This window comes from Clostridium sp. AF21-20LB (assembly GCF_003478795.1).
Classification (GTDB): domain Bacteria; phylum Bacillota; class Clostridia; order Lachnospirales; family Lachnospiraceae; genus Otoolea; species Otoolea fessa.
In genome coordinates, this window is record NZ_QUGD01000012.1 from 1 (window position 1) to 83,843 (window position 83,843).

The 83,843-nt window shown below is 48.0% G+C and carries 77 protein-coding genes, 2 tRNA genes and 8 pseudogenes; 55 read left to right on the forward strand and 32 right to left on the reverse strand.

The annotated features are described in order from the left end of the window. The 4 genes and pseudogenes from DWX76_RS14070 to metA all read left to right on the forward strand — a co-directional run. Positions 1–421: pseudogene (locus DWX76_RS14070) on the forward strand (IS200/IS605 family accessory protein TnpB-related protein); the annotation flags it as partial. Positions 422–671: 250 nt separating this feature from the next. After that, positions 672–1,460, forward strand: a complete 789-nt coding sequence (locus DWX76_RS07770; RefSeq protein WP_118570449.1) for a pseudouridine synthase — start codon at positions 672–674, stop codon at positions 1,458–1,460. Positions 1,461–1,572: 112 nt separating this feature from the next. Beyond that, positions 1,573–3,534: an NAD-dependent DNA ligase LigA gene (gene ligA, locus DWX76_RS07775; RefSeq protein ID WP_118570450.1), complete on the forward strand. Its 1,962-nt coding sequence runs from the start codon at positions 1,573–1,575 to the stop codon at positions 3,532–3,534. A gap of 172 nt (positions 3,535–3,706) precedes the next feature. Next, positions 3,707–4,629, forward strand: a pseudogene (gene metA / locus DWX76_RS07780) (homoserine O-succinyltransferase). A gap of 308 nt (positions 4,630–4,937) precedes the next feature. Here metA and DWX76_RS15045 read toward each other — a convergent pair. From DWX76_RS15045 to DWX76_RS14375, 6 genes and pseudogenes are all read right to left on the reverse strand, one after another. Beyond that, positions 4,938–5,321 carry an alanine:cation symporter family protein gene (locus DWX76_RS15045; RefSeq protein ID WP_412694021.1) on the reverse strand — a complete coding sequence of 128 codons (384 nt, stop codon included), beginning with the start codon at positions 5,319–5,321 and terminating at the stop codon, positions 4,938–4,940. Further along, the gene (locus DWX76_RS07790) at positions 5,282–6,352 is read right to left on the reverse strand and encodes an alanine/glycine:cation symporter family protein (protein ID WP_412694019.1); all 1,071 of its coding nucleotides are present in this window, start codon (positions 6,350–6,352) and stop codon (positions 5,282–5,284) included. The genes DWX76_RS15045 and DWX76_RS07790 overlap by 40 nt, the downstream gene beginning before the upstream one ends. 40 nt (positions 6,353–6,392) lie before the next feature. Then, positions 6,393–7,325, reverse strand: a complete 933-nt coding sequence (gene glsA / locus DWX76_RS07795; RefSeq protein ID WP_107001281.1) for a glutaminase A — start codon at positions 7,323–7,325, stop codon at positions 6,393–6,395. A gap of 232 nt (positions 7,326–7,557) precedes the next feature. Continuing rightward, positions 7,558–8,490: a LysR family transcriptional regulator gene (locus DWX76_RS07800; RefSeq protein ID WP_118570451.1), complete on the reverse strand. Its 933-nt coding sequence runs from the start codon at positions 8,488–8,490 to the stop codon at positions 7,558–7,560. 118 nt (positions 8,491–8,608) lie between these two features. After that, a complete protein-coding gene (locus tag DWX76_RS14370) occupies positions 8,609–9,316 on the reverse strand; it encodes a polysaccharide biosynthesis C-terminal domain-containing protein (RefSeq protein ID WP_243022492.1) in 708 nt (235 codons plus the stop codon). A 97-nt stretch (positions 9,317–9,413) separates the two neighbouring features. Beyond that, positions 9,414–10,100, reverse strand: a pseudogene (locus DWX76_RS14375) (oligosaccharide flippase family protein); the annotation flags it as partial. A 293-nt stretch (positions 10,101–10,393) separates the two neighbouring features. Here DWX76_RS14375 and DWX76_RS07810 point away from each other — a divergent pair. Next, positions 10,394–11,689, forward strand: coding sequence for a Na+/H+ antiporter NhaC family protein (locus tag DWX76_RS07810; RefSeq protein WP_118570452.1), 1,296 nt, complete (start codon positions 10,394–10,396; stop codon positions 11,687–11,689). Between the two features lie 19 nt (positions 11,690–11,708). Then, a complete protein-coding gene (locus tag DWX76_RS07815; RefSeq protein WP_117796001.1) occupies positions 11,709–12,623 on the forward strand; it encodes an AEC family transporter in 915 nt (304 codons plus the stop codon). A 186-nt stretch (positions 12,624–12,809) separates the two neighbouring features. Here DWX76_RS07815 and DWX76_RS07820 read toward each other — a convergent pair whose 3' ends face one another. Continuing rightward, positions 12,810–13,610, reverse strand: coding sequence for a transcriptional regulator (locus DWX76_RS07820; protein ID WP_107001276.1), 801 nt, complete (start codon positions 13,608–13,610; stop codon positions 12,810–12,812). Between the two features lie 437 nt (positions 13,611–14,047). On the opposite strand from DWX76_RS07820, the gene DWX76_RS07825 reads away from it, so the two are divergent. The 3 genes and pseudogenes from DWX76_RS07825 to DWX76_RS14380 form a co-directional block, all read left to right on the forward strand. After that, positions 14,048–14,551 carry a complex I 24 kDa subunit family protein gene (locus DWX76_RS07825; RefSeq protein WP_118481989.1) on the forward strand — a complete coding sequence of 168 codons (504 nt, stop codon included), beginning with the start codon at positions 14,048–14,050 and terminating at the stop codon, positions 14,549–14,551. A 1-nt stretch (position 14,552) separates the two neighbouring features. Further along, positions 14,553–15,215 carry a hypothetical protein gene (locus DWX76_RS07830; protein WP_182429754.1) on the forward strand — a complete coding sequence of 221 codons (663 nt, stop codon included), beginning with the start codon at positions 14,553–14,555 and terminating at the stop codon, positions 15,213–15,215. 10 nt (positions 15,216–15,225) lie between these two features. Then, a pseudogene (locus DWX76_RS14380) lies at positions 15,226–15,672 on the forward strand (NADH-ubiquinone oxidoreductase-F iron-sulfur binding region domain-containing protein); the annotation flags it as partial. 53 nt (positions 15,673–15,725) lie between these two features. Here the strand turns inward: DWX76_RS14380 and DWX76_RS07840 are convergent. The 13 genes and pseudogenes from DWX76_RS07840 to DWX76_RS07915 all read right to left on the reverse strand — a co-directional run. After that, a pseudogene (locus DWX76_RS07840) lies at positions 15,726–17,580 on the reverse strand (recombinase family protein); the annotation flags it as partial. A 54-nt stretch (positions 17,581–17,634) separates the two neighbouring features. Next, positions 17,635–17,826, reverse strand: coding sequence for a hypothetical protein (locus DWX76_RS07845; protein ID WP_002596259.1), 192 nt, complete (start codon positions 17,824–17,826; stop codon positions 17,635–17,637). Between the two features lie 70 nt (positions 17,827–17,896). After that, positions 17,897–18,127, reverse strand: coding sequence for a YdbC family protein (locus DWX76_RS07850; protein ID WP_002596258.1), 231 nt, complete (start codon positions 18,125–18,127; stop codon positions 17,897–17,899). Between the two features lie 45 nt (positions 18,128–18,172). Continuing rightward, the gene (locus DWX76_RS07855) at positions 18,173–19,027 is read right to left on the reverse strand and encodes a ParB/RepB/Spo0J family partition protein (RefSeq protein ID WP_002596257.1); all 855 of its coding nucleotides are present in this window, start codon (positions 19,025–19,027) and stop codon (positions 18,173–18,175) included. Between the two features lie 8 nt (positions 19,028–19,035). Then, positions 19,036–20,001 (reverse strand): MobV family relaxase, encoded by a 966-nt coding sequence (gene mobV, locus DWX76_RS07860; protein ID WP_002596256.1) that lies wholly within the window; start codon positions 19,999–20,001, stop codon positions 19,036–19,038. A 6-nt stretch (positions 20,002–20,007) separates the two neighbouring features. Beyond that, complete coding sequence (locus tag DWX76_RS07865; RefSeq protein ID WP_004613323.1) at positions 20,008–20,187, reverse strand: hypothetical protein; 180 nt, start codon at positions 20,185–20,187, stop codon at positions 20,008–20,010. A gap of 328 nt (positions 20,188–20,515) precedes the next feature. Further along, positions 20,516–21,547, reverse strand: a complete 1,032-nt coding sequence (locus DWX76_RS07875) for an AAA family ATPase (RefSeq protein ID WP_002596255.1) — start codon at positions 21,545–21,547, stop codon at positions 20,516–20,518. A gap of 155 nt (positions 21,548–21,702) precedes the next feature. Further along, on the reverse strand, positions 21,703–22,176 hold the full coding sequence (locus DWX76_RS07880) for an RNA polymerase sigma factor (protein WP_002596254.1): 474 nt from the start codon (positions 22,174–22,176) through the stop codon (positions 21,703–21,705). Positions 22,177–22,252: 76 nt separating this feature from the next. After that, a complete protein-coding gene (locus DWX76_RS07885; protein ID WP_002596253.1) occupies positions 22,253–22,684 on the reverse strand; it encodes a sigma-70 family RNA polymerase sigma factor in 432 nt (143 codons plus the stop codon). 94 nt (positions 22,685–22,778) lie between these two features. Beyond that, positions 22,779–23,288, reverse strand: a complete 510-nt coding sequence (locus tag DWX76_RS07890; protein WP_002596252.1) for a sigma-70 family RNA polymerase sigma factor — start codon at positions 23,286–23,288, stop codon at positions 22,779–22,781. Between the two features lie 491 nt (positions 23,289–23,779). Beyond that, positions 23,780–23,953, reverse strand: a complete 174-nt coding sequence (locus DWX76_RS07905) for a cysteine-rich KTR domain-containing protein (protein ID WP_008724758.1) — start codon at positions 23,951–23,953, stop codon at positions 23,780–23,782. Between the two features lie 51 nt (positions 23,954–24,004). Continuing rightward, on the reverse strand, positions 24,005–25,924 hold the full coding sequence (gene tet(O), locus DWX76_RS07910; protein WP_002596250.1) for a tetracycline resistance ribosomal protection protein Tet(O): 1,920 nt from the start codon (positions 25,922–25,924) through the stop codon (positions 24,005–24,007). A 366-nt stretch (positions 25,925–26,290) separates the two neighbouring features. Further along, complete coding sequence (locus DWX76_RS07915; RefSeq protein WP_001129922.1) at positions 26,291–26,665, reverse strand: TnpV protein; 375 nt, start codon at positions 26,663–26,665, stop codon at positions 26,291–26,293. 75 nt (positions 26,666–26,740) lie between these two features. Between DWX76_RS07915 and DWX76_RS13960 the strand changes: the two genes are divergently transcribed. Both DWX76_RS13960 and DWX76_RS07930 read left to right on the forward strand, forming a co-directional pair. Further along, positions 26,741–27,013, forward strand: a complete 273-nt coding sequence (locus tag DWX76_RS13960) for a hypothetical protein (RefSeq protein ID WP_182429755.1) — start codon at positions 26,741–26,743, stop codon at positions 27,011–27,013. After that, positions 27,010–28,734, forward strand: coding sequence for an NADH-dependent [FeFe] hydrogenase, group A6 (locus DWX76_RS07930; protein ID WP_329751004.1), 1,725 nt, complete (start codon positions 27,010–27,012; stop codon positions 28,732–28,734). The genes DWX76_RS13960 and DWX76_RS07930 overlap by 4 nt, the downstream gene beginning before the upstream one ends. Before the next feature lie 6 nt (positions 28,735–28,740). Here the strand turns inward: DWX76_RS07930 and DWX76_RS07935 are convergent, their stop codons facing one another. Together DWX76_RS07935 and DWX76_RS15050 are read right to left on the reverse strand one after the other, a co-directional pair. Then, positions 28,741–29,520, reverse strand: coding sequence for a DUF3878 family protein (locus DWX76_RS07935; RefSeq protein ID WP_118570456.1), 780 nt, complete (start codon positions 29,518–29,520; stop codon positions 28,741–28,743). After that, positions 29,493–29,696, reverse strand: a complete 204-nt coding sequence (locus DWX76_RS15050; protein ID WP_118523989.1) for a DUF3878 family protein — start codon at positions 29,694–29,696, stop codon at positions 29,493–29,495. Before DWX76_RS15050 ends, DWX76_RS07935 begins: the two co-directional genes overlap by 28 nt. Before the next feature lie 363 nt (positions 29,697–30,059). On the opposite strand from DWX76_RS15050, the gene DWX76_RS07945 reads away from it, so the two are divergent. The 9 genes from DWX76_RS07945 to DWX76_RS07985 all read left to right on the forward strand — a co-directional run bounded on the left by DWX76_RS07945 (position 30,060) and on the right by DWX76_RS07985 (position 39,752). Then, positions 30,060–30,281, forward strand: a complete 222-nt coding sequence (locus DWX76_RS07945; protein ID WP_107001272.1) for a DUF1858 domain-containing protein — start codon at positions 30,060–30,062, stop codon at positions 30,279–30,281. A gap of 320 nt (positions 30,282–30,601) precedes the next feature. Beyond that, a complete protein-coding gene (locus DWX76_RS07950) occupies positions 30,602–31,558 on the forward strand; it encodes a LysR family transcriptional regulator (RefSeq protein WP_118570457.1) in 957 nt (318 codons plus the stop codon). A gap of 625 nt (positions 31,559–32,183) precedes the next feature. Then, positions 32,184–33,080 carry a fumarylacetoacetate hydrolase family protein gene (locus DWX76_RS07955; protein ID WP_243022494.1) on the forward strand — a complete coding sequence of 299 codons (897 nt, stop codon included), beginning with the start codon at positions 32,184–32,186 and terminating at the stop codon, positions 33,078–33,080. A gap of 264 nt (positions 33,081–33,344) precedes the next feature. Continuing rightward, complete coding sequence (locus DWX76_RS07960; protein WP_118570458.1) at positions 33,345–34,139, forward strand: SDR family oxidoreductase; 795 nt, start codon at positions 33,345–33,347, stop codon at positions 34,137–34,139. Between the two features lie 273 nt (positions 34,140–34,412). Then, positions 34,413–35,660, forward strand: a complete 1,248-nt coding sequence (locus tag DWX76_RS07965) for a dicarboxylate/amino acid:cation symporter (protein ID WP_118570459.1) — start codon at positions 34,413–34,415, stop codon at positions 35,658–35,660. Between the two features lie 129 nt (positions 35,661–35,789). Next, positions 35,790–36,968, forward strand: a complete 1,179-nt coding sequence (locus tag DWX76_RS07970; RefSeq protein WP_107001267.1) for a pyridoxal phosphate-dependent aminotransferase — start codon at positions 35,790–35,792, stop codon at positions 36,966–36,968. Between the two features lie 278 nt (positions 36,969–37,246). Continuing rightward, positions 37,247–37,990: a gamma-glutamyl-gamma-aminobutyrate hydrolase family protein gene (locus DWX76_RS07975; RefSeq protein ID WP_182429756.1), complete on the forward strand. Its 744-nt coding sequence runs from the start codon at positions 37,247–37,249 to the stop codon at positions 37,988–37,990. Between the two features lie 35 nt (positions 37,991–38,025). Then, positions 38,026–39,363, forward strand: a complete 1,338-nt coding sequence (locus DWX76_RS07980) for an alanine/glycine:cation symporter family protein (protein WP_118471822.1) — start codon at positions 38,026–38,028, stop codon at positions 39,361–39,363. Between the two features lie 101 nt (positions 39,364–39,464). Then, complete coding sequence (locus DWX76_RS07985) at positions 39,465–39,752, forward strand: antibiotic biosynthesis monooxygenase family protein (protein ID WP_182429757.1); 288 nt, start codon at positions 39,465–39,467, stop codon at positions 39,750–39,752. A 194-nt stretch (positions 39,753–39,946) separates the two neighbouring features. Here DWX76_RS07985 and DWX76_RS07990 read toward each other — a convergent pair. Next, positions 39,947–40,648 (reverse strand): annotated as a pseudogene (locus DWX76_RS07990) (transposase); the annotation flags it as partial. A 252-nt stretch (positions 40,649–40,900) separates the two neighbouring features. Between DWX76_RS07990 and DWX76_RS07995 the strand changes: the two are divergent. Then, the gene (locus DWX76_RS07995; protein ID WP_118570479.1) at positions 40,901–41,446 is read left to right on the forward strand and encodes a flavodoxin family protein; all 546 of its coding nucleotides are present in this window, start codon (positions 40,901–40,903) and stop codon (positions 41,444–41,446) included. A 136-nt stretch (positions 41,447–41,582) separates the two neighbouring features. Here the strand turns inward: DWX76_RS07995 and DWX76_RS08000 are convergent, their stop codons facing one another. Then, entirely contained in the window at positions 41,583–41,915 is a 333-nt protein-coding gene (locus DWX76_RS08000) for a winged helix-turn-helix transcriptional regulator (RefSeq protein WP_118570462.1), read from the reverse strand. 230 nt (positions 41,916–42,145) lie between these two features. Here DWX76_RS08000 and DWX76_RS08005 point away from each other — a divergent pair, with 230 nt between their 5' ends. Together DWX76_RS08005 and DWX76_RS08010 are read left to right on the forward strand one after the other, a co-directional pair. Continuing rightward, entirely contained in the window at positions 42,146–42,529 is a 384-nt protein-coding gene (locus DWX76_RS08005) for a nuclear transport factor 2 family protein (protein ID WP_118471828.1), read from the forward strand. An 11-nt stretch (positions 42,530–42,540) separates the two neighbouring features. Further along, on the forward strand, positions 42,541–42,750 hold the full coding sequence (locus DWX76_RS08010; RefSeq protein ID WP_118570463.1) for a hypothetical protein: 210 nt from the start codon (positions 42,541–42,543) through the stop codon (positions 42,748–42,750). Between the two features lie 219 nt (positions 42,751–42,969). Here DWX76_RS08010 and DWX76_RS08015 read toward each other — a convergent pair whose 3' ends face one another. Continuing rightward, positions 42,970–43,908 carry a LysR family transcriptional regulator gene (locus DWX76_RS08015; RefSeq protein WP_118471832.1) on the reverse strand — a complete coding sequence of 313 codons (939 nt, stop codon included), beginning with the start codon at positions 43,906–43,908 and terminating at the stop codon, positions 42,970–42,972. 780 nt (positions 43,909–44,688) lie between these two features. Here DWX76_RS08015 and nifS point away from each other — a divergent pair. The 5 genes from nifS to DWX76_RS08040 all read left to right on the forward strand — a co-directional run bounded on the left by nifS (position 44,689) and on the right by DWX76_RS08040 (position 49,098). Continuing rightward, positions 44,689–45,876 (forward strand): cysteine desulfurase NifS, encoded by a 1,188-nt coding sequence (gene nifS / locus DWX76_RS08020; protein ID WP_022358754.1) that lies wholly within the window; start codon positions 44,689–44,691, stop codon positions 45,874–45,876. Positions 45,877–46,049: 173 nt separating this feature from the next. Beyond that, a complete protein-coding gene (nifU, locus tag DWX76_RS08025; protein ID WP_022358753.1) occupies positions 46,050–46,487 on the forward strand; it encodes a Fe-S cluster assembly scaffold protein NifU in 438 nt (145 codons plus the stop codon). Then, a complete protein-coding gene (mnmA, locus tag DWX76_RS08030) occupies positions 46,487–47,566 on the forward strand; it encodes a tRNA 2-thiouridine(34) synthase MnmA (RefSeq protein ID WP_118570464.1) in 1,080 nt (359 codons plus the stop codon). The genes nifU and mnmA overlap by 1 nt, the downstream gene beginning before the upstream one ends. 140 nt (positions 47,567–47,706) lie before the next feature. Beyond that, positions 47,707–48,927 (forward strand): N-acetylmuramoyl-L-alanine amidase, encoded by a 1,221-nt coding sequence (locus DWX76_RS08035; protein WP_118570465.1) that lies wholly within the window; start codon positions 47,707–47,709, stop codon positions 48,925–48,927. A gap of 81 nt (positions 48,928–49,008) precedes the next feature. Continuing rightward, positions 49,009–49,098: transfer RNA gene (locus tag DWX76_RS08040), tRNA-Ser, on the forward strand. 179 nt (positions 49,099–49,277) lie between these two features. On the opposite strand, the gene DWX76_RS08045 is transcribed toward DWX76_RS08040, so the two are convergent. After that, on the reverse strand, positions 49,278–50,126 hold the full coding sequence (locus DWX76_RS08045; RefSeq protein ID WP_118570466.1) for an aminotransferase class IV: 849 nt from the start codon (positions 50,124–50,126) through the stop codon (positions 49,278–49,280). Positions 50,127–50,243: 117 nt separating this feature from the next. Next, positions 50,244–51,398 (reverse strand): hypothetical protein, encoded by a 1,155-nt coding sequence (locus tag DWX76_RS08050; RefSeq protein WP_243022495.1) that lies wholly within the window; start codon positions 51,396–51,398, stop codon positions 50,244–50,246. A gap of 199 nt (positions 51,399–51,597) precedes the next feature. On the opposite strand from DWX76_RS08050, the gene DWX76_RS08055 reads away from it, so the two are divergent. After that, on the forward strand, positions 51,598–52,509 hold the full coding sequence (locus DWX76_RS08055) for a LysR family transcriptional regulator (protein ID WP_118522614.1): 912 nt from the start codon (positions 51,598–51,600) through the stop codon (positions 52,507–52,509). A 114-nt stretch (positions 52,510–52,623) separates the two neighbouring features. On the opposite strand, the gene DWX76_RS08060 is transcribed toward DWX76_RS08055, so the two are convergent. Further along, positions 52,624–52,968, reverse strand: coding sequence for a cupin domain-containing protein (locus DWX76_RS08060; RefSeq protein WP_118570467.1), 345 nt, complete (start codon positions 52,966–52,968; stop codon positions 52,624–52,626). 65 nt (positions 52,969–53,033) lie between these two features. Beyond that, the gene (locus tag DWX76_RS08065) at positions 53,034–53,888 is read right to left on the reverse strand and encodes an ATP-binding protein (protein WP_118570468.1); all 855 of its coding nucleotides are present in this window, start codon (positions 53,886–53,888) and stop codon (positions 53,034–53,036) included. 440 nt (positions 53,889–54,328) lie between these two features. On the opposite strand from DWX76_RS08065, the gene DWX76_RS08070 reads away from it, so the two are divergent. The 9 genes from DWX76_RS08070 to holA all read left to right on the forward strand — a co-directional run bounded on the left by DWX76_RS08070 (position 54,329) and on the right by holA (position 63,232). Further along, positions 54,329–55,504, forward strand: coding sequence for an aminotransferase class I/II-fold pyridoxal phosphate-dependent enzyme (locus DWX76_RS08070; protein ID WP_118570469.1), 1,176 nt, complete (start codon positions 54,329–54,331; stop codon positions 55,502–55,504). A 44-nt stretch (positions 55,505–55,548) separates the two neighbouring features. Then, positions 55,549–56,118: a VanZ family protein gene (locus DWX76_RS08075; RefSeq protein ID WP_118570470.1), complete on the forward strand. Its 570-nt coding sequence runs from the start codon at positions 55,549–55,551 to the stop codon at positions 56,116–56,118. Positions 56,119–56,144: 26 nt separating this feature from the next. Further along, a complete protein-coding gene (gene truA / locus DWX76_RS08080) occupies positions 56,145–56,900 on the forward strand; it encodes a tRNA pseudouridine(38-40) synthase TruA (protein WP_107001259.1) in 756 nt (251 codons plus the stop codon). A 120-nt stretch (positions 56,901–57,020) separates the two neighbouring features. Then, on the forward strand, positions 57,021–57,497 hold the full coding sequence (locus tag DWX76_RS08085) for a sigma-70 family RNA polymerase sigma factor (protein WP_412694020.1): 477 nt from the start codon (positions 57,021–57,023) through the stop codon (positions 57,495–57,497). A gap of 109 nt (positions 57,498–57,606) precedes the next feature. Continuing rightward, the gene (locus DWX76_RS08090) at positions 57,607–58,875 is read left to right on the forward strand and encodes a hypothetical protein (protein ID WP_118522612.1); all 1,269 of its coding nucleotides are present in this window, start codon (positions 57,607–57,609) and stop codon (positions 58,873–58,875) included. A 35-nt stretch (positions 58,876–58,910) separates the two neighbouring features. After that, entirely contained in the window at positions 58,911–59,060 is a 150-nt protein-coding gene (locus tag DWX76_RS14385; RefSeq protein ID WP_243022496.1) for a hypothetical protein, read from the forward strand. A gap of 286 nt (positions 59,061–59,346) precedes the next feature. Then, positions 59,347–59,419 (forward strand) — tRNA-Gln (locus tag DWX76_RS08095). 256 nt (positions 59,420–59,675) lie between these two features. Beyond that, complete coding sequence (feoB, locus tag DWX76_RS08100; RefSeq protein ID WP_117795987.1) at positions 59,676–62,036, forward strand: ferrous iron transport protein B; 2,361 nt, start codon at positions 59,676–59,678, stop codon at positions 62,034–62,036. Between the two features lie 212 nt (positions 62,037–62,248). Further along, positions 62,249–63,232: a DNA polymerase III subunit delta gene (holA, locus tag DWX76_RS08105; RefSeq protein WP_107001255.1), complete on the forward strand. Its 984-nt coding sequence runs from the start codon at positions 62,249–62,251 to the stop codon at positions 63,230–63,232. A 160-nt stretch (positions 63,233–63,392) separates the two neighbouring features. Here the strand turns inward: holA and rpsT are convergent. Further along, positions 63,393–63,655 (reverse strand): annotated as a pseudogene (gene rpsT, locus DWX76_RS08110) (30S ribosomal protein S20). 517 nt (positions 63,656–64,172) lie between these two features. Between rpsT and DWX76_RS08115 the strand changes: the two are divergent. Continuing rightward, positions 64,173–64,667 (forward strand): DUF2798 domain-containing protein, encoded by a 495-nt coding sequence (locus DWX76_RS08115; RefSeq protein WP_117795985.1) that lies wholly within the window; start codon positions 64,173–64,175, stop codon positions 64,665–64,667. Positions 64,668–64,707: 40 nt separating this feature from the next. Here the strand turns inward: DWX76_RS08115 and DWX76_RS08120 are convergent, their stop codons facing one another. Beyond that, the gene (locus tag DWX76_RS08120) at positions 64,708–65,184 is read right to left on the reverse strand and encodes a GHKL domain-containing protein (protein ID WP_182429758.1); all 477 of its coding nucleotides are present in this window, start codon (positions 65,182–65,184) and stop codon (positions 64,708–64,710) included. Between the two features lie 582 nt (positions 65,185–65,766). On the opposite strand from DWX76_RS08120, the gene DWX76_RS08125 reads away from it, so the two are divergent. The 8 genes from DWX76_RS08125 (at position 65,767) to ytvI (ending at position 73,600) form a co-directional block, all read left to right on the forward strand. Beyond that, on the forward strand, positions 65,767–66,306 hold the full coding sequence (locus DWX76_RS08125) for a hypothetical protein (RefSeq protein WP_182429759.1): 540 nt from the start codon (positions 65,767–65,769) through the stop codon (positions 66,304–66,306). Then, on the forward strand, positions 66,191–67,126 hold the full coding sequence (locus DWX76_RS08130; RefSeq protein WP_022359167.1) for a hypothetical protein: 936 nt from the start codon (positions 66,191–66,193) through the stop codon (positions 67,124–67,126). The genes DWX76_RS08125 and DWX76_RS08130 overlap by 116 nt, the downstream gene beginning before the upstream one ends. 98 nt (positions 67,127–67,224) lie before the next feature. Next, positions 67,225–68,100, forward strand: coding sequence for a diadenylate cyclase CdaA (gene cdaA / locus DWX76_RS08135; RefSeq protein ID WP_117795982.1), 876 nt, complete (start codon positions 67,225–67,227; stop codon positions 68,098–68,100). Beyond that, a complete protein-coding gene (locus DWX76_RS08140) occupies positions 68,078–69,454 on the forward strand; it encodes a YbbR-like domain-containing protein (protein WP_118570472.1) in 1,377 nt (458 codons plus the stop codon). The genes cdaA and DWX76_RS08140 overlap by 23 nt, the downstream gene beginning before the upstream one ends. Positions 69,455–69,497: 43 nt before the next feature. Then, the gene (locus DWX76_RS08145; RefSeq protein ID WP_107001249.1) at positions 69,498–69,761 is read left to right on the forward strand and encodes an HPr family phosphocarrier protein; all 264 of its coding nucleotides are present in this window, start codon (positions 69,498–69,500) and stop codon (positions 69,759–69,761) included. A gap of 53 nt (positions 69,762–69,814) precedes the next feature. Next, on the forward strand, positions 69,815–71,116 hold the full coding sequence (locus DWX76_RS08150; protein ID WP_118570473.1) for an O-antigen polymerase: 1,302 nt from the start codon (positions 69,815–69,817) through the stop codon (positions 71,114–71,116). Between the two features lie 139 nt (positions 71,117–71,255). Continuing rightward, entirely contained in the window at positions 71,256–72,446 is a 1,191-nt protein-coding gene (locus DWX76_RS08155) for a pyridoxal phosphate-dependent aminotransferase (RefSeq protein ID WP_107001247.1), read from the forward strand. A gap of 38 nt (positions 72,447–72,484) precedes the next feature. Further along, entirely contained in the window at positions 72,485–73,600 is a 1,116-nt protein-coding gene (ytvI, locus tag DWX76_RS08160; RefSeq protein ID WP_118570474.1) for a sporulation integral membrane protein YtvI, read from the forward strand. Between the two features lie 13 nt (positions 73,601–73,613). Here ytvI and DWX76_RS08165 read toward each other — a convergent pair whose 3' ends face one another. Beyond that, positions 73,614–74,555: an AraC family transcriptional regulator gene (locus DWX76_RS08165; protein ID WP_118570475.1), complete on the reverse strand. Its 942-nt coding sequence runs from the start codon at positions 74,553–74,555 to the stop codon at positions 73,614–73,616. A 507-nt stretch (positions 74,556–75,062) separates the two neighbouring features. On the opposite strand from DWX76_RS08165, the gene dapF (DWX76_RS08170) reads away from it, so the two are divergent. The 8 genes and pseudogenes from dapF (DWX76_RS08170) to rlmD all read left to right on the forward strand — a co-directional run bounded on the left by dapF (DWX76_RS08170) (position 75,063) and on the right by rlmD (position 83,524). Next, positions 75,063–75,923, forward strand: a complete 861-nt coding sequence (gene dapF, locus DWX76_RS08170) for a diaminopimelate epimerase (protein WP_022358537.1) — start codon at positions 75,063–75,065, stop codon at positions 75,921–75,923. A gap of 220 nt (positions 75,924–76,143) precedes the next feature. Further along, positions 76,144–77,463, forward strand: a complete 1,320-nt coding sequence (locus tag DWX76_RS08175; protein ID WP_118570476.1) for a glutamine synthetase family protein — start codon at positions 76,144–76,146, stop codon at positions 77,461–77,463. A gap of 31 nt (positions 77,464–77,494) precedes the next feature. Further along, positions 77,495–78,049 carry an ANTAR domain-containing response regulator gene (locus DWX76_RS08180; RefSeq protein WP_117795975.1) on the forward strand — a complete coding sequence of 185 codons (555 nt, stop codon included), beginning with the start codon at positions 77,495–77,497 and terminating at the stop codon, positions 78,047–78,049. Positions 78,050–78,095: 46 nt separating this feature from the next. After that, positions 78,096–78,896, forward strand: a complete 801-nt coding sequence (gene dapF / locus DWX76_RS08185) for a diaminopimelate epimerase (RefSeq protein WP_117795974.1) — start codon at positions 78,096–78,098, stop codon at positions 78,894–78,896. Positions 78,897–78,968: 72 nt separating this feature from the next. After that, positions 78,969–79,769 (forward strand): N-acetylmuramoyl-L-alanine amidase, encoded by an 801-nt coding sequence (locus DWX76_RS08190; RefSeq protein WP_117795973.1) that lies wholly within the window; start codon positions 78,969–78,971, stop codon positions 79,767–79,769. A 170-nt stretch (positions 79,770–79,939) separates the two neighbouring features. Next, positions 79,940–80,572 (forward strand): AAA family ATPase, encoded by a 633-nt coding sequence (locus tag DWX76_RS08195; RefSeq protein ID WP_022358543.1) that lies wholly within the window; start codon positions 79,940–79,942, stop codon positions 80,570–80,572. A 131-nt stretch (positions 80,573–80,703) separates the two neighbouring features. Beyond that, on the forward strand, positions 80,704–82,086 hold the full coding sequence (locus tag DWX76_RS08200; RefSeq protein ID WP_118570477.1) for an MATE family efflux transporter: 1,383 nt from the start codon (positions 80,704–80,706) through the stop codon (positions 82,084–82,086). Positions 82,087–82,118: 32 nt separating this feature from the next. Then, positions 82,119–83,524 (forward strand): annotated as a pseudogene (gene rlmD / locus DWX76_RS08205) (23S rRNA (uracil(1939)-C(5))-methyltransferase RlmD). Positions 83,525–83,843 lie beyond the last annotated feature (319 nt).

Consider the following 83,843-nt stretch of genomic DNA (forward strand, 5'->3'; position numbering starts at 1 on the left):
TGAGTATCTGGAAATGCAGGGAAAAATATCCGGAAAAAAGAAACAAAAGCTTCATTTATGGAGAAAGCGGGATATTCAGAAACTGTGTGAACATCAGGCACATCGGAACGGAATTCGTGTGTCCAGGGTCAGTGCCCGGAACACCAGCAGGCTGGCCTGTGACGGAAGCGGAGTGGTAGTAAGAAACCCGGAGAACCATAGCCTATGTACCTTTCGAACGGGAAAACAGTACAACTGCGACCTGTCAGCATCCTATAATATCGGAGCGAGATATTTTATACGAGAATTATTAAAATCCTTGCCGGAAACGGGAAGGTCTTCACTGGAGGCAAAAGTACCTGCGGTGAAGCGCAGAACCTCATGTGTTTATGCAGATTTAAGAAAGCTTTATGTAGAAGTAAACAATTTAAAAGCGGCATAAACGCAGGCAGATATACAGCGGACTACCTGTAATGTGGAAACCAGCCGTATCCGGCATGGGAAAAGTGCGTATCCGCACGAATTCTAAGTTACTGGCGTATCCGCCGATATTTAGTCTTGCCGTTTAAAACGGCTGAGAAGCATGTGACTTTAGCCATGTGAGGTTCACCCCCATGGACGAAAATGTTATAATTTTTATACTTTGGTTGCCGGAATCCTACGGCACAATAAATCGAAATGAGATGAATAAAATGCAAAAAAATCAAAATGATAAATCATACAAGAGAGTACAGCCAAGTGAAAAGCAGGAATCCCGGATTCCGGAGGAGGGGATCCGCTTAAACCGTTACTTGAGCGAGGCGGGCATCTGCTCCCGGCGGGAGGCGGATCGGCGGATCGCGGACGGGCGTGTGACGATCGATGGGCGCGTGGCAGAGGTCGGACAGAAGCTGATGCCGGGACAGCGCGTGGCGTGCGATGGCGTAGCGGTGTCCGGCAAGGATGCGCCGGTGCTTTTAGCGGTCAATAAGCCGCGGGGGATTGTCTGCACGACTTCTGATAAAGATCGGGCAGAAAATATCGTAGAATTTTTAGATTATCCGGTCCGGATTTACCCGATCGGGCGCCTGGACAAGGATTCAGAAGGGCTGCTTCTCATGACGAATGAGGGCGAGCTGGTCAACCGGATTTTAAGGGCTCGTTACGGACATGAAAAGGAATATCTGGTAACGGTGGATAAACCCATTGATAGTGAGTTTGTCCGGAAGATGAGCGCAGGAGTGAAGATTTTAGATACGGTTACCCGTCCTTGTGAGGTGGAAAAGACCGGGAAGACGAGTTTCCGGATCATCCTGACCCAGGGACTCAACCGCCAGATCCGCCGGATGTGCGAGGCGCTTGGGTACCAGGTACAGACATTAAAACGCGTCCGGATGCTGAACATTACGCTGGATGGGCTGAAAACAGGCGAGTACCGGGAAGTGACAGCGGCAGAGAGACAGAAATTAGAAGATATTTTGAACGGAAAGAAGAATGGCTGAGACAATGTTGTCTGGCAGTCAGTGCAGGTTCACATATGAGGTTGCATAGAAATGCTTGAAAACGCATTCAGAGGTAGTTGGAGAGAGCGATGGGAAAGGTGGAGTCAGATAGATGGCAGAGGACAAGACAAAACGGATACGGGAGCTGATTGGGACGCTGCGGGCAGCAGGGCGCGCCTATTATCAGGAGAGCCGGGAGATCATGAGCAACTTTGAGTATGATAAGCTTTATGATGAACTGGTTTCATTGGAGAAAGAGACGGGAATTGTGTTTGCGAACAGCCCGACGCAGAATGTAGGATATGAGGTAGTCAGTGCGCTTCCGAAGGAGCGCCATGAGAAACCGATGCTTTCGTTAAATAAGACGAAGAGCGTGGAAGAGCTGGCAGACTGGCTCGGCGGGCAGACCGGGCTTTTATCCTGGAAGATGGACGGTCTGACGATCGTCCTGACCTATCAGAATGGAACACTTGTCAAGGCGGTTACGCGTGGAAATGGTGAGATCGGCGAGGTTATCACGGCAAATGCAAAGGCGTTCGTCAATGTGCCGTTAAATATTTCCTACCAGGGTGAGCTTATCCTGCGCGGTGAGGCGATCATCCGGTATTCGGATTTTGAGAAGATCAATGAGCAGATCGAGGATGTCGATGCGAAATATAAGAATCCGCGAAACTTATGCAGCGGTTCGGTGCGTCAGTTAAACAGCGAAATCACAGCGCAGAGACAGGTCCATTTTTATGCGTTCAGCCTTGTAAAGGCGGATGGCATTGATTTCAAAAATTCGCGGAAAGAGCAGTTTGAGTGGCTGAAAACACAGGGGTTTGAGGTCGTAGAGTACCATGAGGTGACAAAAGAGACGCTGCCGGAGACGGTCAAAATGTATTCTGAGGCGATTGCGGAAAATGATACGCCGTCGGATGGACTGGTGCTTTTGTATGATGATATTGCCTACGGCCAGTCGCTGGGGCGGACGGCAAAATTTCCGCGCGATTCGATCGCATTCAAGTGGGCGGATGAGATTCAGGAGACGAAGCTTCTCTATATTGAATGGAGCGCGTCGAGAACGGGGCTGATTAACCCGGTGGCAGTATTTGAACCGGTTGAGCTGGAGGGAACGACGGTCAGCCGCGCCAGTGTCCACAACATCAGCATCATGGAGGCGCTGGAACTGGGGGCAGGCGACCGGATTACGGTTTATAAGGCAAATATGATCATTCCGCAGATCGCGGATAACCTGACGCGCAGCGGCGTCCGGGATATTCCGGAGGCATGTCCGGTGTGCGGCGGTCAGACGGAGGTGCGCCAGCTCAACGATGTAAAATCACTCTATTGCACGAACCCGGACTGCCAGGCGAAGAAGATCAAGAGTTTTACTCTTTTTACAAGCCGCGATGCCTTAAATATTGCGGGACTTTCAGAGGCGACGCTGGAGAAATTTATCGGCGTCGGCATGATTCATGAGTATGCGGACATTTTCCATCTGGACCGCCATCAGGAAGAGATCGTCGAGATGGACGGATTCGGGCAGAAATCGTATGACAATCTGATTGCGGCGGCTGAGAAAGCGTCCCACACGACCCTGCCGAGAATGGTGTACGGTCTGGGCGTTGCAGGCATCGGTCTGGCAAATGCCAAGATGATTTGCCGTCATTTTAAAAATGATTTTGAGGCGATGCGCCATGCCACCGTGGAAGAGCTGGTCGAGATTGATGGAATCGGGGAAGTTCTGGCGCAGGCGTGGACGGCATTCTTTTCGGATGGAAAGAATAATGCGATCGTCGATCATCTGCTGGCGGAGCTGACCTTTGAGGCAGAAGACGAAGAAAGCAGCGAGGGTGCAGATGAGGCATTCGCCGGGATGAATTTCGTCATTACCGGTTCGCTGGAACATTTCAAAAACCGGAAAGAGCTGCAGGAGCTGATTGAGCGCCGCGGCGGCAAGGTGACCGGAAGCGTGACGTCCAAGACGAATTATCTGATCAATAATGATGTGGCGTCGTCGTCCTCGAAGAATAAGAAGGCGCGGGAATTGGGGGTGCCGATTCTTTCGGAGGAGGAGTTTTTGAAGCTATAAGAGAGGTGAAAAAGCCGGACGCCAGACAGTGTTTAGCTGGCTTTTTTTTGCAGCTTGTGTTATGATTAGGAATGCTGATATAGTTTTTATTGTAAGTAGAAATGAATCATATCGGTATATAATAGAATCCTAAAATTCAAACGAATTTTATATAAAAAGGGGATATATAACTATGCCAATTAAAATACAAAAGGATCTTCCTGCTAGGGCAATTTTGGAATCGGAGAATATATTTGTGATGGATGAGGATCGGGCGATGAGCCAGGATATTCGTCCGCTTGAGATTTTGATTCTGAACCTGATGCCGATCAAGGAGGATACGGAGACGCAGCTTCTGCGGGCACTTTCGAATACGCCGCTGCAGGTGGACTGTTCATTCCTGATGCTGGAAACGCACATTTCGAAAAATACATCACAGACGCATCTGAATAAGTTTTATGTGACGTTTGACGAGATCCGCCGCAAGCGCTTTGATGGTATGATTATTACCGCGCGCCGGTGGAGAATATGGAGTTTGAGGAGATCAACTACTGGGACGAGCTGACGAAGATCATGGAGTGGAGCAAGACGCATGTGACCTCGACGTTTCATATCTGCTGGGGTATGCAGGCGGGACTCTATTATCATTATGGAATTCAGAAACATCAGAGAAAGACAAAGCTTTCCGGCATTTACAGACATCGTCTTTTGAACCGGAAGATCCCGCTGGTCCGTAGCCTTGATGATTATTTTTACTGCCCGCATTCCCGTTACACGGAAGACCGGGAAGAGGATATTCTGAAACATCCGGAATTGCAGATTCTTGCGAAATCGGATGAGGCTGGCGTATTTCTGGTGATGAACCAGGATGGAAGCCAGATTTTCGTTCAGGGGCATCCAGAGTATGATCGCATGACGTTAAACAACGAGTACCACCGCGATCTGAAAAAAGGCTTAAATCCGCAGGTACCGTGCAACTATTACCCGGACAACGATCCATTTTCCATGCCGGTGCTGAAATGGAGAAATATGTCCAACACGCTGTACACGAACTGGCTGAATTACTATGTATACCAGATGACGCCGTACGTGCTGAAGGAGGATGAGCAGGAGTAGGAACAGAAATCTGCTATTTATGAGAGTATAAGATATAGAAATAGAGATTTCGATAAAATTGATCGGGGAAAATATCTTCTTCGAACTGGATGGTGGGAGCCGCCGTCGGAGTGGTGCTGCTGGCAGCTGGAATGTTTTTGATTTGGAAGAACCGCAAATAAGGCTGCAGATTAATAAAACGGTAAAAAGATAGATATAATACAGATATGAAAAAATACAGGCAGGGCTGTCGGAATTTTGCACAGTGTGGTTGAAACCATGTGTGGGAAAGATTCTGACAGCCCTGTTTATGCGGATTTTTGTTTTTATTAATTCCAGAAATCGGTTTCTTCTTTCAACTCAATATCAGCTGCTTTAAAGACCGGATTCTTCCCAGCCTGTTTCTGTGCCCGGTAGTCTTCCAGGCAGCGGAGCGCCGGCTTGGCAATCAGGAAGATAATTGGTACGTTGATGACTGCCATCAGTCCCATCAGAACATCGGCGGTATCCCACACGATGCCGAGACTTGCCACAGAACCGATGAGGACAATCACGATAGCGATCACTCTCTGGGTAATCCGGACGCCCTTGACCGGAGTTTTGCCGCAGAGATAAGCCATGCCGGTTTCAGCAAAATAGTAGTTTCCGAGCAGCGTGGTAAAGGCAAATAAAATCAGGCAACTGTGATAAATACAACACCTGCGGTGCCGAATACGTTATTCATAGCTGCCTGCACATATGCCATGCCAGCCATGTCTGCACTCGGTGCAACGCCGGAGCAGAGCAGTAAAAATGCGGTTGCAGAGCAGATGACAACAGTATCGATAAATACGGATAATACCTGAACAAGACCCTGTTTGACCGGGTGGCTGACACCCGCGGAACCGGCTGCGGTAGCGGAAGCACCGACACCTGCCTCATTGGAGAACAAGCCTCTCTTGATGCCGAGCATCACAACGGATCCCATGAAGCCGCCGAAGATAGCCTGAATATCAAAAGCCCCTTCAAAAATGCTTGCGAACATACCCGGAATCATGTTTCCGTGGAGAATAATCATCAGCAGGGCAGCTGCAATGTAAAGTCCGCCCATTACCGGAACAAGAATTCCTGTGATTTTAGCGATCTGTTTGCCGCCGCCGCTGATGCAGATGCCGAAGATAACAGCCTGGATGATACCGATGAGAATCGGAGTCAGGCTTGGATTGTAGAAACTGTATACTTTAAAAGAATCTGCCACATTGAAGGATGCAACGAGGTTAAATCCAACCATGTAAGTCAAAATCATGAAAATAGCATAGAGAACACCCAGCCATCTTTTTTTCAGAACGGCTTCAATATAGTAGGAAGGACCGCCGTAGCAACTTCCGTCCTCGGCACGGCGTTTGTAGATCTGTGCCAGCGTACTTTCTACAAATGCGGTTGCACTTCCGAGGATCGCGGTCATCCACATCCAAAAGATAGCGCCCGGACCGCCGAAACAGATGGCGGTAGAAATGCCGGCGATATTTCCGGTGCCGACGCGCGAAGCAGTGGAAACCATCAATGCCTGAAAGGCGGAAATAGACTCATCTTCCTTGTCGGATGGCTCCAGGATAACCCGGATGGATTCAAGTAAGTAACGAAGCTGTACCCCTTTGGTGCGGATGGTAAAATAGATGCCGCCGCCTACCAGCAGGATGATTAACACGTAGCTGTAAAGATAGTTGCTTGCTGTGCCGATTATCTTTGCGTATAAATCTGCCATTTTAAAATACCCCTCTCATACAATTTACATATTGTTTTTGCTATAAAGTGTGCCGCTGCGGATCAAACATATGGAGATGCAGTTCATGTGACATATATTCAAGCACGCATTCTCCAGCGACGCTGTTCCCCTTTTTATCTAACGCCGGTCCGAAGATGCCGATTCCCATCTCGCCGTCTACCACTGATAAGATACCGCCGCCGACGCCGCTTTTGGATGGGATGCCGACCCGGACGGCAAATTCGCCGGAACCATCGTACATACCGCAGGTAAACATGAGTGTTTTGACGATTTTAACCGCCTGGCTGCTTAAAAGCCGTTTTCCCGTGTCTGGATGAATGCCATCGTTGGCGAGAATCAGTCCCAGTCCGGCGAGGCTTTCTGCCGTCACGCTGAGAGAGCACATTTTGACATAAAAATGCAGGCTGTTTTCCACATCTTTATTCTTTTCGATGTACCCCTTGCTCTCCAGCAGATAGGCGATTGCCCGGTTGCGGGAAATATGAGACATTTCCGAGTGATAAACCTTTTTGTCGAGGTTGATGTCCGGATCCATGCAGAGAGCCCGGATGGTATCAAGCATGGTGTCAAAACTGATTTCGGAAGCAAGGCAGCTTGCCACCACGATGGCTCCCGCGTTGATCATCGGGTTGTAAGGCGAACTGTCTGTATTTTCCAGTTTCATCAACGAGTTGAATGGATCGCCGGTCGGCTCCATGCCTACTTTTTTAAATACCTGGTCGAAGCCGCAGATTTCCAGCGCGACTGCAAGGGTGATGATTTTGGAGATACTCTGAATGCTGAATCGGACTTTCGTATCTCCGACGGAAATCCGTTTGCCGTTCCGGCAAAAAACACTGACTCCGAGCTGACTGCCATCTACCTTTCCAAGCTCTGGTATGTAGGTGGCAACTGCACCCTCATGGGTATGTGTTTTTCCCAGTGCAACGGCTTGTTCAAGTACATCTCTCATACTTAAACGCCTCCTGTTTTTTATTCGGTGTTGCTTTCTGATAGTATGGTAGCATGGGGAAGGCAGTTTGTATAATGCGTGTCAGCTTTAAGGGATATGACAAAAAGGTATAACAGGATATATATGTCAGATATGAATAAACATTTATGATGAACGGGGAAGAGGTGCTGAAAAGGATCAAAAAAAACTGCCGGGACGGCTGTGAATGTCCGGCAGCTTTGATGGTGTTTTTTTAGAGAAGTTTTTTCTTTAAGTCATAAATAAATTCTTGTACGATCGCCGTCATTGGCGTGTCTTTCCGCATTGCATATCCAAATTCCAGCATAAAACCACAGTTTGGAATCGGAATAGAAGTGGAGTGGTAAGAGGCTTCTTGTTTGGCGAAATCGTGGATGCCGATGCTGTAGCAGTCACTGATCGAGATCATGTACATCAGGGTGGCGCGGCTGGAAATATAGGTGATTTTCGAGCGCATTTTTTCTGCATTCTGATCTCCTTCGGAGAGAAGCTGGTAAATATAATCATCGCATTGTCCAAGATACCAAAGAAAGCCGTACTCTGCCAGTGTGTGCAGGTTGACCGGTTTCTGTTGCAGCAGAAGCGGATGTTTGCGGGAAATGATAATGTGTGGTTCGATGTTGGCAAGAAAATGGTATTCCAGCCCTTTTGATTCGAGCAAGGCCTCCATTTCACGCCGTTTGCGGCTGTCAAAATGAAACACGCCTACATCGACACGCCCGGATACCACATCCTCGATGACTTCGTCTGAATTGCCTTCATACAGTCGATGGGAGAAGGATGGCTGATCGCGGTGACGCAGGACTATTTCACTGAAACTTTCCATGATATGAGAAAAACGTGTCATGGAGACAGCCAGCGGATCAGAAATTTTGATTTGTTCCTTCTTTTTCTGAAACCAGAGCTGTTCCATTTCGTCAATGATTTTTTCGGAATGTGTCAGAAATTCCATTCCTTCAGGCGTTAATGTTACGCCTGAGCGGCTGCGGTTAAAGAGCCTGGCGCCGAGATTTTCTTCCAGATCGTGCATGATTTTCCCAAGATACGGCTGGGAAATATAGAGCGCCTGGGCGGCTTTATTGATGGATCCGAGGCGCGCTACCTTGATAAAATATTCTAAATGCCGAAAATTGATATCGTATTTCAAAAAAGTTCCCCCTTTGTAAATCCCCCTGAATGTAATAAGTATAAAATAAAAAAATGTAAATTGCCAGAAAATACCTAAACATATTGCATTTAAGGGATATAGCAAAATAGCATATAATTTATTGTTTGACTGTACCTGTATGTAAGAGAAGCAGTCCTCCTATATACAGCAGGCAAAGGATACCGGACTGGATGAGGACAGGCGGAAACAGGTGAGGCAGGTAAGACGCGTTTGGAATAACTTCTAACATCCCAATCGAAACCAGCAGGCAGAATGCCGGTTTTACAATGCCCTGGCTGACTGGCAGGCGGATCGGGACTTCGCAGGCGAGGGCGTGGATGTGGAGAAAGGCGAGCACCAGTTCGCTGATGAGAAGCGCCGCCAGATAGGCGAAAATTCCCCATCGCGGGATGGCGAAAAGGACGAGCGACAGGGTGAGAAGCATGGAAACCGTATGGTGGACGAAGACGGTTCCCGTTTTCCCAAGTCCGTTTAAAATACTTCCCATGGTAGTGGAGAGGTAGAGAAACGGGCAGAGCCAGGATAAAATCTGGATGAAACGTCCGGCATCGGCGTTGTGGTAAAAGGTTTCGCCCAGTGCTGGACCAAAGCGGGTGAAGAGCCCGACGCAGAGAATTCCCATGTACAGGCTGTAGCGGAGTGCCATGGAGATGGTGCGTTCGATTTTGTCCGGCTGATTCTGCGCCTGCGCCTCCGAGACTGCCGGGAGCAGGACGACGGGCGAGGGAGTTGGTGACTGGCGGTGGAAAGAGGACAAAGGGGAGTGCCATGCCTGTGAGGACTCCGTAAATACTGACCGATTCAACCCGCGAGAGCCCGGAGAGGAGAAGCTGGTTCGGTACAAAGATGGCTTCGAGACTCTGGAGAAAGCTGAGCGTGAGGCGATTCGCCATGAGGGGGAGTGCCATGGTGAGGAGGGGGAGGAGCAGGGGAGTAATAGGGGTGTTTGCATTTGGCAGTATGGCAACGGACTTCGAGCATCCATAAACTAACAGACAGAACACCGCCGAAGCCGCTTCCCCGATCAACAGCCCCCAGACAGCCAGCAGCACCGTGATCGGAATCCTGTTCGTGCGGCAGACATGGACGATCAGCAGGACGGAGAAAATGCGGATGCACTGCTCGACCACCTGTGAAAATGCCGGGACTGCCGTTTTTTTGAGCCCATAATAATACCCGCAGCAGCAGGCATGGATCGCGCAGAAGGGGATCGAGAGGGCGAGTGCGGGCAGAAGCGGCGCACATTCGGGCGCAAGAAGGACGCGCGCGGCGAGAAAATCGGCGAAAGTGTAGATCAAAGAGGTCAGCGGCAGGGCGATCGATAGTGAGAGTGCGAGGCTGACCCGCAAAAAGGCGCGTCCCTTTTCCGGGGAGGCGGCGGTCAGGCGGGAGAGCGAAGTCTGGATTGGACCGGCGCAGAGAGCAAATGCGATGCCATGTATGGGAAAAATCATCTGATATAAACCCAGACCTTCGGCGCCGATCGTCCGGGAGAGAAAGATGCGGTAGAAAAAGCCGAGAATCCGGCAGAAAAATCCGACTGCCGTCAGGAGCAGGGTTCCGGTAATCAAAGGATGAAATCTTCGCATGGCAGATCTCCGGGGAGGGTATGTCAGAAAAGTATATGAGGGGGAAGATGAAAGTAGAAGAAAACCAAGATGTTTATAAAACACTGGGGACACATTTTTTTGGAAACTGAAAGAAGACCCGAGTTGGCAGAAGGGCAGAAATAGCTTAAATTAAAGGATACAAAAATAAACTGTATTTAATACATAAATTAACAGATGGACATTGAGTTAGAACAGGAATATACTAAAAACATCAAAAAATAAAAAAATTACTGCGAAAAATAACTGGTTGGTAGGGAAAAGAGTGTGAAGCTATGTTAGAAGGAATTGTATTACTTGCATTTATCGCGGCGCTGGCAGGCTGCGTGTTTACCGGCGCGTCCGTGCTTTGGGCGTTGGCGGGTGGCTATCTGATTTTCTGTGCGTATGGCCTGATTCGGAAGCACAGCCTCGCGGAACTCGGAAAAATGTCGCTTTCCGGCGTTAAAACCGTCCGCAATATCCTGATGATTTTCGGACTGATCGGCTTTATCACAGCACTGTGGCGGGCGTCCGGCACGATTGCGGTGATCGTGTGCTGGTCGTCGAAGCTGGTGTCGCCGTCGGCATTTCTGGTGATCGCGTTTCTTCTTAACTGTATGGTGTCGATCCTGACCGGAACCTCCTTTGGAACCGGCGCGACGATGGGTGTTATCTGTATGGCGATGGGACGTGCGATGGAGCTTGACCCGTTTTGGATCGGCGGCGCGATTCTTTCTGGCATCTATTTTGGCGACCGCTGTTCACCGGTATCGTCCAGCGCGAATCTTGTCTGTGTGCTGACGAAGACGGATATTTATGAAAATATCCGCGAAATGGTAAAGACATCGCTGGTGCCATTTGTGGCTACATGTATTCTCTATTATATAGTGGGACGTTCCATGAGTGCCGGAAACGGACGGATGGATGTGGAAGGGCTGTTTTCCAATCGTTTTGTACTTCATTGGAGCGCGGTGATCCCGGCGGCGATTATCCTGGTGCTGTCTGTGTTCCGGGTGGAGGTCAAGAAAACGATGCTGATCAGCATTGTGTTGGCGGCGTTTCTGAGCGTGGTGCTGCAGGGGCGGACAATCGAAGAAATTTTACAGATGTGCCTGACCGGTTATCAGGCAAGCGATCCGGCGCTCAATGCTATGATGAACGGCGGCGGCCTGAAATCAATGATTAAGGTGGCTGCGATTGTGAGCCTGTCCTCCTGTTATGCAGGAATTTTCGAGGGAACTGGGCTCTTGAAGCCGATTCAGGGGAAAATAGAGGCGTTGAGCCGGAAAATTACTCCGTTTGGTGCGACCTTTGCGGTGGCGGCAGTTGCTTCCATGATCGCTTGTAACCAGACGCTTTCGATCATGCTGACCCATCAGCTCTGCAAGGAAGGAAATCCAGATAATAAACGATTTGCAATCGATCTGGAAAATACGGCGGTTGTGCTGGCACCGCTGGTTCCGTGGTCGATCGCCGGAGCCGTTCCTCTGGCAGCCGTCGGTGCTCCGATTGCGAGTGTGGTGGTGGCGTCGTATCTGTACATACTGCCGATCTGGAGTTTTTTGGTTCGTCTCATAAGAAGGTCGTAGGAAAAGGAGGAAGAGCCATATGAATTTACTCGAACTTTGCAACCTACAGGGTTCCTTATTCCTGATGATACTGGCGGGTGCGGTACTGAAACGTCGAGGGATCATCAGCAAGGAAGGCGAAAAATGTCTGACGGATCTCTGCGTGAATATCGTGATTCCCTGCAATATTGTGAAATCGTGCCTGATTTCATTTGATGCTTCGATTTTTAAAACGTGCGGGTTGCTGTTGGCGGTTGGATTTGTCTTGCAGCTTGTCTGTGTGGCCCTCAACAAAGTGCTGTTTAAGGAATATTCAGAGCAGCACCGGAAGGTGCTTCAATACTGTACGATCGTTTCCAACGGCGGATTCCTTGGAAACCCGGTTGCGGAAGGCGTATATGGAAGTATGGGACTTCTCTACGCATCCATTTTCCTGATTCCGATGCGCGTTGTCATGTGGTCGGCGGGTACATCCTATTTTGTTGGAGGCGGTTCTGACCGGAAAAAGGTATTGAGAAATGTCCTGACGCACCCGTGTCTGGTCGGTGTCTACATCGGTATGTTCCTGATGGCGACACAGCTGCAGCTTCCGGGCGTGCTGAAATCGACGGTTACCTACATTGGAAACTGTAACTCGGCGCTGACGATGTTTATTATCGGTACGATTCTGACCGATGTGAAACTGCGTGAGATTATTAATCCGACGGCCCTCAAATTCAGTGTGCTCCGTCTGTTCCTTCTTCCGCTTCTGGCATATGGAATCAGCCTGGCGGCCGGATTGGATTCGGTGGCAGCAGGTGTGGCAGTCATCATGACGGGAATGCCAGCCGGTGCAACTGCAGCGATCTTTGCGGCGCGCTATGACAGCGATGCACCGTTTGCAGCGAAAACGGTAGTGCTCACGACGCTGATTTCGATGATTACGATTCCGGCGTGGTGTCTGTTTATAGGATAAAAAGAATAGGTAAGAAGCAACAATAATAGAAAGAATACTAGAAAAATTGAGAAAATAATGTAAATATGGTAAATGAATATAAAAAGACCTGAAAGGTGCGGTAAATGGCTGCTCTTCAGGTCTTTTATATTTTAAAATGAATCAAAGGATAAGCAAACAGAGGTTGAAAGAATTAGTTTATGATTCTTATTCATTCGTTTCACTCTTTCGTGAAATCCGCGCTTCTTCCAGATAATTATACAGTGTATACTTGGAAATCTGCATCGCGTCGCACAGGAGCAGGCTGGTTTTTGTGATCTTGAAGACGCCTTTCTGGTCAAGATAGTCGAGTGCACGAATTTTTTCTTCCTTGTTCATCAGCATCATCGGTTTTCCGATCATGGACTCTGCCTGATAAATATAGTGCTGTAAAATATCATCGACATTCTTTTTGAGAATAAAGTCGCGGTCAGACATGGCTGCCTGATTTGCGCCATTCGTGCCGTCCGTGCTGCCAGTTCCTGAAAAGGTGCCATCAGAAGCCATTCCGGATGGTGTGCAGCCAGACATGCCGTCGATCTGTGCGCCCACAGCTGCCGATACGCCGATGGTGCCTGGGCGTCCGATCAGATTTTGCAGGGCGCTCTGTGCCAGATAGAGATCGCGAACATCCATATTTAAGCAGACAGATCCGATAATTTTGTGATGTTCGTCCTCGATGAGCGTTGTGCAGGACTTAAAAAGCCGGTCTTTCTGGCTGGTATCGAGGGAAATGATCGAATGCTTGAGCGGCTCGATATCATTGCCGAGCTGTGTGATCATGCCGCCGCGCGGGGAACCGCCGACGTCGCGCCCGCTTAGCTGTGAGTTGAATGCGTAGACGATCGTGTGATCGTAGCCTTTGCGGTAATCGTGGACGATGATCTCACAGTTATCTCCGAGAAACTTTTGAAGTCCTTCGAGAAAACGGATGAGAAACTGAAAGTCCATGTAGTTGGAAATTTCCATGAATACCTCCTTTGGGGTGCTCTGTGCCCCGAGTGTGTATCGCAAAATTTTGCGGCTTAAAATAATTCGGAAAATGAAATGCACAGGGATTGTCTTTCTTTTGTCAAAGTTCCTGAAAAAAATTTTATCGCGTTCATTTTGCTGCGTCAATCCTGTTTCTATAGAAAAAAGTTAGTAGATAGGGAACATAAATAAGAGAATGTTCTCCTTTTTTGTTTAAAAATCAAAAATTCAGGTACAAGATAACGGGAAATGAGAGCAAACCTGTTTCTTTCATCATACTCTCAGACAAACTGTTTGTCAATTAACAAACTAAACTGTAAGTTTTTCTTGACAATTTGTCAGTGCATCCCTATAATCGAGAAAAAATCAAACAGACAGTTAGTCAAACAAAAAAATAAGTTTGGAAAAATACAAACTGAAAGTGAGGGAGCAGGATGGACAGGGACAGTTATGTATATAAGACACCGGCTTCAAAGCTGGTACAGGTGTCTGCGATTGCGGCGGAATACAAGGGCAGACCGGATATGCTGATGACAGTGATCATCCGGGCGCAGAAGGTTGTGTCGGCATTTTCCAAGGAGGTGGCGTCAGTCATCGCCAGGGAGATGGATATTCCGATGAACAAGGTGTACAGTTTCATCACCTTTTATGCGATGCTGTCGGTAAAACCGAGGGGGCGCTACATTGTCCGGATGTGCAAGAGCGCGCCGTGCCACGTACATGGGGCGCAGGCGGTCGTTCAGGCGCTGGAGGATCAGCTCGGCATCAGCATCGGGGAGACGACCGAGGACGGAAGGTTCACCCTGGAATACTGTCCCTGCCTGGGACTGTGTGAAATATCCCCGGCGATCATGATCAATGAGCACGTGTACGGCAACCTGACGCCGGAATCGGTGAGGGATATTATCAAACAATATATACGGGAGGATGTGGAATAGTATGGAGGAAATGCACGTATTGCTGAAAAACCGCGGCAAGATTAATCCGAGAAGTTCACAGGAGTATGCGGACCGCGGCGGATTTGAAGCGCTGAAAAAAGCACTTTCGATGGACAGTGAAGCGATTATCGATGTGATCCGCGCCTCCGGACTTCGTGGACGCGGCGGTGCGGGATTCCCGACCTATCGCAAGATGGAGTTTACCGCCCACGCATCTTACCCAACGAGATACATCATCTGTAACGCCGATGAGGGAGAGCCGGGTACGAATAAAGACCGGATTCTTCTCTCGACCGACCCGTGTGCGGTCTTCGAGGGCATGGCGATTGCTGGAAAAGCAGTCGGCGCCCATACCGGATATATTTATCTGAGAGCCGAGTATACATATTTGTTCCCGGTATTAAAAGATGCGCTGGAGGATGCGGAAAAACGCGGATTTTTAGGAAAAAATATGATGGAGAGCGGTTTTGACTTTGAAATCAAGTTCCGCTCCGGTGCGGGTGCTTACGTCTGCGGCGAGGAGACGGCATTGTTTGAGTCCATTGAGGGAAAACGAGGCGAGCCACGTTTCCGTCCGCCGTTTCCGAGCATTCACGGACTCTTTGGAAAACCGACCATGTTAAATAACGTAGAGACGCTGGTGAATATTGCACCGACCTCTTAAACGGAGCGGAATGGTACCGCAGCATCGGCACGGCAAACAGCCTGGCACGAAGCTTTTTACGGTTTGTGGAAATGTGGTCCGCAGGGGCGTATTTGAATTTCCGATGGGCGTGAACCTCAAAGATATCATTTATGAAGTGTGCGGCGGCATCGCGGATGGAAAAGGGCTTCTGGGCGTGCAGACCGGTGGTACCTCCGGTGCGATCATCAATGCCGATCAGATCGATATGACACTGGATATTGATACAGTTTCGGCATCCGGCGGACGTCTTGGCTGCGGTACGATTCTGGTCATCGACGACAGCAACTGTATTGTAGATATTGTACGAAACAATTTGGACTTCTTCCGCGGCGAGTCATGCGGAAAATGTACACCGTGCCGCGAGGGCGGCCAGCAGCTGTACAATCTGGTTACCCGCATCAGCCGGGGGCTGGCGACTCTGCCGGATCTGGAAAAAATCGATGAGCTGACGGAGACGATGCGTCTGACCGCACTTTGTGGTCTGGGACAGTCGGTCATTTTTTGCGGACAGTTCAATACATGCCTGTCTGTTTCGCTCCCTGCTCCTGCGTTTGCTCTCGTTTGATTTCTCCCTCTGTATCTTCTTGGCACAAGCAGGACAATACTTCGATATGCCAGAGCGGGGAACATATTCAACACCGCACACCGTACAATTCTTAGGCTTTAACGCAGTCCACCGCTTTGTCGGTGTGATATGTAATTCACCGACAAAGCCGATGAATTTATAATAAATCTTGATTTCCTGCCGCACCATTCCGTCTGTAAGTTTCTCACGTTCCGAAACAAGTATCTTGTCTATAAGTGCGTTTATGATGGTTGCGTCCAGTTCCTTAATGCCTTGATAGTTGCGGATTAGGGAGAGGAAATCACGGACACCCTGCGTCTTCTCATAGCTGTCGCTGAGCGTTTCCGTTACCTCTTTCAGCCTTGCTTCAATTTCAAGCTGTTCTTTCTGGTATTTTCCCGACATCATCTCAAAATTCCGCTCGGTAATACGCTCCATCACCTTATCTTCATAGAGTGAGGAAAACAGCCTGTCCAGTTCTGCAAGGCGTTTGTTCAGTTTTCTTTGCTCCTTTTCCAGTGCCTTTGCCTTGCTCTGGTCTGTTTCCGTGAGCCGCTTTTCAATCGCCCTCACTGCCTTTTCATCATTGACTGCCATATCCGCAAATCGGTTGATGTCGGTGAGGACAGCGTTGAACAAGTCCCTCGCTTCAATGCTGTGTGCGGTACACATGATATTACCGTATCTGCCATAATTATTGCAGGAATATTGTACGCAGTCGATGATGTCGGGGCGTTTCCTCCTGTTGGCACTCATAGCCCGCATCGCATAGCCGCAGTCCGCACACTTAATAACGCCTGCAAAGATGTTCTCAAAGCCGCCCTTGTTTTCTGGTAATCTGCGGCTTGTAATAAGCTGCTGTACGGTATCAAATTCCTCCTGCGTGACTATCCCCTCATGGGTGTCTGGTATCACTTCCCATTCTTCGGGCAGCTTAGAGGGGCGTTTCTTGCTTTTCATGTTGGCGGCAATCCGCTTGTAGCCTGCAAGGTTTCCCGCATATATCGGGCTTCTTAAAATGCCCCTTACGCTGTTCTCGCTCCAAATATAACGGTTCTCCTCATTCTCCTCAAAATACCTCTCATAGCCTGTTGCCCCCTGCTCCGCCGCATAAGCGGCGGGGCGTAAGATATGCTGTTTGTTGATGTGCTTGCGGATTTTGGCGATTCCGTTGCCCGCTAACGCAAGGTCAAATATTTCCCTTACCACATGGGCAACTTTGTCATCTATCAGCAGATGGTTGTGGTCGGCGGGGTCTTTGACGTAACCGTATGGTGCTGTCGTCCCCATGAATTTCCCCTGCTGAAACCTCGCTCGGTACGCCGATTTTATCTTGACCGACACATCGGCGGAATACATTTCGTTTAGGATGTTGCGGAAAGGCGTGATGTCCATAGCGGATTTATTGAGCGTGTCCACGCCGTCATTGACCGCTATATACCTCACATTATGCTCTGGGAAAAACACTTCCAGATACAGTCCGCAATCAAGATAGTTCCTCCCCAGACGAGATAAATCTTTCGTGATAACGCAGTTTATCAGACCGCTTTCAATGTCCTTAATCATGTTCTGGAAACTTGGTCTTTGGAAATTTGTACCAGAGTAACCGTCGTCCACATACGTTTTTGCTAAGTGCCATCCCTGCTTTTTCACATAATCCGTGAGGATGGATTTCTGTGTCGCAATGCTCGCACTCTCGTTATCCGTGCCATCGTCTTTTGACAAGCGGCAGTACATGCCGACTTCATAAATCTTGTTCTCCATTCTTATTCCTGCCATACTGTAAAACCTCCATATCTGTCCTATCTGTTTTCATGTTCCATTGCGTACATTCTAAGCGGACAGCCCCTCATTGTCGAAGGTGTCGCCCTCGGCAATCTTCTTCCGAATATCCTCGGAAATAATCGGGATAAACGCTTCTGTGACTGTCTGCGTGCCGACATATTCACGGCTGATTATCATCTGAACTGGTGCTTTCGGCACGATACGCTTTCTCTTTTTATCTGCTTTCTTATCCTCGCCCATACTTAAATCTTCCTTTCCAGACAGGGCAGGAGAACGTCTGGAAACGCCCCGCCCTGTCAATCAGATACCATCAATCCCCGCTGTTTACTTCTTTCTGTAATGCTTCAAGGAGTGCTGCTGCTTCATCAGCGTTCAACGTGATACCCTTTCCGCACTTCTCACGGTTCGGGGAAAAGCTGCGGATGTCATATTTCGGCTCTCTTCCGTTCCATGAGATAAGATTGATTTCTTTTGTGTAGCCGCTGTCGCCCTTAGACAATACGGCGATTTCCTTTACAATCTCATACTGGATTTCTTTCATTCTTCATACCTCAATTTTCTGCATTTACCTCCCGAAAAGAGAAGATTAGCGGCTGTCCCTGCCCCGTTTCCTCTGCAATTCACGCTCCAAAAGTTTAATGATGGTTTCCTCCATCTGCTTCGGCGTTGTGTTCTTCGGAAAATACTTTTTCAGCTTGCTTGTGTTGATTTTCAAGGTTTCTTTCTGGTTTCCCTTTTCCTCCGTCATAATTGCAAATATCGTATCCATGTCAAGCCGCCCGCTCTGGCTTAGGCTTTTCATCCGCTGTGCCTGTGAGAGTGAGGGCGTTGCTTCTTCGCTCTCCATCGTGGCAAAGAGGTTTTCCTGCTCGTCTTTCTTCAAAAAGGACAGTTCCACCGCAGGCGTGAGGGCGATTTTCCCCTCGTCCACCATCCGCAAAATCGGCGGTATCAGTTCCGTCAAACGGATAAATCTTTGTACGGTCATCCTGCCTACGCCGAAGCCCTGTGCCACCTTGTCGTCCGTCCGCAACTTCGTCACAACTTGTGACGAGGTTAAGTCTGTGCGGAAACCCTGCCGCTTCATGGCTTCGGATTTCATCTTGTAGGCAAACGCCCGCTCTGATGGCAGGATATTCTCACGCTGTAAATTACTGTCTACAAGGGTGATGATGGCTCGGTCACGGTCTAAGGGCAGGACAAACGCAGGCACGGTATTTATCCCTGCAAGTTCAGACGCACGGACACGCCGCTGCCCTGCAATCACTTCATAGCCGTTCCCGTCCTCTTTCGGGCGTGTGATTATCGGCGTGACAATGCCAAATTCCTTGATGCTTTCCGCTAATTCTGACAGCGTTTCATCCTCTGCCACATGAAACGGATTGTCGGGAAACGGGTACAAGTCTTTGGTCTTTAACACCTTAAAATCCTGTTTCTTCATTCACATATCTACCTTTCTTTCGCTCTGCTTTTATGGTTTTTCTGCAATTCTTCCAACACTTCGGGCGGTATCTTTGAGAGCAGCCGCCCCATCTGCTCGTTGGTTCTCTGCAACTCAAATATCTTCTGGTTCGCTTTCTGCACCTTTAGTTCCTGCTCATACTTTTCATCACGCATACGCCCCGCATAGTCTGATTCCTGCCCGATTTGCTCCTTTAGGCTATTGATATAGGCACTCTGCTTACTGATTTCCTTTGAGAATTTCTCCACGTCTGGGAGCCATGCCGCAATCAGTTCCAGAGCCTTGTCACGCTTCTTCCCTGCATTAAAGGCGTTGATGTCGGACAGTGCAGACACAATTTCCTCATACTGTTTATCAAGCCTGCCGCCCAACTTATAGAGCCATGTGGGGACATGTTTCCGCTTCGTTTCCATTGAGGACTGACCTCTTTCAAGCTGATTCCACCGTGAGGACATCCGCTCATGGTAGGCGGTCTGCCATTCGGACAGGCTCTTTTGATTGCCTAAAATTGTTTTGGCAGACAGCTTATTGTCTGGTGTAATCGGCACAAAACAGAGGTGCATATGCGGCGTTCTCTCGTCCATGTGGACGACTGCGGAGAGGATATTTTTCTCCCCGACACGCTCTGAAATGAAATCCAGAGCCATCGTAAAATACGCTTTCTGTTCTTTGGGCGGCAGGCTGTTCATAAATTCTGGCGAAGCCGTGATAAGCGTTTCCACCATCATCACGCTATCTTTCCTCGTCCTGCACCCTGCTTCGGCTACCATGCGGTTAATCTCTTTCTTGTAGGTGTACCTCGGCGGATTCACAAGATGGTAGTTATCTTTCGAGCGTTCCATATCTATATCTGGATTGCTTTTATAGGCTTCTTTTTTACGCTCGTTGTGGCGTTCGCAAGCCGCAACGCCGCCCGCTTTGCGTTTCTGGAAACGCAGGATTGCATAGGGCATAATTCATCATCTTCCTTTCTTCGGCGGGTAAACTGCCCTTTGGGTGACAGCGGTGACGGCGGTGACAGCAGTTTTGGGATACCCCCTACCGACTGCCTCAACTGTCACCCTTATTCCCTGCATGACGGTCATGTCGATGATGACGGTGTTTTTGGAATACCCCCTCGCAAGAGCCGTCACCGTCATGCTGCCATTCTTTTATCCGAAGCGTGGAGCGTAGGATAAGCAGGGCGTAAGACCTGCCATAAGGGAGTCCAGAGGGAACGTCTGGCACACGACTTTGCAGGGCAAAGTGTAGTGTGTTACACCCTGTAAACGCAGTCGGAAAAATCGGAAGGATTTTTCTGACCGCAGGGGTGGTTTTACACGCCGAAAAGGGCGGGTAAATCCTACGCCTGCACTTTGCGTTTACGGGGTGTTCTCCCGCAGGGATGACAGCGGCAGGGTATCCTAAAATCACTGTCACCGCCGTCACCGCTGTCACCCGCAGCAGAGTCGCCAGCTTTACACGGCTTTAAGCGTCAATGACAGTAACAGGGGGTATCCCAATATCGCTGTCACCACCGTCACCGCTGTCACCCGCCCGCTTTGCAAGCGAAATCTGCCTGCCGTGTTTTTTGCGGCTGTACTGATAAACGATATGGTTCTCATTTAAAAATGTGGTGCGGTATTCATTGAGCCATTTCGTAATCACCGTGGGTATGGTTTCCGTTTCCCTCATAGCGGCTAACAGCTCCGTTGCCGTGCCTGCCCATTCTTCCTTATCCCTCATAAAATCCACCAACCGAAAAAGGACGTCTGGTATCGTTTCTTTCGCAAGCTGCTCCTGCGTTTTTCTCTCCACAAGTTCCCAACTGCAATCACGGAAACGCAGCGTGTATTCCTGATAGGGCGTGTCCCTGCCCGTCACATACAGCTTGGCGGTGTCGGATGCCCGTTTCTCCTTTTCCAGAACAAAGGTAGCGTCCGCACTCCCCGTTAAGCCTGTCGTCCCAGACACCTTGTTGAACACATCGCTGTCATTCTGCTTTCGGATGTGGTGTACGACAATGACCGCCAATGAATGCCTGTCGGCAAAGTCTTTGATTAGTGAGATGTCCCCATAGTCGCTTGCGTAGGCATTGTCTTTTGAAGCTGTACGGACTTTCTGCAAAGTGTCAATGACAATAAGCCTGCTGTTTGGGTAATCTTTCAGATAATCTTCAAGCTGCACGATAAGACCGTCTGACAGCTTGCAGCTTGCCACGGCAAAGTGAAGCCGCCTGCTCGCTTCGTTCGTCAATCGGAACAGCCTGTCCTGTATACGGCAGAACGTGTCCTCAAGGCAGAGGTAAAGCACGTCGCCCTCCATTGTCGGCATATCCCACAAGGGAAGTCCCTGCGACACGCATAAACATAGCTTCAGCATGAGCCAGCTCTTTCCTATCTTCTGTGAGCCGCAGAACAGCGACAAGCCTGTGGGGATAAGGCTGTCCACCACAAAGGACGGCTTCTCAAGCGGTTCATAAAGGAGCGTTTCGGCGTTGACTGTCTGTAACTTCTGCATGGCTTTCCTCCTTTCGGGCGGTGTTTTTGTTTTCGTTGCACATAGGCGTTGACCTCCTTAAAAATAGATTTACTCCCACGAAGAAAAAGTGAGAGTATGTAATGCCGCCAATCCCACACAAATAAAAAACAGATTTCTTTTTCGGGCGGTGTCGGTCACGGTTGGAGATACTTCCTCATTTCCGCCTTTACTTTCTCCTTTGCAATCGCAACAGATTTCTGTATTGCCGAAGCGGTGCAATGCTCCATAGCGGCGATTTGGTAAAAATTGAACTCATACTCGTAGTAGAGCAGGAAACGCCGCCTTTGTATCTCTGGCAGTCCGTCAACCGCCTTACAGAGCAGTTCTGCCCGTTCTGCCTCAATCATTTGTTCCTCTATGCTCTTAGGCAGCTTCAACGCCCGCCTGTTCAGCGTTTCGTCCCATACTTCCGAAAACTCCCTGTGCCGCTCGTCCCATTGGAGGAGATTCCTGTTCCTGCGTTCCATCTGCCGAAACTCCATAAAGAACTGTTCCGACACTTCCAACTCGTGGGATTTGCCCTGCCCGTCCTTAAAGCTGATAAAATACCTTGTGCCGCTTTCCGTGGATTCCTCCCGAAGCGTGTACGCCTTAACTCTGTATGCCATCCCGCTTGCCTCCTGCAAAAAATAAGTGAGGGGATTTCCATCCCTCACCCAGTAGCCCGCAGGACGGCAGGCTGTTTTAGACGCTATAAAATTTTCGTAGCTTCTTCCGCAGATGGTCTAACCTCGCATAGATGGCACCAGTCGTCAAATGCACGAGCGGGGCAATCTCCTTTGTGGAATACCCCTGCATTTTCAGCAGGACGATTTTCAAGGTACGCCCGTCCACCGCGACTAATACTTGATAGAGATTTTCGCTCTCAATCTCGTCCAGTAACTCCGCAACCGTACCCACTTCCGTCTGCCGCTCCCTGTCTGCCATGTCCTCAAGGTATTCCGCAATGTCATTCGTCCATCGGTAAAACCGCCTGTTGGAATTGAAGTCTGCCCTGTCCGCAATGCGTATCTGCTCAATGGTCGCTTCATCAACGCCGCACTCACGCAGCAGCTTTTCCTCCGCTTCTTTCCAGATACGCCATTTCCTGTCCTCCCGTCCGTGGTTATATGCCATGCTTCTTTTCCTCCAATCAGAATTGATTGAGAGGGCAGAGAAAAACCCCCTCATTTTCCCAAAGGAAAAAACAAGGGGCTGAACGCCTTAAATTTTAATTTTCTATTATCTTTCTTAGTTTTCTTAGGATTCTGGCTTTGCGTTTGTTCACAACGCTCTGGGTTATGCCGAACCTCGCCCCGACTTCACGCTCAGAAAGTCCGTCAAAAAAGATTGCCTGTATCAATTCCTGTTCACTATCCGACAGCAAAGGCAGGGCGGCTTTCAGCCTGTCCACCATAACCGCATTGACAACGGTTTCCGCAATGTCTGCCGCTTCATCAGCGATAAAGTCTAAAGGCTTCCCCTCGCTGTCCGTAAATCCATCCAGAGAAAGCAGGCTGTTCTTCGTATCTAATTTTTTCAGATAACGCCACCGTTCCTTATCTCGGTAGAAGTCCGTGTATTGCTCCCTCACGACTTCAAGCAGACAGCCTTGAATGGGGATAAACAGCTTGTCCATATAGGTCTGGTCGGATTCCCTGCGGCGGCAGAAATCCGTATAGGACAGTTCCACATATCTGCCGCTTTCCTTGATATATACCTTTCTCGGTGCGTATTTCACTGTAAGTACCTCCCATCTGAATTTTTGAAATGTTCAAAATCCAGATGGAGAGGTGGCGAACGACACCTAACACCACTAATAGCCCTATGGCACTTTCCAACAAAAATCGACAAAAGAAAAACCGCAAAGGCTCTATGACCTTTACGGTTATGGGAAATATTAATTCTGTTGTATGGAGATTGTACTTCTACATTCAAGGCAGGAAGTGCCGTTGCATAGGCAGAAATTTTTTTAACTGGTTTCCTGCCGTTCTCTGATATGCTATGTATTGATAAATTTTGCTTCGTATGAGCAGATAGATAACTGCCCGAAAAAAGGACATAAAAAAATCCCTCCAAATTTAAAAACAAATTCAGAGGGTAATTTAGGGTATAACAAAATAACCCACCCGAATATCGTTTTTTTTTATTTGGTGAGTTTGTTCTTTCAAATACGAAACAAAAAGAGCCGATGATTCGTGAATTGTTCCACAATTTCATCGGCTCTGCGTCTTAAGCGTCTGGCTCTTTGATGACAGTTATCTTCAAGTTGTCAACTTTAATCAATCTTTCTTGTCTGCATTTTGGACAATAAAGGGGATAATTCTCCAAAACAGTGTCCTTCCTAATTTTATTACGGGTTTTGTTCCCACAAACAGGACACAATATCCATTCGCATTTCATCATAATTAGTCTCTAATCCTTTCAAATCTCATTTTATATGACTTTTGCAAGCTGTTAAGCTAACTTGTGGAACATATGCCGAACCTTATCTATACGGCTATTCGGGCGGCGGGGTTGGCAAATAAATTTACCAATAGCTGGCTGGTATCCTTTTAACTCTGTCAAGCAGACTCCCTGCCCATTTGTGAAATAAGTTAAATCGTTCCTGTATTCTTGAATACATCTAGCAGGGATTTCTCCTTTCAGAATGACCTCGTCATTCTTTATCTGAGTACTTACAATATCTGCACAATACCTTGGAGCATCATGATACGCCCGTGAGAGATATTCCTGCGGTGCATAAATTTCAAAGTGGAGATATGGCTCTAATAGTTCTGTCCCTGCTTTTTTTAAAGCCTGCTCCAATACGATAGGGGAAAGCAGCCGAAAGTCTGCGGGGGTACTTACAGGACTATAATACAATCCATATTCAAAACAGATTTTACAGTCTGTCACTTTCCATCCATACAGCCCCTGCTCGCAGCCATAAAGAACCCCCTCCATAACCGCATTTTGGAACGATTGATTTAAATATCCAAGTGAAACTCTGCTTTCATACTGCACTCCGCTTCCAATAGGGAGCGGCTCTATGGACAACCCGACAGAAGCCCAGAAAGGATTTGGCGGGACTTCTATGTGGATGGTATATTCTGCTTTTCTAAGCGGTCTTTCCATATATATAACAGTAGGCTCTTTTATTTCTGCCTCCACATGATATTTTTCCTCAAGGATGGCACAAATGACTTCCATCTGCACTTTCCCCAAAAAAGAAAGTATAATCTCATGCGTTGTAGTATCCACATAATATTTTAAAAGAGGGTCGCCATCTGAAATTTCTGTAAGTGCCCCAAGCAATATTTCCCGCTGTTCAGATTTCTTTACTGCAATCGTTGTTTGGAGCATAGGGAGAGGATTTTCAATAAATTTTCTCTGCGGCAACAGTATTCCGTTCCCCAAAATACTGTTTAGCTGCAAAACATCATTTGGTAAAATTACAATATCACCAGAGCAGGCTGTATCGGATGAATATAATTCACCGTTTGTCGGAACACACATCTCTGTGATTTTTATTTTCTCTTTTTCAGATATTCTAATAACATCCCTCAAATGCAATGTTCCGCTATATATACGCACATAAACAAAACGCCGCCTTTTCTCTGAATATTCAATCTTAAAAACCTGCCCGCATAGTTCAGATTGACCTTCAGGCGTTGATGAATAAAATTTACTGGCAATCACTTCTATAAGCTGCCGAATCCCCAGATTGTTTTTAGCGCTTCCGTGATAAACGGGAAATAACGTTCCGTTTTGGAATCTCCTGTTTTCTTCCTGTTCCAGTTCTGACATTTTAAACGGTTTCCCTGACATATATTTCTCTAATAGTTCATCGTTTCCCATAATTACCGCATCCCACTGTTCCATATCGTCATTGTCCGTTACATTTATATGGGGATGCTGCCCAACCTTTTGCTTCACTATAATTTCCGAAGAAAGCTTTGCTTTCATTTCTCGATATACCATTGGCAAATCAATCCCCTCTTGGTCAATTTTATTGATGAAAAAAATTGTCGGAATCTTCATTGTCTGTAGTGCATGAAACAGTATACGGGTCTGTGCCTGTATGCCATCCTTTGCAGAAACTAATAATACTGCTCCGTCTAATACGGATAAAGAACGGTATACTTCCGCCAAAAAATCCATATGGCCTGGCGTATCTATAATGTTGACTTTTACATCCTCCCACTGAAAAGATGTCACTGCTGTCTGGATAGTGATTCCCCTTTGACGCTCCAAATTCATTGTATCTGTCCTTGTTGTGCCTTCATCTACGCTCCCTAGTTCTGCAATTGCACCACTGGTATACAATAAACTTTCCGTTAATGTTGTCTTTCCTGCGTCAACGTGAGCCAGAATGCCTAAGTTAATTATTTTCATGTGATTTTCCTCCTATCAACACCCAAAAAAGGGCATAAAAATACCCAGTGATAAATACTCCTATCACTGGGTAAATAACTCCAATAGCCCCAAAACACTTATATGTTTTCGGGCATATAAAATTACATGATAAAAGTATTCTTAAACTGGGTACAAAAAACTAAGCCCCATATTAAAAGTGAAACGAGACTGCTACTTTTTGTTCCCACTATCAAATTGACAGTTTATTTAAGAATACCTTGCCGCATATTTATTAACTCCTTGTATAATACTGAATCTAATTATATTCCTTAACCCTTTATTTGTCAAGCTGACAAACTAAAGCAGAAAAAGCGGCAGGATTTCCCCCTGCCACTAATCATCTGTTTATGCAAAAATAATTTCCTTTTCCACAATCTCCCTCGCACAAGCCCTTATGTTATTGAGGCATCCTGTCCATTCTAAGGCGTTTTCTGCCTTTAGCTGTTCCGTTATGCCCTGTGCCTGTTTCATACCCTCTATGAGCCTTTCAAAGCGTTCCTGTGCCTGTCTGTTGATGTCGGCAAGGTAGGCGTTTAGCCTGCCGCTTGTAAGAAGATTGGTGTATGTAACTTTACGGTACTGTTTTAGATAATCTAAATGCCGTTGCCCCCAGATGCCTATTGCCTGTTCTTCTTCGGCGGGTACAGTTAAGCACGGTATCAAATAATCCCCTTGCCTTTCGTATTTGCCGCCCAGTTCCTCAAATAATGATTTTGCCATTGTCTGTTACCTCCACATTCTTTTTTATTTTGAATGTCCGCAAAATCCGTCCTACATCATTCGACCGCAGTTCCGGTGCAGACGAGTATCCAGAACTTCCGAAAGGAATATCTGGCGCACATTGATCGGGATTACTGCCCGGTCTGTACACAGGCAGCTGTGGCGGAAGGCATTTATGAAGCAGAAGAAGATTATAGAAACGATGGAAACAGCCGGATAGGAAGACAGCATGCAGCAGTCGGTGAACGTGATGTCATATATGATTCGTATGACGCGTATGCAAGACACCGCAGACGTGGCACATCCTATGCGGGACAGTTTAAACGGAGAGGGGGAAGAGAAGCATGATGGTACATCTGACAATCGACGGGCAGCCGGTAGAGGTGGAGGAAGGAACGACGATCCTCCAGGCGGCGAAGAAAGCCTGTATCCACATTCCGACTCTCTGCTATCATGAGGATTTGAGCATCAAGGCGGTCTGCCGTATCTGTGTGGTTGAGGTAGAAGGACAGAGACTTCTTCCGACCGCGTGCAGTACACCTGTTTCGGAGGGAATGGTCGTGCAGACGGCATCCCCGAAGGTACTGAAAGCGAGAAGAAATATTCTGGAACTGATTTTTGCGAGACATCCGCAGGAATGCCTCGTATGTCCGAAGGACGGAAAATGCGATCTGCAGAAGGTAGCGCAGGATGTCGGAATGCACCTCGATATCCGCTATGACAAGCAGCTCCGCCATCAGAAGGAGGACTGGAGTTCTCCGGCCATCATGCGGAATCCGCAGAAATGTATTCTGTGCGGGCGTTGTATGGAGGTCTGCAATGAGATTCAGGGAATCAACGTCCTTTCGAAGGAAAACCGTGGATTCCATACGCTGATTGCCCCGGCCTATGGGGAAAAACTGGCTGATACCAATTGTATTAACTGCGGCCAGTGCGTGCAGGTGTGTCCGACCGGAGCATTGACGGTGCATTATCATACCTACGGGTTATATCGCCAGAAAGAATTAGGCAAAAAACTGATTATCCAGGTGGCTCCGTCCGTCCGCATTACGCTGGCGGAGGCACTGGGTGAGCAGCCGGGTGTTGTCAGCACGGGACGTCTGGTGTCGGCACTTAAGCGCCTGGGCTTTTACAAGGTATTTGATTCTGATTTTTCCGCGGATCTGACGATCCTGGAGGAGGGAACGGAACTGTTAAACCGCCTGCAGAATGGCGGAACTCTGCCGATGATCACCTCCTGCTGTCCGGCGTGGGTTAAATATTGTGAGACTTACGCGCCGGAGTACACGAAGCATTTATCGACGGCAAAATCCCCGCAGCAGATGTTCGGTGCGCTGATCAAGACCTGGTTTGCGAAGCGCGAGGGCATCGATCCGGGTGAGATCTGCAGTGTTTCCGTTATGCCGTGTACGGCAAAGAAATTTGAGTGTACCCGTCCGGAAATGAGGGACAGCGGCTATCAGGATGTGGATATTTCCATCACGGTACAGGAACTGGCAGCGCTGATCCGTGCCGGTGGAATCGATTTTTCTGAGCTTCCGGATACGCCGTTTGACGATCCATTTGGCGAAGGAAGCGGCGCGGGACTTATTTTCGGTGCGACTGGCGGCGTCATGGAGGCGGCACTCCGCACCGTTTATGCGGTGGTAACCGGCAAAGAGATGGAACATCTAGACTATACACCGGTCCGCGGTTTCGAGGGAATCAAGGAATCGCAGGTTGATTTGAACGGCAGAGTGATCAAGGTAGCCGTGGCACACGGCATCAAGAATGCCAAGATTCTGCTGGAAAAGGTAAAGAACGGAACCGCCGATTATCAGTTTATCGAGATCATGGCGTGTCCGGGCGGCTGCATCGGCGGCGGTGGAAATCCGCCTAAGACATGGTCGATCATGGAGAAGCGGAAGAAAGCCATCTATGAGGCAGAGGCAGAGCTTCCGGTCAGACAGTCGCACAAGAACCCGGCGATCCAGAAAATTTATGAGACGTATCTGGGAGAACCGTGTGGGGAGCTGTCACATAAGCTGCTGCATACAGAGTACTGCAACCGGCAGGATCTGTTGCAATAGATTATGTTATTGATCTTCCCAAGTCTCAATCCGCGCCTTACGGTTCAAAATTCCTTTCTCCCATATCATTAAATGCATCTTAAATTCAATCGAATCCTGCGCTGTCGTAAAGGGTTCTTCACGCAGCAGTTCGGAGCGGATGCCGCGCTTTTCAAGCTCTTTCTGTCTTTTTTTGGCAAGAAGTTCGAGAGCCAGGTGACGGGTCTGCTGGGCTTTTCCGAAGGTGCGGGACGGGTAGGCGGAAGAGGCTTTTTGAAGCTTTCGGGTCAGGAGATCGACTGTCTTGGCATGGGCGTTCCGGTGCAGGAGGCGGGCAATCTGACGGGCGCGGCGCTTGGTGGGGTGCTGCTCATAGTCCTTCAGGCGATGTAGCAGTTTTGGATCACCGGCTTCGACGGCGATGGACTGGAAGACGCGCGAAGCGTCTTCGGTGAGATGCCAGGGATTTTCACGGATGACGCGGTATTTTTCCGGGACCGCCGGGTAGCAGCAGACGTTTAGCGGAGGAAATTCCGCGAGGGAGGCAAGCTCCCGCTCGTTTGCGTTGCAGGAGTTTTCCCCCAGATAGTCGAGTTTGTCGCGCAGGATGGCGATGCGGTATTCGAGCTGGCGGAGGTATTCGTAGCCTTTCATCCAGAAGTGCCCGAGCTGACTGTAGTCATAGTAGTGATTTTCGAGAGTCAGATCTTCGAAAAAGAGTGTGACAACCGAGTCTCCCTGATGGACGATCAGGGCATAGCGTTCGTTTTCATCCTGGGTTAAGAGGCATCGAGTTCGCCCTCGTATGCCGGATCGTAGGTACCGGTCAGGCGGACGTTATGGAAGAGGAGGAAACTTTCGACTGCATCATTCATCAGGTAAACCAGGCGGATCGTGTCGGGAGCAGAAGTGCCGGTTTCCGGGAGAATAAGTTCGAACTGGTTTTCGGATAATAGTAATTCTAACATGGAAAAGGGATCCATTTTATAAAACTCCTTAATGTATAAAAATCAAAATGTTTTCCGACACAGGCAGAAAAACGGAGCCAGTGACTATCGTATTCTCAATACAGGAAAACATAGAACAATCATGGTAATTATAAGAGAAATAAGAAGAGGATGCAAGAGAAGAGCAATGCTGCTACCGGATTGTACAAAATTTTCAGCTCAGAAAAATTTTTCCAGTGAATCGTAACATTTTCTATGTTTCACAAAAAAAGATAGTAAAACCGCGCGATTCGTGTTAATATAAGAAAGCATAAGAATAATCGCGGTGTTTTGCAGCGGCGGTGAAAACCGCAAAGCTGCGTAAGAGACTGCAAGTATGAATAGAAAGGAAAATTTATCATGGAAATCACAAAAGCAACCACGATGGGCGAGATGCTTCAGTATGATATGGGTATTGCATATGTTCTGATGGAGGCAGGCATGCACTGTGTTGGCTGTCCGTCTTCGATCGGTGAGTCTCTGGAGGAGGCTTGCATGGTACACGGTCTGAACGCAGACGAGGTTATGGCAAACATCCAGGAGTACCTGAACGCAAAGAAAGAGTCTGAGCAGGCTGAATAATTCAAATTTTAGATTTTAATAAAATTCTGGATAAAAAGACGCTGTGTACGAAGTAATGAGGCTTCAGCATAGCGTCTTTTTCGTTGTTTTATAGGAAAGAACGCCTCATAAAGCAAGAGTGAAAAATGCTCGGATTGTTGTTTAGAGACTGAAAATTGTGTAAAAATAGTATACATTACAGAATTGACGTGATAAAAAGAACCCGTTATAATTGCGATAAAAATATTTTTACTTTTTTTCCGGGAGAGAGACTAAAACATATACCGGATAAAAGCGGGTAGCTGATAGAGTACATAGAGATACAATGGAGGGGTGGGATTATGTTCAGTAAGCGAGAATATGAATACGTGATGGAAATTGCGAAAGAAGGAAGTTTTTCAAAAGCAGCCCAGAAACTCTATATTTCCCAGCCAGCCCTCAGCGGTGCGATTAAAAAGATTGAGAAAGAGTTATATGGGATCTCGCTTTTTGACCGGAATGTGAACCCGGTGGCACTGACCCCGGAGGGGCAGTATTATCTGGAAAAAACGCGGAAGATATACGAGCTCAGCAATGAGATGGAGCAGCATTTTGCAGAGCTGGCGGGTATCCGTTCCGGTGTGATTAACATCGGAAGCTCCGGATATTTCTGTGCGTATTTTCTTCCGGAGGTGATCCGGGGCTATTGCAGACTGAATCCAAAGTGCCGGATCAACGTGACGGAGACGGATATTTCAGGGATGGATGCGGGGCTTAGAACCGGGCAGTTTGATATCACGATGGATGTCGAGGCACTCGACCCGGAGATGTTTGAGAGTGTGACGCTGGGGTATGAGTATATGATTATGGCGGTTCCTGCTTCCTTTGCTGTGAATGAGAAGCTGAAAGAGTTTCAGATCTCCAGGGAATCAATCCTGGAGCGGAGTTTTCTGGATGAAGCGGTGCGTGCGGTGGACCTTTCCAAAGTCTCGAAAGAACCATTTCTGATGCTGAAAAAGAATCAGGATTCTTATAAAAGGAGTATGGATATCTGCGCCCACGCTGGTTTCGAGCCGAAGGTGATTATGTATTTTGATCAGCTTCAGACTGCCTATAATGTGGCGCGGAGCGGACAGTCCGGTATCATCTTTTTTAGGGATGCACTGCTGAAATACACAGAGAAAACGGAAAAACTCTGTTATTACAAGATTGGCGATCCGCTGGCAAAGCGTGCAATCCTTTTGTCGATGAAGCGCTATCCGGGCGTGGGGGCAACAGTAGATGATTTTATCAAATACATTCTACTGGCTAAAAAATAGTTTAAAATTTCACAAAATATTGATAGGAATCTGCTTATAGAGCCATATTTAAAAGTGACTTGGATTTTTATCAGATAAAATGCTAGAGTATATCCCGTAGCTGAAAAAATAGAAACTCGGATGCAGAGCCTGGGCGGCGGCTATTCCCATGACTGTGCGAAAGCGATTGCACTGGTGCCGTTTTTCAAGGCTGCATATTAAAATAAGTGTTCAAATTCTCAGTGCCATGGACAGGCATAAGGATTCTCCTATGGACATCAAACATACTACTAGAATGATTAACTTATAAAAGCCATAATAAAACGATTATATATATTTAAAATCATACGTCTGGAACAGGCATTTCCACTTCCTCCAACCACAAGGAAAGCCTGTATCCAGGCGTATTTTCGCTTATTAGGGAAGGTCAAGTATCATTTTAGACACGTCATGGTCCATAACCATTTACCTATACGTCCATATTCGAAAGAGAGTTGGAACATTTTTGGTGGGAATGGTAAAGTAATGTCAGAAAGAAACAGAGAGCTTCAAGAGGTTGGGTTTCAGACGCTGAAACAAAATGAAAAGAAACAGACAAATAGAACTTCTGAAGAAGCAATCTCTGACAGATAAAGGAGGAAACCATATGAGATTTGCAACTATCAAAGTGAACGGAACAGAAAAAGCCGGTATCGTCTTAAAGAATGGAGTGCTTCCGATTGAGGCACTGAATGCAGCAAAGGGAACCGCATGGGCCGAGGATGTCATGAGTCTCATCCAGAAGCAGCAGATTCCGGGACTGACAAAATGGTATAACGCAGGCGGCAAGGAAGAGCTGGAAAGTATTCCGGGACTGGTTCCGAGCGAGAAAGTTGTATACGGACCGCTCTACCGCAACCCGAAACGTATCTTTGGTATCGGCCTTAACTATGCAGACCATGCCGGAGACATCGGTTCTGCAGCTCCGAAGGGATTTCCGGGAAGCTTCTTCAAGCAGGCAGACACCCTGATTGGTCCGGGCGATGAAATCCTGCTTCCGAAGTTAAAAGAAGCACAGAAAACCACCGCAGAGGCTGAGCTTGGAATCATCATGGGCAAGGATTGCAGAGATGTATCCGAAGAAAACTGGCAGGATGCCATCGTCGGTTACACCACCATCCTTGATATGACTGAGGAATCCATCTTAAAGGGAAATGATTATGTAAGCGGCAACCCGAGATATTTAACCATCGTAAAGAACTTCCCGACCTTCTTCTCCTTCGGTCCGGAGCTTGTAACCCCGGATGAGGTACCGGATGTCAATGAACTTCTGATCCAGAGTGTTCACAACGGTGAAGTTCATGCAGAAAACGTAGTAGCAAACATGACCCACAGACCGCCGCGTCTGGTATCCCTGCACAGCAGCATCCAGCTGGTACGCCGGAGACATCCTTTCCACCGGAACACCGAGAGCGTTCCATATCCAGGATGGCGATGTAGCAGAGTGCCGCATCACCGGACCGGACGGATTCGAGATGACACCACTTGTAAACCCGGTTGTTGATTTAAAGAAACATCCGGAGAAAGAAGCGTAAAAAATGAGATTTCATCCGTGATGGATGGAGATAAAAACGGGCTGCATGGTGATTTCCCCCAAATAGAATCGCCTTGTAATATGTACCGGGGATGGCGTGAAAGCGCCATCCCAATTCCAAGAAACTGACACATATCAGATACATTTGGGAAATAAGATACTTCAAAAAAACGAAAAATTCAAAAAGAACATTCAAATCATTTTATATATTCATTTTAAGCAGGAGGTAGCAACATGGATTTAGGATTAAAAGACAAAGTAGTTCTCTGTATGGCATCAGCAGCCGGACTTGGCAAGGGAATTGCAACCGAGATGGCAAGAGAAGGTGCAAAGGTTATGATTTGTACCGCAGAACCGTTTAAGGATCAGCTTCTGGAAGCACAGGCTGAGATCGAGAAAGAGACCGGAAACCGTCCGGAGACCTTCCTCTGCGATGTTAATAAGCCGGAGGACATCGAGGCACTTGTAAAACACACCGTTGAAACACTGGGCGATATCTACGCACTCGTAAATATGTGTCCGGGTCCGAAGCCGGGACCGTTCGTAAGCTTTGATGATGCGGCATGGGAGGGCGCTTTTGAGATGTGCCTGCTCTCCTACGTAAGAACCATCCGTGCGGTACTCCCGTCCATGAAACGTCTCGGCGGCGGCCGTATCGTAAACTCAACTTCTTCTTCCGTTAAGGACTGCCTGGACAACCTGATTCTTTCCAATACCATGAGAATGGGCGTTGTCGGCATGAGCAAGACCCTGGCGAGTGAGGTCGGCAAAGACAATATCTTAGTCAATGTCATTGGACCAGGTCGTATCGGCACCGCAAGAATCGAGAATCTGAACAAGATGCGTGCAGACAAGGCTGGCATCAGCGTAGCAGATTACGAGAAGGAAGACCTGAAGAAGTTCCCGATGGGACGCTACGGCACCATCGATGAATACGGACGTCTGGCTACATGGCTGTGCTCCGAGGCAAATACATACGTATCTGGTCAGACCATCCTGTTAGACGGTGCGATGACAAGAGCATACTAATTGCAAAAAATGGCAAAGATGCATTTCCGGAATGCAGGACATCCGGAAGAGTTCACGGAAGGCATGTTTTGCAGGTGAATTGGGAAATTTACCCGGAACTGCAGATACCTCTCTCCCGGAGGACATTTGGGGAAATGAAATCTGGGAGAGAATATAGCATAGAGGAGGTTGTTTAAAGCAGGCACTTTTGAAATAGAAAGTGCTGTGAAACAACATGGTGGTCACATATGTGTGAACAGTAAGTGAGGGTATTGCACAAGAAGGGGAATATTCATGAAAGAAAAAAAGAAATTGAGCTTGGCGACAAAGACGTTCATCGGTTTTGGCCTTGGTATTGTCATCGGATTCGTATTTGGAGAAAAAGCAACCATTGTAAAACCGCTGGGAACCATCTTTTTAAATATGATTAAAATGATTGTCGTTCCGATGGTATTCTTTTCCATCACAGCGGGAGTCGCGAGCTTAGGAGACTTGAAAAAGCTTCGGAACATTGGCGTGAAGGTGGTTGGACTGTATGCGCTGACATCTGCACTCTGTGTAGGATTAGGGCTTATCATGGCAAACATCATCAATCCAGGAAAAGGATTTGATTTAACCGCGTTATCACAATCGACTGATTATGAGGCGCAGGCGATGCCGAGTATCATTGATACGTTAATCGATATGTTCCCATCCAACATTTTCACTTCTTTTACCAACACAAATATGCTGCAGATTATCGTATTTTCGGTATTCTTAGGCGTAGCACTTATCATGATGGGAAAAGAGGGGGAACGCCTTTTAGCAGGTGTACAGAGCTGTGCCAATGCAATGTATAAAATCACAGCCATTGTTATGGAGTTTTCTCCGATTGGTGTATGTGCACTGTTAGCAGATTCAGTTGGTGCATATGGTCTGAAAATCTTTGGACCGCTCGGAAAGCTGATTCTCACGGTTTATGCTTCCGATGTAATCCTTGTTTTACTGATGTATATTCCGATGGTAGCGCTTCTGGCAAAGTTCCCGGTAAAGAAATGGCTGCAGGGTATCTGGAAAGTATGGGTTGTAACGGCCAGCACCACCAGCAGCAGCGGTTCTCTTCCGATCACAACCTCTGTTACGAATGATGAGTTTGGCGTATCTTCCGAGTTATCATCGTTCTCCCTGCCGCTTGGCGCAACCATCAACATGAATGGTGGATGTATCTACTATGCAGCGGCTATCGTAATGACGGCACAGATTTATGGAATGAACCTGACACCGTCCGCATTGGTAAACATTATTATTTCTACTGTATTAGTAGCTATGGGCTGTCCGGGTGTTCCGGGAGGCGCGATCATCATGACCACGATTCTTCTGACGAACATGGGACTTCCGCTGGAGATTGTAGGTCTGATTGCCGGTATCTTCCGACTGATTGATATGGCAAATACAACCTTTAACGTAACCGGTGATGTGGTAACCACCATGGTGGTAGCACGTAGCGAGGGCATGATGCATACGCTGGGAACTGGTGCGGAAACCGAGACAAAGGCAGCGTAAGGGCTGGAGAACAGAAAAACGGAATTCCGGCCGGCTACCAGGAAAAATAAAATATTCTTGGAAAAGTGTCAGCAGATGCGGACCAATGAGAATCTGAGAGTATATGCAGAATGAAAAGGAGATTTTATTATGGATAAATTATTCGCAAAAAGAATGGATGAACTGGTTCCGTCTGGAATCCGTAAAGTAAACGAAAAGGCGCTGGCAATGGAGCGCGCAGGAGAGACGGTCATTCACTTTGAGTTAGGACGTCCGGATTTCGATACACCGGAATACATCAAGAATGCCTGCATCGAGGATATCAAAAAAGGCGATGTATTCTATACTTCCAACTTTGGTACCATGGAGCTGCGGGAGGCGATTGCCTGGAAATTAAAGACGCAGAACAATGTAGAGTACAAACCGACTGAGATCATCGTCAGTGTAGGTCTTTCCGAGGCAGTTTTTGATGTCATGGCAGCAATTCTCGACGAGGGCGATGAGGTTCTGGTTCCGAATCCGGGCTGGTTAAACTACTTAAATGTTCCGAAGCTTCTGGGCGCGGTTCCGATTACCTATACACTGAAAGAGGAGAATGATTACCAGATTGATCTGGATGAGATTCGTGCAAAGGTTACCCCACGGACCAAGGCACTCGTTCTTATCACTCCGAGCAATCCGACCGGCGGTGTGCTGGCAGAGGATGTGCTGAAAGAACTGGCAGAGATTGCTGTGAAGAACGATATCATGATTATATCAGATGAGGTATATGAGAGACTGTTATACGATGATGCAAAACACATCAGCATCGCCTCTCTTCCGGGCATGAAGGAGAGAACCATCACATTAAACGGCTTCTCCAAAGCATACTCCATGACCGGCTGGCGTCTCGGCTACGCAGCCTGCAGCGAAGAGATTGTCAAGACTGTCAATAAGCTGCATCAGCACGTGGTTACCTGTGCAAGTTCCTTCGTACAGAAAGCCGGCGTCGTAGCGCTGAAAGAAGAGAAGAACGAAGTAGCAGACATGGTAAAAGAGTATCAGAGACGCCGCGACTATGCAGTTAAAGCAATCAACGAGATCGACGGACTGAGCTGCCGCTGCCCGAAGGGTGCGTTCTACATCTTCATCAACATCGAAAAACTCGGCATGAGTGGACAGGAATTTGCCCCGTTGCTTCTTGAAAATGCCAAGGTAGCAATGGTACCGGGCGATGTATTCGGAAGCGAAGGCGACCACTATATCCGTATGTCCTTTGCAAACAGCTATGAGAATGTTGTTGAGGGATGCAAGAGACTGAAGGAATTTGTGGAGAAGATTCGTAAGTAATTTTAGAATTATAGAGAAATAGACTTCATACAACCTAATACACATATAAAAAACTTGAGCAGGTTGTCATATCCAGAAGGTGTGGCAACCTGTCTGAGTATTATTTTGCTTTACAGTTTGTCCTTTACAGATGTTTGTCAATGACTGGAGACATGATCCTTCAACTTGAACAGTTCTTAAGAGGAAGAGAACTGCAAATGCTGTATAGGAGCAAGCTTATAGAAAGATCGCTTTGCAAAAAAATTATTATAATGACAAAACAGGAGGGGAACAAACAAATGAAAAAAGTCATGTATGTAGAACGAGAAAGAGACGAACACGGGATGTATGATGGCATTTCAGATGCGATGAAAAATCTGGATACAGAACTGGTTATTTCATTGGATCCGAAGGTGGTTGAAGAGTGCGATGGCATCTTGTTTCCAGGCGGTCTTCCGGATGTGGACCCGGCTCTCTATGGGGAAGAGAACCAGGGCAGCAAAAATCTGGACCGGGAACTGGATGAGCTTCAGCTTGCAGTTGTGGACGCGGCCGTTAAGGCTAAAAAACCAATTTTAGCGATTTGCCGAGGAATGCAGCTTGTCAACATATATTTTGGAGGAACCCTTATCCAGGATCTGGAAAAAGGCAGTATGCATACATATGAGTCAGATGAAATTAAGCTGCATAATACGATTAATATCCGGAGAACACCGTTTGAGCTGATGTATGGGGCGAGCGGAATTGTAAACTCTGCACATCATCAGGCGGTTAAGAAGCCGGGAAAGGGATTTAAGATTGGTCAGGTATGGTTTTCCAGAATCCTTTCAAAAGGAGAAAAAGAAGAATGGATGAGAAAAATTGAAAATGAAGAAAAAGTTGAAGTGGAGTGTAAACGAAGCTGCATTATAGAGGGAATGGTCCATAAGGAACTTCCGATTATCGCGGTTCAGTGGCATCCGGAACTGATGCATGCGGATCCGGTTAGTGGAACGTTGGATCAGGATCGGATGTTTGTATATTTTGCATCTATGTACGAGTAATAAGAAAGCAGAGCTTATTAAGAAGGGAGATACGTATGGCAATCTATAATGCAATTATGGCGTTTACTGGGTGGATGTGGACACTTCCGATGCTGATTGTTCTGATTGGCGGAGGTCTGGTTATCACGGTCGCCTGCGATTTTGTACAGATCAAGCATTTTGGACATATGCTTAAGACAACCTTTGGAGATGCAGCACATCATAAGGATGAATCAGGTATTTCCAGCTGGTCGGCTATGGTGGCTACACTGGCCAACACGATCGGAACAGGAAACATCATTGGTGTCGGCAGCGCAATTGCACTGGGTGGACCGGGAGCTGTCTTTTGGATGTGGGTGATTGGATTTATCGCGATGGCTTTAAAATATGCGGAGGCTCTGCTGGGCGTTTACACACGGCAGAAAGATGAAAATGGACAGTGGCGTGGCGGAGCCAATATTTATCTGGCGAAGATATGGAAACCGCTTGGATGGATTTGGGCGGTATCCTGTTGCTTTGGTATGGGAATTGGCTGCGGCGTACATACAGGAGCCATTACATCATCCGTTGCTACGTTTGGCGTCCAACCAATGATTACAACCATTATCTGCTGCGTGATTATTATTGCAGTTCTCCTGGGCGGATTAGGTGCCCTGGTAAAGGTAACCGATAAACTGGTCCCGACGATGGCATTTATTTACATGGCAGCGGGAGCAATCCTGATTATTTTAAATATTCAAAATTTTGTTCCAGCATTTGTATCTATCTTTACGAACGCATTTACCGGAACGGCAGCAACCGGCGGATTTGCAGGAGCGGCGCTCTCAGCTACGATTAAAAATGGATGCGCAAGAGGTGTTTATTCGAATGATGGCGGAAACGGAAGTGCAAGTATCCTTCATGCCCAGGCGAATACCAATGAACCGGTAAAACAGGGAATGTTCGGTATTTTTGAAGTATTTATGTGTACGATGGTTATCTGTACATTCAGTGCGATGGTTATTTTGGTAACTGGAACATGGACAACAGGTGCTCCGGGTTCTGTCCTTGCAATCAATGCATTTGGCACGATTGGCTTAATCGGAAGACTGGTAGCTTCCATCAGCTTGATTTTGTTTGCAGCATCCTCGGCGTTATCCATGTCAACTTCTTCCGGAATTCTGGCAGAGAACCTGCTCGGTAAAGCAGCCAGAAAAATAATGCAGGTGCTGGTAGTTGTATTTTGCTTCTTAGGCGGAACGGTTGGTGTAGATGCAGCTCTGCCGTGGGTAGATGTCGGAAATATGATTATAATTTTAGTTCATGTCATTGGCATTATGTTCTGGGTTCCGAAAATGCGGGAACTGACACTTGATTACTTTAAACGTCTGAAAAATGGGGAAGTAGAGGCGTAAGAGGATGATTTTGTGGATGGTTGCAGTGTAATCGGCACTATTGAAATACAAAAACGTGTAAACTTGAAAGTATTAGTATTAAATAAATGGTAGATGGAAAGATGACAAACTTTGTTGCAGTACTGACGATTAAAAGTGGGAAAAGAAGTGAATACGCAGCGGAACTCAGACGCTTGCAGCTGATTGAAAACTTCCGCGAGCAAAAGGGTAATATTTATTATCAGATTGGTGAATCGATCACGGACTCTGATAAAATGGTAGTATCCGATGCCTGGGAAAAGGAGGCTGATTTTAAAGCGCATTGCAGCTCTGAACTGGTTCAGAATGAGTGGAATGAGCTTTATAAAAAATATGTAGAAGCAGAAGTATCAGATGTCTATGAAAAATAAAGGCCGGTAAATGGTAAAGCTGAAGGGATGTGTTGCAGTAACGATTTAAAAAATCGCTACTGCAACCCTTTTATTTTAAGGAAAAACGTTTAGATTTAGCTCTTTTCCCTACCCGTTGTTGATTTTGAGCATACTTACCCAGACCTTTCTCGAAGAAGGCCTGGGATTTCTTTCCTTTTTTGAATTATCAAAATTTATGCTGTTTCTTTCAGCTTAAACAGATGCTGTCCTGTCTTTTCGGTCTGTATTTTATTATGAAGTTTATTGATATTGTGTGCGATTGCAAGAATGACGCTTTGTGCAGTGACGTTTTCTTTTCCGCGGTACATATATCGTCTGAATTCCATATCCTGTTTTACAGAAGCGAAGGATCCCTCTGCTTGTATACTTCGATTTACTCGGAGCTGAATTCCGTATGGGCTGGTTATACGTTCAAGTTCTTCTGCTCGTTGCTGCTTCATGGTTTTTGAAACATACAGTGTTTTACTACGCTGTTCCATTGATGTTTTGCAATTATTGCCTTTAATGCAATCCGTTTTATAAGGACAACCACTGCAGTCGGAACATTTATAGACAGTTGTAGTTCTTCTATAGCCGGTTGCCGTTTTTCCCTTCTTTTCATACGGGACTGTCAATTTTTGATTGTTCTTACATATATAAAAATCATTCTCCTTATCGTAGTCCATGTTCTCCATTTTTCCGATATCTGTTTTGAATCTACGCTTTTTTGAGATTTCATAGTTGTTTGGCTTGATGAATGCCGTCTGCCCATTGGTCTCAATAAATAGATAATTCTCCTCACTTTCATAACCAGCATCAGCAACTATCTCTGTGTACTTGAATCCCAGGTTCTGTTCCATATCTTTCAAAAATGGGATCAGGGTTTTGGTATCTGTTGGATTTGGGTTTACTGTGAGCTAGGTGATATATTCCGAATCAACTCCATGCAGTATAATCTTTCTGTAATTTAATGTGTTTGGTCATACATTAATTTTACACCAAGAGCCCGACTTTTCGAAGCCGGGCTCTTAAATTTTTACAAAAAAGTGCTGCCGCACTAATTTTCACTTAGTGCGACAGCCCCTTTTGGCTGCTCCGGAAATAGGGGGCAGAGTATTGATATATATTCAAGCATGGAGGAAGAGTTTGTGAATAAGAAAATTGTAATTTTAAATGGAAGCCCGAGGGAAAAGGGAAATACAGCTGCATTAGTAAATGCATTTTCAAAAGGCGCCGAGGAGGCCGGAAATACCGTCCGGATTTTCCGGCTTGGAAAGATGGAGATCCATGGCTGTAAAGGATGTTTTGGAGGAAAAAATGAGGAAGAATATCCCTGCGTCCAAAAAGATGATATGCAGCAGATTTATCAGCCGGTGAAAGAGGCAGATGTCGTTGTTATGGCATCACCGCTATATTATTGGAATATGAGTGGGCAGCTCCGGACGGCAGTGGATCGTTTGTTTGCACTTGAAGAAGGAAATAAAAATTACCTTCGCGGCAATAAGTCATCTGCACTTCTGATGGCAGCGGAAGGAAATGGGTTTGAGGATGCGGTGGTATATTACGATCACCTGATGGAATATTTAAGATGGAAAAATCTGGGCCATGTCCTGGCGGGCGGCAATATGATGCCGGGAGACGTTGACGGGAAAAAAGAAGTGGAACAGGCATATGAATTAGGAAAAAGCATTTAATTTATGTCTATTGCTGCCCATTTTCGGAAAATAAACGGTTCAAAGGCATATTTGAATGGAAGAGCGGAGTGAAGAGCACAAACGCCGGCCATCACTTTTTAGAAGAAAAGCCAGGATGGTGTTTGTGGGTATGAAATTATAGCCGATGCTTGTCACCCCAGTCACACATTCCGTCTAAAATGGGAATCAGGGACTTTCCGCGCTCGGTTAAGCTGTATTCTACTTTTGGAGGAATTTGTGGGTATTCTTCGCGATGAATTAATTGATCCATTTCAAGTTCTTTTAGGGTAGAACTAAGTGTTTTGTAAGAAATTCCACCGATATACTTTTTCATTTCATTGAAACGGACGACACCAAATTCCATCAGGGTATAGAGGATGGTCATTTTGTATTTTCCGTTGATTAATGACAGTGTGTAGCTAAATCCAGTGGTTTCCAATTGTTCTTTTGATATGCAGCGGGCCTCCATTTTACACTCTCCTTTTGGTTAGTATTGCACTTTTATGTGCGTACTTGTTCTTTTGATTATTATTGATATAATTATAATATAGTTATTAAGTAAAGTCAATTTGAACCGAAAAGAATGTGCGGATGGATGTCCTCTTACATGAACAGCTTGGACACCGCGAAAGAAAATAAACATATAAGGCAAATTGCTTTACATAAAATTAAAATGTATTCATTAAGGAGGAAACGATTATGAGAGCAGAATTAAAAGAGTACCAGGCGGTAGAAGAAGCAGCAATGAAATTTGTTAAGAGTGTCGCAGAGGGAAACAGTAAATATGCGAAAGAGCTGTTTACCGATGAAGCGGTTCTGTTTGGCTATCTGGATGGAAAACTGGAGCATGGTTCGATTGAGCAGTTTTATCATAATGTAGATACCGTTCCTGGTGGAGACAATTTTAAAGCCCGCGTTGATGTACTTCTGGTAGAGGAATCACTTGCGGTTGTACGTGTTCTGGAAGAAGGCTGGGGCAATCGGATTGATTTCACAGATGTATTGCTTCTGTTAAAGATGAATGGTGAATGGAAGTGCGTAGCGAAAGCATACAATCAGAATTCCAACACGATTCAGCGGTAATTAAAAAATAGTTGTTTGGATTTGGCGCAGCGGTTCTTGTAACTGCTGCGCATATTTTGGATGATAGGAAACTTTTTAATCATACCGAAATAGAAAGTGAGGAAAAGATGAAAAAGCTTTGGAGTAAACCCATATCTATTTCTGATGCCAACCTATATGATGATTCAGTGGATGTTATGATGATGGCATGGAAGAGCAGTGCGGGATTGATGAAAAAGTGATGAGCAGGCTGCCACATTGAGGGAGATGTAGCAGCCTGTTTGGAATATGGCAAAAGAGTATATTGACCTACTATATGAATTCGAAAATATGGTCAAAGGACTGGAGCTGGATCAAGAGGAAGTTTAAGCAGAAGAAGCAAATGCGAAAAGCACATGAAAGACATTTGGGAACAATAGAAGACTTTCATGTGCTTTTTGTGCTTAATAGAGCCTATGGCTTTATTCTTTTATTTTGTTTGCTTCCAGATTCCGGTAATACTCCTTCACCATATCGATAAAATCCTTCGCGTGTGGTGAAATAATGCTGTTCTTCTTATATAAAAGCAGCAGCGGCACGCTGAACGGTGGATTGTCTACGGTGAAGAATGCAAGCTGCTCCACGTGGGCAGTGTGGCGGATTCCGCCTTCCGGGAGGAAGGTGATGCCGAACCCTCTTGCCGCTAGGTTGACCGAAGTCGTACTGCTGGTGGTGTATAGGGCATCCTTTGGCTCCATATTCATCTTGGCAAAGAGGTTTTTCATGGCGTGTCCCATGACCTGATCCTCCTGCAGCAGGATGAAGCGTTCCCGGCGCAGCTTTTTCATATCGATTGGAAGCGGATGATCCGGAGTGCCTGCTTCCAGACCGCGGATAGCCGGATGGTCCTTGCTGGCTACAAGAAGGAGGCGCTCATTGAAGACGGTGTCATAGACGAAATCATCCAGATTGAGCGGCATATTCATCAGGGCGAAATCGATCTGATCCTCCTGTAACAGCTTAGAAAGCTGGGCAGTGTGGTGTTCACGTAAGGTGATGCGGACATCCGGGTGGCTTTCAGAGTAGCTTGGCAGGATATCCGGCAGCAGGACGGATCCGCGCCACAGCGTCATGCCGACATTCAGAGTACGGCTGCGTCCCGTTTTCAGCTCGCCGAGCTGTTCCTCAAACTGCCCGGTCAGGACTCCGACACTTTCCAGATAACGCATATAGATTTTTCCTGCCTCAGTTAGTTTGAGTGGCATATGGCTGCGATCGAAGAGCTTGACGCCTAATTCTTTTTCGGTTCGTGCGATACACTGGCTTAAATATGGCTGTGACAGATATAATTTTTCAGCCGCTTTGGAAATGCTTCCCTCACGGACGGTGGTAATAAAATACTCCGGGTTTTTAATATACATTTTTCTGCCTCCATTTGGCTTAATTAGCCTTTGCTTTATAGAACTATTTTTAAATGCTTATATTATTGTAAAAAAACAATATTTATATTCTCGTTCCGGGGATGGCATTTCAAGTCGATGCGTGTTATATTATAGCCATCAGGAAAAAACAAGAGTTTTCACTTAGAAGTATCCTAATAATATATAATAATATTACAATAGCGATATGTCAAGTGAAGAACCAACCTGATTCTATACCAATCCCTTTTATGTATAAGTATTGACAGGTATCCGTTACCAGTTTATTTCTTTTTATTTATGTAAACCCTATTGCATCAACCCTCCATGTGCGGTCAGAAGCCAATGACAGCACCACAGCAGTTATCCGAAGATTCCCTCTTGGAGGATAACATGCGTTTCCACGGAATTGCTGCCGATTGGGTAACGGATTTCAAGGCAGAAGTGGAGCAAAGATTTAATAAAAAACCGTTTAGTCAGGAGTTGACCCCTCCTAGCTGGACGGTTTTTTATTGTCTGGATAAGTAGGGTGGAATAGCTTGAGCACATTATATACCCCATTTTTAACTAGGTTTTTTCAAAAACCCGCTCATTCTTGCTTGTATTTTTTTAATTTTCCTATATAATAATAAAGAACGTAGATGAAGCTTTTACCTTTATGCTACAAACTATGTACGCAGCAAATGTTTACAGGCGGGGAGTTCCTGCCGTGAGATTCCGTGTGATACAATCACAATAAAGGCAGGCGTGCATACACTAAGAAGAAAGGCGGATTTATTAGTTATGAAACAGTTGATTTATCTGGACAATGCGGCGACAACCAAAACGCGTCCGGAAGTAGTGGAGGCAATGCTCCCGTATTTTACGGAGTATTACGGCAACCCGTCTTCCGTTTATGAATTTTCGGCAGAGCCGAAGAGAGCGATTGCACAGGCCCGCGAGACGATCGCGAAAGCGCTGGGCGCAAAGTCCAACGAGATTTACTTTACCTACGGCGGCACGGAGTCTGATAACTGGGCGCTGATTTCCACAGCAGAGGCATATCAGGCAAAGGGCAAGCACATTATCACGACCAAGATTGAGCACCATGCGATTCTGCACACCTGTGAGTACCTGGAGCAGAGAGGCTTTGAGGTTACTTATCTGGATGTAGATGAGTTCGGTGTTGTTAAATTAGACGAGCTGGAGAAGGCGATCCGTCCGGACACCATCCTAATCTCTGTTATGTTTGCAAACAATGAGATCGGTACGATTGAGCCGATCAAGGAAATTGGTGAGATTGCGAAGAAACACGGCATTTTATTCCACACCGATGCGGTACAGGCATTTTGTCATGTTCCGATCAATGTAGATGAGTGCCATATCGATATGCTCAGTTCCAGCGCCCACAAGTTAAATGGACCGAAGGGAACCGGCTTCCTTTATATCCGTACCGGATTAAAGACTCGTTCCTTCATCCACGGCGGCGCACAGGAGCGTAAACGCCGCGGCGGTACCGAGAATACGGCTGGTATCGTAGGATTCGGCAAGGCAGTTGAGATTGCGATGGCGACGATGGAAGAGCGCACAGCAAAAGAAAAAGCGATGCGTGACCACCTGATCGAGCGTGTATTAAAAGAAATTCCATTTGCACGCCTCAACGGACATCCGTCCCAGAGACTTTCCAACAATGCAAACTTTGCATTCCAGTTCATCGAGGGTGAGTCCATGCTGATCATGCTTGACATGGAAGGCATCTGTGGTTCCAGCGGTTCTGCATGTACCTCCGGATCCCTGGATCCGTCCCATGTACTTCTGGCGATCGGACTGCCGCATGAGATTGCACACGGTTCCCTGCGTCTGACCCTGTCAGCCGAGACAACCATGGAGCAGATTGATTTCACGGTAGACTGCTTAAAGAAGATTGTAGAACGTCTTCGTTCTATGTCTCCGCTGTATGAGGATTACATTAAGAAACATCCGCAGCAGTAAGATTTAGACATTTTAAGCAAAATGAACATCTACAGATAGGTACTTTTGCAACTGAAAGTGCCGTAGGATAACGTGGTGGCAGCAGAAATTTGCCGTATTTAAAGGCGAAAGCACGGCAAATTCCGTTACTGTACACGTACACAGTGAATGAAGATATAGAGAGGAAACACCCGATGTATTCAGAGAAAGTAATGGATCATTTCCAGCATCCGAGAAATGTAGGCGAGATTGAAAATGCCAGCGGTATGGGTACCGTCGGCAACGCAAAATGCGGTGATATTATGCGTATTTACCTGGATATCGATGACAACCAGATCATCCAGGATGTAAAATTTAAAACATTTGGCTGCGGTGCAGCCGTTGCGACCAGCAGCATGGCGACCGAGATGGTAAAAGGAAAAACCATCCAGGAAGCGATGGAAGTTACCAACAAAGCCGTTATGGAGGCACTGGACGGACTTCCGCCAGTTAAGGTACACTGTTCTCTGCTCGCAGAGGAGGCAATTCACGCTGCTCTCTGGGATTATGCTCAGAAGAATGGCATTGAGATCAAAGGACTCGTAAAACCGAAGACGGATATCGGCGAGGAAGACGTCGAAGAAGAGTATTGATGAAAAAGAAAAAAGTAGTAGTCGGCATGTCAGGAGGAGTTGACTCCTCCGTGGCTGCCTGGCTTTTAAAAGAACAAGGATACGATGTGATCGGCGTTACAATGCAGATCTGGCAGGATGAGACGAATGTAGAGCAGGAAGAGCACGGCGGCTGCTGTGGCCTGAGCGCTGTCGATGATGCCAGACGGGTTGCGGAACGGCTTGAGATCCCGTATTACGTGATGAACTTCAAAAAAGAGTTCAAAGAAAATGTCATGGATTACTTTGTACAGGAATATCTGGACGGACACACGCCGAATCCATGTATTGCCTGTAACCGATATGTAAAATGGGAGTCCCTTTTGCAGAGAAGTCTGGAAATTGGGGCTGATTATATTGCAACGGGACATTATGCGCGCGTGAGAAAGCTGCCGGATGGCCGCTATGCGATCTGCAAGTCTGCGACGGCGGCGAAAGATCAGACCTACGCGCTTTATAACCTGACCCAGCATCAGCTTGCACACACTTTGATGCCGGTCGGCGAATATACGAAAGACAAGATTCGAGAGATGGCGGAGGAGATTGGACTTCCGGTGGCACACAAGCCGGACAGTCAGGAGATCTGTTTCGTGCCGGACAACGATTATGCAAAATTTATCGAGGAAAATAGTAATTGCCGGATTGACGAAGGCAATTTTGTAGATAAGTACGGCAATATTTTAGGTCATCATAAAGGAATTACCCATTATACGGTGGGACAGAGAAAGGGCTTAAATCTGGCACTCGGTCATCCGGTGTTCGTGACGGAGATCCGTCCGGAGACGAACGAGGTTGTGATCGGGGAAAATGAGGACGTCTTTTCTAACCGCCTGACCTGCCGGAACCTCAACTGGATGGCGATTGAGGATCTGGGCGATCAGGAGATGCGCGTTAATGCGAAGATTCGTTACAGTCACAAAGGGGCATCCTGTACGATCCGCAAGATTGGCGAAGATCGGGTGGAATGCGTATTTGATGAGCCGCAGAGAGCGGCGACGCCGGGACAGGCAGTCGTTTTTTATGACGGCGAATATGTCGTAGGCGGCGGTACGATCGAATAATTTAGAAATGAAAGAAGATTTTAATTGGGCAGAAATCTCTGTCGGCATCAAAGTTGTGTTGCGATGCGATTGATTGGAAACAGTGAATGCGCGGATCATGGAGAGGTTAGAATCTTCTGTAAGATTGGAGTTTTTTATAAATGGCAAGAGGAGAAAGCAGAAAAAGAAAGCCAGGCACACCGGATTATCGGAAACGTTTCTGGGCGGCGGTGACCGCGATTGTGGTCGCGGCGGGTTCCATTGGCGTAAGCCATGCGGGATTTACCCTTCCGAATCAGGCACAGAAGCAGGTGCAGATGGCGGCTGCTGAGACAGAACCGGCGGAACAGACAGCGAAGAAACAGGTGCCGAATGCGGCAAAGCGAAGTCTGGAGCTGGAAGATGCACAGGGCATTCAGGAGGCGGATGCAGCAGCGGTTGCGGACCAGAGCGAGCTGGAGAGTGACAAAACGACGGCGAGCGGCTTCCGGAGTGTCGACGAGACAGTGTATGCGACTGAGAACCTGCTCAATGTGCGTTCGGGCTGTGGAACGGAGTATGAGATTGTGACACAGCTGAATCAGGGCGACAGCGTGCAGCGCGTCGGTATCGGAGACGGCTGGAGCGAGGTGCTTTATAAGGACAAGAGCTGTTTTATCCGTTCCGAATACCTGACGACGACCGAACCGGGCAGTGAGGAAGCGACGGTCACAGCGCAGGGGGCAGAAGCGGATGCACAGGGTGCACCGGTGTCCAACGGACGTATCGTAGCGATCGACGCGGGACATCAGGCAAAGGGCAATCCGGACAAAGAACCAGTTGGACCGGGCTCCTCGACCATGAAGGCGAAGGTGGCTTCCGGCACCGAGGGCGTATCGACGAAGCTGCCGGAATATGAGCTGACTTTATCAGTTTCGAAGAAGTTAAAACGGATTCTGGAAGAGAGAGGCTATCAGGTCGTCATGATCCGGGAGTCCAACGATGTCAACTTAAGCAATGCGGAGAGAGCGGAGATCGCCAACAAGAGCGGCGCCTCCATTTTCGTCCGGATTCACGGTAATTCGTTGGATAACACGACGGTCAACGGTACTCTTTCCATGTGCCAGACGGCGTCCAACCCGTACAACGGCGGGCTTCACGCGGCAAGCTATTCTCTTTCCAAGAAGATCACGGACTCTGTCTGCGCGGCAACCGGCTTCAAGAACCGCGGTGTGCAGGAGACAGACAGCATGAGCAGCATCAACTGGTGTAAGATACCGGTTTCCATTGTCGAGATGGGCTTTATGAGCAACCCGGAAGAAGACCAGAAGATGGCACAGGATGATTATCAGGAATTGATTGCCGGGGGAATTGCGAACGGAATTGATGCGTATTATCAGTAAATAGTGAAAAAAAACAGATGACAAAAGTCAAACTATCATGTATAATAGTATAGGTGTTTCGAAGAGAAACACCTAATATCTGGAGACGTAGCGAAGCGGCCGTAACGCGGCGCACTCGAAATGCGTTTGTCGGTTCATCCCGGCACGAGGGTTCGAATCCCTCCGTCTCCGCGTCCTGGGGATCCTTGTAAATACAGGGATCCCTTATTTTATTTCATAGGAAATTGCGTCCTATGAAACAAAAAATGCTCCGCGAGGATGCGCACTTGCGCGAAGCAGAAACATGTCGCAAGCGAAAAAGAGCTGCCACGTTTTGAGTGACAGCCCTTGATTGGCAAATTTATGGATTTTTACCGTACCTTCGTATCTTCCGCATAAAACTTCGCATAAGCATCCTGCAAAGTCTTCAGCGTCTTCGGATCTTTTCCTCCGATTGGTTTTCCATCGAGTTCAACGGCCTGGATGCAGAGCCCGCCGGAGCTGCTGACGATGATTTCGTCGGCGTCTGCCAGTTCCTGCATGGTAAATGGTGCCTCGCTGGTCGGGATGCCGTTTTTCTCAGCTAACATCAGCAGATGTTTTAACGTGATGCCCGGAAGAATCAGATTATCTCTCGGTGGGGTGCAGAGAACGCCGTCCTTGATGATTAAGATATTGCTGTGGGCGCATTCGGTGACGCGTTCGCCGCGGTGGAAGACCGTTTCCTGGCAGCCCTGTTCGATGCAGCGCTGGTAAGCGATGACACTTGGAATCAGGTTCAGCGTCTTGATGTTGCAGTGCAGGAAACGGGTGTCCTCCATCGAGATCAGGCGGAAAGTCTTATCAAATGGAATCAGGTCGCACGGAACAGTAAAAATCATCAGATTTGGTTTTACGGAAGCAGGTGGAAACTGATGTCCACGATAGGTAGTTCCGCGGGAACACTGCCAGTACAGCATACCGTGGTCAATCTCATTGGCATCGATGCATTTCTGCAGCTCGGCACGCAGTTCTTCGCGCGACATTTCAAACGGGATTTCCAGCAGCTTGCAGCTGTTGTAGAAACGGTCGAGGTGGTCGTCTGCGGCAAAAATGTTGTTGTTTGCAAAGGTGGTGGCATCGTAGCAGCCATCTCCAAAATAAACGGCGCGGTCCAACATCGGGATTTTCATTTCCTCGAGGGGGCCGATTTCTCCATTGTAATATCCGACATATTTCATTGCATATACTTCCTTTCTATGTTGATTCGAAAATACCTCGTCAAGTGTTTACATTATACCACATCCGTCTATAAGATGAAATCTCCCACAGGCGGATGTGTTCTTATCATTACATATTTATTTGTCTTTATGTTTAATAATCTTATATCCGCCTACCAGCAGCGTCGGCAGCAGGTAGAAGAGGATAAATCCGTAAGACAGGTACGAATAGCCCTGCTCGATCAAGGTGACAACGCCGACGCGGGATAATACGAGTGCAGCGATCAGCGTGATGACCGTAATCAGACCGCGGTTTGTATCGGACAGCTTGGCAGCGCCCTTTTCCTCCATGGCAACGTCGAAACGGTCGATGATCATGTGGATGCAGCCAGTTGCCGTCTCAACCAGCGTCCAGCCCATAACGAGACTGAACAGTGCCATCAGTGCCGGTCCGCCGTTGACTGCCTTGATCATTTCCATCCACGGGGTTGTGACATCCGCGCCGACGATGGAGGTGTCACCGTAGAAGCACATCATCGCAAAGTAAGACAAAAACCACGGAATAACCATCAGAAGACCGGCGATCAGACCGGAAATAAAGGTTTCTTTCCGTTTGGTCTGGCGTGTCAGGGAGAACATGCCCATCGGGATGGAATTGATGTTGTAGGCAACATACAGGATACCGGTGTAAATGCACAGCGGAACAGTGACAGAGCCGTCGTAGGTGCTGGTGTCCATCGTGCTGAATACATGGGAAATGTTGCTGCCCTTGTTGACGAGTACCAGAATTGTAAACAGAATATAGCCGCCATACAGTAAAATAGTACCGATCGATTCAAATTTCTCGATCACCTTGGAACCCTTAAAGTTCAGGAGTCCGCAGATCAGAACGATCACAACGGAGCCGAGAATATTCGGAAGTCCGACCTGCTCGAAAATACTTCCAGTTGCGGCTGCCATAACGGCAATCAGCAGAATCGCGATGAGGACAGTTAAAATATCCATCATCGGCCAGAGCGGTCCAATGACCTGCTTGATATAGTTTTTATAATCGTAAACCTTGTAGATCCGGCAGATCTCAAAGGTCAGGAAGGCAAACAGGGCAAAACCGATGCCGATCGTCAGTCCGGAGATCCAGCCCATCGCTCCGAATTTTGCACCGTAAGAATAAATCTCACGTCCGGTTGCATAGCCGCCGCCAATCAGAACCGATTGCAGCAGGACGCCCGGCAGAATGTACTTGGCGTATGTGCTTCGTAGAAATTTTTGAATTGTTTCATACCTTTCACTCACTTTCTTTTGTTGACTATTAAAAATTATAAAGGATGAATGAAAAACTTGCCAATAGAAAGAACAGATATTATAATAAGGGAAACTTATAACAAAACAGGAAAAGCCAGATCGAAAGCCCGTAAATTGGACGGCGTGATTCATTTTTCTGCTCGATCGAAAAGACGCGATTACATATAGGATATAGAAATGGGGAAATGAGATGAATTTAAAACAAATGGAATATTTTGTGGCGGCGGCGGAGCAGCTGAATTTTACGCGGGCGGCGAAAAAATGTTTTATTTCGCAGACAGCGATGACGCTGCAGATTCGGTCGTTGGAGGAGAAGATCGGGGTGCCGCTTTTTGTGCGGGACAAGCACCATGTCGAGCTGACGGCGGCGGGAAAGGTATATCTGAACGAGGCGCGGGCGATTCTGGTCCGCGCCGAGGAGGCGGCGAAGCTCGCGCGGACGGCAGCGGAAGGCGTAGCTGGGGAGCTGACGATCGGATTTATCCGGGGATATGAGCAGAGCCGTTTTTCGGAGACGCTCAGAAGTTTTCATGAGGCGTACCCGAATATTTCGATTCATCTGCTGCGGGAAAATATGAGTGCGCTCTATGAGCTGTTAGATAATGGAACCTGCGATCTTGCGTTTAATCTGTCTTTGTACACGCAGAATTACGAGGATTTAAAGCATCGATTCCTCAAACGGTTTCCGATGATGGCGGTTCTTTATCCGGGACACACGCTGGCGGGAGAGAGCCATCTGATGTACCGTGATCTGGCGCGGGAAGACTTTATCATCATGCAGCCGCAGGGACGTTCCAACGATGAGGCGGAAGAAGTATTGATTTGTTACAATAAGGGCGGTTTTATACCGAATATCGTGGCGCGTGAACGGGAGGTACAGACGGTGCTTCTGGAGGTGTCAGCGGGATTTGGCGTGGCGATTCTCCCGGAATATGCCGTCCGCCATTATCGGAATGCGCGGAATCTGGTGGTGGTTCCGCTTCTCCGCGCGGACGGCAGCCCGGAAGAACTTGATTTTGAGATCGCATGGCGTCAGAGCAACCCGAATCCGGCGATTGAAAAGCTGCTGCAGTGGGTGGAGACGCATGAGTACGTGGAGTAAGTAATTGGTTTTAAGATAATTAGTAAAAATAAAAACGGGCATATCGCAGAGTCTTTGTTTGAAGTGATTCAAGAATCTTGCGGTATGCCTGTTTTTGGATGGATGATAAGATTTTTAGTTAAATGGGAAAATAACCGTCAGCATCCACTTAAATGCCTCTGGCGCAAACACCGCGTGCGGCTTTTTCGCCGGCATGACGAGCACTTCACCGGCATGAACGAGATGCTCAACGCCGTCAACGGTAAAACGTCCGGTGCCTTCCAGAACCGTTACCATCGCATCGCCGGTGGAATCGTGGGTGGAGATCTCCTCGCCCTTTGCGAATGCGAACAGGGTAACGCTGACCGCCTCATTCTGCGCCAGTGTCTTGCTGACGATCTGACCGTCCTCGGCATTTACCAGGTTGGTTAAAGTCTGAACTTTTTCATGGGTGATGTTTTTGATATATGGGTATTCCATGGTGTTCCTCCTCCATAATAAAAGATTTATAGTTGTTTATAATGTGCAGATTCTCAGAAAAAGGGTTAATCTAAGATCCTTCCATCAATCGAAATCGTCGTCACCTGCCACGGAATGAATTTTCCGCTTTCCTGCAGGGCTTTTTTCACGGCGTGCTCGATACCGCCGCAGCACGGAACCTCCATGCGGACAACGGTCACGCTCTTGATGTCGTTGCTGCGGATGATTTCGGTCAGCTTTTCGGAGTAGTCGATGCTGTCAAGCTTTGGACATCCGATCAAAGTTATTTTACCATGGATAAAGTCCTGATGGAAGCGGCTGTATGCGTAAGCGGTACAGTCGGCAGCGACCAAAAGTTTGGCACCGTCGAAATACGGGGCGCGGATCGGGGCTAATTTGATCTGAACTGGCCAGTTGGACAGAGCGCTTATTGGGGTGTTTTCTGAATGGTCACAAGCAGCGGATTCAGAAAAATTGTCATGTGTGATAGCGGAAGCAGCAATGCCAGGACCGCCTGTGGATGTGGCTGCTGAGGATGCATGGGAAGCAGCTGTGTCAGGACGTTTCAGGAAACGGCTCATGGATCCAGGACATCCGCCAAATGCCGGTGTCGCCGGTTTTGCTTCGGAACGTGCGGATGTGTTTGCCGCTGCGTTTGCCTCTAATACCTGCTTTGCTTTGCGTGCTGCCATGTGGACCTGGACTGCCGCCTCATCGTAAGCCGCCGCCTCGCGCTCGACAAAGGAGATCGCGCCAGTCGGACAGGCTGGCAGACAGTCGCCCAGGCCGTCACAGTAATCATCTTTTAAAAGGGTTGCTTTACCGTCCACCATGCCGATCGCGCCCTCATGACAGGCGGAAGCGCAGAGACCGCAGCCGTTGCATTTTTTCTGATCAATTTCTACAATTCTTCGTACCATATAAATTCCTCGTCTTTCTTATTCATGTGCATCTGACCGATCTTCATACATGAAAGGATGAGATATGTCAGAACATCTATTTTGATTTTTTGTTTTCTTAAGTACATGATAAGTATAATCGTCCGGCATAGAAAAGTCCGTTGTTTTTACAACATTTTTGAAAAGTTATAATAGCTGGCGAGAGCTGTTATCCTCCCTTTACTTTCCCATATCCATGTACTATAATTAATACTTATATAGCCTGATGATGCAAAGCTGGATTGATAAGATTCAGCGAGGGCAGTTCGATGTGATTTGGTGGAACTGGTTGAATAAGTCATTTGACAGAGTGATCGGGCGGATGGGAATTATTAGAGTTTTAAAGAGGATTCATAGAGATAAAAATAGAAATAGAAAAGGAAAGAAAATCGGAGATTTCTTTCAAGAAAGGACAACACAAGATGAAATTTGCAAATAGAATGGACCGGTTTGGCGAGGGCGTGTTCTCCATGCTGGCGCAGATGAAGAAGAAAAAATTAGAAGAGGGGGAGATGATCGTTGATCTGAGCATCGGCGCACCGAATATTGCCCCCGCACCGCATATTTTAAAGGCGCTCAGCGAAGCCTGTCTGGTACCGGAAAATTACCTGTATGCAATTCAGGATCAGCAGGCACTTCTGGAGGCAGTGTCCGACTGGTATGCGCGCCGCTATGGAGTGGAGCTGAACCCGGAGACAGAGATTTGCTCTTTGCTCGGTTCCCAGGAGGGACTGGCGCACATCGCACTTTCGATCGTGGACGAGGGCGATGTGGTTTTGGTACCGGATCCGTGTTATCCGGTGTTTGCGGATGGTCCGTCTTTGGCGGGGGCAGAGCTTTACTATATGCCGCAGCGCGAAGAAAATCACTACATCATTGATTTGAAGGAAATTCCGGAGGAAGTCGCTCAGAAAGCGAAATTTATGATTGTTTCCTACCCGAACAATCCGACGGCGGTGCTGGCTCCAGACAGTTTCTATGAGGAATTGATTGCATTTGCAAAGAAATATGATATTATCGTTCTTCACGACAACGCCTACAGTGAGCTTGTGTTTGACGGAAGAACCTGCGGAAGTTTCCTGCGTTTTCCGGGCGCACGCGAGGTCGGCGTGGAGTTTAATTCGCTGTCAAAAACGTACGGATTGGCGGGCGCGCGCGTCGGCTTCTGTGTGGGAAATGAGGAAGTGGTCAGTCATCTGAAAACATTGAAATCCAACATGGATTATGGTATGTTCTTGCCGATTCAGAAAGCGGCGATCGCGGCGATCAGCGGTGACCAGAGCTGTGTGGCTTCGACGAGGGCGGCATATGAGAGACGGCGCGACTGTCTGTGCGACGGACTTGCATCCATCGGTTGGAAGATGGAAAAACCGGAAGGCACGATGTTTGTGTGGGCGCCGATCCCGGCAGGATTTACGGATTCGCTGGAATTTGTACAGACTTTGTTTGAAAAGGCTGGGGTTCTGGTAACACCGGGCAACGCATTTGGACCGTCGGGCGAAGGTCATGTGCGGATGGCACTGGTGCAGGACGAGGATGCGATTGCGCTGGCGGTGCGCCGGATTGCAGAGAGCGGCATTTTACAATCCAATCAGTAAAGATATAAATCAATAGAAGATAGAATGGATACAGGAATTTATAGATGAATGTGGAAAAAAATATCCGGGGAAGACAGAGAGTCCTGGTGACGGTCTGGATCTGGCATATTGTTTTAATTTTATATATTTTGTTTATTTACTCCAATTCCATGCGTCCGGCAGTACAGTCATCGGCGGAGAGCGGACGGATCCTCCGGTTTTTGCAGAAGCTGGCAGCAGAGTCCGGAGTGGCTGTACCATGGCTGACCGAACATATTGTGCGCAAATGTGCTCATTTTATTGAATATACAGGGCTGGGAATGCTGCTTAGACAGAGTGATGCCTGTGTGCGCAGGAACCGGACTGTCTCAGAAAAAATGCGGATGGAGGATTTGGTTGATCGGGGAGATGGGACTGGGAGAATGTGTGCGCTGACACCGGACGGACATGTATGGCTGGAACTCCATCGTATCGCTATTTTTGCGGTCCCGTTTCTGGATGAGACGATTCAGCTGTTTACCGAAGGACGTTCCGGGCAGCTCAGCGATGTATGGCTGGATATGGCGGGAGCACTGACTGGAACGGTGCTGTATCTGGCAGCGAGGCGGATATATTTGCGAATAAAGAAAGAATGAAGATAGATAACACATGGAGAAAAAATATGCCAGATCGAAATATAAAAATTACCCTGCAATATGACGGAAGCCGTTATGACGGCTGGCAGAAGCAGGGAAACACGGACAAGACGATACAGGGAAAATTAGAGCAGATTCTGGAGAAAATGGCGGGGCAGACGGTAGAGGTGCACGGTTCCGGACGGACAGATGCAGGCGTCCACGCATGGGGACAGGTGGCGAATTTCCATCTTCCGGCGTCCTGTGCCGGGATGAGCGCGGAGGAGTTGAAAGCGTACCTGAACCGCTATCTCCCGGATGATATCGCTGTTTTATCGGCACAGGAGGCGGGAACGCGTTTTCACAGCCGTTTAAATGCTGTTTCCAAGACGTACTGCTACCGGATTGAGACGGCAGCGAAGAAAAATGTATTTGAGCGCCGATATGTGTACGGTCTGGGGGAACCGCTGGACATAGCGTCTATGAGACGGGCGGCTGCGTATCTGACGGGTGAGCACGATTTTAAAGCATTCTGTTCGTTGAAACGGATGAAAAAATCGACGGTGCGGAATCTCACTGCTATTGAGCTGACCATGCAGGAAAGTGTGTGCGAACTGCATTTTCGTGGCAATGGCTTCCTATATAATATGGTAAGAATCCTGACCGGTACACTGATCGAGGTAGGACTTCATAAGCGGACACCGGAATCAGTGGCGGAGGCGCTTTTTTCCTGTGACCGAGCGCTGGCAGGTTTTACGGCGCCGCCGGAGGGGCTTTTTCTGGAACGGGTCGAGTATGAATAAAGCTGCATTGATTTTTGCCAGCTGCCGTGAGGAGCTGGACAGAAATCAGAAAAAATTCATAACAAATGCAATAAGAACTGGTTTCTTTGCATTAAGTTATATAGAAAGGAAATTTCGTCCATGTTTTTGACGGGGCTTTTAACGACCATGGAAGAGCCGGTCGCCTATGATAAGATGAGCGATGAAAAGCTGCTTCTGCGAGTGGCAGAGGGAGATAAGGCGGCATTTCAGCAGCTTTATCAGAATACGGATAAAACTATATACGGTTTTATTCTATCGATTTTGCGGAATCCGCAGGACTCTGAGGAGGTCATGCAGGAGCTTTATTTAAAGGTCTGGACTTCGGCTGGAAGCTATCAGTCGCAGGGCAAACCGCTGGCGTGGATGTTTACGATCGCTAGAAATCTTTGCTATATGCGCTTCCGTGACCAGAAGCATGAAGCGGATATCGGGCTTTCGGATCTTTCTGAGATGGAGACAGGGGAATTCTGTCCCCAGATAGAGGATGCTGCGGATAAGATGGTATTACACGCAGCACTCAAAATATTAAATGAAGAAGAACGGCAGATTGTACTTCTGCGGACATCAGCGGGGTAAAACATCGTGAGATCGCGGCAGATTTGGAGATGCCGCTGGCAACGGTGCTTTCCAAGTACAACCGTGCTATGAAAAAACTGAAAAAACACCTGAGAGAGGAGGGAGTACATTGACCGATCACTCTGAAACAGCGTGGGAACAGGATGAGATTGAGTCACATCTGCGATCGGCGATGGACGCCCTGACTCCCAACGTATTCGATAAAATCGATCTCTCGACGCCACAGGAGATCTATGTAAAACCATCCCGCCGTGTACGGATGTACCGCCGGATGCGGACCGTGGCGATGGCAGCAGCCGCCTGCCTGTGTGTGGCTGTGTTAGGAGGCGGTGTTTCATTTTACCAGAATCACCGTGTCGATTCGGTGATTGGCATCGATGTCAATCCGAGTATTGAGCTTTCCGTCAACCGGAACGAGAAAGTATTGCAGGCGAATCCGCTTAATGAGGATGCGGAGACGATCCTGGATGATATGAATTTGAAAAATGTAGACCTTGATATTGCGGTCAACGCATTGATCGGTTCGATGGTCCGGAACGGTTATCTGGATGAACTGGACAATGCGATTCTGGTTACCGTGTCCAATGAGAATGAGAAAAAGGCATCATCTTTGCGTCAGGATGTCGTAGGGGATGTAGAGTCTTCCCTGCAGGAACACGCGGTACAGGCGGTTGTCTATGACCAGCGGATGAAGGTAACCGGGGAGATTCAGGATCTGGCGGAGAAATACAATATTTCTTATGGAAAAGCGTATTTTCTGCGAGAGCTGATTCGGGATAACGACCTGACCGAAAATGATATGAAAAAATTTGCCGGTATGACGATGGAAGAGATTGCGCGGGAGATCGCGGATCGTGCTTATACGGTAGGTTATTCGAAGACGGACAGCACCATTGAGACGGATGCGGCTCTGGTTCGTGAGGTGACATTGCCGCAGACCGAGGAAGAAACCTTAGCGGAGACGACCGTGGAAAGCACCGGTCAGCCGGAAAATGAACCGACGCCGGCAGAACAGCCATCGACTGCAGTACGCCCGGTGGAGACAACCGCCGCAGCAGATGAGGACGAGGAAGAAGTCGATTCGGGAGGCAAGAAAGCGAAGATTGACTATGTAGATTACGAGAGCGGTTCGCTGAACATCGTTTTTAAGGAAAAGGTTAAATGGAAAAATCCGACCGTGTCGGTGGTAGATCCGGACGGTCAGAGCTATTCGGCGAGAATCACGGACACAGGCGGAACCTCCTGTGAGATTCACGTCAAAGGGCTTCCAGCCAATACGGAGTGCACGTTTACGCTCGGCGGAGTGGCAGTGCGGGACGGCGGCTCCTTTGGTACGGTAAAAGCTATTTCGAGACGCCGGATATTGCGGATGATCTGATTGATGAGGGTGACGACGATGCGGATGATGAGACAGTGGAGACAAAGCCGTCCGAGACATCCCGCGCGCCGGAGACACTGACAGAAGTAGTAAAAGAGAGCACGCACTCGGAGACAGAGTACAGTCAGATGGAGACAAAGCCGACGGAAAAAGAAACGAAGACAGATGCGGAGTCAGCTAATTAAAGCGGAGTGTATGAGGATATATGATTCCTGCTGCCTGAACCATGATATGTCTGGAGTTACCAGAAGTTGGATTCGGGCAGCAGGAATTTTAAGAATCATTAGAATTATTTGCAGGAAGCCTCGTGACGGAAAAATATCCGGGGCATTACGAGACTGTAAAATGTTTCGAACTGGTAAATAATTATAATTGTTCAAAAAAACATAAGTGTTTGAAAAAAATACTTGACGAAACAAAAATTTATGATATAATAATAAATGTGGCTGAGACAGCTATGAAATAAAAGATTGGGCTATCGCCAAATGGTAAGGCAACGGACTCTGACTCCGTCATTTTCAAGGTTCGAATCCTTGTAGCCCAGCTATTTTGAGACAGTGAGGATGATTCATCCTTGCTGTTTTTCTTTTATCTTTTCTATTTTTTTTTCTGATTGGTAGATTCTTAAAGATTCCAACGATTGACAAATTCCCTAAAGTACAATAGACTTATCTGGAAACATAATTGAGAAAAAGTTTCAATAGTATTTTTCTCTCTATGCTTTGCTTCAAAATCAGGCGGATGTAGAAGTCTGATGACATACAATGAGTTTGACTAATGAAGAGAGATGGAGGCAGAGAATGACATTAAAGGATTTACCAATAGGAAAAACTGCAACCGTTCGGACAGTTGGCGGAGAAGGTGCACTGCGGCATCATTTTCTGGATATGGGATTGATTCCGACTGCATCGGTTACGATGGTAAAATATGCGCCGATGGGCGATCCGGTTGAGGTGCGGATTCATAGCTATGAACTGACGTTGCGCCTGGCGGATGCAGAGAAGATAGAGATTGAGAATGTACGCGAGGCAGGAACCGAAGCAGCGGACAAAAAGGAACATGGGATTCCGATGGCGCGCGCGATCGATCACCCTGGACTCGGAGAAGGTGGAAAATACCATACAAAGGCGGAGGAACACCCATTGCCGGATGGCACCGTTCTGACGTTTGCCCTGGCAGGTAATCAGAACTGTGGCAAAACGACGCTTTTTAACCAGCTGACCGGATCCAATCAGCATGTGGGGAATTTCCCGGGTGTGACGGTGGACCGGAAGGATGGCACGATCCGCGGACATGAAAATACGAAAGTGACCGACCTGCCAGGAATCTATTCCTTATCGCCATATTCGAATGAGGAGCTGGTGACGCGTCAGTTTATTTTGCAGGAGCACCCGAAGGGAATCATCAATATCGTGGATGCGACAAACATTGAGCGCAACCTGTATCTGACCATGCAGCTTCTGGAACTGGATATTCCGATGGTTCTGGCGCTTAATATGATGGACGAGGTGCGCCAGAACGGCGGTTCTGTCCGTGTCAACGAACTGGAGGAAGAACTGGGGATTCCGGTTATCCCGATCTCAGCGGCAAAGAATGAAGGAATCGGAGAGCTGATCGATCATGCGCTTCATGTAACGCATTTTCAGGAGAAACCGGGACGGCAGGATTTCTGTGATGCGGATTATCACGGTGGCGCGGTGCACCGCTGCCTGCATGGTATTATGCATCTGATCGAAGATCACGCGCAGAATGCGGGTATTCCGGTGCGCTTTGCTGCATCGAAGCTGGCAGAAGGCGATGAGGAGATTGAGGCGCGTCTGAATCTGGACACGAATGAAAAAGAGACGCTGGAACATATTATCTGCCAGATGGAGAAGGAACGCGGGCTGGATCGGGCAGCTGCGATTGCGGATATGCGGTTTGGTTTTATCGAAAAAGTCTGCAGGCAGACAGTCGTCAAACCGAGGGAAAGCCGGGAACACCAGCGAAGTGTGAAGATTGACCGTCTTCTTACTGGAACCTACACGGCGATTCCGGCATTTATTGCAATCATGGGTCTGGTATTCTGGCTGACATTTAATGTGATTGGCGCGGTCCTTTCAGATGGTCTGGAACTGGTGATTGGATGGCTGACAGAGCGGGCAGACGCAGCGCTGACAGCGGCAGGTATCAATCCGGTGCTCCATTCCCTGCTGATCGATGGTGTGTGCAATGGTGTCGGAAGTGTTTTGAGCTTTCTGCCGATCATTGTGACGCTGTTTTTCTTCCTGTCGCTTTTAGAGGACAGCGGTTATATGGCACGTGTGGCGTTTGTGATGGATAAACTGCTTCGAAAGATCGGTCTTTCCGGACGGAGCATCGTGCCGATGCTGATTGGCTTTGGCTGCACGGTACCAGGAGTCATGGCAAGCCGGACGCTTTCTTCGGAGCGGGATCGAAAAATGACGATCCTGTTGACTCCGTTTATGAGCTGTTCCGCCAAGATTTCGATTTATGCGTTTTTTACCGCTGTCTTTTTCCCGCATCATGGGGCGATTGTTATGATTGCACTTTATCTGTTGGGAATCCTGATGGGAATTTTGATGGCAATGCTTCTTAAAACAACTTTATTTAAGGGTGAAGCCGTTCCGTTCGTCATGGAGCTTCCGAACTACCGGATGCCGGGGGCGCGCAATGTCGCCCAGCTTCTCTGGGAAAAGGCAAGGGATTTCCTGCAGAAAGCATTCACAGTTATTTTTGTGGCGACGATTTTAATCTGGTTCCTTCAGACATTTGATCTGCACCTGAATGTTGTGTCCAATTCCCAGCAGAGTCTTCTGGCGGTTATTTCTGGTGTGATTGCACCACTGTTTGCGCCGATGGGATTAGGCGACTGGCGTGTCTGCACGGCACTTCTGACCGGATTTATGGCAAAAGAGAGTGTTGTATCAACGCTGTCGGTTCTGTTCGGGACGACTCAGAGCCTGCGTGACATTCTGACCCCTCTTTCAGCGGTCAGTCTGCTGGTTTTCTGCCTGCTCTATACGCCGTGCGTGGCAGCGATTTCATCGGTCAGACGCGAACTGGGCGGAAAATGGGCTTGCTTTGTCGTGGTGGCGCAGTGCGTGATTGCGTGGATTGTAGCGTATGCGGTCTATCTTTTGCTAGGGATGGTAATGTAGGTTTTGACTGAAAGTGAACCAAGGAAAAATTTCAAGCAACAAAAGGAGCTGCTGTTTTATTCTTTTTATGGGTTTACAGTAGACAACATTTTAGAAAAATGTTTATAATAGTAGGAAGTGAAAAAATAGACAGGAAAGTAACCGGATGGACAGTCATTCGAAAAAATGGATCTGTTTTTATCGAATAGAACCAGGAGGCGGGGACGGAGTTAATGCAGACGATCAATGAAGACATCAAAAATGGCACATTTAAGCCGGTTTATCTGCTATACGGCGAAGAGGCGTTTTTGAAGCAGAGTTATAAAAAGAAGCTGCGGGCGGCGATCTCGGGCGATGATACGATGAACTACAATTATTTCGAGGGAAAAGGGCTGGATGTGAACGAGCTGATCAGTCTGGCGGACACGATGCCATTTTTCAGCGAGCGGCGTCTGATTCTGATCGAGGACAGCGGATTTTTCAAGACTTCTTCGGAGGCGCTGGCGGAGTATCTGCCGATGATGCCGGACACGACCTGCATCGTATTTGTGGAGGAGGCGGTCGATAAGAGAAACAAACTCTACAAAAAGGTCAAGGATCTGGGTCACATTGCGGAGATGAAGCGGCAGGACAGCGCGCAGCTCGCCAGATGGGCGGCGACGATCCTGGCGCAGAATGGGCGGAAGATCACGCCGTCCACGATGAATCTCTTTTTGGAGCGCGTCGGCGATGATATGGAAAACATCCGGATGGAGCTGGAAAAACTCATTTCCTACACGATGGGCAGTGAGGTAGTGACGGCAGAGGATGTGAAAGTCATCACGACCGTGCAGATCACGAACAAGATCTTCGACATGGTAGCGGCGATCACGGCGGGAAAGACGAAGCGGGCGATGGATCTGTACGAAGACCTGCTGACACTCAGGGAGCCGCCGATGCGGATCCTGTTCCTGATTGCCAGACAGTTTAACCAGCTTTTGCTGGTGCGAGAATTGCAGGCGTCCGGCGCAGACCGGGGGACGGTTGCCTCGAAATTGAAAGTACCTCCGTTCGTAGCCGGAAAGCTCAGCAGCCAGGCGGCGGCATTTACGAAAGAACAGCTCATTTCCTATGTGCAGACCTGCGTGGATGCCGAGGAGGCAGTCAAGACCGGGCGGATGGGCGACCGGCTGGCGGTGGAGCTGCTGATCAGTCAGCCCAGAAGTTCCGTGCGCTGATTCTAAAGGGCAGTGCCAGCATCAGAATCAGCGGTTCTTCGGCCGGACCCGGCTGGAAAAGAAGCAACAAAAAACCATTATTCTGTCACACCCACAGAATAATGGTTTTTTAATTTGGGTTAATTTTTAATATATAATTCGAAAGATCCGCTCTGGATAATTAAGCCAGAGTATTTACAGCCTTGGAAAGACGGGATACTTTGCGGGAAGCTGTATTCTTGTGGTATACGCCCTTGGAAGTAGCCTTGTCGATCTCGCTGGTAGCAGCTAATAATGCAGCCTGTGCAGCAGCCTTATCTTTTGCAGCAACAGCAGCTTCTACTTTCTTAACAGCAGTTTTACTTTGGATCTGATAGCCTTGTTTCTTGCAGCTCTTGTCTCTGCAACTAAGATTCTTTTTTTTGCGGATTTAATGTTAGCCAATGTAGTGTACCTCCATCATAAATTCTTTTATTTTGATTCGTAATTCATTTTGTATTTGGTTTGCATTAAAGCCTGGACACGGACAGTTCAATGTAAACATACTATTACATTCTATCGAATAAAGGCAGTATTGTCAATATCTATTTGCCTGTTTTTAGGGAAAAATTCGGAAAAAATGAAAGGGGAGCTGAAAAAGCAGCTCTTGTCAAGTTGCATAAGCGGAATAAAAAATAAAAAAATTGATCGTTCAATATGATGAAATTGTGAAAAAATAAAAAAAAGTGCTTACACGAATGGAAAAAAGACGTTATAATAGCGAACCGTAACCCAAATCGAATATAGTTTGAAAAAACGCAGTGAGATTGCATACAGCAGTAGAGATCGAAACGAGTTTCCGATTTCTGCTGCCTTTTATTTTGTGAAATTTATCACGGACAGCATCTTGTGCGTGGGTGTGTCGGACTGATTTGCCGTTGCATCTGGATAGAAGCAATTATTTTATAGGAGGAGAATGAAAATGCCAAGAAATAAGAGAGAAAGTTTTATCTATTCCGTTATCATGTGTTTCACGATGGTACTCTGGATGAGTATGTACAATGTAACCCTTCATATGGGACATTTATCCTTGGAAACGATCCGCGAAGGATGGATCGGATTCCCGTTTGCATTCGTGTATGCGTTTCTGTTTGACTGGTTCATCGTGTCCGGTCCGGCGAAGGGAATTGCGTTCCGTTACTTTGTATCACCGGAGAGCAGCACACTTCGTAAAGTAATCACGATCTCCTGCTGCATGGTCGTTCCGATGGTATTTGTTATGTCCTTATATGGCGGTCTGGAAGCCTGCGTGAAATCCGGCGCATGGAGCCAGTTGCTCATCATCTGGCTGACCAATATTCCGAAGAACATCATCATGGCGCTTCCGTTCCAGCTCATTGTAGCAGGTCCGCTGGTGCGCCGCGTGTTCCGTACCGCATTCCCGGAGGGAACCGTGCTGCAGGAACCGGTTATGTAGGGAGATAGCAGAAAAAACTGGATATCCCCTTTTTGTGTCATTACGGATTCAGCAATACCGAAGCATAAAATACGCCGTCCCGCCATTCAAACCGTGCATCGCCGTGGTACTGTTCGGCGATCATGCGGATCGATTCGGTTCCGATGCCGCTTCCAGCAGGTTTGGTCGATACCAGTTTTTCATTCATCCAGGTAGGGCTGAATGCGCTGGTGTTGTCCGTGGTGATGGACAGGGTGGAGGTACCCGTCTGCACCGCGGAGAGACGGATGAAAGGCGGCGTGTTTTCAGAGCTGGAACACCCGGTCTGACAGGAGAAAAAGTTGTAGCCGAAGAGCGCCTGACAGATGCAGAAAGCGGCGGCACGCACGACCAACAGATAATCGATGATAAATAAATATAGAAATAAAATCATTCCGCTCTCGGCGTCTACCATCAGCTTAAATAAAACGCCAAAGCAAGGGAGCGCGAGGTATTGCACCCATACACTGGACAAATCATCTACAATCGCGATTTTCAAAACAAAATCCCTCTTTTCTTCTGATTGTCTGGAAAAAGGCTGCTTACGCATGTTTCGAACCTTTTGATCCTAATATCATAAAGATGTTGGGGTCAAAAGGCATTTTGCCCCCTCTGATACCAGATTGCTCCGCACTATATGCTCCCGCAATCTTCAAAAACATTCGTAATTCGCTCATTTTTCTTGGAAAAATGGCTACTTACTCATGTTTTTGGCGGGTCCCAAGGTCAAAAATTCTCCTGCAAGCAAGCTTGCGTCGAACTTCTGACCTTTTGACCCTGGTATCATCATAAAAGTATCATAACATAAAAAGAAGCAAAAAAGGCATAGTTTTTACATCTTATGAAACAGACTTGATACCCTCTGCCGATCATGCGAAAATGTGTGATCGGCAGAGCTCTTTTTTGATGTCTGACAATCCCTTACAAATTTATGAAAAACCTATGAAAAATCCCCCCGCCCCCTCGCCAAGAGAAAAAAGTTATGTTATAATTTATGGAAGAATGCGTTTTTGGCGCAGCGGTTTCAGAAACGGGACGTATTGGACCGGAAGCGCGGCATATATAAAAAAAGGAACCATGTATGCTCAACGAAGACAAGATAAAATTAATGACCGAACTGGCACTGTTTGAGAAGAAGCATGCTTCCCAGATGAAAACAGTCAATCAGTATTTTAAAAGCGACTATATCAGCCGCAATCTGCTCCGGGGATTTATAAGCTATACATTGTGCAGCATACTTCTCTTTGGAATGTGGATATTATTTAATGTAGAAGTAGTTCTGAGTTCGATAGGAATGGATGAACTGAAGGGACTGGCTTTTCGAGGAGGAGCTTTATACCTCGGGGGGCTTTTTCTGTATGTCGTGCTGACGATCATCGTGTATGGCGGGCGGTATGAGTACGAGGAAAGGATGAACCGGATCTACATAGCGAAACTGAAACATCTGGATAAGCGCTACGATATACACCGCGCGCCAGAAAAATGGAGAGAGAGAGGAGAGGCAGATGAGAGGACTCCTTGCAGGGAAAGAAGCACTCAAGGCTTTCTATGCGAGATACAGTGCATTTGTGAATGCATTCCTGCGTTTTATAACTGCCTTTGCGGCGGTGTTTCTGATTAACCAGAACATCGGACTGATGCCGAAACTGAGCGGCGGTCTGGTGCCGCTGTTTGCGGGAATTATATGTGCATTTCTCCCATTTGGAGCCATTGCGTTTCTGATTGGGATTTTTTTGCTGGCACAGCTCTTTGCAGCATCGATGGAAGTGGCGCTCATCACCTTGGTGTTCCTTCTGATCGTGGTGCTGCTGTATTACGGATTTCAGCCGGGTGACAGCGCGTACCTGATTGTAACGCCGATCTTGTTTTTTCTGAAGGTGCCGTTTGCAGTCCCGATGATTCTCGGACTGACTGGAAGCCTCGTATCGGTGATTCCGATGAGCTGCGGGATTTTTCTGTACTACGTGATTCTGTATGTGAAGCAGAACGGAAGCTTCCTGGCGGGCAGTGAGCAGACTGAGATCACGCAGATGCTGGCGCAGGTCATCAAAAACCTGCTGGCAAACCCGGCGATGCTTGTCATGATTGCGGCATGCTGCCTGGGGGCGCTGACGGTCTGTGTGCTCAAGAAACTGTCGATCAACTACTCCTGGGGGATCGCGATCGGAGCTGGCCTTATTTTACAGATTCTGGTTGTGTTTATCGGCGATTTCCGCTTTGGCGTTCCGGTGTCCGTGCCGGAGCTGGTTGTGGGAATGATTGGTGCGGTCATTGCATCGCTGATCTATCAGCTGTTTGTTTTTTCGGTCGATTATAGCCGGACCGAGTACACGCAGTTTGAGGATGACGATTATTATTACTATGTGAAAGCGGTTCCAAAGATTGCGATCTCGAGGACGGATGTAAAGGTACAGGAAATCAATAAAGTAAAGAGAAGATAGACTATTTTATAAAAGAAACTTGTTGTTAAAAGAAATGCGTGACGGGTCATATGTACGTGACTGGTAACAGAAACGCAGCCCGAAAGGGAGGGAAAAGAATGGCAGAGATACTGGCGGAGATTTATTCGTGGATCTCGTTCGTACCGAAGATAACCTTTAAAAATTTAATAGAGATCGCAATTATAGCAATTCTGGTATATGAAATGCTGATCTGGATCAAAAATACGCGGGCGTGGACGCTTCTGAAGGGTATTATTTTTATTCTTGCATTCTTTCTGGCAGCTGCGATCCTGGAACTGGATACGATTCTGTGGCTTCTGGAAAAGACGTCGTACATTGCGGTAACGGCGATCATCGTTATTTTCCAGCCGGAGCTGCGGAAAGCACTGGAGCAGATCGGAAGCCAGAACGTACTGACGACGCTGTTTTCAACGGATGATACGAAGAAAAATGAGGATTTCAGCGAAAAGACGATCGCGGAGCTGGTGCGTGCTTGTTTTGAGATGGGAAAAGTCAAGACGGGCGCCCTGATCGTCATCGAGAGGGGCACGCCGCTCGGAGAGATCGAGCGGACGGGCATCGAGGTCGATGGTATCGTGACGAGCCAGCTTCTGATCAATATTTTTGAGCACAACACACCGCTGCACGACGGCGCGGTCGTGATTCGCGGTAACCGTGTGACGGCGGCGACCTGTTATCTGCCGCTCTCGGACAATATGGATATCAGCAAGGCATTGGGAACCAGACACCGTGCGGCAGTCGGAGTCAGTGAGGCGACCGATAGCGTGACGCTGGTTGTATCGGAAGAGACAGGGCGTGTGTCGGTGGCTGTGTCCGGACGGCTTAAGAGTGTCAAGGATGGAGATGAACTGAGAGATATATTGTCAGTTCTGGTAAAACGGGAAACGGAAAACACAGGTCGTTTCAGAATATGGAAGGGAAGACGCAGAAATGAAAGAAAAGCTGACGAATAATCTTGCGATCAAGCTGATTGCCCTGTTCTGTGCTTTCTTTGTGTGGCTGGCGGTCGTGAATGTGGCGAACCCGATCAAGGTATCGACGAGGGAGGTTCCGGTCACGATCACGAACGATCAGGTGCTGGAGCAGGCGGATCTTGCCTATGATGTGGTAGGCAAAAAAACGGCGACGATCAGTTTCAAGATCCGGACGAAGGATGATTATAAGGTAAAGGCGTCGGATTTCAACGCCTATGCGGATTTATCGGAAATGTATGATGTGACGGGTGCGATCCCGATCCGAGTGGAAGTGGTGAACAATGAGGAACTGCTGGAGTCCACGCCGGTTGTGAAGTCCCCGGAGGTCATCAAGATCACGACCGAGGCGCTGCAGACCAAGGCATTTACGCTGAAAGCGTATCCTCAGGGCAAGGCGGCAGAGGGTTACGAGGCGGGTGAGGTGACAATGGTGCCATCCCAGGTGACGGTTAAAGGACCAACCTCCCTGATCGGACAGATCAGCAGCGTGGGTATCCGTTTTAATATTGACGGTGCTGCGGCGGATGTCGGTGGAACAGCAACACCGGAGTATTTTGACGCCAATGGAAATGTGCTGTCAGATTTGGGAGATTCTGTCAAGACGGTTGGCGGAGATGTCTCTTATACGATGCAGATCCTGAAAGTAAAAGAAGTACCGCTTGATTTTGACGTCAGTGGTGAAGTGGCGGATGGATACCGCTATACGGGTCCGAAGACGGATATCAAGTCGGTGTCTGTGGCGGGGCTTAAGACGGATCTGGCATCGGTCAGCACGCTCACGATTCAGGGACCGTCCCTTAATGTGCAGGGCGCGACGAAGAATGTGGAGTGCGAGATCGATCTGGATGATTATCTGCCGTCCGGGCTTACGATCGTGGGACTGGATAGCACGACGATCAACGTGACACTACAGGTCGAGAAGTTGATAGAGAAGACCTTTACGGTCAAACCGGAGGATGTGACTCTAAACGGAAAGAACAGCAGCTACAGCTATACCGTCGAAGATACGAAGATGGAAGTCAAGGTACAGGGACTTGAGGAGGATTTAAGCAGCCTGTCGGCGGCGAAGATGAATATCCGGGTCGATGTATCAGGCATGGGACTGGGCGAGCACACGGCAGCGGCGCAGTTCCAGCTGGGGGACGCGTATAAGATGCTGTCGGCGCCGGCTGTGACAGTGCGGGTCAGCGAACATGGAAGCTCCAGTGCCCAGACGACGGAAAGCACCGAGAGTGACCGTGGAGACACGGGCAGCCAGAGCAGTTCCAACCGGGAGAGCGGGGCAAGCTCGGCAAAAGAAAATGTGGATGCAGAGAGCGGCAATGCTGCATAAAGTATGGTATGCCATCCACAAATGAGGAGAAAGAAGTTAAACAATGGTAAAAGCAAAAATTAAATTAAAAAACCCGACTGGTCTGCATTTGAGACCGGCGGGAATCCTGTGTAATGAGGCGGTAAAATTCGATTGTTCTGTCCAGTTCCAGTTCCGTGGCACCGTGTCCAATGCAAAGAGTGTCCTGAGCGTGCTTGGGGCGTGCATCAAGAGCGGTGATGAGATCGAGTTTATCTGTGATGGAAAAGACGAGGAGGAAGCTCTGTCGGCGATGCTGAAAATAGTTGATGACGGGCTGGGCGAGTAGGGAAAACCGGTGCGGTAAAAGAATGTGTACAGACGTACAGATAGGATGAAACTATGATCGTTTATTTGGTTTGCTATGCGGCTTCGCTGCTTCTGGCGCTTGGCCGCCATTATCTTTTATCCGGCGCAGGGCTTCTGGCGGCGGCGGTGTATCTGTATGCGTCAGACTATATCCGGAGTGGAAATCTTCTGCATCTGCGGGGGATTTTCGCTCTTTCCTTTGTAGGTGGACAGGGACTGGCGTGTATGAAGCTTAGTTATTTAAGTCAGGCATGGAGTGCGGGAACGTGGCTGGGACTTTTGGCGGCGTTTGCGGGCTTTTATCTGGCTTTTTATTATCTGGAAGCATTTTCCGGTGAGGCGTCCGTCCGCGTGGGCGGTCATTCCGGCGCGGTGCAGCGCCGGGGGGTGGAATCTTATGCCGGAACCGTCTTTTTCTGCGCGGTGGCGCTGGCGGCGCTATCGGCAGGCTGTTTCGCGATCGAGGCGGTCTATATGGGCTATATTCCGCTGCTGCTCCGGGGCGTTCCGCATGCTTATTCCTATTTCCATGTGACCGGGCTTCATTATCTGACGGTGTCCTGTGTGCTGGTTCCGGCGCTCTCTGTGATCTATTTTTGCATCGAGGGCGGTCGCAGCCGGGGACGGCTGGTATGTATGCTTCTGGCAGATGCAGCGGCGGTGGCGATTCCGCTTCTGTGCGTGTCGCGCTCCCAGCTTCTGTTTGCGGTACTGCTGGCATTGATTACCTACATACAGATGGAACACCAGCTGAATCCGATCTATGTTGTTTTTGCGCTGGCAGGGCTGATTGTGCTCTACATTCTGCTGACGATCGCGCGCAGCCATGATACTGCCTACTTGAATACGGTTTTTGAGATGAAACGGCACCTGCCGATTTTTGTGACGCAGCCGTATATCTATATTGCAAACAATTACGACAATTTCGACTGTCTGGTCAAGGGACTTGTGAAGCACAGCTGGGGCATGAAGATGCTGGCACCGTTCTGGACGCTGACGGGACTCAAGTTTCTGGTTCCGTCGTTGACGGCATTTCCGTATTATGTGACGAAGGAAGAGTTGACGACGCTGACGATGTTTTATGATGCGTACTACGATTTCGGCATAATTGGCGTGTTCATCTTTTCTGCCATATTAGGAGCGGCGGCGTATCTGCTGATGCGGATGATGCGCCAGGTGCAGAATCCGATTACCTATCTTCTGTACGCACAGTTTGCACTTTACATGCTGTTATCGTTTTTCACAACCTGGTTCAGCAATCCGTCCACATGGTTTTATTTCGCGGTGACAGCGGTTGTGACATTTCTGGTATCGCATAAGATTGCAGGGCGGTAAAAATATATGGATTAAGATATAAAAGTGAAATAAAATCTGCTATAATAACAAAAAGACGACAATTCAGCAAATTAAAGTGCTGCTTGTATACAGATAGAATTGCCGCATTGATCAGTTTTACAGAAAAGAGGGCAAGCCAATGATTTCAGAAAAAATGATACCGCTTATGAAAAATAACTCCGCCATCCGTATGATGTTCGAAGAGGGCAATAAGCTGGCGGCGAAATATGGACGTGAGAATGTGTTTGATTTCAGCCTTGGAAATCCGAGCGTACCGGCTCCGGCAGAGGTAAATCAGGCAATTCAGGATATCGTAAAGGAAGAAGATTCCCTGTTTGTACACGGATATATGTCCAACGCAGGCTATGAAGATGTGCGTGAGACGATCGCTCAGTCGTTAAACCGTCGGTTCGGCACCTCCTTTCACGCAGGTAACATTCTGATGACGGTCGGTGCGGCAAGTGGCCTGAATGTTATTTTAAAGACCCTGTTAAATCCAGGAGAGCAGGTCATTACCTTTGCACCGTACTTTGTAGAGTATGGTTCCTATGTCCGCAACTATGACGGCGAGCTGGTGGTTGTATCTCCGAATACGGTGGATTTCCAGCCGAATCTCGTTGAATTTGAGGAAAAGATCAACGAAAAAACCAAGGCGGTCATCATCAACACCCCGAACAACCCGACCGGTGTTATTTATTCCGAGGAAACACTGCAGAAGATTGCAGCAATTTTGGAAAAGAAACAGAAGGAATTTGGCACATCGATCGTGCTTCTGTCCGATGAGCCGTACCGTGAGCTGGCTTACGACGGCGCGGTTGTACCGTATGTGACAAAATATTACCGCAATACAGTGGTTTGCTACTCGTACAGCAAGTCCCTGTCCCTTCCGGGCGAGCGTATCGGTTATCTGGTAATCCCGTCTGAGATGGATGAGAGCGCAAATGTATTCCAGGCGGCAACGATCGCGAACCGTGTTCTGGGCTGTGTCAATGCGCCATCCCTGATGCAGAGAGTCATCAAGCGCTGCGTAGATGCGAATGTGAATCTGGAAGCTTACGACCGCAACCGTAACCTGCTTTACAACGGACTGAAAGAGTGCGGATTTTCCTGCATCAAGCCGGAGGGCGCGTTCTACCTGTTCGTGAAATCCCCGGTGGAGAATGAGAAGGAATTCTGCGAGGTATGCAAACAGTACAATGTACTGGTAGTACCGGGAAGTTCATTCGCTTGCCCGGGTTATGTGCGCATCGCATACTGCGTATCGTATGGGCAGATCGAGAGATCGCTTCCGGCATTCAGAAAGATTGCGGAACACTATAATCTGGTATAGCGAAATTGCATCATTGCCTCGGAAAGGAAAAGGATGAGATGAAACGATATCTTAGAATGATTCTGAATATTGTGATTCCGTTCCTGGGTCTATGTCTGGTCATCTTTTTAGGTCCCAGGCTTCTGCGCTTTTTCATGCCGTTTGTGGTTGGATGGATCCTGGCACTTTTAGCAAATCCGCTGGTCCGGTTTCTGGAACGGCGCGTGAAGCTGGTGCGGCGCCACGGCTCGATGCTGATCATTATCGCGGCGCTGGCGATCGTGATCAGTCTTTTTTACGGGGCGGGTCTTCTGGTTTACCGGGAAATGGGAAGTTTTCTGGCGGATGCACCGGAAATATATCAGAGTGTGATCGCTGAGATTGAGGATGCATTGCAGAATGGGCGGAAGCTTGCAGAATATTTTCCTCAGAATTTACAGCCGCCGCTGCTGGCATTTTCGGATAATCTGGATGGTTTGTTTGGAAAACTGGTATCGCGGGCGGCGGAACCGACCGTGCAGATCGCCGGACATGTGGCGAAGAGTATTCCGAATCTTCTGGTAAATATGGTCATTACTATCCTGTCTTCATATCTGTTTCTGGCGGACCGGGAGTCCATCATGCTCTGGCTGAAGGGGCATCTTCCGGCATTTATATTCCGCTATATCGAGTATATGAAACGGGACGCAAAGGGAGTGATTGGAGGATATTTTCTGGCACAATTCCGTATCATGTGTGTGGTGGCGCTGATTCTCGCGGCAGGATTTTTGGTGCTGGGTGTCCGCTACGGTGTCCTGTTGGCATTTTTGACGGCGATTCTGGATTTTCTGCCAATCTTTGGAACGGGAACGGTGCTGTTCCCATGGGCGGTTGTGAAGCTGTTCGCGGGGGAGTATGCGTATGCGACCGGGCTTATCCTGCTCTACATCCTGACGCAGGTCGTCCGTCAGATCATCCAGCCGAAGATTGTCGGGGAGTCGATGGGATTGCCGCCTCTGATGACCCTGTTTCTTTTGTATCTGGGATTTAAGCTGCGCGGGCTGACAGGCATGATTCTGGCGGTGCCGGTGGGGCTTGTCTTTATCAATTTTTATAAATATGGGGCGTTTGATTCGATGATCCGGAATTTCAGGATGCTGATGGAGGCGATTCAGAAATTCCGGAGGGAAGAATAGGGAGGTTTCCTTATTATATAGTAAAATTTTCTTTGTAATTTAATCTGGATAAATTATGCGGCGTATCGCGATATTTTTTCTTATATGCCCGGAGGAACGCAGCATAATTGCGGAATCCGGATTGATAGCAGGCTTCTGTGACGGGGGTGCCCCGGCGCAGGAGCTCGTTTGCGTTTTGGAGGCGTTTTTCGGTCAGGTATTCGGTAATGGTGTAGCCGGTTTCCTGGCGGAAGAGACGCATCATGTGGTATTTGCTTATGTAAAAGCGGGCGGCGAGCTGGTCGATCGTATGGTCTTCTTCCGGGTGTTCAGAGAGGTAGCGCATGAGTTCCAGGATTTTTTCGCCGGAAGGGGAGGTCGGAACGTATTCCCGATGGTTTTCGGAGGCGGCGCGATCAAGGTGTACCATAAATTCCAGGAATAATAAACGCAGAAGAAGCCCGGAGCCATAGCTGCTGCCACCAAGGGATTCAAAGTTAGCATTGTCTGTGCCATTGTCATTTGTACCGCCTGCCTGATAGGCATTTTCCAGTCTTGACAGCGCCTCTAAGAGCGGCGTCATGGTAAGGGAACCGAGGCGCAGAACATCGGACTGCTGTTCTCTGGCAAGCTGGAAACAGAGGTCGAGCGCACAGTCAGCACAGGAGAATGCATCCAGACATTCCGGCGACAGGTAGAGGATGATGCGCTCATATCGGCTTCCGTATGGCACGACCGGCTTGTGCAGGCAGTGCGCGCCGACGAGGACGATGTCGAGCGGGCGGAGGTGGTAGGAACGGCCTTCCACGATGTAGTCCGCTTCGCCATTTAACAGGATCAGGACTTTGTGGAAATCATGATAGTGGTAGGCAACCGGTGTATCCATCTGCCCGCGCAGGTGGAAAAGGCGGAATTCGTGGTTGAGGTAGCCGCGTTTTTCGTAGGCGGGGGATTCGTGGGTGGTGTTTTCTGGCATAATGGGACTCCTTTTTTTGAGTGTATTGCAGGTTGATTGTTGCGGGAAATTATATCTTGTATAAATGCATTGAGTTTGTTGTTTTCCTCTGAGATAAATATGTTTTGAAACACAGACATTTCATTTCTTAGTTCATATTATATAGCATTATATGCAATATTTAAAGCATGATTCTTCTATTAAAAGCTGCTATATTTTCCTAAAATTGAAATTAAAGAAAGCATAGATGGAATATTATGAAAATGCAGACATATTCAAAACATAAATGGATATGCATGATAAAGTGATTTCAAGAATGGAAGTAGAATAGAAATCATTGATGAAAGGTAACTGTTCAGTAGGTCTGCGCATTTACTGCGCTGACCGTACGAAAACATGGGTCAGCAGGCAAAAATCCCATTGCCGTAGGCAATTTTTAATGGGTTTTTGCGCGTGACTGTGAAGGTACTGAACAGTTACGATGAAAGATTTTTATGGTATTGATTAAAAGGGGCAGGAGGTATCGCGATGAAACAGGTTGTGCTTGAAAAATATCACTGTATGGGAAATGATTACCTGGTGTTTGATCCAAATAAGAATGATCTGGAATTGAATGCGGAGAATATCAAGAAGATGTGCAGCCGTCATTTTGGCATCGGCGCGGATGGCATTCTGGCGGGTCCATATCTGGGGGAAAATGATTTTTATGTACGCATCTACAACGCGGACGGAAGCGAGGCGGAGAAGAGCGGCAACGGCATGGGTATTTTTGCAAAATATCTGCGGGACGCGGGATATGTGCAGAAAACGACGATCTCCTGGAAAACGCTGGGAGGCGAGGAGACAGTCTTTTATCTCAACGAGGATGCGACCCGTGTGAAAATTTCGATGGGACATCCGACGTTCTGGAGCGATGAGATTCCGGTGACCGGCGAGCGGCGGGAGATGGTAAACCAGACGATGGTATTTGGAAAGATTCCGTATGTCACGACTTGTCTTTCAATGGGAAATCCGCACTGTGTTATCTGGATGAATGAGATTTCGAAGGAAATGGTGTGCCGGATCGGCGAGCATTCGGAAACATCCGAATATTTCCCGGAAAAGGTCAATACGCAGATTTTAAATGTCCTTGACCGGACGAATATCCAGATCGAGATCTACGAGAGAGGCGTTGGATATACGCTGGCGTCCGGAAGCTGCGCCTGCGCGGCGGCGAGTGCGGCATACCGCCTGGGACTTGCTGATCCGCATATGTACGTCCATATGCCGGGCGGCACGCTGGAAGTGGAAATAAAGGAGGACGGCATGGTTTACATGGTCGGCGAGGTCGGATATGTGGGACATATCCAGTTGGGAAATGAATTGAGCGAACAGCTGCGGATTAAATAAAAAAGTATTTGACAGAAAAATATCGGACTGCTATATTTTATTTATAAAAATTGTGAAAAGAATGACAGGGGCATTCTCACACAGCAAAACGATCATAAACGTATGCTTGAAATTTTGGGGGCTGTATAGGCAGGAAAATTCTGGGCGTATATGAAAAGAGGGCGAGGGGGCTGACTGGAGACAGAGACAGCTGCCTCGTTTTTTATAGGAGGAAATGGCGATGGGAGAGAATACGAACCGATCCGAACCTTTTTTTGATGAAGATGTTGATTTGGTAAAGCTGCAGTTTACCGATATTTTTGGACAGTGCAAAATGGTCCAGATGACGCGGAGGCAGGCGGAAAAAGCGATGAAAGAGGGGTATGCAATCAACCGGTTTGCGCTCGGCGGCTTACAGAAAGCTGGGATCGAGGGCGCGGCGGCGCCGGAGTATCTGACGGACCAGAGCGAGAGTGTGGAATTGTACTTGAAGCCGGATGCATCAACGTATCAGGTCCTTCCGTGGGATTCCGGGCAGGAAAATGTAGCGCGCGTGATCTGCCAGGTCTGCAATGCGGATGGGACGCCGTCCTGGACGGATTCGCGTCATATTTTACAGGAAACGGTAAAACGTGCCGAGAAGATGGGACTGGACTTTGATTTTGATTTCCAGTGTGAGTTTTATCTGTTTCACACGGATGATGATGGGAGACCGACGACGGTGACGCATGAGGTTGCCGGGTATTATGACGCGGGGCCGATCGATCTGGCAGAGGGCGTCCGCCGGGACATGGTTCTGAGCCTGGAGGAAGCAGGATTTGCGGTCGAGAGCACGCATCATGGTCTGACTGCCGGACAGCACAGCTTCGTCCTTCCGGCGCGCCGGGGCATTGAGGCAGCAGATTATTTACAGACGTTCAAGGCGGCGGTCAAACGGATTGCGAAACGCCACGGTCTGCATGCGACTTTTATGCCGAAGCCAAACATGAGCGGCGACGGCTCGGGGCTTCATGTGGGCGTGTCGATCTCTTCCAGACGGGGCGCCGAGGCGATGGCGCAGGCGAAGCATTTTGCAGCAGGCGTGCTTAAAAATCTGAGTGATATGATGATTTTTACGAATCCGACCGTCAATTCATATAAACGTCTGGCGGCGGAGCGGAGCACGGTGTTCCAGCCGGAGTTCCCGGCGGCTGTGTGGGAAAAAGGAAGTGAAAAGGCAGTTCATGTGAAGGAAGACCGGAACGGACGTATTTCCGTGGAAGTGCAGTTCCCGGATCCGTCTGCGAATCCGTATCTGGCGCTGACGGCGATTCTGGCAGCAGGACTGGAAGGAATCGAGAAGGCGCTGGTGCTGGATGAAGAAGCGGGCGATGAGAATGCGCCGCGGTTCCCGGAGACATTGGGGATATTGCTCCAGAAGCTGGATCAGAATGAATTTGCACACCGTGTATTTGGGGAAAAGTTCTGCCGGATGTACGGCGAGGGCAAGAAAGAGGAGTGGGAACGCTTCTGTGCCTATGTGACGGATTGGGAGACAGCGGAATATCTGTATCGTTGTTAGGGGGTACGAAATCGCAGTGAGGTGAGACCACGTGGGAAACATCATAGTAGCATTTTCGAAGCCGCAGGACGGACGAAATATTAGAAATATACTCGTAAAACATGGAATACAGGTCACAGCCTCCTGCACATCGGGCGCGCAGGTTTTAGCGTTAACCGATGATTTGCGAAGCGGGATTGTGGTGAGCGGCTACCGGTTTGGTGATATGACCTGCCGGCAGCTTGCCGACCAGCTGCCGCCGGGATTTGATTTGCTTCTCATTGCTTCCCCGAGCCGGTGGAGCGGCGAAGCGATGGGAAGGATTGTCTGCCTGCCGGCGCCGTTTAAAATGGGAGATTTAGTTTCGACAGTCCGCATGATTGAGCAGTCACAGGCGGAAAAAAGACGGCGGATGCGCCGCCAGCCGCCGCAGAAGCGCAGGGAAGAGGATCAGAAAGCGATCGACACCGCAAAGGCTATTTTGATGGAGCGGAACCGGATGGCGGAGCCGGAGGCGCACAAATATCTGCAGAAATGCAGCATGGACAGTCAGGTCAGCCTTATTGAGGCGGCACAAATGGTAATCAGTCTTTACAAAATGGCGTAAGATCCTTTACAATAGGATCAAAAAGGCAGAAGGAGCAGCAAAAACGATGAAATTTACAAAAATGCAGGGACTTGGCAATGATTATGTCTATGTCAACTGTTTTGAAGAAACGGTAAACGATCCGGAGAAGCTGGCGATTGCCGTCAGTGACCGCCATTTTGGAATTGGTTCCGACGGATTGATTCTGATTACCCCATCTGAGGTGGCAGACTGCCGCATGGATATGTACAATCTGGACGGTTCCCGCGGCGCGATGTGCGGCAACGGCATCCGCTGTGTGGGAAAATATGCGTATGACCACCATATCGTGGACAAGCCGCAGATTTCTGTTGAGACATTGTCCGGGATTAAATATCTGGATATGAAGGTTGAAAATGGCAAAGTAACGGCGGTCACCGTCGATATGGGCGAGCCGGAGCAGACTTCCGAGCTTCCGGAGAAGATCGAGGTAGATGGAACGGAATACGAATTTACCGGAATTTCCATGGGAAATCCGCACGCCGTTCTGTTTATGGATGAGATTGATTCCCTGGATCTGGAGACGATTGGACCGAAATTCGAGTTCCATAAGCGTTTCCCGGATCGTACCAACACCGAGTTTGTCAAGGTCATTGACCGCACACACGTAAAAATGCGTGTCTGGGAGCGCGGATCCGGCGAAACGATGGCATGTGGAACAGGTGCCTGTGCGGTTGCCGTTGCATCCATTCTGGCAGGGCATACGGAGGATGCGGTTGAGGTCGAGCTGCTGGGCGGCTGCCTGCAGATCCGCTGGGACCGAGAGAAAAACCGCGTGTTCATGACTGGACCGGCGGTGGAAGTGTTTAGCGGGGAGTATGAGGAATAATTAAACAGGAAACTTTGGGACTTCTTTCACATATGGTAGTAGTACAACGATATGTGAGAGGAGTCTTTTCTTTTGGAAGAAAAAAAGAAAGTGATGATAGATGCCGGGCACGGCGGAACGAAAGATCCGGGAGCAGTATTTGAGGATCGGATGGAAAAGGACGATACCCTGCGTCTGGCGCTGGCAGTAGGGAGGATTCTCGAGGAAAATGGGGTGAATGTCGTCTACACGCGGTCAACGGACGTTTATGACACGCCCTACCAGAAAGCAGAGATGGGAAATGAGGCGGGCGCGGACTATTTTGTTTCCCTGCACCGCAATGCGGCGAGTGAGCCGGGAAAAGGTTCGGGCGTCATGACGCTGGTGTACAAGACAGGCAGGGAATCAGAACAGCTGGCGGATTCAATCCAGAGAGAGCTGGCGCGCACCGGATATGTGGATCTCGGCGTGATCGAGCGCCCGGATTTGATTGTGCTGCGGAAAACGCAGATGCCGGCGGTTCTGGTTGAAGCCGGATTTATCGACAATCCGGAGGATAACAAGCGGTTTGACGCGCAGTTTGACGAAATTGCGGCGGCGGTTGCATCTGGGATTCTAAATGTAATCGATGACGACATGGATCGCCGTCCGGTGGAAGAGAGCGACTATTATTACCAGATCCAGACGGGGGCGTACCGCATCCGATCGCTGGCAGAGCAGCAGTTAGAAGAACTGCGCCGTATGGGATTCCCTGCATTTCTGGTGTACGATGGGACGTATTTCAAGCTTCGGGTCGGTGCGTTTAAAAATCTCGACAACGCTGTGCGGATGGAACAGGAACTGCGGAAGGCGGGATTTCCGACGGTGCTTTTGTATGAGAGGGAGGTAAAGTAGGGGAGAAAAGCTGAAAAACAGGCACTATCTGAAAATAAGAATAGAATGACTTATTTGATTGATTTTTGCTGTGCTTTTTGTAAAAATGAATGGAAAAAATCCCCTCATTATGGTATGCTGAAGATAGAAAGCAACATGCATTTTCTTGTAGATAAAGGGAGGGGTTTGGTATGTCAGAGAAGAAAAAAATTATCATCACGATTGCGAGGCAGTATGGAAGCGGCGGTGCGGATACGGGCAAAAAGTTGGCGGAAGATCTGGGGATCAGTTTTTATGATAAGAACATTCTCCGTATGAACTCAGATGAGAGCGGTATCAAAGAGAGCTATTTCCATCTGGCAGACGAGAAGGCGGGCAACCGGCTTTTATACAAGATTATCAATACATTGACACCGGAAAAGGGCGCACCGTCGTTCGGTTCCGATCTCATTTCAGCCGACAATTTGTTTCGCTTCCAGTCGGAAGTGATCCGGAAGCTGGCGGCGGAGGAATCCTGCGTCATCATCGGCCGCTGCGCGGATTATGTGCTGGACGGCACCGAGGGACTGATTCGTGTGTTCCTCTACGCGGATATCAAGGTGCGCGAGGAGCGCGTGCGTGAGCGGAATCTCTACGCGGACAAAGATGTCCTCAAAAATATCCACCGGATCGACCGGGAACGCCGCGATTATAATCGTTATTATGCAGGGCGCGACTGGGAGAAGCCGGAGAATTACGACCTTTTGATCAATACGACACAGATTGGTGTGGACGGGGCGGTTCAGTTGATTAAGGATTATTTAAAAATGAGGGGGCTTTTGTAAGGGAAAAAGAATGACTTCCACTTGCAATTCAATATAGTATCGTGTAAAATGGCACATGCAGCCGGGCGAATACGAGAGTGTTTGGACGGCTGTATGTGCTGTTTTGCTATTATTACAAGTAAGGGGAAAATATGAAATATCAAAATGATATTGACAAAATGAATACGAACCGGAATTTATTTCTGATGTCGCTGCCGATCTTCGTGGAGCTGTTATTGCAGCTTTTGGTCGGAAACGTTGATCAGATGATGGTAAGCCGGGTATCGCAGCCCTCGGTGGCAGCGATTGTCAATGCGAACCAGATCATGAACCTGGTGATTATCGTGCTGAGCATGGCATCGACGGCGGTTACTGTGATTTTGTCCCAGTATCTGGGCGCGCAGGATGAAAAAAATGCATCCCGGACCTGCATGGTCTCGATCGTGCTGATCGGCGGCGTCAGTCTTGCGGCAACGATCCTGGTTTTTGCCGGGCACACGCCGCTTTACCGGGCGATCCATGTGCCGGAGGAGGTTTTTGATGAGGCGTCGCTGTATCTGCTGATTGTCGGCGCATTTATTCTGGTGCAGGGATTGTATCTGACCTTCTCAGCGATGATCCGTGCATTTGCCATGGTAAAGGAAGTCATGATTATATCAGTTATCATGAATGCCATGAATATTGTGGGAAATGCGATTTTAATCAACGGCTGGTTCGGAATGCCGCAGCTTGGGGCGGTCGGAGCGGCGATCTCGACGGATATCAGTAAGTTAGTTGGTCTGACATTGATGATCGGAATGTTTTTCAAGAGCCGCCGCGTCAAAATGGGAATGAGTTATCTGCGTCCATTTCCGGTGCAGATTTTAAAAAATCTCTGCCTGTTGGCAATTCCGACGGGGGTCGAAAGTTTTTCGTACAATCTCTCCCAGATGATAATTCTGGGAATTGTTAATTCCTTTGGCACGCTGGTTACTGTAACCAAGGGATATTGTACGATTTTTGCCAATATTGATTATGTTTATGCGATGGCGATCGCGACGGCAACCCAGATTGTGCTGGGCTACCTGATCGGAGCGCGCCGTCTGAATGATATACAGAAACGAGTGAATGCGACACTGAAGGTTGCGATTGCGGCGTGTGTCGGGATGGCGGTGCTGATGTGCCTGGGAGGTAAATACATTTTCCTGATTTTCACAGACAACCCGGAGATCATTGCGCTTGGACGGCGGATTCTGGTGATTGAGATTGTGCTGGAGATCGGGCGCGCGGTCAACATTGTTATGACCAAATGCCTGATTGCGGTCGGCGATGTCCTGACCCCGACCATGGTCGGAATCACCTTCCAGTGGGTCGTAGCTGCCGCTGGTTCCTGGCTGCTCGGCAGCAAGCTCGGCTGGGGGCTGGAAGGCGTCTGGATCGCAATGGCAGCCGATGAATGCGTGCGCGGACTCATTTACGCGGTGCATTTTAAGAAAGAACGTTGGAAGAAGAATTTTAAGGGCGTGAAGACGGAAGCAGAGTTGGGAGAGGCGTAGAAGATAAGCGAAGAAAGAAAGTGTGAGAAAAAATGAAAGAAACAGGATGGAAAAAGACAGCAGGGAATGGTTCTGATGGAAAAAGAACGGAAGGAAAGAAATCGTTTGGCCGGGGGAAGAAAACAACTGGATTTTCCAAGAATAGTGCAAAAGTGGGAGTCAATGGGGAAAAACAGGGAAAATCTGCTCGTAAAGTGTCTGGAGTTGAGGATAAATGGGGCACACATGGGGACAGAAAACGAAATGTAGGGGAAAAAGACGGTCAGAAAACGGTTCGTGGTGGACAGCGTGAAAAAACAAAATGTCCGATTTACCGTGAGTGCGGTGGCTGTCAGTATCTCCATTTAACCTATGATCAGCAGTTAAAAGAAAAACAGAAGCGCATGGAAGAACTGCTGGGCGGTGTCTGTCCGGTTCGTCCGATCATTGGAATGGAAGAGCCGTATCATTACCGCAATAAAGTTCATGCGGTATTTGGATTGGATCGGAAAAATAATCCGATTTCTGGCATTTACAAAGAGGGGACACATCGGATTCTTCCGGTGGATTCCTGTCTGATTGAGGATCAGAAAGCAGACGAGATCATCGTGACGATCCGGAGTATGCTTCGTTCATTCAAGATCCGTGTTTTTGATGAGGACACCGGATACGGTCTGCTGCGTCATGTACTGATTCGCCGCGGCTTCACAACCGGCGAGATTCTGGTCGTTTTGGTGACAGCATCCCCGGTATTCCCGTCGAAGAACAATTTCGTCAAGGCGCTTCGTGAAAAGCACCCGGAAATTACTACGATTGTCCAGAATATCAACGGCAGAAGCACCAGTATGGTGCTTGGCGACAAAGAACACGTTCTGTACGGAAAAGGATATATAGAGGATGTTCTCTGCGGGCTCCGGTTCCGTATTTCGTCCCGTTCCTTCTATCAGATTAACTCAGTTCAGACTGAGAAGCTGTACGGAAAAGCGATGGAACTGGCAGAACTTACAGGCAAGGAGACGGTGCTGGATGCTTATTGCGGCATCGGTACCATCGGACTTATCGCCAGCAAGCACGCAGGCAAGGTGATCGGTGTAGAGTTGAATCAGGATGCAGTGCGGGATGCGGTGCAGAATGCGAAGAAGAACGGCATCACCAATGCACAGTTCTTCTGCAATGACGCCGGACGGTTCATGTCTCATATGGCAGGCCGCAGCGAGAGCGCCGATGTCGTTTTCATGGATCCGCCGAGAAGCGGAAGTACCGAAGAATTTATCGACGCGGTAGCCTGATGCAGCCGAAACGTGTCGTCTACATTTCCTGTGGTCCGGATACATTGGCACGCGATTTGAAAGTATTCGCAAAGCACGGTTATCGGGCGAAAGAAGCATGGCCGGTGGATTTGTTTGGGTGGACGGGGCATGTGGAGACAGTCACTCTTCTGACGAGAAAAGCCCGGTAAATCAAAGGGTTGCGCCGATTTGTGGCAAAAATGGTTGTGTGTTTCAGTTTCCGCAGAAGACACATGCGGAAACTGATTTACCCCAGGGGTAAGATTTTCGGAATTGTTGATATACATTTTGGCAAAAGGCAAAGTGTAGGGAGGATACATATGAATTTAAGTATTTTATTAACTGACTTTATTGATACGAAAGGAATGCTTAAAACATATAGGTTTATACCCATTAATCAATATAATAGAATAGTGGTTGATAGATTATCTGATATTTGTACAGATGTAAAGGAAAATACAGATAAGGATGTGGGATTGCTAAGAGTAT

Bases quoted from the DNA above. Each gene is read 5' to 3' on its own strand.
- DWX76_RS07945 (WP_107001272.1), top strand. From the start codon at position 30,060: ATGGAAATCACAAAAGCAACCACGATGGGCGAGATGCTTCAGTATGAT.
- mobV (WP_002596256.1), bottom strand. From the start codon at position 20,001: ATGCCCTATGCAATCCTGCGTTTCCAGAAACGCAAAGCGGGCGGCGTT.
- DWX76_RS07975 (WP_182429756.1), top strand. From the start codon at position 37,247: ATGAAAAAAGTCATGTATGTAGAACGAGAAAGAGACGAACACGGGATG.
- cdaA (WP_117795982.1), top strand. From the start codon at position 67,225: ATGGCAGAGATACTGGCGGAGATTTATTCGTGGATCTCGTTCGTACCG.
- DWX76_RS08005 (WP_118471828.1), top strand. From the start codon at position 42,146: ATGAGAGCAGAATTAAAAGAGTACCAGGCGGTAGAAGAAGCAGCAATG.
- DWX76_RS08035 (WP_118570465.1), top strand. From the start codon at position 47,707: ATGGCAAGAGGAGAAAGCAGAAAAAGAAAGCCAGGCACACCGGATTAT.
- dapF (WP_022358537.1), top strand. From the start codon at position 75,063: ATGAAACAGGTTGTGCTTGAAAAATATCACTGTATGGGAAATGATTAC.
- DWX76_RS07855 (WP_002596257.1), bottom strand. From the start codon at position 19,027: ATGAAGAAACAGGATTTTAAGGTGTTAAAGACCAAAGACTTGTACCCG.
- DWX76_RS07875 (WP_002596255.1), bottom strand. From the start codon at position 21,547: ATGCAGAAGTTACAGACAGTCAACGCCGAAACGCTCCTTTATGAACCG.
- DWX76_RS08140 (WP_118570472.1), top strand. From the start codon at position 68,078: ATGAAAGAAAAGCTGACGAATAATCTTGCGATCAAGCTGATTGCCCTG.
- DWX76_RS07845 (WP_002596259.1), bottom strand. From the start codon at position 17,826: ATGGGCGAGGATAAGAAAGCAGATAAAAAGAGAAAGCGTATCGTGCCG.
- nifS (WP_022358754.1), top strand. From the start codon at position 44,689: ATGAAACAGTTGATTTATCTGGACAATGCGGCGACAACCAAAACGCGT.
- DWX76_RS07930 (WP_329751004.1), top strand. From the start codon at position 27,010: ATGATGGTACATCTGACAATCGACGGGCAGCCGGTAGAGGTGGAGGAA.
- DWX76_RS07790 (WP_412694019.1), bottom strand. From the start codon at position 6,352: ATGGCAGATTTATACGCAAAGATAATCGGCACAGCAAGCAACTATCTT.
- DWX76_RS07865 (WP_004613323.1), bottom strand. From the start codon at position 20,187: ATGACGGTGACGGCTCTTGCGAGGGGGTATTCCAAAAACACCGTCATC.
- DWX76_RS08115 (WP_117795985.1), top strand. From the start codon at position 64,173: ATGCCAAGAAATAAGAGAGAAAGTTTTATCTATTCCGTTATCATGTGT.
- dapF (WP_117795974.1), top strand. From the start codon at position 78,096: ATGAAATTTACAAAAATGCAGGGACTTGGCAATGATTATGTCTATGTC.
- DWX76_RS07885 (WP_002596253.1), bottom strand. From the start codon at position 22,684: ATGGCATATAACCACGGACGGGAGGACAGGAAATGGCGTATCTGGAAA.
- DWX76_RS08175 (WP_118570476.1), top strand. From the start codon at position 76,144: ATGGGAGAGAATACGAACCGATCCGAACCTTTTTTTGATGAAGATGTT.
- DWX76_RS08070 (WP_118570469.1), top strand. From the start codon at position 54,329: ATGAAATTTGCAAATAGAATGGACCGGTTTGGCGAGGGCGTGTTCTCC.
- DWX76_RS07980 (WP_118471822.1), top strand. From the start codon at position 38,026: ATGGCAATCTATAATGCAATTATGGCGTTTACTGGGTGGATGTGGACA.
- DWX76_RS15050 (WP_118523989.1), bottom strand. From the start codon at position 29,696: ATGGATCCCTTTTCCATGTTAGAATTACTATTATCCGAAAACCAGTTC.
- feoB (WP_117795987.1), top strand. From the start codon at position 59,676: ATGACATTAAAGGATTTACCAATAGGAAAAACTGCAACCGTTCGGACA.
- DWX76_RS08085 (WP_412694020.1), top strand. From the start codon at position 57,021: ATGTTTTTGACGGGGCTTTTAACGACCATGGAAGAGCCGGTCGCCTAT.
- DWX76_RS07850 (WP_002596258.1), bottom strand. From the start codon at position 18,127: ATGAAAGAAATCCAGTATGAGATTGTAAAGGAAATCGCCGTATTGTCT.
- DWX76_RS08150 (WP_118570473.1), top strand. From the start codon at position 69,815: ATGATCGTTTATTTGGTTTGCTATGCGGCTTCGCTGCTTCTGGCGCTT.
- nifU (WP_022358753.1), top strand. From the start codon at position 46,050: ATGTATTCAGAGAAAGTAATGGATCATTTCCAGCATCCGAGAAATGTA.
- DWX76_RS07970 (WP_107001267.1), top strand. From the start codon at position 35,790: ATGGATAAATTATTCGCAAAAAGAATGGATGAACTGGTTCCGTCTGGA.
- DWX76_RS08125 (WP_182429759.1), top strand. From the start codon at position 65,767: ATGCTCAACGAAGACAAGATAAAATTAATGACCGAACTGGCACTGTTT.
- DWX76_RS08130 (WP_022359167.1), top strand. From the start codon at position 66,191: ATGAGAGGACTCCTTGCAGGGAAAGAAGCACTCAAGGCTTTCTATGCG.
- DWX76_RS07770 (WP_118570449.1), top strand. From the start codon at position 672: ATGCAAAAAAATCAAAATGATAAATCATACAAGAGAGTACAGCCAAGT.
- DWX76_RS08065 (WP_118570468.1), bottom strand. From the start codon at position 53,888: ATGGTACGAAGAATTGTAGAAATTGATCAGAAAAAATGCAACGGCTGC.
- DWX76_RS08045 (WP_118570466.1), bottom strand. From the start codon at position 50,126: ATGAAATATGTCGGATATTACAATGGAGAAATCGGCCCCCTCGAGGAA.
- DWX76_RS07915 (WP_001129922.1), bottom strand. From the start codon at position 26,665: ATGGCAAAATCATTATTTGAGGAACTGGGCGGCAAATACGAAAGGCAA.
- DWX76_RS08015 (WP_118471832.1), bottom strand. From the start codon at position 43,908: ATGTATATTAAAAACCCGGAGTATTTTATTACCACCGTCCGTGAGGGA.
- holA (WP_107001255.1), top strand. From the start codon at position 62,249: ATGCAGACGATCAATGAAGACATCAAAAATGGCACATTTAAGCCGGTT.
- DWX76_RS07955 (WP_243022494.1), top strand. From the start codon at position 32,184: ATGAGATTTGCAACTATCAAAGTGAACGGAACAGAAAAAGCCGGTATC.
- DWX76_RS08195 (WP_022358543.1), top strand. From the start codon at position 79,940: ATGTCAGAGAAGAAAAAAATTATCATCACGATTGCGAGGCAGTATGGA.
- ligA (WP_118570450.1), top strand. From the start codon at position 1,573: ATGGCAGAGGACAAGACAAAACGGATACGGGAGCTGATTGGGACGCTG.
- DWX76_RS08200 (WP_118570477.1), top strand. From the start codon at position 80,704: ATGAAATATCAAAATGATATTGACAAAATGAATACGAACCGGAATTTA.
- DWX76_RS08000 (WP_118570462.1), bottom strand. From the start codon at position 41,915: ATGGAGGCCCGCTGCATATCAAAAGAACAATTGGAAACCACTGGATTT.
- DWX76_RS07960 (WP_118570458.1), top strand. From the start codon at position 33,345: ATGGATTTAGGATTAAAAGACAAAGTAGTTCTCTGTATGGCATCAGCA.
- DWX76_RS07810 (WP_118570452.1), top strand. From the start codon at position 10,394: ATGTTAGAAGGAATTGTATTACTTGCATTTATCGCGGCGCTGGCAGGC.
- ytvI (WP_118570474.1), top strand. From the start codon at position 72,485: ATGAAACGATATCTTAGAATGATTCTGAATATTGTGATTCCGTTCCTG.
- truA (WP_107001259.1), top strand. From the start codon at position 56,145: ATGCCAGATCGAAATATAAAAATTACCCTGCAATATGACGGAAGCCGT.
- DWX76_RS07905 (WP_008724758.1), bottom strand. From the start codon at position 23,953: ATGATGAAATGCGAATGGATATTGTGTCCTGTTTGTGGGAACAAAACC.
- DWX76_RS07880 (WP_002596254.1), bottom strand. From the start codon at position 22,176: ATGGCATACAGAGTTAAGGCGTACACGCTTCGGGAGGAATCCACGGAA.
- DWX76_RS07985 (WP_182429757.1), top strand. From the start codon at position 39,465: ATGACAAACTTTGTTGCAGTACTGACGATTAAAAGTGGGAAAAGAAGT.
- DWX76_RS07820 (WP_107001276.1), bottom strand. From the start codon at position 13,610: ATGGAAATTTCCAACTACATGGACTTTCAGTTTCTCATCCGTTTTCTC.
- DWX76_RS07965 (WP_118570459.1), top strand. From the start codon at position 34,413: ATGAAAGAAAAAAAGAAATTGAGCTTGGCGACAAAGACGTTCATCGGT.
- DWX76_RS08145 (WP_107001249.1), top strand. From the start codon at position 69,498: ATGGTAAAAGCAAAAATTAAATTAAAAAACCCGACTGGTCTGCATTTG.
- DWX76_RS07950 (WP_118570457.1), top strand. From the start codon at position 30,602: ATGTTCAGTAAGCGAGAATATGAATACGTGATGGAAATTGCGAAAGAA.
- DWX76_RS07830 (WP_182429754.1), top strand. From the start codon at position 14,553: ATGGAGGAAATGCACGTATTGCTGAAAAACCGCGGCAAGATTAATCCG.
- glsA (WP_107001281.1), bottom strand. From the start codon at position 7,325: ATGAGAGATGTACTTGAACAAGCCGTTGCACTGGGAAAAACACATACC.
- DWX76_RS07825 (WP_118481989.1), top strand. From the start codon at position 14,048: ATGGACAGGGACAGTTATGTATATAAGACACCGGCTTCAAAGCTGGTA.
- mnmA (WP_118570464.1), top strand. From the start codon at position 46,487: ATGAAAAAGAAAAAAGTAGTAGTCGGCATGTCAGGAGGAGTTGACTCC.
- DWX76_RS08075 (WP_118570470.1), top strand. From the start codon at position 55,549: ATGAATGTGGAAAAAAATATCCGGGGAAGACAGAGAGTCCTGGTGACG.
- DWX76_RS08055 (WP_118522614.1), top strand. From the start codon at position 51,598: ATGAATTTAAAACAAATGGAATATTTTGTGGCGGCGGCGGAGCAGCTG.
- DWX76_RS08060 (WP_118570467.1), bottom strand. From the start codon at position 52,968: ATGGAATACCCATATATCAAAAACATCACCCATGAAAAAGTTCAGACT.
- DWX76_RS07815 (WP_117796001.1), top strand. From the start codon at position 11,709: ATGAATTTACTCGAACTTTGCAACCTACAGGGTTCCTTATTCCTGATG.
- DWX76_RS08165 (WP_118570475.1), bottom strand. From the start codon at position 74,555: ATGCCAGAAAACACCACCCACGAATCCCCCGCCTACGAAAAACGCGGC.
- DWX76_RS08155 (WP_107001247.1), top strand. From the start codon at position 71,256: ATGATTTCAGAAAAAATGATACCGCTTATGAAAAATAACTCCGCCATC.